Origin of the sequence: Pseudomonas sp. B21-054 (assembly GCF_026016345.1) — a bacterium.
Lineage (GTDB): Bacteria > Pseudomonadota > Gammaproteobacteria > Pseudomonadales > Pseudomonadaceae > Aquipseudomonas.
The window spans coordinates 5,261,053-5,373,431 of the sequence record NZ_CP087204.1 but is presented as its reverse complement, the minus strand read 5'-3'; the positions used below and the strand labels follow the sequence as shown (position 1 = coordinate 5,373,431).

At 60.1% G+C, this 112,379-nt stretch carries 112 protein-coding genes, 3 tRNA genes and 1 riboswitch (1 of these 116 running past the window's edge); of the genes, 55 read left to right on the top strand and 60 right to left on the bottom strand.

The genetic code is table 11. The features are described from left to right. Both LOY70_RS23360 and LOY70_RS23355 read left to right on the top strand, forming a co-directional pair. Nucleotides 1-619: the 3' portion of an MBL fold metallo-hydrolase gene (locus LOY70_RS23360; protein WP_265029468.1), read on the top strand. The gene continues 260 nt to the left of window position 1, outside the view; the window shows 619 of its 879 coding nt (coding positions 261-879); its start codon lies off the left edge, out of view; its stop codon occupies nt 617-619. Nucleotides 620-686: 67 nt separating this feature from the next. After that, entirely contained in the window at nt 687-1,301 is a 615-nt protein-coding gene (locus LOY70_RS23355) for an NAD(P)-dependent oxidoreductase (RefSeq protein ID WP_123346512.1), read from the top strand. Nucleotides 1,302-1,390: 89 nt separating this feature from the next. Here the strand turns inward: LOY70_RS23355 and LOY70_RS23350 are convergent, their stop codons facing one another. From LOY70_RS23350 to LOY70_RS23305, 10 genes are all read right to left on the bottom strand, one after another. After that, complete coding sequence (locus tag LOY70_RS23350) at nt 1,391-2,719, bottom strand: sigma-54-dependent transcriptional regulator (protein ID WP_265029467.1); 1,329 nt, start codon at nt 2,717-2,719, stop codon at nt 1,391-1,393. Then, the gene (locus LOY70_RS23345) at nt 2,716-4,620 is read right to left on the bottom strand and encodes a sensor histidine kinase (RefSeq protein WP_265029466.1); all 1,905 of its coding nucleotides are present in this window, start codon (nt 4,618-4,620) and stop codon (nt 2,716-2,718) included. The genes LOY70_RS23350 and LOY70_RS23345 overlap by 4 nt, the downstream gene beginning before the upstream one ends. Nucleotides 4,621-4,780: 160 nt before the next feature. Beyond that, nucleotides 4,781-5,515, bottom strand: coding sequence for an amino acid ABC transporter ATP-binding protein (locus LOY70_RS23340; RefSeq protein WP_025215194.1), 735 nt, complete (start codon nt 5,513-5,515; stop codon nt 4,781-4,783). Beyond that, entirely contained in the window at nt 5,512-6,183 is a 672-nt protein-coding gene (locus tag LOY70_RS23335; RefSeq protein WP_265038163.1) for an amino acid ABC transporter permease, read from the bottom strand. Before LOY70_RS23335 ends, LOY70_RS23340 begins: the two co-directional genes overlap by 4 nt. Further along, nucleotides 6,183-6,929, bottom strand: a complete 747-nt coding sequence (locus tag LOY70_RS23330; RefSeq protein ID WP_123346501.1) for an amino acid ABC transporter permease — start codon at nt 6,927-6,929, stop codon at nt 6,183-6,185. Before LOY70_RS23330 ends, LOY70_RS23335 begins: the two co-directional genes overlap by 1 nt. Nucleotides 6,930-7,119: 190 nt before the next feature. Then, complete coding sequence (locus LOY70_RS23325; RefSeq protein ID WP_072408724.1) at nt 7,120-8,034, bottom strand: glutamate/aspartate ABC transporter substrate-binding protein; 915 nt, start codon at nt 8,032-8,034, stop codon at nt 7,120-7,122. 444 nt (nt 8,035-8,478) lie between these two features. After that, nucleotides 8,479-10,017, bottom strand: a complete 1,539-nt coding sequence (gene glpD, locus LOY70_RS23320; RefSeq protein WP_265029465.1) for a glycerol-3-phosphate dehydrogenase — start codon at nt 10,015-10,017, stop codon at nt 8,479-8,481. 327 nt (nt 10,018-10,344) lie between these two features. Beyond that, the gene (locus LOY70_RS23315) at nt 10,345-11,100 is read right to left on the bottom strand and encodes a DeoR/GlpR family transcriptional regulator (RefSeq protein ID WP_265029464.1); all 756 of its coding nucleotides are present in this window, start codon (nt 11,098-11,100) and stop codon (nt 10,345-10,347) included. A gap of 85 nt (nt 11,101-11,185) precedes the next feature. Next, on the bottom strand, nt 11,186-12,691 hold the full coding sequence (gene glpK / locus LOY70_RS23310) for a glycerol kinase GlpK (RefSeq protein ID WP_025215189.1): 1,506 nt from the start codon (nt 12,689-12,691) through the stop codon (nt 11,186-11,188). A 75-nt stretch (nt 12,692-12,766) separates the two neighbouring features. Then, entirely contained in the window at nt 12,767-13,618 is an 852-nt protein-coding gene (locus tag LOY70_RS23305; protein WP_265029463.1) for an MIP/aquaporin family protein, read from the bottom strand. A 322-nt stretch (nt 13,619-13,940) separates the two neighbouring features. On the opposite strand from LOY70_RS23305, the gene ybaK reads away from it, so the two are divergent. Together ybaK and LOY70_RS23295 are read left to right on the top strand one after the other, a co-directional pair. After that, nucleotides 13,941-14,411 carry a Cys-tRNA(Pro) deacylase gene (gene ybaK, locus LOY70_RS23300; RefSeq protein ID WP_092201538.1) on the top strand — a complete coding sequence of 157 codons (471 nt, stop codon included), beginning with the start codon at nt 13,941-13,943 and terminating at the stop codon, nt 14,409-14,411. A gap of 187 nt (nt 14,412-14,598) precedes the next feature. Then, a complete protein-coding gene (locus LOY70_RS23295; protein WP_265029462.1) occupies nt 14,599-15,381 on the top strand; it encodes a PhzF family phenazine biosynthesis protein in 783 nt (260 codons plus the stop codon). Between the two features lie 67 nt (nt 15,382-15,448). Here LOY70_RS23295 and LOY70_RS23290 read toward each other — a convergent pair whose 3' ends face one another. Beyond that, complete coding sequence (locus LOY70_RS23290) at nt 15,449-16,558, bottom strand: ABC transporter ATP-binding protein (RefSeq protein WP_265029461.1); 1,110 nt, start codon at nt 16,556-16,558, stop codon at nt 15,449-15,451. Further along, nucleotides 16,555-17,475 carry an ornithine carbamoyltransferase gene (gene argF, locus LOY70_RS23285; RefSeq protein WP_265029460.1) on the bottom strand — a complete coding sequence of 307 codons (921 nt, stop codon included), beginning with the start codon at nt 17,473-17,475 and terminating at the stop codon, nt 16,555-16,557. Before argF ends, LOY70_RS23290 begins: the two co-directional genes overlap by 4 nt. Before the next feature lie 401 nt (nt 17,476-17,876). Between argF and LOY70_RS23280 the strand changes: the two genes are divergently transcribed. The 3 genes from LOY70_RS23280 to grxD all read left to right on the top strand — a co-directional run bounded on the left by LOY70_RS23280 (nt 17,877) and on the right by grxD (nt 20,846). Beyond that, nucleotides 17,877-18,164 carry a hypothetical protein gene (locus tag LOY70_RS23280; protein ID WP_123346483.1) on the top strand — a complete coding sequence of 96 codons (288 nt, stop codon included), beginning with the start codon at nt 17,877-17,879 and terminating at the stop codon, nt 18,162-18,164. Between the two features lie 131 nt (nt 18,165-18,295). Further along, complete coding sequence (locus LOY70_RS23275; RefSeq protein WP_265029459.1) at nt 18,296-20,404, top strand: molybdopterin oxidoreductase family protein; 2,109 nt, start codon at nt 18,296-18,298, stop codon at nt 20,402-20,404. Between the two features lie 100 nt (nt 20,405-20,504). Further along, nucleotides 20,505-20,846 (top strand): Grx4 family monothiol glutaredoxin, encoded by a 342-nt coding sequence (grxD, locus tag LOY70_RS23270; RefSeq protein ID WP_123346479.1) that lies wholly within the window; start codon nt 20,505-20,507, stop codon nt 20,844-20,846. Between the two features lie 223 nt (nt 20,847-21,069). Here grxD and bfr read toward each other — a convergent pair whose 3' ends face one another. Both bfr and LOY70_RS23260 read right to left on the bottom strand, forming a co-directional pair. Further along, complete coding sequence (bfr, locus tag LOY70_RS23265; protein WP_003178701.1) at nt 21,070-21,543, bottom strand: bacterioferritin; 474 nt, start codon at nt 21,541-21,543, stop codon at nt 21,070-21,072. Nucleotides 21,544-21,741: 198 nt separating this feature from the next. Beyond that, nucleotides 21,742-21,960: a bacterioferritin-associated ferredoxin gene (locus LOY70_RS23260; RefSeq protein WP_003178704.1), complete on the bottom strand. Its 219-nt coding sequence runs from the start codon at nt 21,958-21,960 to the stop codon at nt 21,742-21,744. Nucleotides 21,961-22,265: 305 nt separating this feature from the next. Between LOY70_RS23260 and LOY70_RS23255 the strand changes: the two genes are divergently transcribed. Next, a complete protein-coding gene (locus LOY70_RS23255) occupies nt 22,266-22,868 on the top strand; it encodes a peroxiredoxin (RefSeq protein WP_025215179.1) in 603 nt (200 codons plus the stop codon). A 65-nt stretch (nt 22,869-22,933) separates the two neighbouring features. On the opposite strand, the gene rnt is transcribed toward LOY70_RS23255, so the two are convergent. Together rnt and pyrC are read right to left on the bottom strand one after the other, a co-directional pair. After that, the gene (gene rnt / locus LOY70_RS23250; protein WP_025215178.1) at nt 22,934-23,611 is read right to left on the bottom strand and encodes a ribonuclease T; all 678 of its coding nucleotides are present in this window, start codon (nt 23,609-23,611) and stop codon (nt 22,934-22,936) included. Further along, nucleotides 23,608-24,654, bottom strand: a complete 1,047-nt coding sequence (gene pyrC, locus LOY70_RS23245; RefSeq protein WP_265029458.1) for a dihydroorotase — start codon at nt 24,652-24,654, stop codon at nt 23,608-23,610. The genes rnt and pyrC overlap by 4 nt, the downstream gene beginning before the upstream one ends. A gap of 191 nt (nt 24,655-24,845) precedes the next feature. On the opposite strand from pyrC, the gene LOY70_RS23240 reads away from it, so the two are divergent. Next, complete coding sequence (locus LOY70_RS23240; protein WP_265029457.1) at nt 24,846-25,832, top strand: flagellar protein MotY; 987 nt, start codon at nt 24,846-24,848, stop codon at nt 25,830-25,832. 128 nt (nt 25,833-25,960) lie between these two features. Next, nucleotides 25,961-27,178, top strand: coding sequence for an argininosuccinate synthase (locus LOY70_RS23235; RefSeq protein ID WP_003204943.1), 1,218 nt, complete (start codon nt 25,961-25,963; stop codon nt 27,176-27,178). Nucleotides 27,179-27,261: 83 nt separating this feature from the next. Here LOY70_RS23235 and LOY70_RS23230 read toward each other — a convergent pair whose 3' ends face one another. Then, on the bottom strand, nt 27,262-27,765 hold the full coding sequence (locus tag LOY70_RS23230; RefSeq protein ID WP_265029456.1) for a hypothetical protein: 504 nt from the start codon (nt 27,763-27,765) through the stop codon (nt 27,262-27,264). Between the two features lie 464 nt (nt 27,766-28,229). Here LOY70_RS23230 and LOY70_RS23225 point away from each other — a divergent pair, with 464 nt between their 5' ends. Then, complete coding sequence (locus tag LOY70_RS23225) at nt 28,230-28,856, top strand: response regulator transcription factor (RefSeq protein ID WP_053124532.1); 627 nt, start codon at nt 28,230-28,232, stop codon at nt 28,854-28,856. Between the two features lie 54 nt (nt 28,857-28,910). Here the strand turns inward: LOY70_RS23225 and LOY70_RS23220 are convergent, their stop codons facing one another. The 8 genes from LOY70_RS23220 to metG all read right to left on the bottom strand — a co-directional run bounded on the left by LOY70_RS23220 (nt 28,911) and on the right by metG (nt 35,714). Then, nucleotides 28,911-29,093, bottom strand: coding sequence for a PA3496 family putative envelope integrity protein (locus LOY70_RS23220; RefSeq protein WP_025215172.1), 183 nt, complete (start codon nt 29,091-29,093; stop codon nt 28,911-28,913). A gap of 107 nt (nt 29,094-29,200) precedes the next feature. Continuing rightward, nucleotides 29,201-29,839 carry an endonuclease III gene (nth, locus tag LOY70_RS23215; RefSeq protein ID WP_123346466.1) on the bottom strand — a complete coding sequence of 213 codons (639 nt, stop codon included), beginning with the start codon at nt 29,837-29,839 and terminating at the stop codon, nt 29,201-29,203. After that, nucleotides 29,836-30,369 (bottom strand): Rnf-Nqr domain containing protein, encoded by a 534-nt coding sequence (locus tag LOY70_RS23210; RefSeq protein WP_265029455.1) that lies wholly within the window; start codon nt 30,367-30,369, stop codon nt 29,836-29,838. Before LOY70_RS23210 ends, nth begins: the two co-directional genes overlap by 4 nt. Next, on the bottom strand, nt 30,362-30,973 hold the full coding sequence (locus tag LOY70_RS23205) for an RnfABCDGE type electron transport complex subunit G (protein WP_265029454.1): 612 nt from the start codon (nt 30,971-30,973) through the stop codon (nt 30,362-30,364). Before LOY70_RS23205 ends, LOY70_RS23210 begins: the two co-directional genes overlap by 8 nt. Then, nucleotides 30,970-31,956, bottom strand: a complete 987-nt coding sequence (locus tag LOY70_RS23200) for an RnfABCDGE type electron transport complex subunit D (RefSeq protein ID WP_265029453.1) — start codon at nt 31,954-31,956, stop codon at nt 30,970-30,972. The genes LOY70_RS23205 and LOY70_RS23200 overlap by 4 nt, the downstream gene beginning before the upstream one ends. Next, nucleotides 31,943-32,968, bottom strand: a complete 1,026-nt coding sequence (gene rsxB, locus LOY70_RS23195) for an electron transport complex subunit RsxB (protein WP_265029452.1) — start codon at nt 32,966-32,968, stop codon at nt 31,943-31,945. The genes LOY70_RS23200 and rsxB overlap by 14 nt, the downstream gene beginning before the upstream one ends. Next, nucleotides 32,965-33,537: an Rnf-Nqr domain containing protein gene (locus LOY70_RS23190; protein WP_265029451.1), complete on the bottom strand. Its 573-nt coding sequence runs from the start codon at nt 33,535-33,537 to the stop codon at nt 32,965-32,967. Before LOY70_RS23190 ends, rsxB begins: the two co-directional genes overlap by 4 nt. Nucleotides 33,538-33,668: 131 nt before the next feature. Then, nucleotides 33,669-35,714 (bottom strand): methionine--tRNA ligase, encoded by a 2,046-nt coding sequence (metG, locus tag LOY70_RS23185; RefSeq protein WP_265029450.1) that lies wholly within the window; start codon nt 35,712-35,714, stop codon nt 33,669-33,671. A gap of 352 nt (nt 35,715-36,066) precedes the next feature. Here metG and apbC point away from each other — a divergent pair, with 352 nt between their 5' ends. Continuing rightward, nucleotides 36,067-37,161: an iron-sulfur cluster carrier protein ApbC gene (gene apbC / locus LOY70_RS23180; protein ID WP_123346451.1), complete on the top strand. Its 1,095-nt coding sequence runs from the start codon at nt 36,067-36,069 to the stop codon at nt 37,159-37,161. A gap of 121 nt (nt 37,162-37,282) precedes the next feature. Here the strand turns inward: apbC and LOY70_RS23175 are convergent, their stop codons facing one another. After that, complete coding sequence (locus LOY70_RS23175) at nt 37,283-38,041, bottom strand: SDR family oxidoreductase (protein WP_265029449.1); 759 nt, start codon at nt 38,039-38,041, stop codon at nt 37,283-37,285. A 161-nt stretch (nt 38,042-38,202) separates the two neighbouring features. On the opposite strand from LOY70_RS23175, the gene LOY70_RS23170 reads away from it, so the two are divergent. From LOY70_RS23170 to groL, 4 genes are all read left to right on the top strand, one after another. Further along, nucleotides 38,203-38,934, top strand: coding sequence for a HugZ family protein (locus LOY70_RS23170; protein WP_265029448.1), 732 nt, complete (start codon nt 38,203-38,205; stop codon nt 38,932-38,934). A gap of 66 nt (nt 38,935-39,000) precedes the next feature. Then, nucleotides 39,001-39,477, top strand: a complete 477-nt coding sequence (locus LOY70_RS23165; RefSeq protein ID WP_025215162.1) for an FxsA family protein — start codon at nt 39,001-39,003, stop codon at nt 39,475-39,477. Nucleotides 39,478-39,721: 244 nt separating this feature from the next. Further along, entirely contained in the window at nt 39,722-40,015 is a 294-nt protein-coding gene (locus LOY70_RS23160) for a co-chaperone GroES (protein WP_003178744.1), read from the top strand. A 50-nt stretch (nt 40,016-40,065) separates the two neighbouring features. Next, nucleotides 40,066-41,709 carry a chaperonin GroEL gene (gene groL, locus LOY70_RS23155; protein WP_123346444.1) on the top strand — a complete coding sequence of 548 codons (1,644 nt, stop codon included), beginning with the start codon at nt 40,066-40,068 and terminating at the stop codon, nt 41,707-41,709. Between the two features lie 200 nt (nt 41,710-41,909). Here the strand turns inward: groL and LOY70_RS23150 are convergent, their stop codons facing one another. Next, nucleotides 41,910-42,653 (bottom strand): phosphatase PAP2 family protein, encoded by a 744-nt coding sequence (locus tag LOY70_RS23150; RefSeq protein WP_265029447.1) that lies wholly within the window; start codon nt 42,651-42,653, stop codon nt 41,910-41,912. A gap of 232 nt (nt 42,654-42,885) precedes the next feature. On the opposite strand from LOY70_RS23150, the gene colR reads away from it, so the two are divergent. The 5 genes from colR to LOY70_RS23125 all read left to right on the top strand — a co-directional run bounded on the left by colR (nt 42,886) and on the right by LOY70_RS23125 (nt 46,566). Next, on the top strand, nt 42,886-43,569 hold the full coding sequence (gene colR / locus LOY70_RS23145) for a two-component system response regulator ColR (protein WP_025215158.1): 684 nt from the start codon (nt 42,886-42,888) through the stop codon (nt 43,567-43,569). After that, on the top strand, nt 43,559-44,836 hold the full coding sequence (locus LOY70_RS23140; protein ID WP_265029446.1) for a sensor histidine kinase: 1,278 nt from the start codon (nt 43,559-43,561) through the stop codon (nt 44,834-44,836). The genes colR and LOY70_RS23140 overlap by 11 nt, the downstream gene beginning before the upstream one ends. A gap of 116 nt (nt 44,837-44,952) precedes the next feature. Then, nucleotides 44,953-45,621: a class I SAM-dependent methyltransferase gene (locus LOY70_RS23135; RefSeq protein WP_123415739.1), complete on the top strand. Its 669-nt coding sequence runs from the start codon at nt 44,953-44,955 to the stop codon at nt 45,619-45,621. 4 nt (nt 45,622-45,625) lie between these two features. Continuing rightward, the gene (locus LOY70_RS23130; protein ID WP_265029445.1) at nt 45,626-46,336 is read left to right on the top strand and encodes a lipopolysaccharide kinase InaA family protein; all 711 of its coding nucleotides are present in this window, start codon (nt 45,626-45,628) and stop codon (nt 46,334-46,336) included. 2 nt (nt 46,337-46,338) lie between these two features. Further along, the gene (locus LOY70_RS23125; RefSeq protein WP_025215154.1) at nt 46,339-46,566 is read left to right on the top strand and encodes a hypothetical protein; all 228 of its coding nucleotides are present in this window, start codon (nt 46,339-46,341) and stop codon (nt 46,564-46,566) included. A gap of 114 nt (nt 46,567-46,680) precedes the next feature. On the opposite strand, the gene LOY70_RS23120 is transcribed toward LOY70_RS23125, so the two are convergent. The 5 genes from LOY70_RS23120 to LOY70_RS23100 all read right to left on the bottom strand — a co-directional run bounded on the left by LOY70_RS23120 (nt 46,681) and on the right by LOY70_RS23100 (nt 54,645). Continuing rightward, on the bottom strand, nt 46,681-49,707 hold the full coding sequence (locus LOY70_RS23120; RefSeq protein ID WP_265029444.1) for a multidrug efflux RND transporter permease subunit: 3,027 nt from the start codon (nt 49,705-49,707) through the stop codon (nt 46,681-46,683). Nucleotides 49,708-49,720: 13 nt separating this feature from the next. After that, entirely contained in the window at nt 49,721-50,869 is a 1,149-nt protein-coding gene (locus LOY70_RS23115) for an efflux RND transporter periplasmic adaptor subunit (RefSeq protein ID WP_123346432.1), read from the bottom strand. A 154-nt stretch (nt 50,870-51,023) separates the two neighbouring features. Further along, complete coding sequence (locus LOY70_RS23110; RefSeq protein ID WP_265029443.1) at nt 51,024-52,121, bottom strand: DUF1513 domain-containing protein; 1,098 nt, start codon at nt 52,119-52,121, stop codon at nt 51,024-51,026. Nucleotides 52,122-52,123: 2 nt separating this feature from the next. Continuing rightward, the gene (locus tag LOY70_RS23105; protein WP_265029442.1) at nt 52,124-53,188 is read right to left on the bottom strand and encodes an imelysin family protein; all 1,065 of its coding nucleotides are present in this window, start codon (nt 53,186-53,188) and stop codon (nt 52,124-52,126) included. Nucleotides 53,189-53,217: 29 nt separating this feature from the next. Continuing rightward, nucleotides 53,218-54,645: a di-heme oxidoredictase family protein gene (locus LOY70_RS23100; RefSeq protein WP_405045668.1), complete on the bottom strand. Its 1,428-nt coding sequence runs from the start codon at nt 54,643-54,645 to the stop codon at nt 53,218-53,220. Nucleotides 54,646-55,123: 478 nt separating this feature from the next. Between LOY70_RS23100 and LOY70_RS23095 the strand changes: the two genes are divergently transcribed. Next, complete coding sequence (locus LOY70_RS23095; protein WP_265029441.1) at nt 55,124-57,427, top strand: hypothetical protein; 2,304 nt, start codon at nt 55,124-55,126, stop codon at nt 57,425-57,427. A 75-nt stretch (nt 57,428-57,502) separates the two neighbouring features. On the opposite strand, the gene LOY70_RS23090 is transcribed toward LOY70_RS23095, so the two are convergent. The 6 genes from LOY70_RS23090 to LOY70_RS23065 form a co-directional block, all read right to left on the bottom strand. Beyond that, on the bottom strand, nt 57,503-58,843 hold the full coding sequence (locus LOY70_RS23090) for a sensor histidine kinase (RefSeq protein WP_265029440.1): 1,341 nt from the start codon (nt 58,841-58,843) through the stop codon (nt 57,503-57,505). Nucleotides 58,844-58,910: 67 nt separating this feature from the next. Next, nucleotides 58,911-59,348: a Spy/CpxP family protein refolding chaperone gene (locus LOY70_RS23085; protein WP_265029439.1), complete on the bottom strand. Its 438-nt coding sequence runs from the start codon at nt 59,346-59,348 to the stop codon at nt 58,911-58,913. 321 nt (nt 59,349-59,669) lie between these two features. Beyond that, a complete protein-coding gene (locus LOY70_RS23080) occupies nt 59,670-60,347 on the bottom strand; it encodes a response regulator transcription factor (protein ID WP_265029438.1) in 678 nt (225 codons plus the stop codon). Nucleotides 60,348-60,354: 7 nt separating this feature from the next. Beyond that, nucleotides 60,355-60,765: a translation initiation factor 2 gene (locus LOY70_RS23075; RefSeq protein WP_265029437.1), complete on the bottom strand. Its 411-nt coding sequence runs from the start codon at nt 60,763-60,765 to the stop codon at nt 60,355-60,357. A 106-nt stretch (nt 60,766-60,871) separates the two neighbouring features. Next, nucleotides 60,872-61,171 (bottom strand): YciI family protein, encoded by a 300-nt coding sequence (locus tag LOY70_RS23070; protein ID WP_025215144.1) that lies wholly within the window; start codon nt 61,169-61,171, stop codon nt 60,872-60,874. Nucleotide 61,172: 1 nt separating this feature from the next. Continuing rightward, nucleotides 61,173-61,769, bottom strand: coding sequence for a septation protein A (locus LOY70_RS23065; RefSeq protein ID WP_265029436.1), 597 nt, complete (start codon nt 61,767-61,769; stop codon nt 61,173-61,175). A gap of 87 nt (nt 61,770-61,856) precedes the next feature. Here LOY70_RS23065 and LOY70_RS23060 point away from each other — a divergent pair, with 87 nt between their 5' ends. The 5 genes from LOY70_RS23060 to rluB all read left to right on the top strand — a co-directional run bounded on the left by LOY70_RS23060 (nt 61,857) and on the right by rluB (nt 66,739). After that, nucleotides 61,857-62,720, top strand: coding sequence for a PHP domain-containing protein (locus LOY70_RS23060; protein WP_265029435.1), 864 nt, complete (start codon nt 61,857-61,859; stop codon nt 62,718-62,720). Between the two features lie 13 nt (nt 62,721-62,733). After that, nucleotides 62,734-63,363: an L-threonylcarbamoyladenylate synthase gene (locus LOY70_RS23055; protein ID WP_123346552.1), complete on the top strand. Its 630-nt coding sequence runs from the start codon at nt 62,734-62,736 to the stop codon at nt 63,361-63,363. A 132-nt stretch (nt 63,364-63,495) separates the two neighbouring features. Beyond that, on the top strand, nt 63,496-64,194 hold the full coding sequence (locus LOY70_RS23050; RefSeq protein WP_165826070.1) for a segregation and condensation protein A: 699 nt from the start codon (nt 63,496-63,498) through the stop codon (nt 64,192-64,194). Between the two features lie 11 nt (nt 64,195-64,205). Next, nucleotides 64,206-65,165 (top strand): SMC-Scp complex subunit ScpB, encoded by a 960-nt coding sequence (gene scpB, locus LOY70_RS23045; RefSeq protein WP_265029434.1) that lies wholly within the window; start codon nt 64,206-64,208, stop codon nt 65,163-65,165. 338 nt (nt 65,166-65,503) lie between these two features. Then, entirely contained in the window at nt 65,504-66,739 is a 1,236-nt protein-coding gene (rluB, locus tag LOY70_RS23040; RefSeq protein WP_123346413.1) for a 23S rRNA pseudouridine(2605) synthase RluB, read from the top strand. A 273-nt stretch (nt 66,740-67,012) separates the two neighbouring features. Here rluB and LOY70_RS23035 read toward each other — a convergent pair whose 3' ends face one another. After that, the gene (locus LOY70_RS23035; protein ID WP_265029433.1) at nt 67,013-67,978 is read right to left on the bottom strand and encodes a leucyl aminopeptidase; all 966 of its coding nucleotides are present in this window, start codon (nt 67,976-67,978) and stop codon (nt 67,013-67,015) included. A 93-nt stretch (nt 67,979-68,071) separates the two neighbouring features. Beyond that, complete coding sequence (locus LOY70_RS23030; protein ID WP_003178782.1) at nt 68,072-68,209, bottom strand: hypothetical protein; 138 nt, start codon at nt 68,207-68,209, stop codon at nt 68,072-68,074. Nucleotides 68,210-68,964: 755 nt separating this feature from the next. On the opposite strand from LOY70_RS23030, the gene LOY70_RS23025 reads away from it, so the two are divergent. Beyond that, complete coding sequence (locus tag LOY70_RS23025; protein WP_265029432.1) at nt 68,965-70,383, top strand: amino acid permease; 1,419 nt, start codon at nt 68,965-68,967, stop codon at nt 70,381-70,383. A 163-nt stretch (nt 70,384-70,546) separates the two neighbouring features. Next, nucleotides 70,547-70,960, top strand: a complete 414-nt coding sequence (gene arfB, locus LOY70_RS23020) for an alternative ribosome rescue aminoacyl-tRNA hydrolase ArfB (protein ID WP_025215135.1) — start codon at nt 70,547-70,549, stop codon at nt 70,958-70,960. Here the strand turns inward: arfB and LOY70_RS23015 are convergent. From LOY70_RS23015 to LOY70_RS22990, 6 genes are all read right to left on the bottom strand, one after another. Further along, nucleotides 70,957-72,156, bottom strand: coding sequence for an MFS transporter (locus LOY70_RS23015; protein WP_265029431.1), 1,200 nt, complete (start codon nt 72,154-72,156; stop codon nt 70,957-70,959). The two genes, arfB and LOY70_RS23015, sit on opposite strands and share 4 nt — an antisense overlap. Nucleotides 72,157-72,257: 101 nt before the next feature. Then, the gene (locus LOY70_RS23010; protein ID WP_265029430.1) at nt 72,258-72,491 is read right to left on the bottom strand and encodes a hypothetical protein; all 234 of its coding nucleotides are present in this window, start codon (nt 72,489-72,491) and stop codon (nt 72,258-72,260) included. A gap of 37 nt (nt 72,492-72,528) precedes the next feature. Continuing rightward, nucleotides 72,529-72,672, bottom strand: a complete 144-nt coding sequence (locus LOY70_RS23005; protein WP_162893862.1) for a hypothetical protein — start codon at nt 72,670-72,672, stop codon at nt 72,529-72,531. Nucleotides 72,673-72,814: 142 nt separating this feature from the next. Beyond that, nucleotides 72,815-73,837, bottom strand: coding sequence for a transporter (locus LOY70_RS23000; protein ID WP_025215132.1), 1,023 nt, complete (start codon nt 73,835-73,837; stop codon nt 72,815-72,817). A 191-nt stretch (nt 73,838-74,028) separates the two neighbouring features. Beyond that, nucleotides 74,029-74,334, bottom strand: coding sequence for a PepSY domain-containing protein (locus LOY70_RS22995; protein WP_265029429.1), 306 nt, complete (start codon nt 74,332-74,334; stop codon nt 74,029-74,031). A 150-nt stretch (nt 74,335-74,484) separates the two neighbouring features. Then, on the bottom strand, nt 74,485-75,612 hold the full coding sequence (locus LOY70_RS22990; protein ID WP_265029428.1) for a glycerophosphodiester phosphodiesterase: 1,128 nt from the start codon (nt 75,610-75,612) through the stop codon (nt 74,485-74,487). 242 nt (nt 75,613-75,854) lie between these two features. Here LOY70_RS22990 and LOY70_RS22985 point away from each other — a divergent pair, with 242 nt between their 5' ends. Continuing rightward, nucleotides 75,855-76,181, top strand: coding sequence for a DUF2025 family protein (locus LOY70_RS22985; protein WP_123346396.1), 327 nt, complete (start codon nt 75,855-75,857; stop codon nt 76,179-76,181). A 146-nt stretch (nt 76,182-76,327) separates the two neighbouring features. Here LOY70_RS22985 and LOY70_RS22980 read toward each other — a convergent pair whose 3' ends face one another. Next, nucleotides 76,328-77,038: a CTP synthase gene (locus LOY70_RS22980; protein WP_265029427.1), complete on the bottom strand. Its 711-nt coding sequence runs from the start codon at nt 77,036-77,038 to the stop codon at nt 76,328-76,330. A gap of 14 nt (nt 77,039-77,052) precedes the next feature. On the opposite strand from LOY70_RS22980, the gene LOY70_RS22975 reads away from it, so the two are divergent. Next, nucleotides 77,053-78,000 (top strand): LysR family transcriptional regulator, encoded by a 948-nt coding sequence (locus LOY70_RS22975; RefSeq protein WP_265029426.1) that lies wholly within the window; start codon nt 77,053-77,055, stop codon nt 77,998-78,000. A gap of 56 nt (nt 78,001-78,056) precedes the next feature. After that, nucleotides 78,057-78,584 (top strand): DUF1003 domain-containing protein, encoded by a 528-nt coding sequence (locus tag LOY70_RS22970; RefSeq protein WP_265029425.1) that lies wholly within the window; start codon nt 78,057-78,059, stop codon nt 78,582-78,584. 43 nt (nt 78,585-78,627) lie between these two features. Here LOY70_RS22970 and LOY70_RS22965 read toward each other — a convergent pair whose 3' ends face one another. Next, nucleotides 78,628-79,236, bottom strand: a complete 609-nt coding sequence (locus tag LOY70_RS22965; protein ID WP_265029424.1) for a TetR/AcrR family transcriptional regulator — start codon at nt 79,234-79,236, stop codon at nt 78,628-78,630. 190 nt (nt 79,237-79,426) lie between these two features. On the opposite strand from LOY70_RS22965, the gene LOY70_RS22960 reads away from it, so the two are divergent. After that, nucleotides 79,427-80,485, top strand: a complete 1,059-nt coding sequence (locus LOY70_RS22960) for an MBL fold metallo-hydrolase (protein ID WP_265029423.1) — start codon at nt 79,427-79,429, stop codon at nt 80,483-80,485. A gap of 15 nt (nt 80,486-80,500) precedes the next feature. Here LOY70_RS22960 and LOY70_RS22955 read toward each other — a convergent pair whose 3' ends face one another. Further along, nucleotides 80,501-80,818, bottom strand: a complete 318-nt coding sequence (locus tag LOY70_RS22955) for a helix-turn-helix domain-containing protein (protein WP_025215121.1) — start codon at nt 80,816-80,818, stop codon at nt 80,501-80,503. An 83-nt stretch (nt 80,819-80,901) separates the two neighbouring features. Further along, on the bottom strand, nt 80,902-81,678 hold the full coding sequence (locus LOY70_RS22950) for an AraC family transcriptional regulator (protein ID WP_265029422.1): 777 nt from the start codon (nt 81,676-81,678) through the stop codon (nt 80,902-80,904). 113 nt (nt 81,679-81,791) lie between these two features. On the opposite strand from LOY70_RS22950, the gene LOY70_RS22945 reads away from it, so the two are divergent. Then, nucleotides 81,792-82,604 (top strand): sulfite exporter TauE/SafE family protein, encoded by an 813-nt coding sequence (locus LOY70_RS22945; RefSeq protein WP_265029421.1) that lies wholly within the window; start codon nt 81,792-81,794, stop codon nt 82,602-82,604. Nucleotides 82,605-82,609: 5 nt separating this feature from the next. On the opposite strand, the gene LOY70_RS22940 is transcribed toward LOY70_RS22945, so the two are convergent. The 6 genes from LOY70_RS22940 to LOY70_RS22915 all read right to left on the bottom strand — a co-directional run bounded on the left by LOY70_RS22940 (nt 82,610) and on the right by LOY70_RS22915 (nt 87,874). Then, nucleotides 82,610-83,596 (bottom strand): hypothetical protein, encoded by a 987-nt coding sequence (locus LOY70_RS22940; protein ID WP_265029420.1) that lies wholly within the window; start codon nt 83,594-83,596, stop codon nt 82,610-82,612. A 364-nt stretch (nt 83,597-83,960) separates the two neighbouring features. Next, nucleotides 83,961-84,281: a helix-turn-helix domain-containing protein gene (locus LOY70_RS22935; RefSeq protein WP_265029419.1), complete on the bottom strand. Its 321-nt coding sequence runs from the start codon at nt 84,279-84,281 to the stop codon at nt 83,961-83,963. Then, nucleotides 84,259-84,630 carry a type II toxin-antitoxin system RelE/ParE family toxin gene (locus tag LOY70_RS22930; RefSeq protein WP_092345609.1) on the bottom strand — a complete coding sequence of 124 codons (372 nt, stop codon included), beginning with the start codon at nt 84,628-84,630 and terminating at the stop codon, nt 84,259-84,261. Before LOY70_RS22930 ends, LOY70_RS22935 begins: the two co-directional genes overlap by 23 nt. A 249-nt stretch (nt 84,631-84,879) precedes the next feature. After that, a complete protein-coding gene (locus LOY70_RS22925) occupies nt 84,880-85,593 on the bottom strand; it encodes an HNH endonuclease signature motif containing protein (protein ID WP_265029418.1) in 714 nt (237 codons plus the stop codon). 102 nt (nt 85,594-85,695) lie between these two features. Further along, nucleotides 85,696-86,226, bottom strand: coding sequence for a Bro-N domain-containing protein (locus LOY70_RS22920; RefSeq protein WP_265038159.1), 531 nt, complete (start codon nt 86,224-86,226; stop codon nt 85,696-85,698). 400 nt (nt 86,227-86,626) lie between these two features. Continuing rightward, a complete protein-coding gene (locus LOY70_RS22915) occupies nt 86,627-87,874 on the bottom strand; it encodes a ribonucleotide-diphosphate reductase subunit beta (RefSeq protein WP_025215114.1) in 1,248 nt (415 codons plus the stop codon). Between the two features lie 28 nt (nt 87,875-87,902). Here LOY70_RS22915 and LOY70_RS22910 point away from each other — a divergent pair, with 28 nt between their 5' ends. Further along, nucleotides 87,903-88,205 carry a hypothetical protein gene (locus LOY70_RS22910; protein ID WP_265029417.1) on the top strand — a complete coding sequence of 101 codons (303 nt, stop codon included), beginning with the start codon at nt 87,903-87,905 and terminating at the stop codon, nt 88,203-88,205. 158 nt (nt 88,206-88,363) lie between these two features. Here the strand turns inward: LOY70_RS22910 and LOY70_RS22905 are convergent, their stop codons facing one another. Both LOY70_RS22905 and LOY70_RS22900 read right to left on the bottom strand, forming a co-directional pair. Beyond that, entirely contained in the window at nt 88,364-88,543 is a 180-nt protein-coding gene (locus LOY70_RS22905) for a hypothetical protein (RefSeq protein WP_265029416.1), read from the bottom strand. 29 nt (nt 88,544-88,572) lie between these two features. Then, complete coding sequence (locus tag LOY70_RS22900) at nt 88,573-88,836, bottom strand: DUF2790 domain-containing protein (protein ID WP_025215112.1); 264 nt, start codon at nt 88,834-88,836, stop codon at nt 88,573-88,575. A gap of 477 nt (nt 88,837-89,313) precedes the next feature. On the opposite strand from LOY70_RS22900, the gene acs reads away from it, so the two are divergent. The 13 genes from acs to astE all read left to right on the top strand — a co-directional run bounded on the left by acs (nt 89,314) and on the right by astE (nt 104,528). Then, nucleotides 89,314-91,269 carry an acetate--CoA ligase gene (gene acs, locus LOY70_RS22895; protein ID WP_265029415.1) on the top strand — a complete coding sequence of 652 codons (1,956 nt, stop codon included), beginning with the start codon at nt 89,314-89,316 and terminating at the stop codon, nt 91,267-91,269. Between the two features lie 758 nt (nt 91,270-92,027). Then, nucleotides 92,028-92,801 (top strand): ABC transporter substrate-binding protein, encoded by a 774-nt coding sequence (locus LOY70_RS22890; RefSeq protein ID WP_265029414.1) that lies wholly within the window; start codon nt 92,028-92,030, stop codon nt 92,799-92,801. A gap of 90 nt (nt 92,802-92,891) precedes the next feature. After that, entirely contained in the window at nt 92,892-93,581 is a 690-nt protein-coding gene (locus tag LOY70_RS22885; protein WP_025215109.1) for an ABC transporter permease, read from the top strand. Further along, nucleotides 93,578-94,276 carry an ABC transporter permease gene (locus LOY70_RS22880; RefSeq protein ID WP_265029413.1) on the top strand — a complete coding sequence of 233 codons (699 nt, stop codon included), beginning with the start codon at nt 93,578-93,580 and terminating at the stop codon, nt 94,274-94,276. Before LOY70_RS22885 ends, LOY70_RS22880 begins: the two co-directional genes overlap by 4 nt. A gap of 56 nt (nt 94,277-94,332) precedes the next feature. Beyond that, nucleotides 94,333-95,097 carry an ABC transporter ATP-binding protein gene (locus tag LOY70_RS22875; RefSeq protein ID WP_025215107.1) on the top strand — a complete coding sequence of 255 codons (765 nt, stop codon included), beginning with the start codon at nt 94,333-94,335 and terminating at the stop codon, nt 95,095-95,097. 113 nt (nt 95,098-95,210) lie between these two features. After that, nucleotides 95,211-96,191 carry a transcriptional regulator ArgR gene (gene argR / locus LOY70_RS22870; RefSeq protein ID WP_265029412.1) on the top strand — a complete coding sequence of 327 codons (981 nt, stop codon included), beginning with the start codon at nt 95,211-95,213 and terminating at the stop codon, nt 96,189-96,191. A gap of 471 nt (nt 96,192-96,662) precedes the next feature. Continuing rightward, on the top strand, nt 96,663-97,889 hold the full coding sequence (locus tag LOY70_RS22865) for an aspartate aminotransferase family protein (RefSeq protein ID WP_265029411.1): 1,227 nt from the start codon (nt 96,663-96,665) through the stop codon (nt 97,887-97,889). A gap of 228 nt (nt 97,890-98,117) precedes the next feature. Further along, nucleotides 98,118-99,137 (top strand): arginine/ornithine succinyltransferase subunit alpha, encoded by a 1,020-nt coding sequence (gene aruF, locus LOY70_RS22860; RefSeq protein WP_092201660.1) that lies wholly within the window; start codon nt 98,118-98,120, stop codon nt 99,135-99,137. A 43-nt stretch (nt 99,138-99,180) separates the two neighbouring features. Next, nucleotides 99,181-100,206, top strand: coding sequence for an arginine N-succinyltransferase (astA, locus tag LOY70_RS22855; RefSeq protein ID WP_123346350.1), 1,026 nt, complete (start codon nt 99,181-99,183; stop codon nt 100,204-100,206). Continuing rightward, on the top strand, nt 100,203-101,672 hold the full coding sequence (gene astD / locus LOY70_RS22850; protein ID WP_265038157.1) for a succinylglutamate-semialdehyde dehydrogenase: 1,470 nt from the start codon (nt 100,203-100,205) through the stop codon (nt 101,670-101,672). Before astA ends, astD begins: the two co-directional genes overlap by 4 nt. Before the next feature lie 131 nt (nt 101,673-101,803). After that, complete coding sequence (gene astB, locus LOY70_RS22845; RefSeq protein WP_265029410.1) at nt 101,804-103,150, top strand: N-succinylarginine dihydrolase; 1,347 nt, start codon at nt 101,804-101,806, stop codon at nt 103,148-103,150. A gap of 70 nt (nt 103,151-103,220) precedes the next feature. Beyond that, complete coding sequence (locus LOY70_RS22840; protein WP_003178862.1) at nt 103,221-103,508, top strand: hypothetical protein; 288 nt, start codon at nt 103,221-103,223, stop codon at nt 103,506-103,508. Nucleotides 103,509-103,520: 12 nt separating this feature from the next. Next, nucleotides 103,521-104,528, top strand: coding sequence for a succinylglutamate desuccinylase (gene astE / locus LOY70_RS22835; RefSeq protein ID WP_025215102.1), 1,008 nt, complete (start codon nt 103,521-103,523; stop codon nt 104,526-104,528). A 123-nt stretch (nt 104,529-104,651) separates the two neighbouring features. Here astE and LOY70_RS22830 read toward each other — a convergent pair whose 3' ends face one another. Continuing rightward, entirely contained in the window at nt 104,652-105,161 is a 510-nt protein-coding gene (locus LOY70_RS22830; RefSeq protein ID WP_265029409.1) for a 6,7-dimethyl-8-ribityllumazine synthase, read from the bottom strand. Nucleotides 105,162-105,262: 101 nt separating this feature from the next. Next, nucleotides 105,263-105,430, bottom strand: a riboswitch (FMN riboswitch). Between the two features lie 253 nt (nt 105,431-105,683). Between LOY70_RS22830 and ltaE the strand changes: the two genes are divergently transcribed. From ltaE to LOY70_RS22795, 7 genes are all read left to right on the top strand, one after another. Continuing rightward, nucleotides 105,684-106,688 carry a low-specificity L-threonine aldolase gene (gene ltaE, locus LOY70_RS22825; protein WP_265029408.1) on the top strand — a complete coding sequence of 335 codons (1,005 nt, stop codon included), beginning with the start codon at nt 105,684-105,686 and terminating at the stop codon, nt 106,686-106,688. A gap of 146 nt (nt 106,689-106,834) precedes the next feature. Beyond that, on the top strand, nt 106,835-109,456 hold the full coding sequence (gene alaS, locus LOY70_RS22820; RefSeq protein WP_265029407.1) for an alanine--tRNA ligase: 2,622 nt from the start codon (nt 106,835-106,837) through the stop codon (nt 109,454-109,456). Nucleotides 109,457-109,545: 89 nt separating this feature from the next. Beyond that, nucleotides 109,546-110,787: an aspartate kinase gene (locus tag LOY70_RS22815; protein WP_025215098.1), complete on the top strand. Its 1,242-nt coding sequence runs from the start codon at nt 109,546-109,548 to the stop codon at nt 110,785-110,787. Between the two features lie 184 nt (nt 110,788-110,971). Next, entirely contained in the window at nt 110,972-111,160 is a 189-nt protein-coding gene (csrA, locus tag LOY70_RS22810) for a carbon storage regulator CsrA (RefSeq protein WP_003178872.1), read from the top strand. Between the two features lie 62 nt (nt 111,161-111,222). After that, a tRNA-Ser gene (locus LOY70_RS22805) sits at nt 111,223-111,313 on the top strand. A 107-nt stretch (nt 111,314-111,420) separates the two neighbouring features. Next, nucleotides 111,421-111,497: transfer RNA gene (locus tag LOY70_RS22800), tRNA-Arg, on the top strand. A 72-nt stretch (nt 111,498-111,569) separates the two neighbouring features. Next, a tRNA-Arg gene (locus tag LOY70_RS22795) sits at nt 111,570-111,646 on the top strand. Nucleotides 111,647-111,686: 40 nt separating this feature from the next. On the opposite strand, the gene LOY70_RS22790 is transcribed toward LOY70_RS22795, so the two are convergent. After that, the gene (locus LOY70_RS22790; protein ID WP_265029406.1) at nt 111,687-112,190 is read right to left on the bottom strand and encodes a cell envelope protein SmpA; all 504 of its coding nucleotides are present in this window, start codon (nt 112,188-112,190) and stop codon (nt 111,687-111,689) included. Nucleotides 112,191-112,379 lie beyond the last annotated feature (189 nt).

Below are 112,379 nucleotides of genomic sequence, written 5' to 3'. Positions count from 1 at the left end.
CGGCGATCCAGACTACTATTTTGGTCTGGAAACCCTGACGGCCGCGTTCCCTGAGGCCAAGGTCCTGGCGTCCGCGCCGACGGTCGAGCACATCAAGCACACCATGGACGGCAAGCTGAAATATTGGGGGCCGATCCTGAAGACCGACGCACCGGCCAAAGCCATCGTGCCCCAGGTCCTCAAGGGCGACAGCCTGACCCTGGAAGGCCAGCGCTTGCAGGTTATCGGCCTCGATGGCCCGCAGCCGGACCGCAGTTTCGTGTGGATTCCGTCGATCAAGGCGGTGGTCGGCGGTGTGGTGGTGGCCGAGAACATTCACGTCTGGATGGCCGATACCCAGACACCGCAGTCCCACAAGGATTGGCTGGGGACGCTGGCGGGTATTGAAAAGCTGCAACCGAACACCGTGATTCCGGGCCATTACCTGGGCGAAAGCGCCCGGTCCCTGGCCCCGGTGAAATTCACCGCCGATTACATCAAGGCCTTCGACGAGGAAACCGCCCGGGCCAAGGATTCCACCGCGCTGGTTGCCGCCATGAAAAAGCGCTACCCGAACCTGGGCGAAGACAGTTCCCTGGCGCTCAGTGCCAAGGTGGCCAAGGGCGAGATGAAGTGGTGAACCACACACTGGCATCCTGGCCACAAAAGCATGCTGCTCAAACATCGCTAATCACTGGAGAACATCTATGAGCAAGATCGCAATCATCGGCGCCACCGGCCGGGCCGGCAGCCAATTGTTGGAAGAAGCCCTGCGTCGTGGGCACAGCGTGACGGCCATTGCCCGCAACACGGCAAAAATCGGCGAAAGGGCCGGGGTGGTCAGCCAGCAACTGGATGTATTGGACAGCGAGGCGTTGACCGCCGCCATCACCGGGCATGACGTAGTGATCAGTGCTGCTCACTTTGCCACCGTGCCGGCCGACAAGGTCATCGCGCCGGTGAAAGCCGCCGGGGTCAAGCGCTTGCTGGTGGTGGGCGGGGCCGGTTCGTTGCTGCTCCCGGACAGCACCCGTGTGATCGACAGCGAGGGCTTTCCCGAGGAATACCTCGCCGAAGCCAGCGCCGGTGCATTGTTCCTGGATGTGCTGCGCAAGGAACAGGACCTGGACTGGACCTTCCTCTCGCCCTCGGCGGAGTTCGTCGAAACCGAGCGCACCGGCCAGTTCCGCCTTGGCAAGAATCATCTGCTGTTCGACGATGCCGGGCGCAGCTGGATCAGCTTTGCCGATTACGCCATTGCGATGATCGATGAAGTGGAAACGCCGCAGTTTTCGCGCACGCGGTTCACCGTCGGGTACTGACCCGCCCGCACCGTGCAGGAGCCGCGACGGCTCCTGCCGGGCTGGTTCAGCCGTGAGCCACGTCACCCCAGCGCAAGCTCGCGCGCCGATTAATGGCTCAGGCCATATTTCTTGACCTTGTCGAACAGCGTGGTCTTGGCCATCCCCAGCTCCTGGCTGGCCTGGGTCAGGTTGCCACCGCTGCGTTGCAGGGCATCCACCAGCAGGTTGCGCTCGAAGGCCTCCACCGCTTCGGCGAAGGCCAGGCCCTGGCCGCCGCTGCTGGCGCCAGACCGCTTGAAAGCCGGTAGGCCCAGGGCATAGCGCTCGGCGACGTTGCGCAGTTCGCGCACGTTGCCCGGCCAGTCGTGGCTCATCAGGTTCGACAGGGTCTGGTTGTCCAGCTCCGGCACCGTGCGGTCGAAGCGCAGGGACGATTGCTGGAGGAAGTGCTCGAACAGCTGCAGGATGTCTTCGCGGCGTTCGCGCAGCGGCGGCAGTTCCAGGGTCACCACGTTGAGGCGGTAATACAAGTCGCTGCGGAACTGCCCGGCCCGGCCCATTTCGTCCAGGTCGTATTTGGTGGCGGCGATCACCCGGCAGTCCACGGCCACGCTCTGGTTCGAGCCCAGGCGTTCGAGGGTGCGTTCCTGCAACACGCGCAGCAACTTGATCTGCAAGGGCAGGGGCATGCTTTCCACTTCATCGAGGAACAGCGTGCCGCCATCGGCGTGCTCGATCTTGCCGATCCGGCGTTTGCCGGCGCCGGTAAAGGCATTGGCCTCGTGGCCGAAAATCTCGCTTTCGAACAAGTTTTCCGGCAGGCCGCCGCAGTTCAGCGCGACGAACTGTTTGTCGTGGCGTCGGCTGAAGTCATGCAGGCAGCGGGCGACCAATTCCTTGCCGGTCCCGGTTTCGCCTTCGATCAGCACGTTGGCCGAGGTGTCGGCGACGTTGGCGATCAGCGCGCGCAGGTGCTGCATGGCCGGCGAGCGACCAATGATCCGGCCTTCCAGGGAATCGCGTTCGGCCAGTTGCCGACGCAGCGAGAAAACCTCACGGGCCAGGCTGCGCTGTTCCAGGGCGCGGCGGGCGACCTCCACCAGGCGTTCGGGGGAGAACGGTTTCTCCATGAAGTCGTAGGCGCCTTTTTGCATGGCGCCGACGGCCATGGAGATGTCGCCATGTCCGGTGATCAACACCACCGGCAGGCTGCGGTCCCGTGCCTTGAGGCGGGTCAGCAGTTCCAGGCCATCGATGCCCGGCAGGCGAATGTCGCTGATGACGATGCCGGCAAAGTTATCGTCGACGCGCTCCAGGGCCTCTTCGGCGCTGCCCACGCCGATGCAGGGAATGTCTTCCAGGGTCAGGGCCTGCTGGCAGCCCAGCAGGACGTGGGGGTCGTCTTCGACGATCAGTACGCTCAGGTCGTGGTTCATAGCGGCTCGGCAGGTGAAAGGCTTACCAACGGTAAACTGAGGACAAACGTGGTTCCACCGCCCTCGACCGGGTGCTCGACGCCCAGGTATCCGCCCGTGGCGGCGGCCAGGCTGGCGGAGAGCGTCAGGCCCAGGCCCAGGCCCTGTTCGCCGGGTTTGGTGGTGAAGAAGGGTTCGAACAGATGCTTGCGTGTTTCCGGATCAATGCCATGGCCGTTATCCCGTACGCGCAGGCGATATTTGCCGTCGCCCGCCTGGCCTTCGAGCCACAGCTGCGGCTCGGGTTGGCTCTGCATGGCGTCCAGGGCGTTGCCGATCAGGTTCACCAGGATCTGCTCCAGGCGCGTCTGGTCGATGTGCACCTGGACGTCGTCGAAATTGGCATGGATCTGGATCTTCAGGCTTTCAAGGCGAGTGCCCAGCAGTTGCAGCGCGGCCTCGACGCCCTTGCCGAGGCTGGCTTGGCCCTGGTCGTCCCCGCGTCGGGCAAAGGAGCGCAGGCTGGCGGTGATCCGCCCCATGCGGTCGATCAATTCGTTGATGGTCTTGAGGTTGGTGCTGGCGATATCCAGCTGGCCGCGCTCCAGGAAGCGCACGGTGTTGCCGGACAAGGTGCGCAGCGCCGCCAGCGGCTGGTTGAGTTCATGGGCGATGCTGGTGGACATCTGGCCGATGGCTGCCAGTTTACCGGCCTGGACCAGTTCGTCCTGGGCCCGGCGCAAGGTCTCTTCGGCCTGCCGTCGTTCGCGGATCTGGCCCTTGAGCCGTTCGTTGCTGGCGCGCAGGTCGGTGGTGCGTTCGGTAATCCGACGCTCGAGCTGATTGTTGGCTTGCTGCAAGGCTTCGCGGGCGGCGAGGCGGGTGGCAATGACCTTGCGCCGCTCATTCCAGGCGATCAGCAGGAACGCCACCAGGGCAAAGGCCACGGCCACCAGGATGCCTTGGTTGATCGCTTGGCGGCGCAGGTCTTCAAGTGGGGTCAGCAGGGTGAAATTCCACGGCGTGTCGCTCAACGGCCGGGTTTGTGACAAGTAGCTGATGGCGCGTTCGTCGGACGCCAGCTCGGTGTTGGCCGGAAAGGTCAGCTTCTCCATGCCTTCGGCCAGCCGTTCCCGCGCCAGGGGCACCAGTTCATTGAGCGGGAACCAATAATACTGCAGGCTGCGAGCCAGGCGTTCCTTGGTTTCGTCGCTCAGGGGGCGCACGGACTTGAGCCGTCGCGCCGGGTCGCTGGACAAAATGATGATGCCGTTCTCATCGCTGACGAAAGCCTCCAGGCGCGCGCGCTGCCAGCGTTCTTCCATGGCTTCGAGGCGCACCTTGACCACGGCGACACCGATGATCTTGCCCTGTTGTTCCAGGCCATGGGCCAGGTAGTAGCCGGGTTCGCCGTTGGTGCTGCCGATGCCGTAGAAGCGCCCCGGCTGGCCACGTACGGCGTTCTGGAAGTAGGCGCGGAAGGACAGGTCTTCGCCCAGGTAACTGTCGACGTCGCGCCAGTTGCTGGTGGCCATGACCCGGCCTGTGGTGTCCATGACGTAGATGGCCCGGCTACGGCTGCGCCGGTTCAGGCCTTCGAGGTATTCGTTGACGGTCTTGCGATGCTCGGGCGTGGGGTCGTCGAGCAATTGCGAGACGCTGGATTCAAGTTCCAGCAGGCTGGGTAGGTAGGTGTACTTGCTGATCTCGCTCTCGACCGCGCGGGCATGCAGCTCCAACTGACGCTCGCCGTTTTCGGCGAGGCCGCGAACGCCGTAGTGCTCACTGATCCAGAAGCCGAGATAACCCAGGCCGATCATCAGCGCAATGACCAGCGGCGGCAGGAACAGATGGCGGATCAGACGGGGCTTCACGGCAAGTGATGGCGGCGCGGCGCGATAGAGGGTGGGGTCGCATTTCATCACAGAAGCCTTGGGTCAACCACAACACAAATCTACAAGCCAACTCCTATCCCCTGTGGGAGCGGGCTTGCTCGCGAAAGCGGTGTGTCAGCGACATTGATGTTGAATGTGCTGCCCTATTCGCGAGCAAGCCCGCTCCCACAGAGGAGAACGGTGTTGTTTAGTGCTGCAGGATTTTCTCAAGGAAATGCTGCGCACGTTCGGAGCGGGCGCTGATGTCGCCGAAGAACTCTTCCTTCTTGCAGTCTTCGATGATCTGGCCCTGGTCCATGAAGATCACCCGGTTCGCCACTTTGCGGGCGAAGCCCATTTCGTGGGTCACGCACATCATGGTCATGCCTTCGTGGGCCAATTGCACCATCACGTCGAGCACTTCGTTGACCATTTCCGGGTCAAGGGCCGAGGTCGGTTCGTCGAACAGCATCACCACCGGGTCCATCGCCAGGGCTCGGGCAATCGCCACGCGCTGCTGCTGGCCGCCGGAGAGTTGGCCCGGGTGCTTGTGGGCATGGGCCGAGAGGCCGACCCGCTCAAGCAGTTGCAGGCCTTTCTTGGTGGCTTCTTCCTTGCTGCGGCCCAGCACCTTGATCTGCGCGATGGTCAGGTTTTCGGTGATGGTCAGGTGCGGGAACAGTTCGAAATGCTGGAACACCATGCCCACCCGCGAGCGCAGTTTCGGCAGGTTGGTCTTCGGGTCGGCGATGGACGTGCCATCGACGATCACGTCGCCTTTCTGGAACGGCTCCAGGGCGTTCACGCACTTGATCAGCGTGGACTTGCCCGAACCGGACGGGCCGCACACCACCACGACTTCACCCTTGCTGACCTCGGTGCTGCAATTGGTCAGTACCTGGAAGTCCCCATACCACTTGTTGATATTCTTGATAGAGATCATACGGCGAACCTTTTTTGCAGACGCTTGACCAGCAGCGAGGCGGCAAAGCTGATTGTGAAGTACACGAGACCTGCGATGATCAGGAACTCATTGGAGCGGCCGATGATGTCGCCATTGGCCCGCGAAGCATTGAGGAAGTCCACCAGGCCGACGGTGTAGACCAGCGAGGTGTCCTGAAACAGGATGATGCTCTGTTGCAGCAGCAGCGGAGTCATCTTGCGAAACGCCTGGGGCAGGATGATCAGGCGCATGGTCTGGCCATAATTCATGCCCAGTGCCTGGGCGGCACCCATCTGGCCCTTGGCGATCGACTGTACGCCGGCCCGCACGATTTCGCAGAAGTACGCCGCCTCGAACATCATGAACGCCACGACGCAAGAGCCGAACGCGCCGATGGGGGTGTCTTCGCCGGTGATCCAGCGCAGCACGAACGGCACCGCCAGGTAGAACCAGGTGATGACCAGCAGCAGCGGGATCGAGCGGAAATAGTTGACGTAGGCCCCGGCGATGTTGGAGACCAGCTTGTTATGGGACAGGCGCATCAGCGCCAGGATCGTCCCCAGGATGACCCCGCCGACAACGCCGAGCACCATCAGCTTGAGGGTCATCAGCATGCCGTTCCACAAACCGGGAATGGCCGGGATGATGCCAGTGAAATCGAATTCCATCATTTACCCCCCACGGAGATCAGGCCGGGCACCGCGACTTTCTTCTCGACCATGCGCATCAGCAACATCAGGCTCATGTTCAGGGTGAAGTAGATCAGCGTCGCCAGGGTGAAGGCTTCGAACAGATTGGCGGAGAACTCGGCGGTCTGCTTGGTCTGCGCGAGCAGCTCCATCAGGCCGATCAGCGAGGCCACGGAGGAGTTCTTGAAGACGTTGAGGAATTCCGAGGTAAGCGGCGGAATAATGATCCGGTAAGCCTGGGGCAGCAGCACGTTCCAGTAGATCTGCGGCAGCTTGAAACCCATGGCGCGGGCGGCGGATTCCTGGCCGCGTGGCAGCGCCTGGATACCGGTGCGTACCTGTTCGCAGACCCGGGCGGCGGTGAACAGGCCCAGGCACACGACGACGCTAAGATAAGCAGAGGTGGTCGGGTTCAGGTCCTGTTTGTACCATTCCTGCAAATCTGGAGGCAGTAGATCGGGCACCAGGAAGTACCAGATGAACAGCTGAACCAACAGCGGTACGTTACGGAAGAGTTCCACGTAGCACGTGGCGATACCCGACACCAGCCGGTTCGGCACGGTGCGCATCACACCCAGAATCGAGCCCAGCAGCAGGGCGATGATCCAGGCCACGACGGCGATGGCGATGGTCCAGCCCAGGCCGGCCAGGTACCAGTCGAGATAGATCTCGCTGCCCACGCCGGTGGACTTGAAGAACACGCCCCAGTCCCAGTTGTAATTCATTAGGGTCTCCCCTCAGATCGTTCGATATACAAATGCCCGCCTGGGGAAGCTCCGTTCCCGCCCGACTTGAGGGTCAGGCACACACGATCGGCTCGACTGCCACCGGTTCGAGTGTTTCCAAATTTGCCAGCAGGGAGTGACCATCCCCTGAAAGGGCCGGGCCCCTTCAGGAGATAAGGTTAGTCAGAAATCAGGATTTCTTGTCGTCAGCCGCTTTGTCGGTCGGTTTGGCGATCAGTGCCTTGAGTTCTTCGCTCATCGGGAAGTTCAGGTTCAGGCCCTTCGGCGGGATGGGTTGCATGAACCATTTTTCGTAGATCTTGTTGATCTCGCCCGACGCGTAGGTGGCCTTGATGGCGTCATCCACAGCCTTTTTGAACGGCTCGTCGCCCTTGCGCATCATGCAGCCATAGATTTCGTAGGACTGTGGGGTACCGGTCACGGCCCAGTCGTCGGCTTTCTTGGCCTTGGCAGCTTCACCAGCCAGCAGGGCGTCGTCCATCATGAAGGCAACCGCGCGGCCGCCTTCGAGCATCTGGAAGGATTCGCCGTGGTCTTTGGCGGAGATGACGTTCATGCCCATTTGCTTGTCGGCGTTCATGGACTTGAGGAGGCGCTCGGACGTGGTACCGGCGGTGGTCACGACGTTCTTGCCCTTGAGGTCGTCGAAGTCCTTGTATTTGGAATCTTTCTTGGTCAGCAGCCGGGTGCCGATCTCGAAGATGCCAACGGAGAAGTCAACCTGCTGCTGACGCTCGACGTTGTTGGTGGTGGAGCCGCATTCCAGGTCCACGGTGCCGTTCTGCACCAGCGGAATACGGGTTTGCGAGGTGACCAGGTTGTACTTGACCTGCAGGTTTGGCAGGTCCAGGTCTTTTTTGATCGCTTCAACGACTTTCAACTGGATGTCGTGGGAGTAGCCGACCGGTTTGCCGGAAGCGTCTGCAATATAGGAAAACGGAATGGAAGCGTCGCGATGCCCAAGCGTGATAACGCCGGACTCTTTGATTTTTTTCAGCGTGCCGGTCAGTTCGGCTGCGAAAACCGGAGTGCTGATCAGAGCGGCAGCAATGGCTGCGCCCAGGAGATGGGGAACGATGCGCATCGATATTTCCTCGACATTGTTTTTCTTATTTAGCCGGTTCGTCGGCCCTTGAGTGCTTCAAATGCCTGCAGCTCCTGTTGTGTTGGCGTACAGGCATTCGTCTCCAGGAGTGTAGAGCATGACTCGTGCCAGGCCAGGGGCTTCTGGTTAATTCATTGTTTTTAAAGGAAATTAATGTTTTATTTCAGGTTTTTCGCGGTCTGGGCATCCGGTTAGCCGAATTGACTGGCGGGTCGCGTTCGGAAAACCGAATGCCTTGAACCTGCCCCGAGCTATTGTGGGAGCGAGCTTGCTCGCGATAGCGGTGTGTCAGTCCCCGCAGATGTTGAATGTGCTGGCCTCATCGCGAGCAAGCTCGCTCCCACAGGGACTTCGGTGGATGCCAGATAGCAAAAAGCCCCTGGATCCGCGGGATCCAGGGGCTTTGGCCAAGCAGGCGTTCGATCAGGCCGCTTCGATCTTGCGCCGGTTGTGCTCAACCTTGTTCAGGTATTGCTGCAGCTTCTCCTGTTCCGCGGGGGTAGTGAACAGGCCCAGCTTGCTGCGGCGCCACAGGATGTCCTGGGCATCGACGGCCCACTCGTCGCTGCACAGGTAGTCGACTTCCCGAGTGTACAGGCCAGCACCGATGTGTTCGCCCAGGTCGCCGAGGTTGTGCACGCCTTCAAGCATGCGCCAGGTGCGGCTGCCGTAGGTGGTGGCCCAGCGGCGGGCGATGTCGGTGGGCAACCAGTCGAACTTGTCACGCAACGCCGAGCACAGCGCTTGCGGGGTGGTCATGTTTTCGCCGCCGGGGAGGGCTTCTATAGCGGTCCAGCTTCCGCGCATCTGTGTGAAGTAGGGAGCCAATTGCGCCATGGCCGATTCGGCCAATTTGCGATAGGTGGTCAGCTTGCCGCCGAACACCGACAGCAAGGGCGCTTCTTCGCCACCACCGGAAAGCGCCAGGGTGTAGTCCCGGGTGACGGCCGACGGGTTGTCGGATTCGTCGTTGCACAGCGGACGCACACCGGAATAGCTGTGCAGGATGTCCGCGCGGCTGATCTGCTTCTTGAAGTGCGCGTTGACCACCTTCAGCAGGTAATCGGTTTCACCTTCGGTAATCGCTACCTTGGCCGGGTCACCGGTGTATTCCCGATCGGTTGTGCCGATCAAGGTGAACTGGTTCAGGTACGGAATAGTGAACACGATGCGCTGGTCTTCATTCTGAAGAATGTGCGCGTGCTCGCCTTCGTAGAGTTTCGGCACGATCAGGTGGCTGCCCTGGATCAGGCGGATGCCGTAAGGCGACTCCATCTTCAGGTCATCGCGAATGAACTTGGCGACCCACGGGCCCGCGGCGTTCACCAGCGCTTTGGCGCGGATCGAAAACAGGCTGCCGTCGGCACGTTCCAGGTGCAAATGCCACAAGCCTTTGCTACGGCGGGCGTTCACGCAGCGCGTACGGGTATGGACGTGAGCGCCTTTTTCCCGGGCCGCCATGGCGTTGAGCACTACCAGTCGTGCGTCATCGACCCAGCAGTCGGAGTATTCGAAGCCTTTGGTGATCTCGCTTTTCAGCGCGCTGTCGGCACCGAACTTCAAACTTTTGGAGCCAGCGAGCTGCTCACGCTTGCCCAAGTGATCGTAGAGGAACAGACCAGCGCGAATCATCCAGGCCGGACGCAGGTGCGGGCGGTGGGGCAACACGAAGCGCATTTGCTTGACGATGTGCGGGGCCTTGGTCAGCAGCACTTCACGCTCGGCCAGCGCTTCGCGCACCAGGCGGAATTCGTAATGTTCGAGGTAGCGCAGGCCGCCGTGGATCAGTTTGCTGCTGGCCGAAGACGTATGGCTGGCCAAGTCGTCCTTTTCGCAAAGGAACACCGAAAGGCCGCGACCGGCAGCGTCCGCGGCAATCCCGACGCCATTGATACCGCCGCCAATGACGGCGACGTCATAGATCTCGGCAAGAGGGGGCGTAGGCAAGGTAGAAGTGGGCATCGGCTGGCCTCGGGCTCTTTTCGTAATATTTGAATTCGAACATAAATGTTCATTTGCGAAAATACTAGCCCATAAACACGGCAACAGCCAGCTGACTTCGATTGAAAATACTGATCAAAGGAAGCTGAAAGGAAAATTTTCGAACACGAAGACGGCTTGAGGCAGACAGGAAGGCCATTTGTGGCGAGGGGATTTATCCCCGCTGGGTTGCGAAGCGACCCCAGACTCTGACGACTCGGTGTATCAGGCAAATTGAGTGACAGTATTGAGGGGGGCTGCGCACCCCAGCGGGGATAAATCCCCTCGCCACAGGGAACTGGGATGCAGTCAGACCACTTCCAGCCGAATCTTGTGCTGGCTCAGTAGCTGCGCCAGGGCCGGCACCGGTTGCTGGTCGGTCACCAGGCAATCGATCAGGCTGATGGGGCCCAGGCGAACCATGGCATTGCGCCCGAATTTGCTGGAGTCCGCCGCCAGCAGCACTTGCCGGGCGTTGGCGATGATCGCCTGGGAGACGCGCACTTCCTGGTAGTCGAAATCCAGCAGGCTGCCGTCCTCATCGATACCGCTGATGCCCACCAGGGCGAAGTCAACCTTGAACTGGTTGATGAAATCGACGCTCGCCTGGCCCACCACACCGCCGTCACGGCGCACGTTGCCGCCAGCGATCAGCACTTCGAAGTCGTCCTTGGCGCTGAGGATCGACGCCACGTGCAGGTTATTGGTGATGACCTTGAGATGGTTGTGATTGAGCAGCGCCCGGGCGATGGATTCGGTGGTGGTGCCGATGTTGATGAACAGCGAGGCGTGATCGGGGATCTGTGCGGCGATGGCTTCGGCGATGCGTTGCTTTTCGTCGCGCATTTGATCGGCGCGCATGGCGTAGGCGGTGTTTTCCACGCTTGAATCGTAGGCGGCGCCGCCATGGTAGCGGCGCAGCAGGTTCACTTCCGCCAGTTGATTGATATCTCGGCGGATGGTTTGCGGGGTGACGACGAACAACTGCGCCATTTCCTCGATGCTGACATAGCCGCGTTCGTGGACCAGCTCGAGGATTTGCTGCTGACGGGGAGGCAGATTCATGGGGCTTCCTTTGGGCTGCCATACAAAATTTGCCCATGATGCCGCAGGAATCCACTCCCGACCAGTTTCAGACCTTTATGGTGTTTTATTCAGCGTCTTCGTGGGGTTCCCAATCGCGGGTGCGACTGACCGCTTTTTTCCAGCCGGCGTAGAGTTTTTCCTTCGCCTGTTCGTCCAGTTGCGGTTCGAATTCGCGCTCGATCACCGCTTTGCCGCGCAGTTCTTCCAGGCTGCCCCAGAAGCCGCACGCCAGGCCGGCCAGGTATGCCGCACCCAGGGCCGTGGTTTCACGCATTTTCGGCCGCTCGACCTGGGTACCGAGGATGTCGGCCTGGAACTGCATCAGGAAGTTGTTCGCCACCGCGCCGCCGTCGACGCGCAGCGACTTGAGCCGTTCCCCCGAATCCTGCTGCATGGCGTCGAGTACATCGCGGGTCTGGTAGGCAATCGACTCCAGCGCCGCGCGAATGATGTGATCGACACGAACGCCCCGGGTCAGGCCAAACAACGCGCCACGGGCGTAGGGGTCCCAGTACGGCGCGCCGAGGCCGGTGAAGGCGGGCACCAGGTAGACACCGTTGCTGTCCTTGACCTTGTTGGCGAAGTATTCGGTATCCAATGCGTCGTTGATGATTTTCAGTTCATCGCGCAACCACTGCACCGTGGAGCCGCCATTGAACACCGCGCCTTCCAGGGCGTAGGCCACTTCGCCGCGCGGGCCGCAGGCGATGGTGGTGAGCATGCCGTGATTGGATTTGACGGCCTTGTCGCCGGTGTTCATCAGCAGGAAGCAGCCGGTGCCGTAGGTGTTCTTCGCTTGGCCTGGCTCTACGCACATCTGACCGAAAAGGGCCGCCTGCTGGTCGCCGGCAATGCCGCCGATGGCGATGCCGCTTTTGGTCCGGCCATAGATTTCCGACGAAGATTTCACTTCCGGCAACATTTCCCGGGGGATGTCGAGAATGTCGAGCATCTTCGCGTCCCACTCCAGCGAGTGGATGTTGAAGAGCATGGTGCGCGAGGCGTTGGTGTAGTCGGTGACGTGGACCTTGCCGCCGGTAAATTTCCAGATCAGCCAGCTGTCGACGGTGCCGAACAGCAGTTCACCGTTGCGGGCTCGTTCGCGGCTGCCTTCGACGTTATCCAGGATCCACTTGAGCTTGGTGCCGGAGAAATACGGGTCGGTGACCAGGCCGGTGGTTGCGCTGATGTACTGCTCGTGGCCGTCGCGCTTGAGCTGCTGGCAGATCTCAGTGCTGCGCCGGCATTGCCAGACGATAGCGTTGTAGATCGGCCGGCCGGTGGTCTTGTCCCAGACCACGGTGGTTTCACGCTGGTTGGTAATGCCGATGGCAGCGACTTGATCATGGTGCAGGCCGGCTTGGGCCAGGGCTTCGACCATCACGGCGCTCTGGGTAGCGAAGATTTCCATCGGGTCGTGTTCGACCCAGCCAGCCTGGGGATAATGTTGGGCGAATTCGCGTTGGGCAGTGCAGACCACGTTGGCGTCACGGTCGAAAATGATCGCGCGCGAGCTGGTCGTACCCTGGTCGAGGGCAATGATGTAGTTCTTGTTCTGGATGTCGGTCATGTCGATTGCCTTGGGACGTAATAAAGGGGGGAGACCATGGCGCATGCTCAAGGGGCGGAGCATGCGCCCACTGTTTCAGGACGTTCTGGGCTTGCCGTCAATGGAAGGTGTTGCATCCTTTGTAACCGTTATGGCACTGGGTAGATGGCGGGCAATCAACCCGCGATAGGCCGCAGCGCCGAGGCAGGCACCCACAATGGGTGCAAAAATCGGAACCAGGAAGTACGGAATGTCGCGTCCACCCGTGAGGGAAATTTCACCCCACCCTGCAAAGAAAGTCATCAGTTTAGGTCCGAAGTCCCGTGCCGGGTTCATCGCGAAGCCTGTCAGTGGACCCATTGAGCTGCCGATCACCGCAATCAGCAGGCCAATCAGCAACGGCGCCAATGGGCCACGGGGCAGGCCGTTGTTGTCATCGGTCAGGGACATGATGACCCCCATCAGGATGGCGGTGATGATCACCTCCACGAGGAACGCCTGGCCGGTGGACAGTGCGGCGTGGGGATAGGTGGAGAACACCGACGCCAGTTCGAGGCTGGCTTCAGTGCCACGGATCATGTGGCGGGACTGTTCGAAATCGAAGAATAGGTTGCTATACAGCGTATAGACCAGCAGTGCGCCGCAGAACGCGCCGGCCACCTGGGAAAGCATATAGAAAGGCAGTTTGCGTTTTTCGAAGTCGGCGAACAGGCACAGGGCGATGCTGACGGCTGGGTTGAGATGGGCGCCGGAAATCCCCGCGCTCAGATAGATCGCCATGCTGACACCGATGCCCCAGATGATGCTGATTTCCCATAAACCGAAACTCGCACCCGCGACCTTGAGCGCTGCAACGCAACCGGTACCGAAAAAGATCAACAGGGCCGTGCCCAGGAATTCGGCCAGGCATTGGCTGGAAAGGGAGGGCTGTTGTAAAGCAGTTGTCATTCAAACCTCGGTTTCTTGTTGTTTTGCGGCGCGTTCGAAAAAGCTCGATCGCGCTGTTTCCACCGCGGCAGGATCCTCGTCCTGAATTCGGGTTGCTGCTTGAGACAGGTGATATGGCTTTCAGTTTCGAAAAAATATAGACAAGAAACGCTGGTGTCAAAGGTCGAAAGTGAACCGTCGGTCACATTTCAACTATTCGTGGTGTGAATGGCTCTTTCATCGGCAGTGCTTTACCGCTATCGCCAAGCGCGCCCGAAGCCTTTTGCCTGGCGATGGCTTAGAATCCAGGCCACCCTTTTCGATTTCCCTCTCAGGAGCGGTCATGACACCGGCGTTGGATCTGCTTAAGAAAGTGCGTGCCGAACATCGCATCCATAGTTACGAACACGATCCCAAGGCCGCTTCCTATGGGCTGGAAGCGGCCGAAAAGCTCGGTCTGGATCCGGCGCAGGTATTCAAGACACTGCTGGCGGCCAGCGAAAAAGGCGAGTTGTTGGTGGCGGTGGTGCCCGTGGCGGGGAGCCTGGATTTGAAAGGCCTGGCCCACGCCGCTGGTGTGAAGAAGGTCGAGATGGCCGACCCGGCCGCCGCGCAGCGTTCGACCGGTTATTTGCTCGGCGGTATCAGCCCGCTGGGGCAGAAGAAGCGTTTGCGCACGTTTATCGACAATTCCGCACAGCCACTCGCCAGCATGTTCGTCAGTGCGGGGCGGCGTGGGTTGGAAGTCGAGTTGGCGCCTTCGGTATTGAAGGAGCACACCGGGGCGGTGTTTGCTGATATCGGGCGTGCTTGACAGAGCCGGGTGACGGCTTCGCAGCCAAGCGGGAGCAAGCGCCTCGCCACACCGATGCAGGGCTTGAGCTTTAGTGGTTATCCCATCTTTCACCCAGAGCTGTCGGGTGAAAATTCAGTGGATCTGTCACTGGAAAATCAGTGTCCTGGCGCCTCATGCTCGCACATCAATAAAAAGGAGAAGTGCCATGCAGCTCGCGTTTCATCAAGTCGATGCGTTCAGTGACCGACCGTTTGGCGGTAATCCAGCCATGGTCTATCGGCTCGACGCCTGGCTGGCCGATGACTTGATGCAAAGGATCGCCGCCGAACACAACCTGGCTGAAACCGCCTTTCTGGTGCGCGAAGGCCAGTATTGGCATATCCGCTGGTTCACTCCCACCACTGAAGTACCGTTATGTGGGCATGCCACGTTGGCCAGTGCCTATGTACTGTTCGAGGTCTACCACGAAACCGCCGAGCGCCTGGATTTCACTTGCCGATCCGGTCCTTTGAGCGTCAGTCGCGAAGGCGGTCGGTTGTGGTTGGACTTTCCCACCGTGGAACCTAGTGAGTTGGGTGCGTCCCTGGCCGTGCAGAGTGCCCTGGGGGTCGAGGCGGTGGACGTACTGAGTTCGAACGTATTGTTCGTGGTGCTGGAGTCGGAGCAGGCGGTGCTCGATTGCAAACCCGACATGGCGGCCCTGGCGAAACTGCCGTGGCAGGGCGCTATCGTGACCGCGCCGGGGAGCAAGCATGATTTTGTCTCGCGCTATTTTGCCCCGGCGATTGGCATCAACGAAGACCCGGTGACTGGCTCGACCCATTGCAGCCTGATTCCGTACTGGTCCAAGCGCTTGGGTAAACACGGGCTGACGGCTTATCAGTGCTCGGCCAGGGGCGGGGCGCTGTTCTGTCGCTTGGAAGGTGAGCGGGTGAAGATCGGCGGGGATGCGACGTTGGTGGCCAGTGGGACGTTGATGCTGGGCTGACACCATTCCCTGTGCATTGTATGCACTGTGGTGAGGGGATAAATCCCCTCACCACAGTATCCAAGCGCTAGCTGGCGGTGCTGTAGCGCCGCACGCCGCTTTCCACCGGCGGTAGGTGCGCCGCCGTGCTGCCCGAGGCCTGGAACAGCACAAGATGTTCAGCCGCTACCCGAATGCCGACCTGGGCTCCGATCTGATGGTCGGCATGGCTTGGGAAGATCGATTCCAGTTGCGCACCCGTCGGCAGTTGCAGGCGATACAAGGTCGAGGCGCCCAGGAACGTCTTGCCGACGATGTGGGCGGTGAGCGGACTGTCCGGCGCATAGACGATATCGTCCGGTCGCAACAACACATCCACCGCGCCGCCGATCGGCCAGGTGTAGGCTCGATTGCCCCGCAGGATGCCCAGCTCGGTCTGCACCGATTCCGGGCTGTCCAGTTGGCCACGAATGAAGTAACCCTGGCCAATGAAGCTGGCGACGAAGGGTGTCAGCGGTTCGTGATAGAGGTTGTAGGGCGTATCCCACTGTTCCAGGCGACCTTCCTTGAACACACCGACATGATCACTCACGGCGAAGGCTTCTTCCTGATCGTGGGTGACCAGGATCGCGCTGGTGCCGCGGGCCTTGAGAATATCCCGCACCTCATGGCTGAGTTTGCGTCGCAGCTCGCCGTCGAGGTTGGAGAACGGCTCATCGAGCAACAGTAATTGCGGCTCGGGTGCCAGTGCACGGGCCAGTGCCACGCGCTGTTGCTGGCCACCGGACAGTTCATGGGGAAAGCGCTTGCCCAGGTTTTTCAGATTGACCAGGTCCAGCAGCTCTTCGACGACGCGATCCTTATGGGGATGCTTGCGGATGCCGAAGGCAATGTTCTCGGCCACGCTCAGGTGGGGGAACAGCGCATAGTCCTGGAACACCATGCCGATGCGGCGTTTTTCCGGGGCGAGGGTGAAGCCTGGGCGGGAGATGGTTTCCCCGGCCAATTGAATCTCACCCTCGTGCACCGGCTCGAAGCCGGCGATGGCGCGCAACGTCGTGGTCTTGCCGCACCCGGACGAACCGAGCAGGCAGCCGATATCGCCGGCATTGAGGTGCAGGTTGAGGTTCTGGACGACTCGCTGGTTTTGGTAACCGCAGGCCAGGTTGTGCAGATTCAGTAGCAGCGGATGGCTCATGCGTGGTGGTACGCCGGCTCGACCAGAAACTCGAGCAGGGCCTTTTGCGCATGCAGGCGATTTTCTGCCTGGTCCCATGCCACCGAACGTGGGTCGTCCAGCAAGTCGAAGCTGATTTCCTCGCCACGATGGGCTGGCAGGCAGTGCATGAACAGCACATCGGCATCCGCCAGGTCGAGCAGGGCCCGATTGACCTGGAACGGCGCGAACAGCTTGAGGCGCTTGGCGGTTTCTTCTTCCTGGCCCATGGAGGTCCAGACGTCGGTGCTCACCAGGTGTGCTCCGGTCATGGCCTGTTTCGGATCGCGCACGATGGTCACCCGGTCCCCGGCCCTGGCAACCAGCTCGGCGTTCGGGTCGTAGCCTTCGGGGCAGGCGATGCGCAGTTGGAAGTCGAACTGCATCGAGGCTTCTATGTAGCTGTTGCACATGTTGTTGCCATCGCCGATCCAGGTCACGGTCTTGCCCTGGATCGAGCCACGGTGCTCGAGGAAGGTCTGCATGTCGGCCAGCAGCTGGCAGGGGTGCAGGTCATCGGACAGGCCGTTGATCACCGGTACGCGGGAATGGGCCGCGAACTCGGTCAGGGTGCTGTGGGCGAAGGTACGGATCATCACGGCGTCGAGCATGCTCGACATGACGATGGCGCAATCGCTGATCGGTTCGCCACGGCCCAGCTGGGTGTCGCGCGGCGACAGGAAAATCGCCTGGCCGCCGAGCTGGATCATGCCGGCTTCGAAAGAGATACGGGTGCGGGTCGATGACTTCTCGAAGATCATCCCCAGCACGCGGTTTTTCAAGGGCTCGAACAGTACGCCGCGGTTACGCAGGTCCTTGAGCTCCACGCCTCGACGGATCACGCCGAGCAACTCATCGGACGTGAAATCCATCAGGGAGAGAAAGTGCCTTGCGCTCATGATTGACTACCTTTTGTTACTGACCGCAGATACTCAAAGCCTTGTTTATTCAAAAAACGGGCGAGACCTGCGGCAAAAGCCGCACGGGGCGACGAAATAGGGGAAGGCGCGATCTTATAAGGAAATGTCGCGTCTTACCAATAGGGCTACGGTTTTTGGGGATTTCAGCGCGGTCATCACAGGTCTGTGATGGCATGTATGAAGCCGGTTTCCTGACAGCAGCGCCCCATTTGTACACTGGCGTTGCTCGGCTTGGCAATCAAGCAGGGCGGGCTCGACGTGGTTGAAGGTCGTTTGTGAGCCGATATCCCGGGGCTTCGCCGGTCTGTGGTCGGACGTGAAACATTTCCTATTGCAAGGGGCTGGGTTATAAATGAGCTTCTAGACGCAGGAGCCCCGAAATGGATTCGAAAGAGCGACAATTGATGGAACTACTGGGGCTGACGGCACGTTCCCTGACGCATCTGACCGCATCGGTGACGTCCATGTCATTCGAGTTGTTGCGCAGCGACGACGAGGTGACCAAGGCCGCCGGCCGCCGGATGATCGATCGCATGGCCACTATCAGCAACGGGCTCGACGAGCATTGGCGGCTGATCGGTGAGCTGACGGGCGTGCCCATCGCCCAGGAACAGGTGGAAACCGTCGAAGAAATCCAGCTGTTGGCGCCGCCTTCCGAGCAGCCTTGACGCCACTTCATCGGCGGGCCTGATGCCCGGCAATTCACAGGACGAACGTCGCTGGCAAAGGGGCCGGTCACACGCCATAGTTTTCTTCCCGCGGCCGAAAGCGCCCGCCACGAATAAAACAGAGACTGGCCATGACCAAGACTCTCCACCACCGTGCGTGCCATCTGTGTGAAGCCATCTGCGGCTTGACTCTCGAAACCACCGAAACCGAAGGCCAAGGCCTGGTGATCACCTCGATCAAGGGCGATGCGCTGGACAGTTTCAGCCGCGGGCATATCTGCCCCAAGGCCGTGGCCCTGCAAGATATCCAGAACGATCCGGACCGCCTGCGCCAGCCCATGCAGCGGATTGGCAACGAGTGGCAGCCCATCGCCTGGGACGATGCCTTTGCGCTGGTGGCCGAGCGTCTGGCGGATATCCAGGCGCGCCACGGTCAGAACGCGGTGGCGGTCTACCAAGGCAACCCCAGCGTGCATAACTACGGGCTGATGACCCACAGCAACTATTTCCTGGGCCTGTTGAAAACCCGTAGCCGCTTCTCGGCGACCTCGGTGGATCAACTGCCCCATCACCTGACCAGCCACCTGATGTACGGCCACGGCCTGCTGCTGCCGATTCCGGATATCGACCACACCGACTTCATGCTGATCCTGGGCGGCAACCCACTGGCGTCCAACGGCAGCATCATGACCGTGCCGGACGTGGAGAAACGCCTCAAGGCGATCCAGGCCCGTGGCGGCAAAGTGGTTGTGGTCGATCCGCGTCGCAGCGAAACGGCTGTCATTGCGGACCAACATATCTTTGTGCGCCCCGGTGGCGACGCCGCGCTGCTGTTTGGCTTGCTCAATACACTGTTCGGCGAGGGCCTGACCCGTGACAGCCACTTGCCGGTGGACGGCCTGGAAGAGGTGCGCGAGGCTGTCGCAGCCTTCACGGCGGAAGCAATGAGCCCGCTCTGTGCGGTGCCGGCAACCCAGATCCGTCAATTGGCCCGGGACTTTGCCGCCGCACCGTCTGCCGTTTGCTATGGACGCATGGGCGTCTCGACCCAGGCGTTTGGCACGTTGTGCCATTGGCTGATTCAAGTGATCAACCTGGTGACCGGCAATCTCGACCGGGTGGGCGGGGCGCTGTGCACCGAGCCGGCGGTGGATCTGGTGGCCACCACCTCGGGCGGGCATTTCAACCGCTGGCAAAGCCGAGTGTCCGGGCGTCCCGAGTACGCCGGAGAGTTGCCGGTGTCGGCCCTGGCCGAAGAAATGCTCACCGAGGGCGAGGGCCAGATTCGTGCGTTGGTCACCGTGGCGGGTAACCCGGCGCTGTCTACACCCAACGGCCGACAACTGGAACAGGCGCTGGACGGGCTGGAGTTCATGGTCAGCATCGATTTGTACATCAACGAAACCACGCGCTACGCCGATCTGATCCTGCCCTCGACCTCGGCGCTGGAAAACGACCACTACGACACCACGTTCAACCTGTTCGCGGTGCGCAACGTGACCCGTTTCAACCGGGCGATCCTGCCCAAGCCCGAAGGAGCATTGCACGACTGGGAAATCTTCGTCGGCCTGGCCAAGGCCTTTGCGGCCCGGACTGGCAAGGAGCTCAAGCCGACCATGCCACCGGCACAAATGATCGATTTCGGCCTGCGCAACGGGGCGTACGGCGATGCCTCGCCACACAAATTGTCCCTGGCGACTTTGTTCGATCATCCCCACGGTATCGACCTTGGCGCTCTGAAACCCAACCTGGCCCCGCGCTTGAAAACCGAAAACCAACGGGTACAGGCCGCGCCGGCCGTGATACTCGCCGACCTGCAGCGTTTTGCCGCGTTGCAGGCTCCAGCACCCGATGAGTTGCTGATGATTGGCCGGCGCCATGTGCGCAGCAATAATTCCTGGATGCACAACTTCCATCGGCTGGTGAAGGGCAAGCCGCGTCATCAGTTGCTGATGCACCCGGATGACCTCGCCAGTCGCGGCCTTATCGACGGACAGCGGGTGAAGGTCAGTTCGCGGGTGGGTATGATCGAAGTGGAGGTGCAGGGCAGCCTGGACATGATGAAAGGCGTGGTCAGCTTGCCCCATGGTTGGGGTCATGCCCGGCCGGGTGTGCAGATGAGCATTGCCAGTGGCCAGCCTGGTTCCAGCGCCAATGACCTGACCGATGATTGTCAGCTCGATGAGTTGTCCGGGAATGCGGCGCTCAATGGCGTACCGGTGAAGGTGGCGGCTGCGTGAATTTGTCTCTCGGCCAGAGCGAGCAGCGTGCTTGGCTTTCCGTTACAATGCGCCACCGTGTCGACAAACTAAGTCGCGAAAGTTTAAGCCGAGGTGCTCCATGGATATCATCGAAACGATTAAAGACCAGATTGCCAACAACACCATCCTGCTTTACATGAAAGGCTCGCCGAACGCGCCACAGTGCGGCTTCTCGGCCAAGGCTGCTCAGGCTGTGATGGCGTGTGGCGAGAAGTTTGCCTACGTGGACATCCTGCAGAACCCGGAAATCCGCGCCAACCTGCCAAAATACGCCAACTGGCCGACTTTCCCGCAACTGTGGGTGGCCGGTGAGCTGGTCGGCGGTAGCGACATCATGACCGAGATGGCCGCTGACGGCTCTCTGCAAGCCACGATCAAGAAAGCGGTAGAAGAAGCTGCGGCGAACAAAACTGAAGCCTGATCCATGGGGTTCTTCACCACACAGAGTGTGGTGAGCAGAACCTTGTGGGAGTGAGCTTGCTCGCGATAGCGATGTGTCAGTAGTATTTTCTTTACTTGACCCACCACTATCGCGAGCAAGCTCGCTCCCACAGTGGATTGCGGTATGCCTGAAACACAGGTAATAAAAAGCCCCGCCTCTCGAAAGAGGGCGGGGCTTTTTAGTGGCTTGCTGCCGGGGAAGGTTACTCTTCACCCATCTGCGATTGCAGGTAGTTCTCCAGACCCACCTTGTCGATCAGGCCCAATTGGGTTTCCAGCCAGTCGATGTGTTCTTCTTCGGACTCGAGGATGTCTTCCAGCAGTTCACGGCTGCCAAAGTCGCCAACGGACTCGCAATGGGCGATGGCGGCTTTCAGGTCGGCATGGCCGGTGCGTTCGATACGCAGGTCGCACTCGAGCATTTCCCGGGTGTGCTCGCCGATGTGCAGCTTGCCCAGGTCCTGGACGTTCGGCAGGCCTTCGAGAAACAGGATGCGCTTGATCAGCTTGTCCGCGTGCTTCATCTCATCGATGGATTCGTGGTACTCGTGCTTGCCCAGCTTGTTCAGGCCCCAATCCTCGTACATGCGCGCATGCAGGAAGTATTGGTTGATCGCGACCAGCTCATTGGCAAGGATCTTGTTGAGATGCTGGATGACTGTAATGTCGCCTTTCATGGTGAGGCCTGCCCTGTAATAGCTGTGTATAAGGCAGAGTTTGAGCCGCGTATTTCCGAGTGTCAAACCTAAGTTATTGAATAATAAATGAAAATTAATCGGAATAAGAATGTTTATGTTCCGCGTCTGGAGGCTAAGCGCTTGATTTACAGGCATAAAAAAACCGGACATTAAGTCCGGTTCTTCAAAAAGCTGGTTTCAAGCGGCAGTAAATTCTACCGGATAGGGAATCGAGGCCTGGGCCGTTTGCACTTTGGCGAGGGTTTCACGAACCACTTCCTTGGCCAGGCACGCACATTTACCGCATTGGCTGGCTACGCCGGTGGCCTGGCGGACTTCGCGATAGCTGCAGCAACCTTCATAGATCGCTTCGCGGATTTGCCCGTCGGTGACGCCAGTGCAGAGGCATACATACATAAGTAAGAACCGTCGCTGGTTGTGACTCAATTGGGACGGATCTTAATGTTAACGAGAATGATTGTCAAAGTGGTTTCTGAAACCTTTGCGCCAGAGCACCGCCTGGCTGACGAACGGTTTTATCTGTTACCGCAGAGGCAAGCGGCGATTTTTCAATGACGTCGAAAAACCGTTGAAGACAGTCCAAACCCGCAGTGTATGATGGTCGGTCCTTGCGAAGCGGGTTCGTGTCACAGGGCTGTCGCCTGGAGGTGGCAGGCTGGCACGGACCTTGTTTTTCACGTTATTACACCAGGAGATATCCAATGAGCGTACTCGTAGGCAAACAAGCCCCTGACTTCACCGTTCCAGCCGTCCTCGGCAACGGCGAAATCGTCGACAGCTTCACCCTGTCCTCGGCCATCAAAGGCAAATACGGCCTGGTGTTCTTCTATCCGCTGGACTTCACCTTCGTCTGCCCATCCGAGCTGATCGCACTGGATCACCGCATGGACGACTTCAAGGCCCGTAACGTTGAAGTGGTCGCCGTTTCGATCGACTCGCACTTCACCCACAACGCCTGGCGCAACACCCCGATCAACAATGGCGGTATCGGCCAGGTGAAATACACCATGGCTGCCGACATGAAGCACGAAATCGCCAAGGCCTATGACGTTGAGTCCGAAGGCGGCGTGGCCTTCCGTGGCGCGTTCCTGATCGACGACAAAGGCGTTGTCCGTTCGCAGATCATCAACGACCTGCCGCTGGGCCGTAACATGGAAGAGCTGATCCGCCTGGTCGACGCACTGCAATTCCACGAAGAGCACGGCGAAGTCTGCCCGGCCAACTGGAAAAAAGGCGACAAGGGCATGGACGCATCGCCTGAAGGCGTGGCTGCTTACCTGACCGAGCACGGTGGCAAGCTGTAAGCGCATCCAGGCATAAAAAAACCGGCCTCGATAGGCCGGTTTTTTTATGGGTGCTTTCGCCGATGTCAGTCGTCGAAATCCTGCCAGCCACCCATCTGTTTCCACCGATTGACGATGCCGCAGAACAGCTCGGCGGTTTTCTCGGTGTCATAGCGGGCCGAGTGGGCTTCACGGCCATCGAAATCGATGTCGGCCGCCTGGCAGGCCTTGGCCAGGACAGTCTGGCCATACGCCAGGCCAGCCAGGGTTGCCGTGTCGAAGCTGGAGAACGGGTGAAACGGGTTGCGCTTCATGTCCAGGCGCGCGACGGCGGCGTTGAGGAAGCCCAGGTCGAAGCTGCTGTTATGGCCGACCAGGATCGCGCGCTTGCAACCGTTGGCCTTCAGCGCCTTGCGCACGCCACGGAAAATGTCGGTCAGGGCCGTCTCTTCACTCACCGCCATGCGCAGTGGGTGATCGAGCTTGATCCCGGTGAATTCCAGGGCCGCCGCTTCGATGTTGGCGCCTTCGAACGGTTCGACGCGGAAAAAATAGGTGTGGTCAGGGAACACAAAGCCTTTTTCGTCCATGCCGATGGTGGTCGCGGCGATTTCCAGCAGCGCATCGGTGGCCGAGTTGAAGCCGCCGGTCTCTACGTCGACGACGACTGGCAGGTAGCCGCGAAACCGGGCTGCCATGGGGTGACGGGCGCCGCCCGAACCGCCATTGCCATCCTGTTCATCGTCGAAATGATCTTCACTCACGCGTTTTCCTCCAGCAGGCGCCAGCGCAGTTTTTCACCGGCGCGCAGCGGGATGACAGTCAGCTCGCCGAAGGGCAGGCTGGCGGGGGCGGTCCACTCGTCGCGGACCAGGGTAATATGATCGGTGTTCGTCGGCAGGCCATAGAAACGCGGGCCGTGCAGGCTGGCGAAGCCTTCGAGTTTGTCTAGCGCGTTGCGCTGTTCGAACGCCTCGGCATACATCTCGATGGCGGCATAGGCTGTATAGCAGCCGGCGCAACCGCAGGCCGCTTCCTTGGCGTGCCGGGCGTGGGGCGCCGAGTCCGTGCCGAGGAAAAACTTGGCGCTGCCACTGGTGGCGGCGTCGAGCAAGGCTTCCTGATGGGTGTTGCGCTTGAGGATCGGCAGGCAATAGAAGTGTGGCCGGATCCCGCCCACCAGCATGTGATTGCGGTTGTACAGCAGGTGATGCGCGGTGATGGTCGCGCCAACGTTGGCCGGGGCCTCGTTGACGAACTGCACGGCATCGCCGGTGGTGATGTGTTCGAACACCACCTTGAGCGTTGGGAACCGTTCCACGACGCGACGCATGTGCTCGTCGATGAAGATTTTCTCGCGGTCGAACACATCGACGTCACCCCGGGTGACTTCACCGTGGATCAACAAAGGCATCCCGACTTCGGCCATGGCTTCCAGTGCGGGGAAGATCTTGTCGATGCTGGTGACGCCGGAATCGGAGTTGGTGGTCGCGCCGGCGGGGTACAGCTTGGCGGCATGGACAAAACCGCTGGCCTTGGCGTCGCGTATTTCTTCGGGTTGGGTGCGGTCGGTGAGGTACAGCACCATCAGCGGTTCGAAGCGGCTGCCGGCCGGGCGTGCGGCCAGGATGCGCTGGCGATAGCCCTCGGCCTCGGCGGCGTTGCGCACCGGCGGAACCAGGTTAGGCATGATGATTGCGCGCCCAAAGGTGCGCGCGACATCGGCGACGGTATGGGTCAACACAGCACCATCGCGAAGATGAATATGCCAGTCGTCGGGACGCAGCAGGGTCAGGCGGTCGGACATTGGGGGGCTTCCAGGCGGGTCAAACTCTGGGGAATGCTACCGGAAAAGACCGATTCAGGCACCCGCTATCAAGTTCTGCCGCAACTTACCGATAGCTCCTACAGGTGTGCCACGAATCCGTGCAGTGCCCCGGACAGGTGTCATGCCTTCAGCGTGTGTCGAACTTTGTATAAAAGCCAGTGGAGCCGCCCGTGCGCCAGCGTTATTTAGCCTTGCTCAGTGTGTTTGCCAGCTTTCCCGCCATGGCGCTCACTTTCCAGACCCGTCTGGAGAGCATTGAGTGGACGGTCGAAGGCGATAAGTTCGAGTGCCGGTTGAGCCAGCCGATCACCGACTTCGGCAGCGGCGAGTTCGTGCGTCGGGCAGGTGAGCAGGCTACCTTCAGGCTCAAGGCCTATAACCCGATGCTCGGCGGCGGTTCGGCGACCCTGCTGGCGGCGGCGGCACCCTGGCAACCGGGGCGGGGCGATATCAACCTGGGTTCGGTCAGCATTGGCAGTGGCGATGTATTGTTCAACAGCTCCCAGGTCCAGGCCGGTCGCTTGATCAGCGGGCTGATGGACGGTCGTAGCCCTGTGGTACGGCGCAACACCGAGGACGGTCGAGTGTCGGAAGTCCGGTTGCTGCCGGTGCGTTTCAACAAGGCCTTCAGCGATTATCAGAGCTGTGTGGCCAAGTTGCTGCCGAAGAACTTCGAACAGGTGAAGCAGACCCAGATCGGCTTCCCCGGCGAAGAAGTCGAGCTCGATGCGCGGGCCAAGGCCCAGTTGCAGGTGATGCTCGACTTCATCAAGGCCGACCCGAGCGTCAATCATGTCGAACTCGATGGTCACTCCGATAACAGCGGCAACCGCTTGACCAACCGTGAGCTGTCGCGTCGCCGGGCCCTGGCGGTCCAGGACTTCTTCAAGGCCAATGGCTTCCAGGAGTCGCAGATCACCCTGCGTTTCCATGGCGAACGTTATCCCCTGGCACCCAATACCAACGCCGCCAACCGGGCCAAGAACCGCCGCGTGGTCGTGCTCCTGCAGCGCGTGGCGCCAACCGAAGCGCCAGCGTCGCAGCCGACAACGCCGCCAGTACCTACCGCGGCCCCGGCCAAGGTCCCGGCACCGGCCGCTGCCCCGGCCAAGACTTCGGCACCGACTCCCGCCCCGGCGACGGCGCGCACATCCTGATTCGGCGATGACCGTCGCTCACTCGACATAATCTGTCGCTTCGTCGTCATAAGCTGTCGCGCCTCTGTAAATTATCCGCATTGGACGTTAGACTTCCCGGCTTTCCGTACAACCCGTGGAGTGATGGCATGGCGGACGTAAACAAGGTCGTTCTGGCGTATTCCGGCGGCCTGGACACTTCGGTGATCCTCAAGTGGCTGCAGGACACTTATAACTGCGAAGTGGTGACCTTCACCGCTGACCTGGGACAGGGCGAAGAAGTCGAGCCTGCACGCGCCAAGGCTCAGGCCATGGGCGTCAAAGAGATCTACATCGATGACCTGCGCGAAGAGTTCGTCCGCGACTTCGTGTTCCCGATGTTCCGTGCCAACACCGTTTACGAAGGCGAGTACCTGCTGGGTACGTCCATTGCCCGTCCATTGATCGCCAAGCGTCTGATCGAAATCGCCAACGAAACCGGCGCCGACGCCATTTCCCACGGCGCCACCGGCAAAGGCAACGACCAGGTGCGTTTCGAGCTGGGTGCCTATGCCCTCAAGCCAGGCGTGAAAGTCATTGCCCCGTGGCGTGAATGGGACTTGCTGTCCCGTGAAAAACTGATGGACTACGCCGAGAAGCACGCGATCCCGATCGAGCGTCACGGCAAGAAAAAATCCCCGTACTCGATGGATGCCAATCTGCTGCACATCTCCTATGAAGGCGGCGTGCTGGAAGACACCTGGACCGAGCACGAAGAAGACATGTGGCGCTGGACCGTCTCCCCGGAGAAGGCTCCCGACACCCCGCAATACCTGGAGTTGACCTATCGCAACGGCGATATCGTCGCCCTGGACGGCGTGGAAATGAGCCCGGCCACGGTGCTGGCGACCCTGAACCGCATCGGCGGCGAACATGGCATTGGTCGTCTGGACATCGTCGAGAACCGCTATGTCGGCATGAAGTCCCGTGGTTGCTACGAAACCCCAGGCGGCACCATCATGCTGCGCGCTCACCGGGCGATCGAATCGATCACCCTGGACCGCGAAGTGGCTCACCTCAAGGATGAGCTTATGCCCAAGTACGCCAGCCTGATCTACACCGGCTACTGGTGGAGCCCTGAGCGTCTGATGTTGCAGCAGATGATCGACGCCTCCCAGGCCCACGTGAACGGCGTCGTACGCCTGAAACTGTACAAAGGCAACGTGATCGTTACCGGGCGTAAGTCTGACGAGTCACTGTTCGATGCCAACATCGCGACCTTCGAAGAAGACGGTGGCGCTTACAACCAGGCCGACGCAGCCGGTTTCATCAAGCTCAACGCCCTGCGCATGCGTATTGCGGCAAACAAGGGTCGCAAGCTGTTCTGATCCTGGCGATATGAAAACGGCCTGCCTTGAGCAGGCCGTTTTTTTTCGGCTCCTCCTGTCGTGCAACGCTATTGTTCGATCCCTCATCCTTCCTGCCTGTCCGGCATTCCGTCAGCGCTATCGCGGCTGTAGATGACGTACAGGACGATCTCAGTGTGTCCGGTGGCCTGTTTTAAATGGTTTGTCCGATAGGCCTCAATCAGGTCTTCCGGTTGGCTGTACACAAGAAAAATGACCCGTTGTGGACCCTCCTGTTTATGCCGATGATGGCGCATCAATAATCTTTTGACCTTGCCCGCTCGCCGTAATACTCGTCGACGTCGGGAGGACGAGTCATCCATGGTCTTTATAAAGTGTTTGCTCTTGCGAAAGTCGGACGGCGAATATAACGAGCGATAATTGAAGTTGAGCGTTATAAAAAAAAGCAGCAGTAGATAGAACGGGAAACTGATCAGGAACCAGAGATAATATTCGCGGTCATCGTCATCCAGGAAAGGCAGGGAAATGGCCGCGGATGTTTCAGATAAAGTTGCAAATATAGCAATAAGGGTCATGGGGTTGGTGATGGTTTTCAAAGGTTTGTTCATGGTGAATGCTCATGGTTATTTAGACTCGGTGATTGAATGGAACGGTGATTATTGATTGGATATAGGTGTCATGTTGAAGGCTGACTATAGCCTGTTTTGATTATTGAGTTGAATGCCGCTTTTTATATAAGGTTTAGCTTGAATGGCGAAATCCTGGCTGTTTTATTGGCAGATAATTCAGTTACTTTTTATGAGGAGAGTGGCTTTTATCGCTCTGCGGCGAGGCGGGTAGCCGAAGAAAATCGCGTCATCCGAGGGCGACAGGTCGTTAAGAAGAGGTGGCCGCTCGCTGTGAAAAAATTTTATGGCACATTATTTCCCGGGGAATTTGTAGGATTTTTCTGTATTGCTTGTAGGTTGCGTCTCTCGGTGCGAGCACTCAGGGGGGGGCAGCATGCCAAGGTAGAAATGACTAGGCTATTGTGCGTGCTCTAAAAATTCGAACAGCGAAGTTGGATTTGCCCATGAATAAAGTGCTGATCGTGGATGATCATCCCGTCATTCGTCTTGCTGTACGTTTACTGATGGAGCGTCATGGTTATGAAGTTGTTGCCGAAACAGATAATGGTGTCGATGCGCTGCAATTGGCCCGAGAACTTATGCCCGATATTGTCATCCTTGATATCGGTATTCCGAAACTGGATGGCTTGGAGGTTATCGCCCGCCTGACTGCAATTCCTTCGTCGATGAAGGTATTGGTGCTGACCTCCCAGGCACCTGGACACTTCTCAATGCGCTGCATGCAAACGGGGGCGGCTGGTTATGTATGCAAGCAGCAGGACCTCACCGAGTTATTGAGTGCGATAAAGGCGGTACTGTCCGGTTATAGCTACTTCCCCAACCAGGCCCTGCATACGGTGCGTTCGAGTCTTGGTAATGCCAGCGAGTCCGATATGGTGGATCGTTTGTCCGGGCGGGAGATGATGGTCCTGCAGCAACTGGCTCGCGGAAAAACCAACAAGGAAATTGCAGACGGGATGTTTTTGAGCAACAAGACGGTCAGTACTTACAAGACACGCTTGTTGTTGAAGCTTAATGCCCGCTCGCTGGTGGATCTGATCGAGCTGGCGCAACGCAATGGGTTGGTGTGAGCTTTTTGTCACGCGTACTCAGTAAAAAGCCTCCACCAGGGAGGCTTTTACGTGTCAGAGGTCAAAGTCATAATCGGCCAGTTGCTTCTGCAAGCGACGCTCTTCCAGCAGGTTGTCAATGGTGCGGCGTTTGCTCAGATTGGTTTTCGCCACTTCCACGACCACAGGTTCTGCGTCGTCGGCCTCAACGGCGATGAATTCGTCTTCTACATCCAGTTGTTCTTTGCCAGCGCTCATGGGTTCGACTCCAGGCTAAGACTGCCATTGGCGCTCCTTATATCGATAAACCACGGTCGGGTAAAAAAGATTTTTTCAATCGACGGATCGATAAAAGTAATAGCGCCTCAATCGTCAGAGGTCTTGTGCTTGTATTCGCATAAATCTTCGATCCGGCAGCTACCACAACGGGGCTTGCGCGCCAGGCAAACGTAGCGCCCGTGAAGGATGAGCCAATGATGGGAATCCAGGAGAAATTCCTTGGGCACGAACTTCATCAGTTTCTTTTCCACTTCCACCACGTTTTTACCGGGAGCCAGCCCAGTCCGGTTGCTGACGCGGAAAATATGGGTGTCGACCGCCATGGTTAGCTGACGAAAAGCGGTATTGAGTACGACGTTGGCGGTTTTGCGGCCCACGCCTGGAAGGGCTTCCAGCGCTTCGCGAGTCTGCGGGACTTCACTGCCGTGGCGTTCGATCAGCAGGCGGCAGGTTTCGATCACGTTTTTTGCCTTACTGTTGAACAGGCCAATGGTCTTGATGTATTCGGACAACCCCTCGACGCCCAGGGCGTAGATCGCCTCCGGCGTGTTGGCCACCGGAAACAGCTTGGCCGTGGCTTTGTTGACACCGACGTCCGTGGACTGGGCCGACAAGATCACCGCGATCAACAACTCGAACGGCGACGTATAGGCCAGTTCTGTTTTCGGTTCGGGATTGTCTTCGTGAAAGCGACGAAATATTTCCAGGCGTTTTGCGGCGTTCATGGGCGCGGCGTTTCCTCAAGGGATGAATGGGGTTTGGCGATCGTCCAGGCCTGGTAGGCCGCGAGCAGCAGGCCGAGCAGAATAAACCCGCCGGGGGCGAGCCGGGCCAAGGGGATGCCGCTGCCGATCAGCTCGCGCAGGGCGCCCAGGCCCATCATCCAGAGGCCGAACAGCCCAGCCAGCCTGAGGTGTCCAGGCCAGCGGGACTCGATGAAGTCAGTGTCGTGGGCCAATACCACGCAGCTCAAGGCGATCCAGCCGATGTAAAGACTCAGCGGCCGATACAGTTCCAGCGCCCAGGCCTGTGCGGCAAGGCCTGCGCATGCGGTCAGGGTGGCGGCCAGCATGATCGAGGCGAGCAACTGCTGAGGCGCTGTCAGGCGGGGCCGTAAATGGCCCATGGCCAAGCCATGGCCGAGGCTGATCAAAGCCCAGGCCAGCCACACCCCCAGGGCGTTGACCAGCGAGTCGCTTGCGCCGACCAGCGTCACGAGCAGCAGACCTCGGGCCAGTCCCCATGGCTTATTCATCGGTAGCCCCTCCGATCATCTGAGCCTTGTGCTCGTCGAAATAACGCAAGGCATCGTGAACCGCCTGGATAACCGCCCGGGACGTGATCGTTGCGCCTGCCAGTTGATCGAACTGCCCCTGATCCCTTTTCAAGGCCCAACCGTTATCGTCAGGGGCTTGGCGCGATTTACCGTTGAAGGTTTGCATCCAGGCATTCGGCCAACCGGCAATCGCCGCGCCCAGGCCGGGCGTTTCGGACTGACGCAGGGTTTTCACGCCCAGCAACCGGCCCTGCGGGTCAATGGCGATCAACAGTTCGATGCTGCCTTCATAGCCCAACGCCTGGCTGCGCAACAACACGGCGCTGGGCTGGTTGCTGCGGGTCGCGAGGTAACCGCTCAGCAGCGTGCTGTGGGGCAGAGCCACCGGAGTCGCCACGACAGGCCGCGTCAATGGCTGGTTGTCATAGTGGTCGGCTGGCAGCACGTCGAGCAAGGTTCTGTTCTCGATGGCTTGTTGCTGGGCCTCGATGCGTCCGGCAGTGCCGGTTTGCGTGACGTAAGTGGCGCCAACGCCGAGACTGCCCAGAATAACCAGGATCGCAACGCCGCCGGGATTGTTCATGGCAGCTGCCGCCTTTGCCGTGCCTCGACACAGCGATCCAGCGCCGGTACCCCGAGGTTCATCAGCAGCACCGCAAACGCCACGCCATCCGGGTAACCACCCCAGGTACGGATCAGGTAGACCCACAGTCCCACGCCCGCGCCAAACAGCCATCGGGCGAGCGCGGTCCTGGCGCCCGAGACCGGCTCGGTCACGATGAAAAACGCGCCAAGCATGGTCGCGCCAGTGAACAGATGAAACAGCGGCGAGCCATTGGAGTCGGAGCCCGAGCCGTTCCAGCACAACAGGCTGATGAGGAACAGGCTGGATAACATGCCCACTGGCGCATGCCAGCTGAACACCCGTTGTTGCAGGAGAAACAGGCCGCCCACCAGGAACGCCAGGTTGACCCATTCGACACCCCGGCCGCCAAAGCGGCCGAACGCTGGATCGTTGGCGAACAGTTCATCGACGGTCAGGCTTCTGTTGATTCGTAAACTGTCCAGCGCCGTCGCGCCGGTCCATGCGTCGGGCGCCGGATGCATGCCGAACACCTGTTGCAGGCCGTCGAGCAAACCCATGCCGTGGAGCGCCGGCCATTGACTCATCTGTAAAGGGAACGCCACCAGCACCACCGCGTATCCGAGCATTGCCGGGTTGAACGGGTTAGTGCCGACGCCCCCCCACAGGTGTTTGCCGAACAACAAGGCGCTGGCCGCCGCCGTGACGGTCAGCCACCAAGGGCAATACGCCGGCAAGGCCAGGGCCAACAGGGTGGCGCTGACCAGCGCGCTGCCATCGTTCAGGTCGGGTGTGAGAGGCCTGCGGCGTACCCGCAACACCAGTGCCTCGACCGCCAGGGCGGTGAGGCCGGACAACAGCAGGTTGAGCGCCACGCCCCAGCCATAAAACCACAGCAGCGCCAGCGCGCCGGGCAGCGTCGCCAGCAGCACCCGTCTCATCGCCAGGCGCAGCCGTTCGTCCATGGGTTCAGGGCGCGCCATGGGCGTCCACCTGGCGTTCGGCGTCGTTCACCGCTTGCTCCAGCGCTTGCATGTGTTCATCCGATGCCCCGGCGGTCCGGGCCTTGCTGAGTTCGGCGCGGCGCATCGCCAGTTGAATCTTGGCCCGCTTCAGCTCGGCGCTTTGTGCCGGTGCCGGTGCCGGTGCCGGTGCCGAAGCTGGAGCGGCCGGCGGCGCGGCGTTTTCCAGTTGGGCCAAGGCCTGCTCCGCTGCTTCGAACTGGCGTTGCAGCAGGATCAATTGCGACTGCTGCTCAAAGGTGGGTGGATGGCCGAAGGCTTTCAAGGATTTGTTCAATTGTGCCCGGCTCATGGCCAGGTCGACCTTGGCTTTCTTCAGCGCCGCATCGGCGTTGGCGGCTTTTTGCGCGCGCACGCGTTCCAGCGCGGCTTGTACCGGATCGAGGGTTTGGATCTGAGGCTGGGCAGCGCGCTGGGTGCGGGCTAGACGTTCGGCCTGGCGCTGTTCTTCCTCACGACGCAGGCGCGCATTGCGCTGTTCGAAACGCCGCCGGGCGTGATTGCGCTTGGCGGTTCGTTCCCGCTGTTCTTCAGCGCTGAAGGCCAGGCCGCCAACGATCGGCAGTACGGTCGCCATGGGCAGTGGCCGCATCTCGATGCAGTCGACCGGACAGGGCGCCACGCAAAGGTCGCAACCTGTGCATTCGTCGACGAGGACGGTGTGCATCAGCTTGGCCGCGCCGACAATCGCATCCACCGGACAGGCCTGGATGCACTTGGTGCAACCGATGCATTCGGCTTCGCGGATAAAGGCAATTTGCGCCGGGGCTGAGCCGCGACTGTCATCGAGCTCCAGCACCGGCACTTTCATCAGCTCGGCCAGGGCGGCGATGGTTTCGCGCCCGCCGGGCGGGCATTTGTTGATCGGCTCGCCCTGGGCGATGCCTTCGGCGTAGGGCTTGCACCCGGGATGGCCGCACTTGCCGCATTGGGTCTGCGGCAGCAGGGCGTCGATACGTTGAATCAGGCTCATGTTTTGACCAGCCCGCGCAATCCGAAAAAGGCCACTGCCATCAGTCCGGCGCTGATCAACTGAATTGGCAGGCCCCGGAAGGGCAAGGGAATATCGTTATTGAAGGTGCGCTGGCGCAGATCCTCGAACAGGCTCAGCACCAGCCAGAATCCCAGGCCGGCCCCCAGGCTCAAGGCGACGGCGTGGCCCAGGCCCCGGTCATCCTGGCTGGTGAGCAGCGTGACGCCCAGTATGCCGGCATTGCCGAGCAACAGCGGCCACAACCCTTCGAATGGCCATGCCGGCAGCCAGCGCGCCAGCAGGCGCAGCAATGGCCTGATCAGCAGCACGCTCAAGGGCAGCCAGGCAAACAGGCGCAGCGATGTCAGGTTGGCCGGGGCCAGCAGCCAATGGTCCATCAGGTAAGCCAGGGTGCCGACTATCAACATCAGACACACCGTCGCCAGGCCCAGGGCGTGAACTTGCCTTCTACCCTCAACCGCCAGCAGCGGATCGACACCCAGCGGCCAATGCAACACGAAGTTGTTAATCAGGGCGGCGCTGAACAGTGTGAGAGCAATTTCGGTCATGGGCGTGCCGGCAATAAAGGGCCTGTTACAAGATTAGGCATTATCTGGCACGCGGGGAGGGTGGGCCAGATATGAAAATCCCACAGCCGCTTTGCCAAGCGACTGTGGGATCGGTGCAGCGTTCGGTCGCGTTACTTGATCCGCTGACCCGGCTTGGCGCCGCTGTCGGGGCTCAACAGGTAGATTTCTTCACCGCCGGGGCCCGCCGCCATCACCATGCCTTCAGACACACCGAAGCGCATTTTGCGTGGCTTGAGGTTGGCGATCATCATCGTCAGCCGGCCTTCGAGCTTGGCCGGGTCCGGATAAGCACTCTTGATGCCGGAGAACACGTTGCGCTGCTCATCGCCGATGTCCAGGGTCAGGCGCAGCAGCTTGTCGGCCCCTTCGACGGCTTCGGCCTTGACGATCAGTGCTACGCGCAGGTCAACGGCGGCGAAAGCGTCGAAGTCGATTTCCGGCGACAGCGGGTCCTTGGCCAACTCACCGTTGCCGGTCGGGCCGCCGGTATCGGTCTGGCTGGCGGTCAGGTCCTCCTTGGAGGCGTCAGTCATCGCTTGCACCTTGACGGCGTCGATACGGGTCATCAACGGTTTGAACGCGTTCAACTGATGGTTGCTCAGCAGGGTCTGGTGGTCGTTCCAGGTCAGCGGCGCGACGTTCAGGAACGCCTCGGCATCGGCGGCCAGCAACGGCAGCACCGGCTTGAGGAAAATCACCAATTGGCGGAACAGGTTGATGCCCAAGGCGCAGATGGCCTGGACTTCGTCCTGTTTGCCTTCCTGCTTGGCCAGCGACCACGGCGCCTTGTCGGCGATCCAGGCATTGGCGCGGTCGGCCAGGGCCATGATTTCGCGCATGGCGCGGGCAAAGTCGCGGCTCTCATAGGCATCGGCGATGCTGGGCGCCGCCGCCAGGAAAGCGTCGGTCAGTTCCGGCGCGGCGTTACCGGCGACCAGGACCCCGGCGTTGCCCTTGTGGATGAACCCGGCGCAACGGCTGGCAATGTTGACGACCTTGCCCACCAGGTCGGAGTTGACCTTCTGCACGAAGTCTTCGAGGTTCAGGTCCAGGTCGTCGACGCCACGGCCGAGCTTGGCCGCGTAGTAGTAGCGCAGGTATTCCGGCGACAGGTGGTCCAGGTAGGTCCGGGCCTTGATGAAGGTGCCGCGGGATTTGGACATCTTCTGGCCATTGACGGTCAGGTAGCCGTGGACGTTGATGCCGGTCGGCTTGCGGAAACCGGCGCCTTCGAGCATGGCGGGCCAGAACAGCGCGTGGAAGTTGACGATGTCCTTGCCGATGAAGTGATACACCTCGGCCGTGGAGTCCTTGCCCCAGAACGCGTCGAAGTCCAGCTCAGGCGTGCGATCGCAAAGGTTCTTGAAGCTCGCCATGTAGCCGATGGGCGCGTCCAGCCACACGTAGAAATACTTGCCGGGCTCGCCGGGAATTTCGAAGCCGAAGTACGGTGCATCGCGGGAAATGTCCCACTCTTGCAGGCCGGAGTCGAGCCATTCGGCGAGCTTGTTGGCCACCGCGTCGTGCAATGTGCCGCTGCGGGTCCAGGTTTGCAGCATTTCCTGGAAATCCGGCAACTTGAAGAAGAAGTGCTGGGAGTCCCTGAGCACCGGGGTGGCACCGGAAATCGCCGATTTCGGGTCTTTCAGGTCGGTCGGTGCGTAGGTGGCGCCGCATTTTTCGCAGTTGTCGCCGTACTGGTCTTCGGTGCCGCATTTCGGGCAGGTGCCCTTGATGAAGCGGTCGGCCAGGAACATGTTCTTTTCTGGGTCGAAATACTGGGTGACCGAACGGGTGGCGATGTGCCCGGCGTCACGCAGCTTCAGGTAGATCTGGCTCGACAGCTCGCGGTTTTCTTCGGAGTGGGTGGAGTGGAAGTTGTCGAAGTCCACCAGGAAATCGGCAAAGTCGGCGCTGTGTTCGGCCTGGACGTTGGCGATCAGCTGTTCCGGGGTGATGCCTTCCTTTTCCGCGCGCAGCATGATGGCCGAACCGTGGGCGTCGTCGGCGCAGACATAGATGCACTGGTTGCCGCGATGTTTCTGGAAGCGCGTCCACATATCGGTCTGGATGTATTCCAGCATATGGCCGAGGTGAATCGAACCATTGGCATAGGGCAGGGCGCTGGTGACGAGAATCTTGCGTGGCTCGGACATGGGGCTCGGCTACTTGATGAAACGGAGGTCGGCCACTATAAAGCGCCGGGAAATATATTTCACCCCACCGGCCTGTTTCCGCATGCACGGTTGGGAACGGCGAAAGGCCTGAGCCAGGCACAATTCGTGGCGAGGGGATTCATCCCCGCTGGGTTGCGAAGCAACCCAAAAACCCGGCACCTCGGTGAGTCAGGCTGGTCAGGTTCGAATGTTTTGGGACTGCTGCGCAGTCCAGCGGGGATGAATCCCCTCGCCACAAAAGGTGTTCGCCCTGCTGTAATCGGGTCGCCACGCGCAAGCGCGGGGCGTAGGATAGCGGCCTGTTTTTCAAGTCTTGCTATCGGAGTTGCCCATGAGCGCCGTCAACCGCGCAGCGGTGGAAACCGTCCTTCGCCAATACACCGACCCCTATCTGAACCAGGATCCGGTCAGCGCCGGCTGCGTGCGCGCCATCGACATCCAGGGCGATCGCGTCAGCGTCCAGCTGGAAATCGGCTACGCCGCCGATCTGTTCAAGAGCGGTTGGGCACAGATGCTCCAGATGGCCATCGAGTCCCTGGACGGCGTGGCGGGCGCCAAGGTCGAAATCACCAGCGTGATCGCCGCCCACAAGGCCCAAGCACAGGTGCCAGGCCTGGCGAACGTCAAGAATGTCATTGCCGTGGCCTCGGGCAAGGGCGGCGTGGGCAAGTCCACCACCGCCGCCAACCTGGCCCTGGCCCTGGCCCGTGAAGGGGCGAAGGTCGGGATTCTCGACGCGGACATCTACGGTCCGAGCCAGGGCATCATGTTCGGCGTTGCCGAGGGCACCCGGCCGCAGATCAAGGACCAGAAGTGGTTCGTGCCCATCCAGTCCCATGGCGTGGAAGTCATGTCCATGGCCTTCCTCACCGACGACAACACACCGATGGTCTGGCGTGGCCCGATGGTGTCCGGTGCCTTGCTGCAATTGGTGACGCAAACCGCCTGGGGCGACCTGGATTACCTGGTGATCGACATGCCGCCCGGCACTGGCGATATCCAGCTGACCCTGGCGCAGAAGGTCCCGGTGGCTGGCGCGGTGATCGTCACCACGCCCCAGGACCTGGCCCTGTTGGACGCACGCAAGGGCGTGGAAATGTTCCGCAAGGTGAACATTCCGGTGCTGGGCGTGGTGGAAAACATGGCCGTGCACATCTGCTCGAACTGCGGACATGCCGAGCACCTGTTCGGCGAAGGGGGCGGGGAAAAACTGGCGACCCAGTACGGCGTCGAACTGCTGGCATCCTTGCCGCTGTCGATGGACATCCGCGAGCAGGCCGACGGTGGCAAACCCACGGTCATCGCCGAGCCGGACAGCCCGATCGCCATGGTCTATCAGGAACTGGCCCGTCACGTGGGTGCGCGGATTGTGTTGCAAGAGGCTGCGTCACCGGTGATGCCGAACATCACCGTCAGCGACGATTGATCGCACGCCGGCCCCTGTGGGAGCGGGCTTGCTCGCGAATGCGGTAAATCAGTCAACTTATCTGTTGAATGACACACCGCATTCGCGAGCAAGCCCGCTCCCACATTTGTTCAGGGTGACTTCAGATCCGCAACCCGCCATCCATCTCCAGGATCCGACCGGTGTAATAGTCGTTCTCAAAGATATACGCCGCCGAATGGGCAATCTCCTCGGGTTTGCCCATGCGTTTGAGCGGAATCCCCGAGGTCATTTTTTCCAGGGCTTCGGGCTTCATGCCCAGGGTCATCTCGGTTTCGATGAAGCCCGGGGCGATGCCGGCGACACGGATGCCGTAGCGCGCCAGTTCCTTGGCCCAGGTTACGGTGGCGGCCGCCACGCCGGCCTTGGCGGCCGAATAGTTGGTCTGGCCGACGTTGCCGGCGCGGGAGATCGACGAAATATTGATGATCGCGCCGCTGTTCTTCAGCTCGACCATTTTCGCCGCCACTTCACGGGTGCACAGGAATACACCGGTCAGGTTGACGTCGATCACCGCCTGCCACTGGGCCAGGCTCATCTTGGTCATTTCACCGTCCTTGACCTTGAGCAGCAGGCCGTCGCGCAGGATCCCGGCGTTGTTGATCAAGCCATGGATCGCGCCGAAATCCTCGGCCACCCGAGCGACCATGTCGCCCACCTGTTCTTCATTGGCCACGTTGCATAGGTAAGCCCGGGCCTCGACACCCTTGGCCACGCACGCGGCAACCGTTTGATCGAGTTTTTCCTGGTTGAGATCGACCAGGGCCAGCTTTGCGCCTTTACCTGCAAAATACTCGGCCATGGAGCGGCCCAAACCCTGGCAACCGCCGGTGATAATGATTACTTTGTCGGTGAGTTGCATTCTCATGTCCCGATGGCGGAGTGGTGAAGGATGTCCTTTTTTAAGGCCTCTCGATCTGCGCCGCCATAGCCCGGCTGCACGAGAACTGCCCGACGGTACACTGGGACATAGCCCAGCTGTCTGACCGTTTTTAAAACGGCCTTCATCAAAGGAGTCATAAATTGAGCGTTGAAGCTGCCAAGCATGCCCGAGAATTACTGCTCAAGGAATACCGTGGAATGCTCTCCACTCATTCCAAGTCCATGCCCGGTTTCCCATTCGGCTCCGTGGTGCCGTATTGCCTGGACGAGCAGGGCCGGCCATTGATCTTGATCAGCCGCATTGCTCAGCACACCCACAACCTGCAAAAAGACCCCAAGTGCTCGATGCTCGTGGGCGAGCGGGGCGCTGAAGATGTGCAGGCAGTCGGGCGCCTGACCTACCTGGCCGAGGCCCGGAAACTGGAAGACGGCGCCGCCATCGACGCCGCGGCTGAGCGTTATTACCGCTACTTCCCGGATTCGCAGAACTATCACAAGGCCCATGATTTTGATTTCTGGGTGCTCAATCCAGTGCGCCATCGCTACATCGGCGGTTTTGGCGCCATTCACTGGATCGACCAGATCACCCTGGCCAATCCCTTCGCCGGCAAGGCCGAGGCGAGCATGATCGAGCACATGAACAGCGATCACGCCAAGGCCATCGCCCATTACGTGGAACTGGCCGGCCTGCCGAAAACCGAACCGGCACAGCTGGTGGGCATCGACAGCGAAGGCATGCACCTGCGCATTGGCCAGGGTCTGCATTGGCTGGCGTTTCAAGGGCCTTGCAACACGCCGACACAAGTGCGCGAAGCCCTGGTTTATCTGGCTCACGCCGAGCAATGGCCAAAAAATGCAGAGGCCAGTGCTTGAATTCACGAAAGGACGACGTCATTTAGGGTTTCATAGCAAGGCATTCTTGCGTTGAGGAACCATTTGATGCGCCCTTTTTTATTGCTCTTTCTGCTGTTCCCGGTGTTGGAGCTGTTCGTATTCGTCAAGGTCAGCGGTGCGATCGGGTTTTTCCCGGCGCTGCTGCTGGTCATTCTCGGCACGATGCTTGGCGTGTTCGTGCTGCGCATCGCCGGCCTCGCCACGGCATTGCGTGCTCGTGAAAGCCTGAACCGTGGCGAGCTGCCCGCCCAGACCATGCTCGAAGGCCTGATGCTGGCCCTGGGTGGCGGTCTGCTGATCCTGCCTGGCTTTATCAGCGACGTGCTGGGCCTGGTCATGCTGTTGCCATTCACCCGTCGGTTGCTGGCCAATAAAATGCGCCAGCGCGCCGAAGAACAGGCGATCCGCCAGCGGGCCTTCGCCGATGACCTGCAGCCCCGTGGCGGGCCGGCTCCGCGAGAGCCCCTGGGCCGCGAGCCCAACGTGATCGAAGGCGAATTCGAACATCGCGACCCTAAGTAAAAAACAGCGGCACGGCACCTTAAGGTGCCGTGTTCGTTTTTGGCTCCGAGAAGTAAAAAATTTCATACCCGGCCCTTGTAATCGGCTTGTACGCCCTTATGTATGGGTCACCGCAAGGTTTCCGGTGGCAACACTGGACAGACTTCCGCGGTTCGCTTGACGAACCGCACCCGGCACAGCCGGATTCGTTAAACCCGCCGGGACTACACCGGCCGATGAAAACCACAATTAGGAGAGATCGACAATGAAGCTTCGTCCTCTGCATGACCGCGTCGTCGTCCGTCGCAGCGAAGAAGAAAAGAAAACCGCTGGCGGTATCGTCCTGCCAGGTTCGGCTGCCGAGAAGCCAAACCAGGGTGAAGTCCTCGCTGTAGGCCCAGGCAAAGCACTGGAAAATGGTGAAGTACGTGCGCTGTCCGTGAAAGTGGGTGACAAGGTTGTATTCGGCCCTTACTCCGGTAGCAACACTGTGAAAGTCGATGGCGAAGACCTGCTGGTAATCGGCGAGAGCGAAATCCTCGCTGTTATCGAAGGCTGATTTTCCCGTTCATTTTCCCGCGACTACAAAGTATTTAAGGAATATCGATCATGGCTGCTAAAGAAGTTAAATTCGGCGATTCCGCCCGTAAGAAAATGCTCGCCGGTGTCAACGTCCTGGCTGACGCAGTAAAAGCAACCCTGGGCCCGAAAGGCCGCAACGTGATCATCGAGAAGAGCTTCGGCGCTCCGACCATCACCAAGGACGGCGTTTCCGTCGCCAAGGAAATCGAGCTTAAAGACCGCTTCGAAAACATGGGCGCGCAACTGGTCAAAGACGTTGCCTCCCGTGCCAACGATGACGCCGGTGACGGTACCACCACCGCCACTGTCCTGGCTCAGTCGATCGTCAACGAAGGCCTGAAAGCCGTCGCTGCCGGCATGAACCCGATGGACCTCAAGCGTGGCATCGACAAGGCGACCATCGCCATTGTCAAAGAGCTCAAAGCCCTGTCCAAGCCATGCGCCGACACCAAGGCGATCGCTCAGGTCGGCACCATCTCGGCCAACTCCGACAACTCCATCGGCGACATCATTGCCGAAGCCATGGAAAAAGTCGGTAAAGAAGGCGTGATCACCGTTGAAGAAGGCTCGGGCCTGGAAAACGAACTGTCGGTTGTCGAAGGCATGCAGTTCGACCGTGGCTACCTGTCCCCGTACTTCGTCAACAAGCCAGACACCATGACCGCCGAGCTCGACAGCCCGCTGATCCTGCTGGTCGACAAAAAGATCTCGAACATCCGTGAGCTGCTGCCAGTGCTGGAAGCCGTTGCCAAAGCCGGCCGCCCACTGTTGATCGTGAGCGAAGACGTTGAAGGCGAAGCCCTGGCGACTCTGGTTGTGAACAACATGCGCGGTATCGTCAAGGTGGTTGCCGTCAAGGCACCGGGCTTCGGCGATCGTCGCAAGGCCATGCTGCAGGACATCGCTGTCCTGACCGGCGGTACCGTTATCTCCGAAGAGATCGGCCTGAGCCTGGAAAGCGCTACCCTGGAACACCTGGGTAATGCCAAGCGCGTCACCGTGACCAAGGAAAACACCACCGTCATCGACGGCGCTGGCGTTGAGGCTGACATCCAGGCTCGCGTCACTCAGATCCGCGCACAAGTGGCCGAGACTTCGTCCGACTACGACCGTGAAAAACTGCAAGAGCGCCTGGCCAAGCTGTCCGGCGGCGTTGCAGTGATCAAGGTTGGCGCCGGTTCCGAAGTTGAAATGAAAGAGAAGAAAGCCCGCGTTGAAGACGCGCTGCACGCCACCCGTGCCGCCGTTGAAGAAGGCGTGGTACCTGGCGGCGGCGTGGCACTGGTTCGTGCCCTGCAAGCCATCAGCGAACTCAAAGGCGACAACGATGACCAGAACGTGGGCATCCAGTTGCTGCGTCGCGCTGTAGAAGCACCGCTGCGCCAGATCGTTGCCAACTCCGGCGACGAGCCAAGCGTTGTGGTCGACAAGGTCAAGCAGGGTTCGGGTAACTACGGTTACAACGCTGCTACCGGCGAATACGGCGACATGATCGAAATGGGTATCCTGGACCCGGCCAAAGTGACTCGTTCGGCTCTGCAAGCGGCTTCGTCGATTGCCAGCCTGATGATCACCACCGAGGCGATGATCGCTGAAATCAAGGACGACGCTCCAGCTGGCGGCGGCATGCCAGACATGGGCGGCATGGGTGGCATGGGCGGCATGATGTAAGCCAGCCTTACCCCTGTAGCGAAAAACCCCGTCTGCGAAAGCAGGCGGGGTTTTTTATTACCTTGGATTCATAGCGCGGTACCAATGCTGCCCCTGTGGGAGCGAGCTTGCTCGCAATTACGGTGTGTCCGCTCATATATTCGGCACTGACCCACCGCTATCGCGAGCAAGCTCGCTCCCACATTGGGATGTGGTTCAGTTCAGGCATTGGCGGGACTGGTTACAGCTACGCGCTCAGCCGTGGCGGCCGGTCGGTACAGGATGTAGTAGTAACACCCCAGGCAAATCAGCCAACAGAACACCGCCGTCCACACATTGTGGGAAAAGAAGTGCGCCCCTTGCATCATCCGCCCCACGGAGAACACGGTGCCCAACGTGAAGGCGAAGATGAGGGCCCGGCGAGCCAGGCGCGGGCGGCGGTCGCGCAGCACAAAGAACAGCGCAAACAGCGTGAACCCGGTGGCAGCGTGTCCGCCGGGCCAGCAGCGACCGGGTTTGTCGGTGGCCGGGCGCGGGCTCAGCAGTTCACTGTAGGTTTCCTTGCCGCCGAATTCCTTCAGGCTCCAGGGGCATTGCACGGCCGTCACCGCTTTCATCGGCGTGACGAAGGACGTCGCCAGTGCCAGGGACAGCACCAGGCAACCCAGTTCCCGTTTGAATGGCTTGAGCCGGGCGATGAAAAACGTGCCGATAAACCCGGGCACCGCCAGCACGGAAAATACGATGACCACCTCTTTGGCTCGGTCATGCAGGATGTCTTCCAGAAAAAAACTGTGCCGGCCTATGAAGTCCCCAGCGGCCGAGTCGTAAAACAGCTTGGCCAGGTCCATGTCCAGTGTGGTCAGTTCCAACAGCACCAGAATGATTGCGACCACGGCGGGCAGACCCAGGGCGACTCGCAAGTTCAACGGCTTGGAGGCAGGGCGGATGGCGGTGGAAACCATGACAGTACCTTTGGTGGGGTTTTCGTAAGCAGCGCATGGCGCAGTCTGGTCTGTACGGCGTTGGAGAGGTGTGAATGTTGGGTGAAAAACTCGTCAATGCCCGTCGGGGGGCACATGGCTTTGGTCCACCTGCTCGTCACGACATGAGCAGATACAACTCTAGCCGTGGGCCACACTTGGCCTTAAGCTGCGCGGGCCACGACGACTGTCTACGTGCGCAGAGGAGATGCCCATGCGAATTCTGTTGGTTGAAGACAACCGCGACATCCTGGCCAACCTGGCCGACTACCTGGGGCTCAAGGGCTACACCGTCGATTGTGCCCAGGACGGTTTGTCGGGTTTGCACCTGGCTGCGACCGAACACTACGACCTGATCGTGCTCGACATCATGTTGCCCGGCATCGACGGCTACACCTTGTGCAAGCGCCTGCGCGAAGACGCCCGGCGTGACACGCCAGTGATCATGCTGACCGCGCGGGATCAGTTGGATGATCGTCTGCAGGGCTTCAAGTCCGGGGCCGATGATTACTTGATCAAACCCTTTGCCCTGTCGGAATTGGCGGCGCGAATCGAAGCCGTCATGCGTCGCGCCCAGGGCGGTGGCCGCCGCGCCTTGCAGGTGGGCGACCTGAGTTACGACCTCGACACCCTGGAAGTGACCCGTGAAGGCAAGCTGCTCAAGCTCAACCCGGTAGGCCTGAAACTGCTGGCGGTCTTGATGCAGAAAAGTCCCCATGTGTTGCGCCGGGAAATCCTCGAGGAAGCGTTGTGGGGCGATGATTGCCCGGACAGCGACAGCCTGCGCAGCCACGTCCATCAACTGCGCCAAGTGATCGATAAACCGTTCGACAAACCACTTTTGCATACCGTGCACGGCGTGGGTTATCGCCTGGCCGAGGGCCGAGATGGAGTTTAAGCAGAGCCTTGCCCAGCGGATCATCATCGCCTTTGCGCTGATGAGCGCGTTGGTCGCCGGGGCATTTGCCATGGGCATCGTGGCGACGGTCCACCTGGTGGAAGAAAAGCTGATTTCCGCTGGGCTTGGGGGCGACCTGCAACGTCTGTTGTTGATGGACAGCGTCTCTGACTGGAGCCATCGTCCGGAACCCGACCAGCTGTTTTATTTCAGTGGTGGCCCCGGTGACTTCGAGCTGCCCAAGGACCTGCGTCATCTGGATCGCGGCTTCCACGAGGTGTTTCGCGAACAATTGTCGTATCACGCCATGGTCGAAGTCGTCGACGGTCGACACTACGTGCTGCTACAAGACCAGAGCGACTTCGAAGAGCGCGAGCGGGTGCTGTTTGCCGTGGTGCTGGTGGGCTTCGTGCTCAGCCTGGCGCTGGCGGTATTTCTGGGCTGGATCCTGGCTCGCCGGGTGATGGCCCCTGTGGTTCGTCTGGCCCGGCAAGTGCGCCATCGCGACCAGCTCCTGGGGCTCGCTCCGCCGCTGGCACCGGATTATGCCGCCGATGAGGTGGGTGAGTTGGCCGTGGCGTTCGACGCCACGCTCGGACGGTTACGCCAGGCCTTGACCCGTGAGCGGTTGTTTACCAGCGACGTGAGCCATGAGTTGCGTACACCGTTGATGGTCCTGGCTACCTCCTGTGAGTTGCTGCTGGAAAATCCAGCACTGGATCAGCGCGGTCGCACACAGGTCGAGCGCATCAACCGGGCCAGTGAAGAAATGCGCGAACTGGTGCAAACCTTCTTGATGCTCGCCAGGGCCCAGCGTGAAGACAACGCGATGTCACCGCGGCTGGCCCTGGCACCGGTGGCTGAAAATCTCCTCGGGGTGTGGCGCGGCCCCATCGAATCCAAAGGCCTGACGCTGATCTTCGAGCCAGGGCAAACCGCCGATACGCTGTATAACGCCACGTTCCTGACCGCCGTCATGGGCAACCTGCTGCGAAATGCCCTGCACTACACCGACCAGGGATTTATTCGCCTCTCGTTGACCACGACCGGATTTGTGGTCGAGGACAGTGGTGTGGGCATCCCGGAGGAGAAGCGTGAGGCGATGTTCGAACCGTTCGTGCGCGGTAATGAACAGCGCGGCGAGGGGCTGGGGCTGGGGCTTTCCTTGGTGCAACGGATTTGCGAAAACCAAGGCTGGACGGTGAGTCTCAGCACGATGGAGCCCAACGGTTGTCGTTTTGAAGTGGAGCTGAATCCGACGGGATAGATGTTTGGGCTGGAAAAATTTTGTAACTATTGGGTAGGCTGCATAACTTTTTTTTCACAAAGCGATGACAAGTCGATTCATAAGGTGGGGGCGATCAGTTATTGAGGCCCCCTACAATGTCCAAACCCATCAAGCTTGATTTTTCCGAAAAGTACGACGAGCAGCATGCTCGAAGGTATTTCCACAAGCATCGAAGCGGCTTGAGTCGCCGTCTGTCCAACCTGCGAGACCAACAACTGGCCCGGCGCGCATTGACGCTTGCGGGCGACCCCAGCCTGGTCCTGGACCTGCCGTGCGGGGCAGGGCGTTTCTGGTCGCTGTTGGCCGAAAAACCGAACCGGGTGATCATCGGTGCGGACAACTCCGAGGCCATGATCAAGACCGCAGTCGAGGCCCAACCGACCGATGTCGTGGAACGGGTACAACCCTTGCACACTTCTGCGTTCGACATCGCCTTGCCTGATAACGCCGTCGACAGCATTTTTTGCATGCGCCTGTTGCACCACATCGGTGAACCCGCGCATCGACTGGCGATTCTGAAGGAATTCGAGCGTGTCAGCCGTGACAGCGTGATCGTTTCCTTGTGGGTTGATGGCAATTTCAAGGCCTGGAAACGCAAGCGCCAGGAACGAATTCGTGGGCAGAAAAGCTACCAGAATCGATTTGTGTTACCGGTTGCTACAGTAGAGGAGGAGTTTCGGCAGGCCGGGTTCCGTATTCAGGAACGACTGGATTTTCTACCGCTCTATGCCATGTGGCGAGTTTATGTATTACGCAAGAGGTAAAGGCATGGTTGGGCAGGCAGCAGAAGCATCAATGAGTTTTCCCGATAACTTCGAGTACTTCTGGAGTCAGCAGGGCGAATGGGTGGAAGAACCCAATGTGCGTCGTGGCGGTGAAAGCGGTGTGCAGCGGATTAACGGTATGGACGGCGAGCTGCTGTATGCCAAGCGTCAGACCGGACACATTTATCGCGACTGGCTGCACCCGTTCGGTCGACCGACCGTACTGCGTGAGCAGGATGCGCTCCTGGCGTTGACTCGGCTTGGTGTCCGCGTCCCTCAGCTCGTTTTCTGCGGCGCCCAACGGGACCCGGTCCATAAGTGGCGTGCGCTGCTGGTGACCAAGTCGCTCGACGGCTTCGGAGAAATCGAGCACTGGTACGCCGGTGGTGGGCGCGAGCGTCACGGCGAAGCGGTGCATGATCAAATCCTCCTGGCGCTGGCCGAAAACCTGGCCCGCATGCACAAGGGGCGGTGGCAGCATGGCTGCATCTATATCAAGCACGTCTTTGTGCGGGTGACGGGAGAAGGCGAGGCGGCCAAGGGTGAAGTGGCTTTGCTCGATTTCGAGAAGTGTCGCCAGCGCCTGACTGCCCGGCAAGCGGCCTCCCATGACCTGAAGCAGCTGCGGCGCCACTCGTCGTTCAGCGATGCCGACTGGAAAAAACTCGTCTATTTTTATGAGGCGGCGTTTGGCAGCGCTATCAAAGGTTTATAGCGATGAAACTAGAAATTGCTAGAGGTGTGTTTTTAGTAGGAGCTCTGGCAGTTGCATCGATGGCGGTGGCTGTCTGGGAACAGCCACGCTCGCAGATCCTCAGTGCCTCCAATACTGGCGCCCACTGCCCTTTACCAAGGGTAGCCAAGGCCAGTGAGGCGATCCGACCGGATGACGATCTGTTGCTGTTCATGTTCAGTCTTTCTCAAGGGATGAGGCCGCAGAGTTGAACATCATGAAACCCAGATAAAAGCCTCGCATACGCGGGGCTTTTATTTTGGGTTCTCTAATACCTGCCACAAATCTCCAGCCAAACACTAAATCTGTGGCCAAGGTCCAATGCCTCAGGCTTTGTCGGGCTTGGCCAGCAATGTGTAGACGCAGGGCAGCACGAACAGCGTGAACAAAGTACCAATCGACATCCCGGTAGCGATCACCATGCCGATGTCGAAGCGACTCACCGCGCCGGCACCGGTGGCGAGGATCAGCGGCACCATGCCAAACACCATCGCCGCGGTGGTCATCAGCACCGGTCGCAGGCGAATCGAGGCCGCTTGCTCCACGGCGTCCCGTGGCGTCAGTCCCTGGTCCTTGCGCAACTGGTTGGCGAATTCGACGATCAGGATCCCGTGCTTGCTGATCAGGCCGATCAGCGTCACCAATCCCACCTGGGTGTAGATGTTCATGCTCGACCAGCCGAGGAACAGTGGGATCAACGCTCCGCAGATGGACAGTGGCACCGTCACCAGAATCACCAGCGGATCCCGGAAGCTTTCGAACTGGGCCGCCAGCACCAGGAAGATGATCGCCAGGGCCAGGGCGAAGGTGACCCACAGCGCACTGCCTTCCTGCACGAACTGCCGCGAAGCCCCTGCGTAATCGAAGGCGAAGCCTACCGGCGCTTCCTCCCGGGCGATCTGGCGGACAGTCTCGATGGCTTCGCCCATGCTCACGACGGGAAAGCCGGAAATCGTGACCGCATTGAGCTGCTGGAACTGGTTCAATTGCCGTGGCCGCGCCTGGTCGCTGACCTTGATCAGGGTCGACAGCGGCAGCAGTTCACCCTGGGTATTTTTCACGTAGTAATTGTTCAGCCAGTCCGGGTTGTCCCGAAACGACCGTTCGACCTGGGCAATGACCTTGTAGCTGCGTCCTTCAATGGTAAAGCGATTGATCTCGGCCTCACCCAGCATGGTCGCCAGGGTGCCGCCCAGGTCCTGCATCGAAACCCCCATCTGGGCCGCCTTGGCGCGGTCGATGTCGACCACCACCTCGGGTTTGTCGAACGCCAGGTCAATGTCCATGAAGGCGAACTTGCCTGATTCCAATGCGCGTTTTTTAACGCGTTCGGCGATTTCAAGCAGTGTCGCGTAATCCTTCGGCGAGTTGATGACAAAGGCGAATGGCAGACCTTCGCCGGTGCCTGGCAATGAAGGCAGGTTGAAACCGAAGATCTGCAAGCCGGGAATACTCTCCAGCTTGGCCTGGACCTCCGGCAGGATTTCCATCTGGGTGCGGCTGCGCTCGTTCCATGGCTTGAGCAGGAAGCCGCCGATGCCGGACTGCACACCGTTGTAGCCGTTGATCTGGAACGAGGAGTAGTACTCGGGGAACTCCTTGAAGATCGTGATGAAGTGATCGGTGTAGGCGTTCAGGTAGTCGAGGTTGGTCGTCTTCGGGGCATTGGCCATCATGAAAATGATGCCCTGGTCCTCGTCGGGCGCCAGTTCGGACTTGCTGAACATGATCAGCACCGGAATCAGGAGCAGGATGATCCCAGCGAACACCAGAACCACCGGCCGGGCATTGAGCGTGCCGTGAAGCAGGCGCTGGTAACGGCTTTTCAAGCGTTCGAAGACCATGTCCAACCGATGGGCCAACCCCGAGGGGTTCTCGTCGTGGCGCAGCAGCAGGGCGCACATCATGGGCGACAGGGTCAGGGCAACGATCCCGGAAATCACCACCGCCCCGGCCAGGGTCAATGCGAACTCCTTGAACAAGGCCCCCGTCAGGCCTTCGAGCAGGCCGATCGGCGCGTACACCGCCGCCAGGGTGATGGTCATCGAGACGACCGGCATGGCGATTTCCCGGGCACCTTCTATCGCGGCATCGAAGGGAGTCTTGCCCTCCTCGATGTGGCGGTGAATGTTCTCCACCACCACGATGGCATCGTCCACCACCAGGCCGATGGCCAGCACCATGGCCAGCAGCGTCAGGAGGTTCATCGAGTAGCCCATCAACTGCATGAAGAACATCACGCCGATCATCGACAGCGGGATGGTCACCACCGGGATGACCACCGAGCGCAGGGCGCCGAGGAACAGGAACACCACGACGATGACGATCAGTACCGCCTCGAACAGGGTTTTCACCACCTCGTCGATGGACGCCTGGATGAACAGGGTGGCGTCGTAGGCGATCTCGGCCTTGAGGTTGGTCGGCAGCTGGGCCTCCATCTCCGGCATGATCTTGCGCACTTCCTTGATCACATCCAGCGGGTTCGCACCCGGCGTGGCCTTGATCCCGATGTACACCGAGGGCGTGCCGCCGAACGAGCTGATGGTGTCGTAGTTCTCGGCGCCCATCTCCACGCGGGCAACGTCTCGCAGCAACACGCGGCTGTCGCCGTCGGTCTTGAGCGGGATGGCGGCGAAGGCCTCGGCGGACTTGAGTTCGGTGTTGGCATTGATGCTGGTGACCACATACTCGCCTTTCACTTCACCGGCGGCGGAGAGAAAGTTGTGCTGGCGCACGGCGTTGGTCACGTCGGCGGCGGTGAGGCCGAAACCGGCGAGCTTGACCGGGTCCAGCCACAGGCGCATGGCGAAGACCTGGTTGCCGAGAATCTCCGCTTCGGCCATGCCCGGCAGCGTCGCCAGCTTGGGCTGGATCACCCGTGACAGGTAGTCGGTGATCTGCGGGTTGTTCAATTCCTTGCTGAAAAAGCTGATGTACATCAGCGCCGAGGCATCGGCGGCCTCGCGGCTGAGCACCGGGTCTTCGGCATCCTGGGGCAGTTGGTTCTTGACCTCGTTGGCCTTGGCCAGCAGTTCGGTAAAGAGCCGGTCGCTGTTGGAGCCGATGCGGGCATAGACCGAAATCACCGAGAAGTTCTGGCGGCTGACCGAGGTCATGTAGTCGATGCCCTCGGCACTGGCCAGGCTCTGTTGCATCGGTTGGGTGATGTAGCCCTGGATGGTCTCGGCATTGGCCCCGGGGTAGGCGGTGGTCACCGTGATCAGGGCGTTCTCCATCTGCGGGTACTGACGCAGGGGCAACTTGCTCCAGGCCTGGAAGCCCAGGAGTACGATCAACAGACTGACCACGGTGGCGAGCACCGGGCGGCGGATGAACGGATCGGTAAAAGCCATGGGGGTTCCTTGATCAGTCCGCGCGCGGCGGGCTGTTCTGTTCGGTCAGGGTCTTGTCGTCGCTGATGGCGATGGGCGTGCCGTTATCGAGCTTGATCTGGCCGCCGATCACGACTTGTTCGCCGCTCTGCACGCCCTTGGAAACCAGGACTTGCCCGTTGCGTCGCTCGCCGGTCTCGACAAAGCGCCGCTCGGCGATCAGGACCGGCTGGCCCTTGTCGTCTTTCTCGACAGTGCCGTCGGCGGCTTTCTTCTGCGTGACCACGTACATGGAGTTGCCGTAGAGGGTGTAGGTCACCGCGCTTTCCGGCACGACGATTCCGGCGGCCACTTCCGGCAGGATCACCTGCAGGTTGGCGAACATACCGGGCAACAGTTTGCCGTCCGGGTTGGCCAGGGTGGCGCGCACCAGCACGTTGCGGGTGCTGTCCTCGACCTTGGGGTTGATCGCGCTGATGGTGCCGACGAAAGTCTGCCCGGGATAGGCCGAGACACTGACGTTGACCGGTTGGGCGACCGCGAGCCTGGGCACGGTTTGCTCAGGTACGTAGAAGTCCACATAAAGGCTGCTGAGGTCCTGCAGAGTGGCGATCACCGTGCCGCTGGCCAGGTAGTCGCCGACGTCCACCTGGCGAATGCCGATGGTGCCGCTGAATGGCGCCAGAATCTGTTTTTTGGCCAGCGAAGCCTTGAGCTGGTTGACCGTGGCCTGGTTCTTCTTCAGTTGTGCCGAGAGCCGGTCGAATTCGCCCTTGGAGATCGCCTGGCTGCCCACCAGTTGTCGGCCACGACCGAAATCCAGTTGCGCCAGGCCAAGGTCGGCCTCGGCGGTTTCCAGCAGGGCGCTTTCGACTTCACTGTCCAGTTGCAGGAGCGGCTGGCCCGCCTTGACCTTCTGCCCGGACTGGAACTGCACCTTCTGCACGGTCCCGGCGATTTCCAGGCTCAGGTCCACGCCTTGCAGGGCCTTGAGGCTACCGACGGTGGGCAGGCGCGCCTGCCAGGGCTGCTCGATGGCCTTGGCCACGGCCACGCTGACCGGTGGTTTCGGTGCAGAAAACATCTGGATCTGCTGGTAAATGGAGAAGGCCTTGTAGCCGGCGAGCAACAGCACCACCAGCAGGACAACACCCAACATGATCAGCATGCGGCGTCGCAGCATGTTCCACTTCCTTGGAAAAGAGCTGAGAGAAAATACAGATAGGCGGGCACATTACTCTGAGTGTGCCGGCTATTCCAGATGCTGGCGGGCTGGAGGTGCGTGGGATTTTTCCGAAAATCAGGGAGCTCGGCGCCGATGGGCTTCGCTCCCTGGCTCAGGCCAGATGCAAATGGTTGTCCCAGAGCCCTGCCGGCAGATCCAGCGGCTTTGCAACCAGTTGTGCCTGCCGGCAATCGTAATAACGGCAACGGCCCTGGCCCGACGTCACGACGAAACCTTCGGCCACCGCACCCACGCCAGCACAGTCCGGTAAAGGTGCATCCAGGCGCACTTCACCGCTGTCCAGGTCCCAGATGAAAAAGCGGTTGCCACGGGGAGCGGTCAAGGCCACCAGGCGCAGGTCGCTGTGCACGGCGACGCTGGCGGTGTAGTGCCCCATGGCCTGCAATTGCTCTTCAGGCACCGGGAACGCCTGGAACGGCTGGCCCGGCCGCTTGATCGCCAGCAGTTCCGACGACTCGTGGGCTGCGCCCATGAACTGCTGGCCGGAGACGATGGTGCCGTCGCTGGCGATGCCCAGGTGGCGCACGCTGTTCATCGATTGGGCGAGGGTTTCCTTGCTCAGCAGGGTGCCATCGCGTTGCATCAGCACCAGGCTCGGCTCCATGGCGTCGAGGTTCATTTCGACCCGGCTTTCGGCCTCGGTGCGAATGCCGCCGTTGGCCACCACCAGCGTCTCGCCATCGGGCATCCAGGACACCTGGTGAGGACCGATGCCGTGGGTGGACATCTCGCCGCTGTGCACCAGCCGCTCGCCTTCGAAACGGTACACGCCGAGCAGGCCGCGTCCCGGATCCGTGGTGTCGTTCTCGGTGGCGTACAGCCATTCGCCGCTGTTGTGGATCACCGCGTGGCCGTAGAAATGCCGGTTCGGCAACGAGGCGATGGTTTGCAGCAGCGCGCCGTCGCGCAGGTCGATCAAGTAGCTTTCGGTGCCTGGACGACGGGCGACGAACAGCGCAATTGGCTGCGTCGGGTGATTGATGATGTCATGGCAGCGTTGGCCGACCTGGGTGGCGAACACCCGGGTGCCGTCCAGTCGATAGCCGACGGCGTAGTGCCTGCCGTCGCCATCGTCCCGTGCCGAAAGCAAGAGTGGGTGCTTGTCCTTTTGCTTGAACAGCGTCCAGCCGCCCAGGGTGACGGCGCCGAGCAGCAAGCTGCCCAGTGCCAGGACCTGACGTCGAAACATGATCAGTCACCGTCGTTGGCATTGAAGCCCAATTGAATGCCCAGCGCCTTGGCCAGTTCGCCTTCGTGCAGGCGATGGACGACGTTGAGGCTGTCGTACAAATCGTTGAGTTGCTGGCGCCCGGCATCGTCGTTGAGCATTTCGGTCAATGAGCGCTGGCTGCTGGCGAACAGTTTCAAGGAGGCATCGTAGGCGGCGTCGATCTTGTCCGCCAACGGTTTCTGGTCGCTTGGCAGCAGGCCACGCAGGCCCTTGTTGTCCACGCCGGCCCAGACGGTCCTGGCTGCGCTCAGGCTCGCTTCCAGGCCTTGCAGCGACGATTGGCTGCGCCAGGCATCGGCCTGGAACGGTTGCGGCACGCCCTTGCTCTGGCGGCCCATCGGCGTGCCGAGTTTTTTCTTCAGGGTGTCGAGGGCGGTGACCTGGACCCGCAGCAGATCGGCGATGGCTTCGTGGGAATCGGCGTAGCGCTGGTTCGGGAACTTGCTCATCTGGGCGAGCATGCCGTCGTTGGCGTTCCAGCCCGCCAGGATCTCTTCGGCCAGTTGTTTCTGGCGTTCACCGATGGCGCTCAGCAGTGGGCAGTACTTGGCTTTCTGCGCACTGTCGGCCATGTCGATCTTGGCGTCGAACAGCAGGTACTCATAGGCCGAAAGACCCTGGACCACGACGCTGGACTTGGCCAGGCCGGCGGCGTCGATCTGCGGCTGGCTGTTGACCAATTGCTCGACCTGACGGCCCACGAGGTTTTTCTTGTCCGGCCAGAACTGCACCTGCCAGGCGCGGTTGCCCTCGGCCAGCGGACCGATCAGCAGTGGCTGCAACTCGGCCCAGGCTTTTTGTGCCTTGAGGAAGTCGGCGCGGGCGGTTTCCAGGTTCTCCTTGCCTTGGCAGAACGCCAGGGCGCTGGTCGCCAGTTGCCGGTCGGCGTCGACCCAGCGGCTGTAGGTCGGCAGGATCACTTGCTTGGCGATGGCGGCCGAGGTGACCGCTTGCGGGTCCTGGGGCGAACAGGCGCCGAGGGCGAGGGCGGCGAGGCTGGTGAATAACAGCTTGGGACGGAACATGTCGGGCTCCCGTTTTTCGGAAAATGCGTTTAAAGGGAATTCAGGAACGCCAGCAACGCAGCACGCTGCTCGGCGTTGAACGATAAAACCTGTCGCTGCGCCGCTTGTGCTTCGCCGCCATGCCACAGCACGGCTTCGAGCAGATTGCGCGCGCGACCGTCGTGCAAGAACTGGGTGTGGCCGTTGACGGTTTCGGTCAGGCCGATGCCCCACAGCGGCGGGGTGCGCCAGTCACGGCCGCTGGCCTTGAATTCGCTGCGGTTGTCGGCCAAGCCGTCACCCATGTCATGCAACAACAGGTCGCTGTAAGGGCGGATGACCTGGTTCGCCAGCTCCGGCTCGGCAGCGTTGGCGGACGTGGTGTATTTCGGTGTGTGGCAAGACTGGCAACCGGCCTGGAAAAACAGATTCTTGCCGGCCAGCACCTGGGGTGAATTCACCTCGCGACGGGCTGGTACGGCGAGGTTGCGGCTATAGAACAGCACCAATCGCAGGATGTTGTCGCTGACTTCCGGCTCGCCGTCCGGGCCGTTGCCGCTGGGGGCGCGCTTGCAATCGACCTGGGTCTCGGTGCAATCGTCGAAGGGCCGCAGGCTCGTCGTCAGGCCCATGTCGCCGGAAAACGCATGGACGTTCTGTTGGTTGAGGTTGGGCTGCCCGGCTTTCCAGCCAAACCGTCCAAGTACGGTTTTTTGTTGGGCATCGTCCCAGACCTGGTTGGGACGACCGGCAATGCCGTTGTTTTCCCGCGCCTGGGCCTCGGCGTTGGCCAGGATGGCTTCGTCGGGGATCGCCTCCAGCAACCCCAGGCCGATCATCGGCGGGGCGACGCGAGCGGAAAAACGCGTGTCCGGATGCATCGGCCCATAGGCCAGTTGGGTGATTTGCAGGTTTGGCTTGCGCAGCTCCACGACGGTGCCGTCCTTGAAGCGCACCGGGACGGGACTGTAATCGACCCGGACCTTGCCTTCGGGAGCGACACCGGGGACGGACATGTCCTGCAACTGTCCGCCGTAGACCGGCTCCGGCACGACCCCCAGTTGTTCGATGACCTTGGCGTAGGGCGGCGTATCGGGAATCGACAGGCGCACCAGCATCGACACCGCGCTGGCGGCGTCCGGCGCTGGCGGATGACCGCGACCGTCCTTGATGTGGCAGTTCTGGCAGGCATTGGTGTTGAACAATGGCCCGAGGCCGTCCCGGGCGGTGGTGGTCGAGGGGGCGATCACCCAGGGGCTGCGGAAGAAACTGTTGCCGACGCTGAAGTCCACGCGCCGCGAGGGCGGCAGGTTGGCCGAAGGCAGGGAGAAGGCATTCTGATCGGTCTTGCGTACCGTCGCGGCGCCACCGGACCGGGCTTCGCCGGGTTCGGCCTGGGTAAAACGCGGGGCATCATCGCAGGCACTCAGGCCCAGGGCCATGAACAGAGCGCATAGACGAAGAGGCAACGACGGCATCGGGCTTCCTGGAAGACGAGTGAAACGAGGGCGCAAAGTCTAACAGGGCGGGGCAGTTTGAATAAGAGGAATTATCGTTTGGTTTGTGGGTGTCGTTTTAATCCCGGGTGACGCAAACATTGCTTGCTCAAGGCTTGATTCCAGTGTCCAGGCATCCAGCGACTGGCGCTCGCTCACGAATGTGATCGAAGGCGATCCCGTGCGTTTTGCGGTGGGTGCTGAGTTCGTCATGATCAATATGGGACAGCATGTCAGGGTGAGCTCTGCGTTGTGGCAGGCCGCCACTCAGGCATACGAATACTCGCCACTGGCGCCTGTGCTCCGAACCCATCGGGGTGTCCATCAGCCAGCCTCACACCAACCATTCGTCTTAAACCAGCCCCCACCTGTTAGTTCTGACAGTAGCCAGTTTCCTCGCCCTGGCATGTGATAACCGTGCCAAAGCGGCTCACGTCCCGTCACATGCCAGGAGAAATCAATGGATATCCAATCCTCCACCTTGGACGATTTATTCGTCCTTTACTCTGTGATCATCCCGGGTTGGATCGCTCCGGTGAAGCCGGTCGACCTCGCCGACGGCGGCATCCCTAAAAGCCTTTACGACGGCCAGCCTCAGGGGCTTCTCTGCGTGATTGATCCGTGGACGGAGCTCAAGCGTCAATCCTGGATAATGGCGGCCTATGATCGCGCTGACCTTTATGTCAATGATGATCCCACTCCTGTCGCCGGCAAGACTGTAGATCCGGGGGAAGAGGACGATCGCATACCCTTGCGCATCCCCCACGGGCATTTAATTCATGGAGTCAACAGACTGCATTACAAAGTGACCCGTCCCGGTGAAAACGCCGCACCCTCCAGGGACTCACATGTCCTGTATCACCTGCGGGCACCGGGCGAACCTGCGCCGGATGGCCTGGATCTACTGATCCCTTCCGATGTTGTCAGCAATGGGGTCAGCGCCGAGCGGGCGGCGCAGGGGGTGGAGTTCGGTTTCGCCTACACCAACCCGCGAAATTACGACCGCATTAACTTTTTAGTGGGGAATGTAACTATTCCCTTTGAGGTTGCCGACGCATCGATACCGGTGACAAGGACCCTGTTCACCGCCACGTTCCAACAGGCAGGTGACAACCCCAATACACTCATCGAGTATCGGGTGACAGACCAATTGGGCAACTCCAACCAGTCACCAACCAAGCGCCTTGATATTCATCTTGACCGGCAGCTGGATCTGCCCCCGCCCAGGGTCAAGGAAGCGCTTGGCAACAACCTCGACCCGGTTGATGCAAAAGACACGTTGACCGTGGTGGTGCGCTATGACGACATGTTGCCCACCGACCTGCTAAGCGTGACTTGGGCCGGTACGGCCGGCGCCGGTTCCCACACCACCGGCGCAGAGGAGGTCGGTACCGTTGGCGACAGGGAGGTGCCGATCCCGGTCGCGGTCCTGGCCTTCAATTTGGGCAAGACGGTGACGGTAAGCTATACCGTTACCCGTAATAATCGAGCGACCACCACCCCCTCCGATCCGCTCCTGCTCAGCGTGCGTGACATCGCCCAGAGCGATCTGCCGACACCGCTGATTCGCGAAGCGGCCAATGGTGGCACCGGACCTGAGCTTGACCTGGCCAGTTTCGCGGGTGACGCCAATGTGACGGTGACGCCCTGGCCGCTCATTGCCATTGACCAGAAGGTATGGCTTTACTGCGAAGGCACCAAGACTGACGGGACGAGGCATACGATCACCTTGCAAACCGCCACAAGCTTGACGGCGGATGAAGTGAGGATCGGACTGTCCAAACCGGTTCCCCGAGGTCAACTGCAACTGTTGCGCGACCGCTCTGACCTGAGCGTCGTGCTGCAGGTGACGTTCAATAAAGCCCCGGATATCACCGAGGCCATCAGCTTTCCACTGCGCACTTACTCGATCAGGTCCGTGGTGCTGGAAACACCGCTCATTACCTCGGTCAAGGATCCTGGCGGCACCCCGATCTCCGATAACGGCTACACCCTCGCGACCACCGTGAAGCTGACTGGCGAAGCAACGCCCGACACGAAGGTCGAAATTTTCGACGAAGATGAATACAAAAGCACCTTGGAGGTAGATGGCAAGGGTTTGTGGGAGGGCAATCTGAGCGGGCTCGATCTCGGGGAGCATAGCCTCACTGCCCGGGGGATCTACCGTAATAATCCAGTGTCGCCGCCCTGGGGATTCACAGTCGTGGAGCCCCTGACCATCGATACCAGTACCGCCACTCTCAGTACGAGGATGTATAGAACCGCCAAGTTTCCAGCGCGCCCGCCGGTAGGCGCATACGTGGAGCGGATACCGTCGGGCGGTGTGCCTCCCTATATATATACCTCCAGCGATCCGAATGTGGCCGAGCTTTTTTCATCAACACAACCACGGGTGGTGTCGAAGTTTTCAGGGGCCGCCACGATAACCGTTCGTGATCAATTCGGTGGGCATGTCCAATATCCAGTGACTACTTCCGGTGTTTGGCTGCTTATGGGGATGGGTAACGACTATACATGGCACACCTATTGGAACTGCTGGAGTGCTGCGCTGAGTTTCGGAGGTGTCATTCCTGACCTGCAGACATGGGGAGCCCTTCGAACAATCCATGACGGCGATCCGGGGTTGACTAACCTGCGTTCATGGACTTCAACCCCAGCGCCCGATTACAGACGACAGTATTCCATCGACCCTCTGACGGGGGACACTGAGTCACTGTCCCAGGATTCCGACTTCGCGACGGGATGGATGATCAAGGAGATATGACCGTTCCTTGTCATTGATGCGATGACAGGGGCCAGCATTGCCCTGGAGTCAACAGATCAACTGTTCATGTGCAGGTTATGGCTGGACAACGGCCCCCGGCACCAGTGGCAGTTCCAGGCTGGCGATGAACCCGCCCTCGGGGTGGTTGGCCAGCACCAGCGCGCCGCCGTGGCGTTCGGCGGCACGGCGCGCAATGGCCAGGCCCAGGCCATGGCCGGCGGCGGTCTGGCCGGGGGCGCGATAGAACGGCTCGCTCAACTGACCCAGGTGTTCGGGCTCCACGCCCGGCCCATGGTCACGCACGCTGATCAGGATCCGTTCCCCCTGATGCATCGCGCGCATTTCGATTGGTTGCCCGGCGGGATTGAAGCGCTGGGCGTTGCGCAGCAAGTTGTCCACCGCCCGCTCAATCATGGTCGGCCAGCCCTTGAGGGTCAGGTTCGGCTCCGTTTCCAGTTGCACGTTTTGTTCAGGTGAAGCCAACTGCGCATCTTTTTGCAGGGTGATGAGCAGAGCGTTGAGGTCCACCTCCTCGGCGCTGGCGTTGTCGGCATCGACCCGGGCCAAGACCAGGATTTCGCTGATCAGTGCTTCCAGGCGATCACATTCGCGGGTCAGGCGCGGCCAGAGCTTTTCACGCTCTTCGGGGCTGGCCCGTTCAGCCAATGCCAGGGCGATGCGCAGGCGGGCCAAGGGCGAGCGCAGTTCGTGGGACACGTCGCGCAATAGCTGCCGTTGACTTCCAATCAGACTTTGCAGGCGCGCGCCCATGCGGTTGAAATCGGTGGCGAGCACACCGAATTCATCCCGACGGTTGGCCAGTTTGGCGAGGCTGTTCTGCTGGTACGTGGTCTGTCCCAAATCATGCACCGCACCGCGCAGGCGACTCAGCGGGCGGGTAATGGAGAGGGTCACCAACAGGCTGAACAAGGTCAGCACCACCAAGGCGATCCCCAATGCACTGAAGGGCCAGAGCAGGCTTTCGCGGTGCCAGGCGTCCAGTTCGGGATGGGGGATGCGGTAGATGAACAGGTAAGTGTCGCCCGTTTTGGCGCTGGTGAACTCGTCGGTCAGTCGTCGCCAGGGCAGGCGCCGGTCGTCGTTGTTCTGCCGCGCCTCGAAGGCGGCGGCACGACGCGGGAAGGTGCCGCGGACCACCGGGTCGCCGCTTTCGTTGAGCACCTGGACGTCGATGTGATACTGGTGCTTGCGTTGTTGCAGGATGTCCTGGGCCGCGTCTTCGCCCTGGCTTTCGAAGATTTGCGTCCACTCTTCGGGCAGCGTGTTGAGACCCGGATGGCGACTGAGGATCCAGGCGTCCTGGTTCAGCATGTGGCCCATAAGAATCGAAAGCCCTCCGACGAGGGCGATGGCCAGCCAGAAACTGGCCAGGATGCGCCAGAACAATGAACGCACGTTGAATCCTCGAGAACAAAGAAAGCCCAACGGCGATTTGCCGTTGGGCTGGGTACCCTTCAACGCATTATTGCGCTTTTTGCGGTTGTTGCGCTTTCCAGGCCTTGAACTCGGCCCACTCGGCCCGACGCTCGGCCTGCTTCTTCTGGATCGCGTCGAACTCTTTTTGCTGTTCAGGCTTCAACAGGCCACGGATCTGGGCGTCGACTTTCTCACGCCGGGCTTCCATTTCGTCTTTCATGGCCTTCTGATCGGCTGGCGACAATTTGGCCAGGTATTTTTCCACCAGTTCGCGGCGTTCGTGGCGCTGTTCGCCCATGATCTTGTGGATCTGCTGGCGTTGTTCGCGGCTCAGGTCCAGTTCGCTGAAGGGGCCTTTGTCGTGCATCATCCCGCCGTGGCGCGGGCCGTCCATCGGGCCCATCGGGCCGGGGCCTTCGGGCATGGCCATGGCGACGGTAGGCAGGGCGGCAGCGAACATCAGAGCGATAAGGGTCTTGCGCATGGGGTCTCTCCTTGTCTCATTCCCGGTCAGTTCCGGATGTGTGCAGGTTACGGAGATCAAGGTCAGCGGCGGTCAGCGGGGCGTAAAGCTTGGGTAAAGACGTTTGGGGGCGGACCTGACAAAACCGTAGACGCAAAAAGTGCGGCGAGGAGATTATCTGTGGCGAGGGGATTTATCCCCGCTGGGCCGCGCAGCGGCCCCCTTGGTTTTATCTGATGCAACGCGGTGGCAGGCACATCTGGGGGCGCTTCGCACCCCAGCGGGGATAAATCCCCTCGCCACAAAAGGATCCCCGGTCCAAGCACGGAATCGGTGCAGTGTTCAAAGGCTGTAGTAATAACCCCGGCTGCGCAGCGCCACGATGCGTGGACGGCCATCGGGGTGAGGGCCGATTTTCTTGCGCAGGTTGCTCACGTGCATATCGAGGCTGCGGTCGTACAGGGTGAGTTTGCGACCCAAGGCGATCTGCGCCAGTTCCTGTTTATCCAGCGGCTCGCCCGGCTGTTTGAGCAGCGCTTCGAGCAAGCGGCTTTCGGATACGGTGAGGGTCTGTTCCTGTTCATCGATGCTGACCACGCCACGCACCGGGCTGAAGGTCAGGTCGCCCAGTTCGATCTGGCTGGACACCGCCGCCGGGTGACTGCGACGCAAGACGGCGCGCAGGCGGGCGGTCAGTTCCCGTGGGTCGCAGGGCTTGGCCAGGTAATCGTCGGCCCCCAGTTCCAGGCCAAGGATACGGTCCAGCGGCTCGCCACGTGCCGAGAGCATCAGCACCGGCAGTTCCGGGTGATCGGTGCGCAACTGCTTGAGCAGTTCCAGGCCGCTGCCGTCGGGCAGCATCACATCCAGTACCACCGCCGCCGGGGCGGTTTCGGCCAAGGCTTTGCGAGCACTCTGGCCGTCGTGGCAGGCGCGGACCTGGAAACCTTCCTGGCCCAGCCAACTGCCGAGGAGCTCACACAGCTCCTGGTCATCATCAATCAGTAACAGCTCGCTCATGACTCACTCAATTTAGCCATTGCCGACGTTGTCTACGTCCACCGCTGGCAAAGATACCGCAGAGCAGGGCCAATAGCGCTACCCCGCCGCCAATGACGAACCACTGCTGTTGATCGGTCAACAGGCGTGGCAGGGGGCTGGCCTGGGCTTCCTTGAGTTGCAGCTTCAGGCGCTGGTTCTCCTGGCGCAACCGGGCCAGCAAGGCGCTCTCGCGTTCGCTGTCGGCGTTTTGCAATTGTTTGCTCAGCTCTTCGCGCTGGCGTTCGCTGTCTTTCAAGCGTTGCTGCAGTTCGGCGATATGGCTGCCGGCGCTCAAGGACAAGGGCGCCGAATGACTGCCCTCGGTGCTCTCTTCACCATGGGCGGGAGCCCCGATCGCCAACGTGACCAACAACAGGCACAACGGACCTTTGCGCATTGCAACTCCTGAATTCCAATCGAGATTAGACAGGTTGTCGGCAGGCCAACGAGAACAATGAGCAATCGGGCGCAATGAGCCATCAAGACTCATTGCGCCTGGGGATTCAGGGCAGGACTTGCTTGAACGGCTTGACCACGACATTGGCATAGACGCCACAGGCCACGAACGGGTCGGCCTCGGCCCAGGCCTGGGCGGCGACCAGGGAATCGAACTCGGCCACGATCAGGCTGCCGGTAAAACCTGCGGCGCCCGGGTCATTGCTGTCGACCGCCGGGAGCGGACCGGCCAGCACGATGCGGCCTTCGGCCTTGAGCTGTTGCAGGCGCTCCAGGTGCGCGGGGCGGTTGGCCAGGCGTTTTTCCAGGGAGTTGGCGACGTCGGTGGCAATGATTGCGTAGAGCATGTCAGTCCTCGGTATTTGGCGTGGTGGGGTCGGCATCATGCAAATGACGGGACAGGTAGATGCCCTGGCCAATCAGGAACAGCAGGGTCATGCCCAGGCTGCCGAAGACCTTGAAGTCGACCCAGTACTCCTGGAACGTGAATGCGACGAACAGGTTGGCGGCGCCACAGAACAGGAAAAAAGCGATCCAGGCGATGTTCAGCCGGGTCCAGATCAGGTCGGGCAGGTTCAGGGCGTGGCCCATGATGCGTTTGATCAGCAGGCGATCACCGATGAAGTGGCTGCCGATGAAGGCCAGGGCGAACAGCCAGTTGACCACCGGGGCTTTCCATTTAAGGAAGGTTTCGCTGTGGAACGCCAGGGTCAGGCTGCCGAACACGAGGCAGGCGATCAGGGTCAGCCACTGGCTCTTCTCCAGCTTGCGCTGGGACACGAACAGCGCGCCATAGACCACCAGGGAACTGATGATCAGCACCGCGGTGGCGCTGTAGATACCGCCTACAGTCAAGGAATGACCGGCGATATCGACGGTCCGTGGATCAAGTTTGTAGACGATGAAAAACAGCAGGAGCGGGATGAAGTCGATGAATTGTTTCACAGTGGCAGCCAGAAGCAGGATGTGGCGGCATAATAACAAACATCCTTGGCCGCGATAGGGCCAGCTGATTTGAGGTAACAAACTCTCGTGAATGTTGATTTGCACTGCCATAGCACGGCCTCCGATGGCGCCCTGGCGCCCGCGGTTCTGGTGGCGCGGGCGTTCGAGCACGGCGTGCGAGTCCTGGCCCTGACCGATCACGACACCCTCGAAGGCCTCGACGAGGCCCGCAGCGCCGCCACGGCGCTGGGCATGCAGCTGGTCAATGGGGTCGAGTTGTCTTGCACCTGGGGCGGGGCGACCATCCACGTGCTGGGCTACGGTTTTGATGTGAATGCACCGGCGCTGGTCCAGGCCATCGCCCAACTGCGCGACGGCCGCTGGCTGCGTTCCGAAGAGATCAGCCGCAAGCTGGCCCTCAAGGGCATGCCCGGGGCGCTGGAAGGCGCCCGGCAGATCCAGCAGGAACTGGGAGACAGCGGCAACGCGCCGGCCCGGCCACACTTTGCCGACTGGATGGTGCGCGAAGGCTTCGTCAAGGACCGCGCCGAAGCGTTTCGCAAGTGGTTGGGCGCCGGCAAGCTGGGGGACGTCAAGCAGCATTGGCCGACACTCGAGGACACCGTCCAGACCTTGCGGGCCGCCGGTGCCTGGGTCAGCCTGGCGCATCCGTGGCACTATGACTTCACCCGGAGCAAGCGCCGCCGCCTGGTCGCCGACTATATTCAAGCAGGGGGCCATGCCATTGAGGTGGTCAACGGCCATCAGCCGGCCGAGCAGGTCGGCAGCCTGGCCATTCTGGCCCGTGAGTTTGGCCTGCTGGTCACCGCCGGCAGTGATTTCCATGGCCCTGGAGGCTGGTCCGAGATAGGCGAATACCGCCCGTTGCCGGAAGATCTGCCACCACTTTGGTGTAGATTCAAACATGATCCCGTTACCGCCGACGTCTGAACAGGTAGAACATGTGAGTCAATTTTTCCAGATTCATCCGGAGAACCCGCAAGCGCGCCTGATCAAACAGGCGGTTGAAATCATCCGTGGCGGTGGTGTGGTGATTTATCCCACCGACTCCGCCTACGCCATTGGCTGCCAGATCGGCGACAAGAACGCCGTGGAGCGGGTGAGACGCCTGCGTCAGCTGGATGACAAGCACAACTTCGCATTGATCTGCAGCGACCTGTCGCAGCTGGGCCTGTTCGCCAAGATCGACACCGGCACCTTCCGCCTGCTCAAGGCACATTTGCCGGGGCCGTACACCTTTATTCTCAACGCTACCCGGGAAGTCCCGCGGCTGTTGCTGCACCCGAAAAAACGCACCATCGGCCTGCGGGTGCCGAGCCATCCCATTGCCCTGGCGCTGCTGGCGGAGCTGGGTGAACCGCTGATGAGCGTGACGCTGATCATGCCCGGCGAGACCGAGCCGATGACCGATCCTTACGAAATGCGTCAGTTGCTCGAACATCAAGTGGACCTGATCATCGACGGCGGTTTCGGCGGCATGGCCGCGTCCACGGTGATCAACCTGGCCGACGGCGAGCCGCAAGTGGTGCGGGTCGGGTGTGGCGATCCGGCGCCGTTCCTGGTCGAGGCCTGAATGTCCGTTGTGGAAACCGCCGTGGAAGGCGCAGACAGCCAGGCGGGCGCGCAACAAGAGCTGCCGTTTGCCATGGTCTATGGCCAGGCGGTCATGGAAATGCCCCTGGACCTGTACATTCCGCCGGATGCGCTGGAAGTGTTCCTCGAGGCCTTCGAGGGCCCGCTCGACCTGCTGCTGTACCTGATCCGCAAACAGAACATCAACATCCTCGACATCCCGGTGGCGGAAATCACCCGCCAGTACATGGGTTACGTCGAGCTGATGCAGTCGGTGCGCCTGGAATTGGCGGCCGAATACCTGGTGATGGCGGCCATGCTGGCCGAGATCAAGTCGCGGATGCTGCTGCCGCGCTCGGCGGAGGTCGAAGCGGAAGAAGACGACCCGCGCGCCGAGTTGATCCGCCGCTTGCAGGAATACGAGCGCTTCAAGGTCGCCGCCGAAGGCCTCGATGGCTTGAACCGGGTCGGACGCGATGTGGTGGTGCCCAAGCTCGATGCGCCGGAGGCGCGGGCGCGCAAGTTGCTGCCGGATGTCAGCCTGGAAGAGTTGCTGATGTCCATGGCCGAGGTCCTGCGCCGCGGCGATATGTTTGAAAGTCACCAGGTCAGCCGCGAAGCGCTGTCCACCCGCGAGCGCATGAGCGATGTGCTGGAACGGCTCAAGGGCGGCGGGTTTGTGCCCTTCGTCGAGCTGTTCACCGCCGAGGAAGGGCGTCTGGGGGTGGTGGTGACGTTTATGGCGGTCCTGGAATTGGTCAAGGAATCCTTGGTCGAGCTGGTGCAGAATGAGCCGTTCGCAGCGATCCACGTGCGGGCACGAGCCGAATAACGAGCAAATCAATGAATCTGACTGAACCCCGCGAGCTGGCGCCCTTGCTTGAAGCTTTCCTGTTGGCCTCGGGAAAGCCGCAATCGATGGAACGGCTGTTCGAACTCTTCGAAGAAGGCGAACGGCCTGAGCCGGCCGTGTTCAAGAAAGCCCTGACGCTCTTGGGTAAATCCTGCGAGGGGCGGGCTTTCGAACTCAAGGAAGTGGCCTCCGGTTATCGCCTGCAGATCCGCGAAAAGTTCGCGCCTTGGGTCGGGCGCCTGTGGGAGGAGCGGCCGCAGCGCTATTCCCGCGCCATGCTCGAAACCATGGCACTGATTGCTTATCGCCAACCGATCACCCGGGGCGAGATCGAAGACGTGCGTGGCGTGGCGGTCAACAGCCATATCGTCAAGACGCTGCTGGAGCGCGAGTGGATCCGTGTCGTCGGCTATCGCGACGTGCCCGGCAAGCCGGCGATGTTCGCCACCACCAAGGGTTTCCTCGATCACTTCAACCTGAAGAACCTGGATGACCTGCCGCCACTGGCCGAGCTACGAGAGCTGGAGCCCGAGCCGATGCTGGAGTTCGACGACGTGCCGGTGCCCCAGGGCTTGCAGGAACTGGCCGATGCCAGCGCCGAACCGGAAGAGCCCAAGGAGGAGACCAGCTTCCACTCGTTGTTGCTGGAACTGGACACCATGGAAGAAGGCTTGAAGACCGATTTCGACGACCTGCTGCGTGAGGGGGTGGGTCCTGAAGACGAGTCGGATGAACCGCCCGAGGCCGACCGCGAAGTTGAATCTCTGGCCGAGCCCGAACCCGAACCCGAAGAGGACATCCTCGGCGTTGCCGAGGCCCGGGAAAAACTGCTGGCCGCCGTTGCCGCCCTCGAACCGCGTGAACCCGAGCCTGAATTGAGCGACGAAGAAGCCGAAGCCCGGGCCTTGGCCGAAGCCATTGAAAACGAACGGCGCCAGCTCGACGACTGATCCAGCGTGTTGGAAATAATGCTGACGCCCCACACCCCCTGTGGGAGCGAGCTTGCTCGCGATTAGCGGTCTGACAGCCACATCGTCGTTGAATGGTAAACCGCTATCGCGAGCAAGCTCGCTCCCACAGGGAATGCGGTGCGTCATGGACTCCACGCCTGCATTACGCCACCGATCGGCGGAAAAAGCGCCGAGCCTGTGTTGATCAGCTAGTCTCTGATGCGCAATTGCCTCAACAGGCGTATGATTCGCGACCCTTTGGCGAAGCCTTCGCCGAAGACCCGTTTTCAAAGCGTCAGGCCCAGCGCCTGACCCGACCACACCGGGAGGTGCCCAGAATGAAAGACCTAGACCAGAACGACAGCCAGGAAATCGGCCCAGCAGGCGAGAAGCTGCAAAAAGTCCTCGCCCGGATCGGCGTCGGCTCGCGCCGCGACGTGGAAGCCTGGATCACCCAGGGCCGGATCAAGGTCAACGGCAAAGATGCCACCTTGGGCCTGCGTGTCGACATGCACGACGCCATCACCATCGATGGCAAGGTGATCAAGCGCGAAGAGGCCGCCGAAACGGTGCGCCGCGTGATCATGTACAACAAGCCCGACGGCGAGATCTGCACCCGTGACGACCCGGAAGGCCGTCCGACCGTGTTCGACAAAATGCCGCGTCCGAAAGAAGGCCGCTGGATCAACATTGGGCGTCTGGACATCAACACCACCGGTCTGCTGATGTTCACCACCGACGGTGAGCTGGCCAACCGCCTGATGCACCCGTCCTACGAGATGGACCGCGAATACGCCGTGCGCGTGCGGGGCGAAGTCGATGACGAGATGATCGAGCGCCTGAAGGCCGGCGTGGTGCTGGAAGACGGCCCGGCGCGTTTCACCGACATCAAGCAGGCACCGGGTGGCGAAGGCTTCAACCACTGGTACCACTGCGTGGTGATGGAAGGCCGTAACCGTGAGGTGCGGCGTCTGTGGGAGTCCCAGGGGTTGGTGGTCAGCCGCCTGAAGCGCGTGCGTTTCGGTCCGGTGTTCCTCAATTCCGACCTGCCGATGGGCCGCTGGCGCGAAATGAGCCAGTACGAAGTCGACATCCTGGCGGCCGAAGTCGGCCTCAAGCCTGTGGCGATGCCGCAGATGACCGCCAAGAGCAAGGACAAGCTGGAGCGGATGCAGCGTAAGTCTTCGCGGCCGATGGGCAAGACCGAGCGCGTGCGTACGCTGCGTCCGGCGGCTGAAGGTGCGCCGACCGGCCCACGTCCTTCGCGCGAACCGCAGATCGAAGGCGAACGCCCGGCCCGTAAGCCGGCGCCACGCCAGGACGGCGAACGCGGCCCACGCACGCCACGCCCGGCCAACGGTCGGACTGAGCGCGGTGAAGGTCGCGGTGCCCCGGCTGGCCGTGGTACGCCAGTCGCCGATCGCCCGGCCGACACCAAGCGCCCAGCCAAGCCGGCGCCGAAAAAGCGCCCGGGTATTGTGCTGGTTGATCGCGACACCCCATCGGGTAAACGCCGTGGCGCGCCGGCGGGTTCCGGGCAGCGTCCGGGGTTTGGGCGTCGTAAGCCGGAGTGAGGCAGCTGTGAGCTTCTAGCTGCAAGCTGCAAGAAAAAACGGCAACCACTAAGTTGCCGTTTTTGTGTCTGGCGTTATTGATACGGTGCCGGTGCGGCCGTCTTCGCGAGCAAGCCCGCTCCCACACTTGATCTTCAGTGAATAGAAGATCTGTGTCGGCGCCGCTTCATTGTGGGAGCGGGCTTGCTCGCGAAGAGGTCAGCAGCTCCACACCACGATCCAGAGGCTGCCCGCTCTTCCTTGCAGCTTGAAGCTCGCCGCTTGCAGCTGCCCCTAAAGCACAAACCGCCCATCAAAAATCCGCTCATTATCCAGCGCCAACACACCACTCTCGAAAATCAGGTCCAGGTGATGGCTGCCCTTGGCCCCACCCCCCAGCCCCAGGTGCAGGCCGCAATGGCGCTCCTCGAAACCGGCATTGCGGGCATAAAGACTCTTGACCCCCTCGTTGGTGCCGATTCCCAGCTCCTCGATGCGGCGGTTGGAGGGGTTGGCGTCCAGGTACTTGTTGAAGTCGTGTTCCAGGCCCGGCACGTCGGTGGCGATTTTCTGGATGGTGGAGTCTTCGATCCACAACTCCAGCGGCGATTGCAGCACTCCGTACTTGCGGGCGAACGGGATGGTGCTCAGGAACGTACCGACGAATTTCACCTGGCCATTGATGGTGTCGCTGTGGGTGGCGATTTCGCCAGGGGCCAAGTCATGGTTGCCGAGGCCGTTGATGTCGGTCCATTTCTTGACGCTGTTGAGGTCGGTGTCGAAATACGAGCCCAGGTCATCCTGGAAGCTCAAGGTCGTCGCTTGGGACATCCGCCGGATCAAATGGCTGTTGAGCCCCGCGATACGCTGGGGAATGACGCTGAAGGTGTCGTAGAAATAATCGCCATAGTCCTTGAACAGCAGCGATTTCTTCCAGTTCTCTGCCATTACGCTTTGCAGCGCGCGGACAAAGTCCGGGCCGTCGGGGCGCGGATTGGGCAGGGTGGAGGAATCGTAGAAAAAAATATAGAGATCGCTGTCGGCAATGGCCTTGGTCAGGCGCTCAGTGGATTCAAGGTCCAGGCGCATGGCGCTGAATCGGAAGGGTGAGCCACTGCCAGCCTGTTCGGCGATGGCGCCGGTCAGTGCTTCGTAGTCGGCGGTATGGCCGAGCAACACCTTGGCGGGCTGGATGCCGGCCAGGGCGGGATGGTGTTCAAGGTAGTAAAGGAAATGTGAGATGGCTCGTTGTGTGTCCATGCTTATTCTTCCCTGACAAGTAGATTGAGCTTTCCTGACAACCGGCAAAAAGCGGCGGAGTCGACCGGCCGGATCGCCTCCGCCGGGCCATATCTACAGAGGCCACATCGCCGTGCCGAACGGAACGACGGCGTCGGCTTGCATCATTTCAACGGCGGCTTCATGGGTTGGTGCTTCAAACCATTCGTCCAGTTGCAGTTCGGTTTCCAAGTCTTTGTCCAGTGCTTGCATAGTGAATCTCCTAGATGACTTTTACGGAAAGCAGTGGTCGATCCGGTCAGTGGAAGCTGTCCGCAACGACACCACAGAACTTGTCGGAACGCAGCCTCGGCAAGTCGGTGAAAACCTAGTCGAGGGTTTTTTGGAATGCAAAAAATAATTTTTATTTTTTTAAATGAACTTTTTGTTCCGTTTTTAGTGAGATTTTTTGCCCATGAAAAACAACTGGCTATGAGGTTTATTCATTAGTTAGCTTCCTACCGTCAATTTCCGGACAGATGACAGAAAATTCCTACATGGAAGAAATACGTTACATGTTGTAAAGAAATCCTGACAAAAACCGACCATCGCATCGATCCTGAACACCCGTCCCCCTGAATGTAAGAAAAAGCTTCCAGTAGAGCCTTTGCGCGGCGCTTCCTGGGAAATCAGTCGGCTTGTTTCCTATCCTGGGGAAGGGTCAGATGCGTTCCATGCCTTGTGATGTGGTCTGGCGGCAAAAGGTCGGCGGTGTACAATGCGCCGCGTTTTACTGTGACCCTTCGCGTACCCACGCATCTTCAAGGTTATCCGCCTTGCTCATTCCGCCACGTCACAAGCGTGTCGGGTTCGATTTCGTCACAGATAAAAACAAACAGGTGACGCATGACCGTTGTAACTACGCTGAATTCCTGGTGCCTGCGCTGGGGTTTGATGGGCGCTGCTTGAAATCCATTCGAGCGGCAACGTCCAACGACCATCATCAAACCTTGCGTGAGACCCTTTTCATGAGTGGACAAAACTCGCATTCAGGCGAGCTGAAGCGCGGCCTGAAAAATCGCCATATTCAATTGATCGCCCTCGGTGGCGCCATCGGCACTGGCCTGTTCCTCGGCTCGGCGGGGGTGCTGAAATCCGCCGGCCCGTCGATGATCCTCGGCTACGCCATTTGCGGCTTCATCGCTTTCATGATCATGCGCCAGCTGGGCGAGATGATCGTCGAAGAGCCGGTGGCCGGTTCCTTCAGTCACTTTGCCCACAAGTACTGGGGCGGTTTCGCCGGGTTCCTGTCGGGTTGGAACTGCTGGATTCTCTACATCCTGGTGGGCATGTCCGAGCTGACTGCGGTGGGCAAGTACATCCACTACTGGGCGCCGGACATTCCGAGCTGGGCCTCGGCCGCAGCGTTTTTCATCCTGATCAACGCCATCAACCTGGCCAACGTCAAAGTCTTCGGCGAGGCCGAATTCTGGTTCGCGATCATCAAGGTCGTGGCGATTGTCGGCATGATTGCCTTGGGCAGCTACCTGCTGGTCAGCGGTCACGGCGGGCCGCAAGCCTCGGTGACCAACCTGTGGTCCCATGGCGGGTTTTTCCCCAACGGCGTCAGCGGGTTGGTGATGGCCATGGCGATCATCATGTTCTCCTTCGGTGGCCTGGAGATGCTCGGCTTCACTGCCGCTGAAGCGGACAAACCGAAAACCGTGATCCCCAAGGCCATTAATCAGGTGATCTACCGGATCCTGATTTTCTACATCGGCGCCCTCGTGGTGCTGTTGTCCCTGACCCCTTGGGACAGCCTGCTGAGCACCCTCAACGCTTCCGGCGATGCCTACAGCGGTAGCCCGTTCGTGCAAGTGTTCTCGATGCTGGGGAGCAATACGGCGGCGCACATCCTCAACTTCGTGGTGCTCACCGCCGCGCTGTCGGTGTACAACAGCGGCACCTACTGCAACAGCCGCATGCTGCTGGGCATGGCCGAGCAGGGCGATGCGCCCCAGGTCCTGGCCAAGATCGACAAGCGCGGCGTGCCGGTGCGTTCGATCCTTGCTTCGGCTGCCGTGACTTTGGTGGCGGTGTTGCTGAACTACCTGATCCCGCAGCATGCGCTGGAGCTGCTGATGTCGCTGGTGGTGGCGACCCTGGTGATCAACTGGGCGATGATCAGCTACTCGCACTTCAAGTTCCGCCAACACATGAACCAGACCCGCCAGACGCCGCTGTTCAAGGCTCTGTGGTATCCGTATGGCAACTACGTCTGCCTGGCGTTCGTGGTGTTCATCCTGGGCGTGATGCTGCTGATCCCCGGCATCCAGATCTCGGTGTATGCGATTCCGGTGTGGGTGGTGTTCATGTGGGTGTGCTACGTGATCAAGAACAAGCGCAGTGCCCGGCAGGAATTGGCTGTGGCTGCGGCTGCCAAGTAAGCACGAACCCCTGTGGGAGCGAGCTTGCTCGCGATGGCGATGGGTCAGCAATATCAAGGGTAACTGACACACTGCAATCGCGAGCAAGCCCGCTCCCACAGGGGCGGGCGTTGTCTGGGGGATTCGGGGTATTCTGTGGGTCCTGATAGTGGACCCTTTTCCCATGCTGGCGATTTCCAACACTGTGCACATCCCGGACGCCGAGATCGAGCTGACGGCTATTCGCGCCCAGGGTGCCGGAGGGCAGAACGTCAACAAGGTGTCCAGCGCCGTGCACTTGCGCTTCGATATTCCGGCCTCGTCCTTGCCCGAGTTCTACAAGGAGCGGTTGCTGGCCCTGCGCGACAGTCGCATTACCAGCGACGGTGTGTTGATCATCAAGGCCCAGCAGTACCGCACCCAGGAACAGAATCGGGCCGATGCCTTGGAGCGCCTGGTCGAACTGATCCTCAGCGCCACCAAGGTCGAAAAGAAGCGCCGCCCGACCAAACCGACCCTGGGTTCGAAAAAGCGTCGCCTGGAATCCAAGACCAAGCGCGGCTCGATCAAGGCCGGGCGCGGCAAGGTGGATTTCTAGCGTCTCTCCCGTTCCTCGCGATACCTCGGCGCCTGCCGGTACAGATAGACGCTCAGTGCCAATCCGCCGAGGGCCGCCAGTGCGGCGAACAAAAAGATCGAGGCAAAGCCGAAGCCCGCAGCCACTGCACCGGCCAATGGCCCGGTGATCCCCAGCGACAAGTCGATGAACAGCGAATAAGCGCCCACCGCCGCGCCACGGCTGGAGGCCGGCACCAGATTGACCGCCTCCACGCCCAGCGCCGGAAACACCAGGGAAAAGCCGAAACCGCTCAACGCCGCGCCGGCCAGGGCCCAATGGGCATCCGGTGCGAGCCACAGCAGCAACAGGCCGAGGGTTTCCACCGACAGGCAGGCAATCGCCACGCGGAAGCCGCCCAGGCGGTTGATCAGGTTGCCGAACAGCAAGCGCGCGCCGATGAAGCTGGCGCCGAACAGGCTCAGGCACAGCACCGCGTTGTCCCAATGCTGGGTGGCGTAATACAGGGTGATGAACGTGGCGATGGTGCCAAAACCAATGGAGCCCAGGGCCAGGCCACAGCCGTGTGGCAGGACGCGCCCCAGCACGTGCATGAACGGCAGGCGCTCGCCGACGACGATGGGCGCAGGGGTCTTGCGCCAGGCCAGTGCCAACCCCAACAAGCCCAGCAAGATAATGCTGACGCCCATGCTCCACAACCCCAGGCGATTGACCAGCCACACCCCCAGCGGTGCACCAATCGCCAGCGCGCCGTAACTGGCAATGCCGTTCCAGGAAATCACCTTGGCGGTATTGGCCGCGCCGACCCGGCCAATGCCCCAGCCAATCGAACCCGAGCCCACCAGGCTTTCCGCGCTGCCCAGCACCAGGCGGCCGATCAACAGACTGATCAGGCTGAGGGTCGGCAGGTGCGGCGTCCAGGCAGACACCAACATGAACACACCGCTCAACCCGCAGCCGGCGAGGCCGAACATGACCGCGCGCTTGCTGCCCAGGTTGTCGATGATCCGTCCGGAGTAAGGACGGCTGAGCAGGGTGGCCAGGTATTGCACGCTGATCACCAGTCCGGCGATCACCGCGCCGAAACCCAGCTCGCCATGAACGTACCCAGGCAACACGGCCAAGGGAATGCCGATATTCAAGTAGCCAATGAAAGTGAACAACACGATGGAAACGACTTGCAGCGTGACCGCCAGGGGGCGCTGGGAATCTGACATGGGGAAAAGGTCCACGGAGCAGCAGGATAGATAGGCTGCTTATGATAACGGCGAGCGTGGCGACAGGGCGTGGAAAAGTAAAATATTTGCCAAATGGTGATTCAGTGGTCGTCTTTCCCAGCGACCAGATGCGTGGTGACCAGTGCGGCGAGGGCGTTTTCTTCAGTGCCAAAACGCGCCAGCAGGGTGGCTTGTTTCTCGGGAGAAAGACGGCTCCAGATTTCGACCATTTTCTCGGCGGTGCCGATCAGCACGCTGGCCTGGGTTTCGCTGAAGGTCGGGGTGTTGTCGGTCATGGTGCGGGGCTCAGGATTCAGGCAGTGTGGAAAGCGCATCTTAGCGCTTTCCACACGGTCTGGTGGTGCGGGTGAATCAGTCTTCGCTGTCGGCCTGGCGGCGTTCAGTGGCTTCTTTCGGCTCGGGTTGCTGGGCGTCTGGTTGCCCCCCGGCTTGTAGCGTGGTCGTCTGCTCAGTGTCGTGCAGGCTTGGGAAGGGGAGATTAGGGATCTCGTGCATATCGCGCTCCTCGCAAAGTCTGTGGATAGATCTGGTAGATCCGCGCTTTTAAAAAGCCTGGGCAGGATACCCCAGGAAAAATGACAAAAAGACTTTTAAATCCTGCTGTGCCGACAAAAGGGGTTGTCTGGACAGGTCATGCTCAATAGTCGCGGCGCTTGCGAAACGCCCATCGGCCAGCAATCAGCGTGAAGGTTGCCACCAGCGCCACCAGGATCCAGAAACCTTCGGGATCGCTGGCAAGCGGCACGCCGCCGACGTTCATGCCAAAGAAACCGGCAATGATGTTGATGGGCAACGCCAACACCGTGACTACTGTCAGGGTGAACAAGGTGCGGTTGCTTTGTTCGTTGAGGTTGGCGGCGATTTCTTCTTGCAGCAGCTTGATCCGTTCGCCCAACGCGGTGAGGTCGTTGATGATCAGGGCGAACTCCTCGGTGGATTTGCGCAGCTCCTTGACGTCTTCTTTCTGCAGCCATTGCGGCGGGCGGTTGAGCAGGCGCAGCAACGAACCCGGTTCCAGGGCGAGCAGGCGTTGCAGGCGCACCAGCACCCGGCGGTTGCTGCCCAGCTCGGCGCGGTTGGTGGACAGCCGCGAGGACAGCAACTGATCTTCGATCTGATCGACGCTGAGGCTGGTCTTGCGCACGATCTGGGTCAGCACTTCACCTTGGTCGCGCAGCAAATGCACGAGCAGCTCCAGCGGCGAGCGAAAGCGCTCGCCGGCCTTGACCGATGAGCGCAGCTTGTCGACCGAGTGCAGGGGCTGCAACCGTGCGCTGATAATCAATCGACTGTGAACGCAAACCCACAAGGTGGAGACATCCGAGGACACCATGTTGCTGAGGTTGAACACGACATCGTTCACCACGGCCAGCAACGCCGAGTCGACATGCTCGATGCGGGTCGAGCGCGAACCTTCGTGCAAGGCTTCGAAAAACTCCTGGGGCAGGGCCAGATGACTTTTCATCCAGCGCTCGCACGCGGCATGCGCCAGGTTCAGGTGCAGCCAGAGGAACTCGTCTGTGCCTTGGGGGTGTTGCAGGCTTTGCAGAGCCTGGGCCGAATCGATTTCTTGTCCACGTTCGCCGGGTTGGAAACGAAACCCGTAAAGCAGGCCGAACAGGTCCGGGTCGCGGTGGCTTTGATCGATGCTGTGGTTCATGAAGGCTCGCTGGCGGGAAGTGCCTGGTGCGGCTACAGGTTCACTTGAGGGGCATCATCGCAGGCTTTCTTGATGGTTTTGTGACAGGTGTGTAGCGGTGCTGGAGCTGTGGAATTTGATAGCGGGTTTTCAATGCACCAAACAAAAAGCCGCGCAACTCGAAAGTTGCGCGGCTCTTTTTTGCCGATGAATCAAGTGTCTTGTTTGTCGCTCAGTACTTTGCCGGTCGTCGCATCGAAGTCAACGTCAAACTCTTTGCCGTCGGCGGTTTTCAATTCGACTTCATACTCATAACCGTTGAAGTGGTTATCCAGGTCGGTGTCGGTGATGGTGGCACCCGGGTGCAACTTCAGGGCTTCTGCGTTCATCGACTCCAGAGACTTGATCTTGCCGCTTTTGACCAGGTCAGGGACCTGATCGATTCGAACGTCAGCCTGGGCCAAGCCAGCGGTGAGGGTCAATGCGGCAGCGGTGAACAGGGCAGTCAACGTTTTCATAAGTGCTTTCCTTGGTGTCATTAAGGGGTGAGTCGTTTAAGTGGGTTCAGATTATCTCTGGCAACTTAATTCACCCTTAATTCGAAAAGCTTTTGAAAAACAGGATAAAGCCCATGGGACTAACGTCGTTGTTCCATGGGCGTGTTCGGGTCAGTAACCGTTCTTCTCCAACAACTGCGCCACGCTGCCCGTGTCGGGACGCTTGAAGTAGTTGAGCAGTTCACTGGCGCGGTTGGTGAAGATGCCATCGACGCCGGCATCCATGACTTTCTTGAAGTCCACGGCTTCGTCCACGGTGTAGACATGCACCAGCAGACCCTGGTCATGGGTGTACTTGTTCATCCAAGGTTGGACCAGGTCCGAGTAACTCTGGCTGCCGCCATGGGTCAACGCTGCGGACGGTCCGGTGCCGATGGCGCCCTGGGCCTTGGCGTACTGGACCCATTGCTCGAATTCAGCCTTGTCCTTGGGCTCTTGCTTGGCGTAATAGGCCGCCTTGTCCTTCTCGCCGGATTCGGCAAACGGCACCTTGGACTTGGGCTCGATGTTGCCTTCGCCGACCCATAACAGCAGGATCTTCGGCACTTTCGGCATCTCTTTGTGCAGCAGTTCGAGGCTACTCTTTTCGAAGGTCTGCAAGACCACCTTGCCCTTGCCTTGGCCGACCCCTGTGGAGCGCTTGGCCAGTTTGGATCCGGACGGGATCAGCCAGCCGCGGTCCTGCAATTTGTCCTTCAGATCGCGCTCGATGCCGGGGAACAGCTTCGGCGCCTTGGTTTCAATGTACAGCCCCGGCTTTTGTTGCGGGTTGCCCTCGGCGATGTCGATCACTTCATCGAGGGTGAGGATTTTCAGACCCGCGAACGACGGGCGGGCGCGGTCCGGGTAGGCCGCGTTGAACCAGCTGCCGGCATCTAGCGTCTTGAGTTCCGCCATGGTGAACGCGTTGGCGGTGCTGTCCTTGCGCTCGGGAAATTTCGTCGCGACATCCGTGGTGCGCAGCAGGCTGTCGTCATGCAGGACGAACAGCACGCCGTCCTTGCTGCGTTGCAGGTCCAGTTCCAGGTAATCGGCGCCCAGGTCGCGAGCCAACTTGTAGGCAGCGGCGGTGGATTCCGGCGCGTCGAACGAGGCGCCGCGGTGGGCGATGACCGCTGGATGAGGAATGCCCTGAAGGGCCGCCAGGGCCTTGGGGCTCGGGGCCTCGGCGGCCTGGGTCTGACCGAAGCCGAGCAACAGGCTCAGCATCAAGGCGCTGCGAGTGAACGTGACAGGCATGCTCGAGATCCTTTCGTAGGTTTGAAAGACCACTCTTTTAACAACTGAACGCTACCGGCGCTATCGCTATACCGACATAAATGTGTGTAAAGCAGATTTTTCCCACGCCTTTTCAGGATGCTTTGCAGTACCCTTGGCCGCACCAGTTTCCCCGGCAGAGGGAAACCTGAAGCCAGCGTTCACTTGCCTTGTGTGTAAACCATCGATCAGACGTCCCGAGGGACGCATCCATGAGGTTTACCATGCGCACCACTTCGACATTCATCTGCCAGGCCGCCGACCAGCTCAAGGGTTTTGTCGGTCTGAACCGCAAGACCGGCCAATATATCGTGCGGTTCAGCGAAGACGCCTTCGGCATGGACGTGGCCGACGACGGCATCATCCCCACCAGCGAATTTGTCTGGACTCCCGTGACAGACGGCACCATGGCCCTCAAGCGCGAGCGGATCCAGTTATTGCTGGATCAGAACATCGACGATCGGATCAACCTCACCGAACCCTTGCGGGTGTACATGGCGCGCAGTGATTTGCCGGAGATCGTGGCGGTGCGGCAATTGGTGGAGGGCTGAGCCTCGCCCTTGAATTGAACAGAAGACCCTGTGGGAGCGAGCTTGCTCGCGATAGCGGTGGATCAGCCAACATCACCGTGACTGGTCATACCGCCATCGCGAGCAAGCTCGCTCCCACGGGTTTGGCGTTTTTGCCGAGGGTGGTGCTATGACATTGACTTGGCACAGGCTTCGACAAATGCACGGACCAGCGGCGGCACGCGACCTTCCAGGGCTGCGCGCTCAGGCTGGAACAGCGTCGCCACAAAGAATGGATGATCAAGCAGTTCCACGGCTCGCAAGTCGCCGATCGAATCCCGGGCCACGGCGTGCAAGCGCTCGCCCAGCAAGTCGCGTTCAAATTGTGGATTGACCCCGAAGCGGCAATGGTAGCCCTCGAATACCGTCTGGCGACCGTAGGCCCTGGCGATCAAGGAATCCGCCTCGAGTTGGAGGCTGTCGATGGTTTCGACCAAGGCGCAGCTCAGCGGCGTCAGCAATACCCGTTCCGCTTCAGGAGCGGTCTCGCCATGGGCGGCATCGGACCAGCCCATTACATTGCGGGCATATTCCAGCACCGCGTGCTGAAAACCGCCGCAGGTGCCGAGGAAAGGGCGGCGTTGTTCGCGGGCAAAACGGATGGCACGCAAAGCGCCGTCTTCGTTTCGATAAGGACTGCCCGGCACACACCAGACGCCATTGAAGTCATTCAGCAGCGAGTGGTCGGCGATCAGCTCGGTTGCCAGCCACTGGAAACGAATGGCATGACCGGTTTGTTTGCCGGCCTGTTCCAGGGCGATGGGGATCGCCCGGTGGGCGGTGATGTGTGGGTCGTGATCGCCGACCAGGGCGATGTGCAAAGGACGCTGGTTTTCCATGGGAGGCTCGCCGCTTGTTGATTCCTGGTTGCCACTATAGATTGGCGTTCACGCAATCAATATTGGCATTTCCCCAAGTGATCAATGCATCGACGCACTATCGTCTGGATTACCCCGATCTTTCCCTGATCCTGGCGCTGGTCCGTGGCGGCTCACTGGCTCGGGCTTCGCGGTTGCTGAAAGTGGACGTGTCCACGGTCTTTCGTTCGGTACGCCGGCTCGAGGCGGCACTGGGCCAACCCTTGTTCGAAAAAAGCCGTACCGGTTACTTGCCTACGAGCCTGGCCCAGGCTCTGGCCGAACAGGCCGAGCGCGCCGAACAGGCTCTGGAGGCAGCACGTATCGGCGTAGAGCAGGGGGGCGAGGTCGTCAGCGGCACGGTGCGCCTGACGTGCACTGACGCGGTCCTGCAAGCCTTGTTGCTGCCCGCGCTGGCGCGGTTCATGCCCGCATACCCGGCGTTGACCCTAGAGTTGAGCACCTCGAACGATTTCGCCAACCTGAGTCGTCGTGATGCCGACATCGCGTTGCGCTTGACCCGTACGCCGCCGGAACACCTGGTCGGTCGCAACCTGGGTAATGTGGCTTATCGGGTATGTGCTTGCGCCACCTATCTGCGCTCGGCGAATCCAGATGATTTAGCCGCCATGGCCTGGATTGCGCCGGACGATTTCCTCCCTGATCACCCCACCGTGGCCTGGCGCCGCCAACATTTACCCGGCGTGATGCCTGCCTATCGCTGTAACAGCATGCTCTCGGTCTCCGAGCTGGTACGGGCCGGCTTGGGGGTTGCGGCGCTGCCGGACTTTCTGATCGATGAAAACCAGGGCCTGATGCCTTTGGGCGAGCCGCTGGCAGGGTATGACACCGCGCTTTGGCTCCTGACCCGCCCGGACTGCCGCGCCTTGCGTTCGGTGGTGACGTTGTTCGATGAGTTGGGGCGCAACTTGCATTTACGCTGACCTTGACCAGCAGCGGTATAGTGCCTTAAGCCCCATTCCTGGCAGAGAACATCACGATGACGAACCCCCAACCCACCACAACCGCTCCCGTTGATCACTTACGTTTTCATCGCCCTCACGCGCATTTGGCACCGACTTTTGGCAATGACCGCTTTGCACTGCGTGCGGAAGCGTTCGCGCGCTTTTTCGGAACACCGATGTTCCTCGGTGCGCAAACCTTGATCGTACTGTTATGGGTCAGCCTGAACCTGATGGGGGTCTTTCATTTCGATGCCTACCCGTTCATTTTGCTTAACCTGGCGTTCAGTCTGCAGTCGGCTTATGCCGCCCCCTTGATCCTGCTGGCGCAAACCCGCCAGGCTGCGCGGGACAAGGCCCAGGCGGAAGCCGATGCCCAACATCGCGAAGCCTTGGCCATCGCCAACAGTGAACGCCAGGCCCAGGCCGCGCAAAACACCGCGCAGTTGCTCGAATTGTTGGAACAGAACACCCGCCTGACGGAAATGACCAAGGCATTGACCGAGCGCATCGACAGCCTCACGACTGAGATGCATGAGAAATTCGTGCAGCCGCCGGCGCAGTAAACCTTCGTCCTGCGGGAATGCTTTGTTCAGGAGCGGCTGAGGCTCAGACCTGATAGCGGCTCAGAAACATGTCGAGGGCCGATTCGATCACGTGTATCTGTTCATCCTCGGTCAGGCTCGGCTGGCCCATGGAAATCTGTGGCCAGAAGGCGAATGTCTTGAGCAATCCGTGCATTTGCTGGGCAGCAAATGCCGGTTCCACGGGCTTCAACTGGCCATCGGCTTGGGCCAGGCGAATCCAGGCAGTCAGGCCTTCTTCGCGCTCGCCCATGCGCCCAACCATGTCCTGGGCTCGCTCGGGGGAATGAATCGTTGCGGCAATGGCGATGCGCGCCAAGTCGAGGAAATTCTCGTCCGCCAGCATGCGCAGCTTGGCTTGTAGCAAAGCCTGCAGTTGCTCTCGTAGAGGTTTTTCGCAGCTGTAGGACACGTCCTGTTCTGCCGTAATACTGTGCCATAACCGATTCAGAATCTCGGCAAACAGCGCTTCCTTGCTGGGGAAGTGGTTGTACACCGTGCGCTTTGATACGCCGGCGGTCGCCGCGATCTTGTCCATGCTGGTGATCTCGAACCCGCTGCTGCGAAATTCGGCAATCGCGGCTTGAAGGATGGCTTCGCGTTTTCGCTCGGTAAGGCGCTGCGGTACGGTCATGTGCATTCGTCGGGTGGAGAGGGGAGGATTTACACTCAGCAGTTTACTTGCTCACAAGATTCATGCAATCTAGAAACTACACCGAGCGGTGTAGTTTATGACTCAAGCGGCTGAGCGTGCATGCAACGGCCATCCAGCGTCCCACAAAGGCGAAGCGCAATTGCGACGACGTCCTTGGAGTTATCGCACCATGACCACTCCCTCTATCTCGACCGACAACCCGTCTGCCCAGCCTTCGTCCCGGCATGAACAGGGCAAGTATCGCAATCATACCTTCACCCCGCGGCAAGGGTTCGGCACCACCTTGCGCATCATCTGGAACATGACCTTCCACAAACCGCGCGCCACACGGCCTGCGGGCGCCATTGAGGTCCAACCACTGACGCGCGCCACTTTGCTGGCCGCGCCGAACAACAGTGTCTGGCGCCTGGGTCATTCCACCGTGCTGCTCAAGCTACGGGACAAGTTTTGGCTGACCGATCCCGTTTTCTCCGAGCGCGCTTCACCCGTGCAATGGGTCGGGCCGAAGCGTTTTCATCAGCCGCCCATCAGCTTGGAAGAGCTGCCGCCGATTGAAGCGGTGATCCTTTCCCATGATCATTACGACCATCTCGATCATCAGGCCATCCTGAAGCTTGCAGCCAAGACTCGCCATTTCCTGGCCCCCCTTGGCGTCGGTGACACCCTGATCAAATGGGGCGTCGACGCCAGCAAGGTCCGTCAACTCGATTGGTGGCAAGGCACCGAGGTGGAGGGTATCGAGTTCATTGCCACGCCATCCCAACACTTTTCCGGTCGCGGCTTGTTCGACAGCAACAGCACCTTGTGGGCGTCGTGGGTGATGATCGATGGCGCCACCCGGATTTTCTTCAGTGGCGACACCGGCTATTTCGATGGTTTCAAACGCATCGGCGAGCAATACGGCCCCTTCGACCTGACGTTGATGGAAACCGGCGCCTATAACGTCGATTGGCCCCATGTGCACATGCAACCTGAGCAAACCCTGCAGGCCCATATAGATCTAAAGGGCCATTGGCTGCTGCCAATCCACAACGGTACGTTCGACCTGGCTATGCATGCCTGGTACGAACCCTTCGATCGCATCCTGGCCCTGGCCTGGGAACGCAACGTGTGCATCACCACGCCGCAAATGGGCGAAGCATTCACCCTGACGCAGCCGCAACGTGGCCGGGCCTGGTGGCTGGATGCGGAGCCCTCGGCTTATCAGGACCAGCCCGACATGGCCTGACCCCCGACGCATCGATCATTCGATCATGGCGTAGTCTGGCCGCTCCATCGGGTCTGGCGTGGCGCCCTTGATGTTCATGCCACGCCCCGGCGCGAAGCCGGGAAAGAACACCAGGCCTTCGGATTCCAGCCGAAAGGCCAGGGCCAGGCGGGTCACGTCGAGCAATTCGCCCCCGGCTTCGAAGCGCCGGATGGCCTGGACTGAGACGCCGGACTGCCGCGACAACTCCTCGACACTCCAACCGAGCATGGCTCGGGCCTGCGCGCTATGGGCAGGGGTGAATTGATAGACAGCGATACGTTGCAGGGTGGTTTTGATTGCGAGAGAGGCCATGGGAGTTCTCCAAAGCGGCGGGTTCAAAATATACTGTGTTTTTGTACAGTTGTTTTGAGTCCGGATCAATCTCATTTTTTTGATCAATGACCAGCGGCCGCTTCCTGCCAGGCGCTCGGGGCTTGACCCAGCACCCGGCGAAACATGGTGGAGAACGCCGCAGGGCTGTCGTAGCCCAGGTCGAGGGCAATGCGGGTCACCGAGTGGCCCTCAGCCAAGCGTGGCAGCGCCGACATCACGCAAGCCCGTTGTCGCCATTGGCTGAAACTCAGCGTGGTTTGCCGGCTGAACAGCCGATTGAACGAACGCAGGCTGACCGGCAACTGCGCGGCCCATTGTGCGGGCGAGGCGTGGGCGTCGGGATGTTTGAGGAACGCCTGGCACAGGCCCAGCAGGCGCGGGTCCTTGGGCAGTGGCAGGTGCAGCGGTAAATGGGCGCTGCGCAACAGTTCGTGCAGCAGCAGATTGATCAATGCGCCGTCCCGTCCAGCCTCGTCATAGTCTGGGGCAAGCTCCACGGCTTCCATCAGCAACTGGCGCATCAGGGGCGAGACGCTGATGACCTGGCAATGCGCGTCCATGGCCGTCACGGCGGCCGGTTCGATATAAAGGCTGCGTGTACTGACGCCCACCATCAACACCTCATGGGCGACCCCCGGCGGAATCCACACCGCCCGTTGCGGCGGCACCACCCAATTGCCCTCCACCGTGCTGACCTGCATCACGCCTGTGGCGCCATACAGCAACTGTGCCCGACGATGATGGTGCAACGGCAGCAAATGCCCGTGGGGGTAATCGGTGCCAATGGCGACGATGGCCCTGGGCGTTGCATCCAATAAATCGATCGAAGTGTTGCGCATCGAAGGGGGACTCGCGATTGGCGTAAGCGCGAACATTATTGGCAGGTTTGCTACAGCGGGCCAACCCTCGTTTACCTATCGTGGACGCCTCCCCATTCCACGGACTTCCCTGGATGTTCTACCTATTGCTCACCTGTTTCGGCTGCCTGAGTGGCATGACCGCCGTGCTGTTCGGGTTCGGCGGCGGTTTTGTCGTGGTGCCCTTGATCTACCGCCTGTTGATGGCGCGTCACGCAGGTGACGTTATCGGTGAATCGGCGATGCACATCGCCGTGGCCACTTCCACTTGCGTCATGATCGTCAACGCCCTGGTCGCCACTCGAAAACATCACCGCGCCGGTCAGTTGCTTCGTCAATACTTGTGGCCGTTCGGCGCCTTCATCGCCTTGGGCGCGATCCTCGGCGCAACGGCTACCACCTGGATGAGCGGCGAGATTATTCGCTACGCCTTTATTGCCTATTTGGGCCTGACCATTTTGGATTGCCTGCTGCGACAAGGTTTTCTGACACGCGCCAGCGATGCTGTCCCACGACCCCTGTCGGCGATGGAGACGACGTTGGGTGGCGCTGCTGTCGGAATCATTGCCACCTTCCTGGGTGTTGGCGGAAGTGTCATGACCGTGCCGCTGCTGCGCCGATGTGGCTTGAACATGTCCCAGGCCACGTCCATGGCCAACCCACTGAGCTTGCCTGTCGCTTTGGCCGGCACCGTGACCTACATGGCCTTGGCCGGGTTTACCGGAACAGACCTTGGGCCGTGGTTTGTCGGTTATGTCGACTTGCTGGCCTTTGCTGTACTCACGCTCGGCGCGCTATTGGGCCTCCGCCTGGCAACACCGTGGATCGGGCGGATACCGGATCGGCTGCATGCGCGGGTGTATGTGGTGTTGTTGATGTTGGTGATGGGTGGGATGTTGCTGGGGTAGGGGCGTTATTGACCTGCCAACCCCGGCGCTTCGCGAATAATGAAGTGATCCAGATTCTCAATATTGGCACTGAACACCCCGAACGTCTGGTCGGGGTTTTTCTTGCTCGGCACCTGCTTCAACTCCGGTGTCACGCCATAAAAGAAGCAATACAACGGCGCATCACTGTCGGCGGCGTGCTTGATCTCTTCCAGGAACGCTTTGCGCTTGCGGTAGTTATCGATCAGCTTCTTGTTCAGGTAAACGTTGACTGAGTAAGGTTTCTTCTTCGCCTCGTCCGGTTGCTTGAACCAGACCTTTGCTTCGAAATCGATGCGAAAGCTCAATGTGTAGTCCTTGATCTCCTTGATCTTGCCCCAGTAAATCAAGCCTTTGTTGTCCTGCAAGTATTCGATCTTTTTGAAGAACGAGCCATAGGGCGCCGTGTGCTCGCCAATCTTCAGCGGCATGCGCTTGAGCAGATCCTTGTCCTCGAAGTTCGACACGAAGCACTCCACCGGATGGGCGAAGACATGGGTCTTGTCCGGCGCCGAATCACGGCCCAGATGCTCGTCATGCCTGGCGGCTGAAGGCAGGCGCTCATCGCGTATCACGTCCGCCACCACCGCCGGGCTGGACGGCTTGCGCACATACTCACGCCGAGTCAGCAACAACTCCGAAGGGAAATGCTCCTCCCGACCGTCATCCGATTCCGCCCCATCCGCCTCCAGGCCCGATGCCGGTGTCTTCAGGCTGACATAAGGACAACCCTCGGTGTGCCGGGTGCTGGGGATGTTCTTGAAATGCGGGGTGCGCACGTAATTCACATTCTTGGCGTTGAACGTCCCCAACACATTCGCCGCATCAAACGCCATTCGACAGGCGTCGTTGGGGCACTGGAACTGTTCTTTCGCGGAATCGAACGCCACCGTCTCGTCGAAATTCAAATCGCGCACGTCATAGATCGACAGCTTGTCGTCGAGGCTGCGGCAGTAGGCGAGGTCGAATTTCATGACGGGCTCGGGTCCTTGAGTGGGGAAGGGTATTAATAGCGGGAGGCGGGGTGGGTTGCACTGACTGTTTTCAGCTGGGAGCAAAATTTGTAGCAGTGCACCGGCCATGGACAGAGCCCGAGGAGATTTTATTGATATTCCTCCAGCTTGATGATGACCCTGTGGCGAGGGGATTTATCCCCGCTGGGCTGCGAAGCAGCCCCCAATTCATAAAGCCAACAAAAGCCGTCGCTCGAACACGGACGACGGCTTTAGATTGAGCCTCAAAACCCTTGCAAAACCCGAGATACTTCCGCCACCAGAATTCGTGCTGGCTAAACAGATCATCAACCAGTGCCGCCGGCATATCTCACAACGTGGCCTTTTAGGCCAGTATTTCGAGGCCATGTTTCTCCACGATGCTGAGCAGTTTAAGAGCCATCCCTCCAGGACGCTTGTCACCAGCCTCCCACTGCTTAACTGTCGATGCGCTTGTGTTCAGGTAGCGGGCAAAAACCGGCTGACTGACGTGGCTGCGCAGACGAATCTTCTTGATCTGAGCAGGCGGGATTTCAGCAGGCACCTCAGCAATGCAGGCCTCATCGAATTCCCGCATGGTGGCCTTGTCGATAGCGCCGATTTTCAGCAGCGCCTCAGCCGAGCTATGAATCGAATCGAAAGCCTCACTTTTGAATTTTTTCGCCATTGCATATCTCCACAAATTCTTTTCCGTCCAGCAGAAGCTGGACTTGCTCCTTGCTCAAACCTTTATAGGCATCAGCAAGCTTCTTAAACGCGGCCAGTTCATTTTTAGTGATGTTGTCCTGGTCTTTCTTAGCAAACAGGAACTGATACACCCAATAGCTACGACCTTTGGCAAGAATGATCGAGCGGTGACGATTCTCATTGAGGCGCTTTTTCCAAACACCTCCGCCCAAATCATCGGCTTGTCCGTTGACGACTTCCTGCACCGCCTTGCAGAGATCAGCATCTGTGATCTTTGCTTTCTTTGCTGCGGTAGCAAAGGTCTTCGTTTTGAATACCCTCATTGGCATAAGCTTTCCCTTTGGAGTACAAAGCTACCACTCAGTGGTATAGGTGTCAAAAGCGTGAGTTTTGCAGATAGCGCCGTCTAGTATGGCCCGAGGGGTACGACTGTAAGGGGGGGACGGAACACTGATATTGTTTCAACACATCGCAAAACCTGTGAGAGTGAGCAACAACCCCAGCCTCAACGCCAAACACCCGTGGCGTGGAAGCTTGCCTCGCTGGGCTGAAGCAGCCCCACCCCAACGGAGTGTTTTTCACTCAACGACCAGTCGACCAACTTTCTGATACAGCGACAAAGTGAAAGCCTCTCTGTCACTGGCAAGATGACAGCGTCGATGGCAATTCGGGCAAAGCGCTACCGCGTTGGTAATGCTGTCCGAGCCATTCAGAGCCAGATGCTTCACATGATGCACTTCAAGAAACGGCAACCCGTCCACCTCGAACGGTGCGTTCTGACCGCAACCTTCGCAGACCCCTTTAGCTAGCGCAGCAACCCAAGCTCGGACTTTAGGATCTCGAACGTAGGGCATCGTAGTCGTGCTGACCTGTTGGGGATTTGGGTTCCCTGATGGTTCGATCTTGAGCCCTTTCTTTTGCAGCTTGGAAGCTCGGCTGATCAACGTCTGCTGATCAGCGGTCGGAGCAAATTCGCCCGCGTCAGGTATCGCTTTATTAGCGAGCACCTTACGGATTCGTTGAGCCACGCCTGCGCCAATGTTCTTGGCGGGCATATAGCCGCTGATCCGCCGCAGCCCCATTTGCTCCAACACCGCCGAGATATTCTGCATGCGGTACTCAACCGATGAGGCACTGCGCTTGCCCAACGGTCCGTCACGCAGGCGCTGGTTTTCAATCGACTTCTTGAAGGTCTGGCCGTTTAATTCTCGGTCGAGCATTTTCAGATAAGCATCAACCGAGGCCTCAAGTTCTTCATCGCTCCAGCCGCTTTTTTCCTTTCGAGTATCCATACAGTCGCCGAGGGTTAAAAACCCTCGGACGATACTGACTGGCTATTACGGCTGTCTACGAAATTTCCTACAGAGAAGGTACTGACCTCGTTTGGGACACTCTTAAGAAACGGAATGCCCAGGAACGTGAAACGCCTCACGCAACCTACGCCACCAAGGCTTAGCCGCCTTCGTTCGGCCTCGAGTCCGATTGAGCAGTAGATACGGCATATCCCGAAGCCGAATCCAGCCGTCGTTTTGCCAATGCAGCAGACTCAGGGACATCTCTGGCCAATCCAAAACACTCAGCATCGGCTGATCGGTATCGCTTGACTGCGCGTCCCGTAATGCCGGCACCACTTGATGTGTTAGCCACTCACGCAACAAACGATTCCCTGGCACATAGTGGTAAACCAGTAGGGCATATACACCAGACTCACTGAGCATCAGCCGCTTCTCAGGCTGGCCGTGGTAACGAATCAAAAAAACGTGTCGCTGGTCCTCATCAAGTTTGCTGACCATACGGTCGTTCAGATGCACGCCCATCAACCGTCCGAGATCGCGGGCACAGAACCAGGGTTGGTTTTCCAGGAGGAGGGCGTGCAGGTGGAGGTTGTGGCGGGTGAATACTGCGGGAACGTAAGCATCGGAAATGATGGGTCTCCGAGGTGAGCGGAGAGCAGCGTGGAGTGTTTTGGGCATACCGTACCTCTACGTTTGAAGTTAGCGGCGCGAGCCCGACGTAGAGGATGTAAGAAAATCCCAACAAGCTATTTCGCAATACAGAGTTGCATACGTCTTCTAAGACGGTACGCGCTTCTATGTTTGGCGATCAGCTACTACGTTGGGCGTTTCTTAGGCACCTGCGACTAAGATAGGTAACGAGGCGATACGGCGTCAATGCGGAAGGATTCTGAGTTTTTCGTAGGGCAAAGGTATCGCGCCTGCGCCAGAGTTAAACGTGGCTTGGCTTCTGCGGAACACAAAAAACCCCGTTTTCACGGGGTTTTAAGTTAAGTCGCTGGTGGTTCAGCTCAGGATTTCTCTCTCGAAATCAATCCCAGCTCAGCGCCCCACCCGTCTGATACTCAATCACTCGCGTCTCAAAGAAGTTCTTCTCTTTCTTCAAGTCCATGATCTCGCTCATCCAAGGGAACGGGTTAGTCGTCCCTGGATACTCTTCTTTAAGACCAATCTGCGACAAACGACGGTTAGCGATGAACTTCAGATAGTCTTCCATCATCGCCGCATTCATCCCCAACACCCCACGAGGCATGGTGTCGCGGGCGTATTCGATCTCCAGCTGCGTACCCTGCAGGATCATCTGGGTCGCTTCTTCCTTCATCTCGGCATCCCACAGGTGCGGGTTTTCGATTTTGATCTGGTTGATCACGTCGATGCCGAAGTTCAGGTGCATGGATTCGTCGCGCAGGATGTATTGGAACTGCTCGGCGACGCCGGTCATTTTATTGCGGCGGCCCATGGAGAGGATCTGGGTGAAGCCGCAGTAGAAGAAGATGCCTTCCAGGACGCAGTAGTAGGCGATCAGGTTGCGCAGCAACTCTTTGTCGGTGTCCGGGGTGCCGGTTTCGAACTTCGGATCGGAGATCGAACGGGTGTATTTCAGGCCCCAGGCGGCTTTTTTCGCGACCGATGGGATCTCGTGGTACATGTTGAAGATTTCACCTTCGTCCATGGCCAGCGATTCGATGCAGTACTGGTAGGCGTGGGTGTGGATCGCCTCTTCGAACGCCTGGCGCAGGATGTACTGGCGGCATTCCGGGTTGGTGATCAGGCGGTACACGGCCAGGACCAGGTTGTTGGCGACCAGGGAGTCGGCGGTGGAGAAGAAGCCCAGGTTGCGCATCACGATGCGGCGCTCGTCGTCGGTCAGGCCTTCCGGGGTTTTCCAGAGGGCGATGTCGGCGGTCATGTTGACTTCTTGCGGCATCCAGTGGTTTGCGCAGCCGTCCAGGTACTTCTGCCAGGCCCAATCGTATTTGAACGGCACGAGCTGGTTGAGGTCGGCGCGGCAGTTGATCATGCGCTTTTCATCGACGGCGACACGGGCAGAGGCGCCTTCGAGTTCGGCGAGGCCTTCGGCGACGTCGAGTTTGTCGAGGGCGGCCTTGGCGCGAATGATCGCGGCCGAGTCGCTGGCCGTCACGGCCCGGGCTTCGAGGGCGGCGGCACCGCCGGCGCTGTCGAGGCGGTCCATGTTGGCTTCAGAAGCGTGGCCGGCGTTGGCGCCTTTTACAGCAACTTCGCCGTCTTCTTTGTCGAATTCGTCCCAGCTCAGCATGACGTGTCGTCTCCTGCGTGAGGGCCAGATGCCCGATGAAGGCCTACTGGCCGCGGTGGATCTTGAAAAATCGTTTGTTGCAGCAGCTGACGCAGGCAATAAACAGAAAAATGTACGGGTCATTCTGAAGCGGCTGTGTACACAAGGAGGCGGTGAGCCTCTGCGTAGGCTTCAGGCTGGCGTGATCCCCTGTAAGGGAATATTGCAGGCCCGTTTAAGGCGGCATTATAAGGACTTTTTTGCCTACGTGCTGCGGCGAAATGGCCCACGAAGGAGCTGGTGGGTGGCATTCCCGCGTGGGAGCGAGGGTTTACAAGGCTTTGGCCGCTGAAGATTTTTTTTGCATGGGTCGGCTGGAGGTTTTTTTTGATCAAAAAACGAGCGTTTTTTACGGTTTTGCACTACATGTTGTGTTTATGGAGGGTTTTCGGCGGCTCCAGACACAACCAGGCCCGATCGAAACCGGGCCATGGAAAATGCCATTAATGATCAACCGATGCGAGCTGAATCGGTGTGGTCGAAGCCGTCGGCGGCGACAGTGGCGGAGCCAGTGCGGTCGTAGCCATCTTCAGCGACGGTGGCGGAACCGGTGCGATCAAAACCGTCGGCGGCAAAGGTATGCGCAGCCAGCACGGACAGGATCAGGGCGAAGAACAGTTTGATTTTCATAATAGGTGCCTGGTTCGTTTAGACGTTGATCAGCCGTTGGAGCAGCCGTTACCCATGACGCTGTAACGCAGGATGTGCCGCTGGCCTTTGGAATCGTCGTATTCCATCTTCGCCGGGACCACTTCGCAGACGTTCGGGATGTCGCTCATGGAGATGACTTTGGCGATGTCCAGGTGGGTGGAGTAGGTGTACTCCTCAATGGCTGGTTTTTGCTGTGCGACATCGGTCGGGACTTCGTCTGCCATTGCGGTGGCGCAAAGGCTGCCGAGGACCAGAACCCATAAAGCTTTCATCTGATTCACCTTTCTTGAGGTCGAATGGGGTCACGCAACCTTTTTGGGGTTGCGTGTGGAGCAGGTTTTGGAGGTTGGATTAACGGCCTTCGTGGGGGCTGTGTTGCGTTAATCGTGTTTGCCGGTTGGCGAGATGGATTTTAGGGGGCAGGGGTGGGCACAAAAAGACTCGGTTTTGATAAACACTGTTGGTTGATCTGGTAATAATCGCTACAGGTGGTGGGGGGGCTGTGGCATCTATGTTGGATGTGTCGCCCTCATCGCGAGCAAGCTCGCTCCCACATTGGTTCTGTGGCGTACGACAAACTGTGGGAGGGAGCTCTCTCTCTCACGGGAAAATACCTGCGGACAGGGCCTTGCCCGTTAGTACCGACATTTTGTAGGGACTTGTTACTACCATCGTCGAATGGTTCTATAGGCCCGCCCCGGGCTACAACGGGACCATACAAAAACAACTATGTCACCGAGGTAAGAAAGATGAGTTCGGCTTCTGTGTATCCCGTTCGCCCCGAGGTTGCGGCCAGTACGTTGACTGACGAGGCAACCTACAAGGCCATGTACCAACAGTCGGTGGTCAACCCGGATGGCTTTTGGCGCGAGCAGGCCAAGCGCCTCGACTGGATCCAGCCTTTCACCAAGGTGAAGCAGACGTCCTTCGACGATCACCATGTCGATATCAAATGGTTCGCCGACGGTACCTTGAACGTTTCCTACAACTGCCTCGACCGTCATCTGGCCGAGCGCGGCGATCAAGTGGCGATTATCTGGGAGGGCGATGACCCTGCCGAGAGCCGCAACATCACCTATCGCGAGCTGCATGAAGAAGTCTGCAAGTTCGCCAACGCCCTGCGCGGCCAGGACGTGCATCGCGGCGATGTGGTGACGATCTACATGCCAATGATCCCCGAGGCCGTGGTCGCCATGCTGGCTTGTGCCCGAATCGGTGCGATCCACTCGGTGGTATTCGGTGGTTTCTCGCCAGAAGCGCTGGCCGGTCGGATCATCGACTGCAAATCCAAGGTGGTGATCACCGCCGACGAAGGCGTTCGCGCCGGCAAGAAGATCCCGCTCAAGGCCAACGTCGATGATGCGTTGACCAACCCGGAAACCAGCAGCATCCAGAAAGTCATCGTGTGCAAGCGCACCGGTGGCGGCATCAAGTGGAACCAGCACCGCGACATCTGGTACGAAGACCTGATGAAAGTCGCCGGTACCGTTTGTGCGCCGAAGGAAATGGGCGCCGAAGAGGCGCTGTTCATCCTCTACACCTCCGGTTCCACCGGCAAGCCCAAGGGCGTGCAGCACACCACGGCCGGCTACTTGTTGTATGCGGCGCTGACCCATGAGCGCGTGTTCGACTACAAGCCAGGCGACGTCTACTGGTGCACCGCCGACGTCGGCTGGGTCACCGGCCATAGCTATATCGTCTACGGCCCGCTGGCCAACGGCGCGACCACGCTGCTGTTCGAAGGCGTACCGAACTACCCGGATATCACTCGGGTGGCCAAGGTCATCGACAAGCACAAGGTCAACATCCTCTACACCGCGCCAACCGCTATCCGCGCGATGATGGCTTCGGGCACCGCCGCTGTCGAAGGCGCCGATGGCAGCAGCCTGCGCCTGTTGGGTTCGGTGGGTGAGCCAATCAACCCGGAAGCCTGGGACTGGTACTACAAGAATGTCGGCAAGGAACGTTGCCCGATCGTCGACACCTGGTGGCAGACCGAAACCGGTGGCGTGCTGATCAGCCCGTTGCCGGGTGCTACGGCGCTGAAACCGGGGTCGGCCACGCGTCCGTTCTTTGGTGTGGTGCCGGCGCTGGTGGACAACCTCGGCAACCTGATCGACGGCGCCGCCGAAGGCAACCTGGTGATCCTCGATTCGTGGCCAGGCCAGGCCCGTACGCTGTACGGTGACCACGACCGTTTTGTCGATACCTACTTCAAGACCTTCAGCGGCATGTACTTCACCGGTGACGGTGCGCGTCGCGACGAGGACGGCTACTACTGGATCACCGGTCGGGTGGATGACGTACTCAACGTGTCCGGCCACCGCATGGGCACGGCCGAGATCGAAAGCGCCATGGTCGCCCACCCGAAAGTCGCCGAAGCGGCAGTGGTCGGTGTGCCGCACGACATCAAGGGGCAGGGCATCTATGTCTACGTCACCCTGAACGCCGGCGAAGAAACCAGCGAAGCCTTGCGCCTGGAATTGAAGAACTGGGTGCGCAAGGAAATCGGTCCGATTGCTTCGCCGGATGTTATCCAGTGGGCCCCGGGCCTGCCGAAGACCCGTTCCGGCAAGATCATGCGCCGCATCCTGCGCAAGATCGCCACGGCGGAATACGACGGGTTGGGTGATATCTCCACCTTGGCCGATCCGAGTGTGGTGGCGCACCTGATCGAGACGCACAAGACCATGAACGTCGCCTGACGGCGGTTTGTGACCTTTGAAAGCCCCGCCTGGCATTTGCCTGGCGGGGCTTTTTTATGGCTGTCGAGCACCAAACCTGTGGCGAGGGGATTTATCCCCGTTGGACTGCGAAGCGGCCCCAGATCCCCAACTCATTCTTCCTGATACACCGCGTTGCCTGGTTTCAGGGCCGCTTCGCGACCCAACGGGGATAAATCCCCTCGTCACAGGTCGGTGCTCGACTGACCGTTTGGGGCTGCTTCGCAACCCATCGGGAGCAAGCTTCCTCACCACAGGTTCGGCGAATGAATAAATATCGGCGTTTAAAGTAGGAGGTGTCCGAACGTTACCGATGTTTAGAAATGTGTAACCAAAGGCGCCACAACGGGGCGATGTGAAACGCGAAGCCCTGTTTCAGGGCCTTTCCTGGCCTCGGATAAAATAAGCCGACACGCTGTGCTTGCCGGATTAGAAGGGTTTGCGAATAATGGGCCCGCTATTTGCAGCATAGATCGGTTTCCCTTCTTTTGCTCTTGCATGAATTTGTGGGGCTGTCAATGTGCTAGATCCGCTTTCTCGGTGCTTCTGTAATTTGTTGTCGCATTGAAGAAATATCGGCTTCGGGCCTGTCGTTAGAATGCCGATCACTCGCTCGTCGTGGCTTGCGTTGAATAAAACGCCGGCTTCCTAGGACGCAGCACCAAAGTTCGTTCCACCCATTCGCATATTGGGCTGTTGCTCACTCTGCCGTTTTTGCCCTTTACCGATGGAGTCCCAAGATGAAGAAACTTGTGCTGCTTGGCGCCCTGGCACTGTCCGTGCTGTCCCTGCCGACATTCGCCGATGAGAAGCCCGTGAAGATCGGTATCGAAGCGGCTTACCCTCCGTTTGCCTCGAAAGCCCCGGATGGCAGCATCGTCGGGTTCGACTACGACATCGGCAATGCGCTGTGCGAAGAGATGAAGGTCAAGTGTGTGTGGGTCGAGCAGGAATTCGACGGTCTGATCCCGGCGCTCAAGGTGCGCAAGATCGATGCGATCCTGTCGTCCATGTCGATCACTGAAGACCGCAAGAAATCCGTTGATTTCACCAACAAGTACTACAACACCCCGGCTCGTCTGGTGATGAAGGCCGGTACCCAGGTCAGCGAAGGCCTGACCGAACTCAAGGGCAAGAACATCGGCGTGCAGCGCGGTTCGATTCACGAGCGTTTTGCCCGCGAAGTCCTGGCTCCGCTGGGTGCCGAGATCAAGCCGTACGGTTCGCAGAACGAGATTTACCTGGACGTCTCCGCCGGCCGTCTCGACGGCACCGTGGCAGACGCTACGCTGTTGGATGACGGTTTCCTGAAGACCGATGCTGGCAAGGGCTTTGCGTTCGTGGGCCCGGCTTTCACCGACGTCAAATACTTCGGCGATGGCGTAGGTATCGCGGTTCGCAAGGGCGACGCGCTGAAGGACAAGATCAACAGTGCAATCGCTGCCATTCGCGAGAACGGCAAATACAAGCAAATCCAGGACAAATACTTCGCCTTCGACATCTACGGCAAGTAACACCGTCCCGCCACTCGTGCGAAATGGCGCAAGCAACAGGATCTCTGCGGTTTGCGCCATTTTTTCATCCCACATTCGAGGACCTGAATCATGTTGAAAGGCTACGGGGCTGTCATCCTCGATGGCGCATGGTTGACGCTTCAGCTCGCCTTGTCGTCCATGGCCCTGGCCATCGTCCTGGGACTGATCGGCGTCGCGTTGCGCCTCTCGCCGGTGCGTTGGCTGGCGTGGCTGGGTGACCTGTATTCCACGGTCATTCGCGGCATTCCCGACCTGGTGCTGATCCTGCTGATTTTCTACGGTGGTCAGGATCTGCTCAATCGCGTGGCTCCGATGCTCGGTTATGACGACTACATCGACCTGAACCCGCTGGCGGCCGGTATCGGTACCCTCGGTTTCATCTTCGGTGCCTACCTGTCGGAAACCTTTCGCGGCGCGTTCATGGCGATCCCCAAGGGGCAGGCCGAGGCGGGCATGGCGTACGGCATGAGCGGTTTCCAGGTGTTTTTCCGGGTGCTGGTGCCGCAGATGATTCGCCTGGCGATTCCGGGCTTTACCAACAACTGGTTGGTGTTGACCAAGGCCACCGCGCTGATTTCGGTGGTGGGCCTGCAAGACATGATGTTCAAGGCCAAGCAGGCGGCGGATGCCACTCGCGAACCTTTCACCTTCTTCCTCGCAGTGGCGGCGATGTACCTGGTGATCACCAGTGTCTCGTTGCTGGCATTGCGTCACCTTGAGAAGCGCTACTCGGTAGGCGTAAGGGCGGCTGATCTATGATCTTCGACTACAACGTCATCTATGAAGCCTTGCCGCTGTACTTCGGTGGCCTGCTGACCACCTTGAAGCTGCTGGCCTTGTCGCTGTTCTTCGGCCTGTTGGCGGCGCTGCCCCTGGGGCTGATGCGCGTGTCCAAGCAGCCACTGGTCAACATGACGGCCTGGCTCTACACCTACGTGATTCGCGGCACGCCGATGCTGGTGCAGCTGTTCCTGATCTACTACGGGCTGGCGCAGTTCGCGATCGTGCGCGAAAGCTTCCTCTGGCCGTGGCTGTCCAGTGCGACCTTCTGCGCGTGCCTGGCGTTCGCCATCAACACCAGCGCCTACACCGCCGAAATCATCGCCGGTAGCCTGCGGGCCACGCCTAACGGTGAGATCGAAGCGGCCAAGGCCATGGGCATGTCGCGCTACAAGCTGTATCGGCGGATCCTGTTGCCGTCGGCCTTGCGCCGGGCGCTGCCGCAATACAGCAACGAGGTGATCATGATGCTGCAGACCACCAGCCTGGCCTCCATCGTGACCCTGATCGACATCACCGGTGCGGCGCGCACGGTGAATGCGCAGTATTACTTGCCGTTCGAGGCTTACATCACGGCCGGCGCTTTCTACCTGTGCCTGACCTTCGTCTTGGTGCGCCTGTTCAAACTGGCCGAGCGCCGCTGGCTGGGTTACCTGGCCCCGCGCAAGCACTGATAACGCATCGATCCGATCGACTGCTCAACGACTGACGTTTTGTGAGAACCGACCGCATGTACAAGCTTGAAGTCCAAGACCTGCATAAACGCTATGGCAGTCACGAAGTGCTCAAGGGCGTTTCCCTGAAAGCCGCCGCCGGCGATGTGATCAGCATCATCGGCTCCAGTGGCTCTGGCAAGAGTACCTTCCTGCGTTGCATCAACCTGCTCGAGCAACCCCATGCCGGCAAGATTCTGCTCAATAACGAAGAGCTGAAGTTGGTTGCTGGCAAGGACGGCGCGTTGAAGGCCGCGGACGCCAAGCAGCTACAACGCATGCGTTCGCGGCTGTCGATGGTGTTCCAGCATTTCAACCTGTGGTCCCACATGACCGCGCTGGAAAACATCATGGAAGCGCCGGTGCATGTGTTGGGCGTGGCCAAGGCCGAGGCGCGCGAAAAGGCCGAGTATTACCTGAACAAGGTCGGCGTGGCGCATCGCAAGGACGCCTACCCGGGTCACATGTCTGGCGGCGAACAGCAGCGGGTGGCAATTGCCCGGGCGTTGGCGGTGGAGCCGGAAGTGATGCTGTTCGACGAGCCGACCTCGGCGCTGGACCCGGAGCTGGTGGGCGATGTGCTCAAGGTGATGCAAGCCCTGGCCCTGGAAGGCCGGACCATGGTGGTGGTGACCCACGAAATGGGCTTTGCCCGCGAGGTGTCGAACCAGCTGGTGTTCTTGCACAAAGGCGTCGTCGAAGAAAGCGGCAACCCACGTGAAGTGCTGGTCAATCCGCAATCGGAGCGCCTGCAGCAATTTCTTTCGGGCAGCCTCAAGTAATCGCTCCCGTTTCGCACCTGATTTAGGTCATGCTGCGCACCGCGCGCCAGATGGTCTAATTTGGTTGCAGCCGCTTTTGGCTTTAATACTGTTTTCGCTTCGGATTGCCCGCCATGACTGCCCATCGAATTGGTTTCCTGATTTGGCCCAGCACTAAAGCCTTGACGCTGGCGCTGGCCGAGGAGGCCTTGCGTGTTGCTCAGCGGGTGCATCCGGATGTGGTCTACGAATTGTCGTTCTTGCAGGCCGAAGTGCCGGCCGAAGGCGCCTGGCAGCTGCCGGGCGAACCCTGGGCCGGCAAGCTCGAAGGTTTCCAGAAGCTGTTCCTGCTGGCCGATGAACCACCGACCGCACTGGCGTCGCCCTTGGGCAGCGCCCTCAAGCAACTGGTGCGTGCCGGTTGTGTGATCGGTGGCTTGTCCGCCGGTGTCTATCCCCTGGCCCAGTTGGGTTTGCTCGACGGTTACCGCGCCGCCGTGCACTGGCGTTGGCAGGACGATTTCTCCGAGCGTTTCCCCAAGGTTATTGCCACCAGCCACCTGTTCGACTGGGATCGCGATCGCCTGACCGCCTGCGGTGGCATGTCGGTGCTCGACCTGTTGCTGGCGGTGCTGGCCCGGGATCATGGGGCTGAGTTGGCCGGTGCGGTGTCGGAAGAGCTGGTGGTCGAGCGCATCCGCGAAGGTGGCGAGCGTCAGCGCATCCCGCTGCAGAACCGTCTCGGCTCCAGCCATCCGAAGCTCACCCAGGCGGTGCTGTTGATGGAAGCCAACATCGAGGAGCCGCTGACCACCGACGAAATCGCCCAGCATGTGTGCGTGTCCCGTCGGCAGCTGGAGCGGATCTTCAAGCAATACCTCAATCGCGTGCCGAGCCAGTACTACTTGGAACTGCGCCTGAACAAGGCCCGGCAGATGCTGATGCAGACCAGCAAATCCATCATCCAGATCGGCCTGTCCTGCGGGTTTTCCTCGGGGCCGCATTTCTCCAGCGCCTACCGCAACTTCTTCGGCGCCACGCCGCGGGAAGATCGCAACCAGCGGCGCAGCAGCAGTCCATTCGAATTGTCGTCGGTGCCGTCCGAACGCGGCTAGGCTGGAGCAACATCTGCGGCTAGGGCAGATACAACTCCCTGTGGCTAGGGCAGATACAACTCCCTGTGGCTAGGGTTGACACAACACCCTGTGGCGAGGGGATTTATCCCCGTTGGGTTGCGTAGCAACCCTTCATATCCCTGCCGCCTCGGTTCATCAGATTTTCGCATCGGGCCTTTTTGGGGCTGCTCCGCAGCCCAGCGGGGATAAATCCCCTCACCACAGATCACTCCTCTCAAGTTCCAGTTGTGGCTGGCCAGGGAAATATGGATGCGGGTGCCTCAAATCCCTTGGCAACGTTTAAACTGCGCCTTTGCGACGCTATTTGTCGCATTGCCGTAAACCCGCGAAAAACGTGGGTTGGCGCTATAAGAAGTTGTCGCTTGGCGACAAGGCCGGGCTGAAAACTGTCCTTACAATCCTTACCAAGCTCGCCAGTTCCAGGCGGGTGTTCCTCTTCAGGAGACTCCGATGTCCGTTGAGCAAGCCGCGGTACAACGCGCCGATTTCGACCAGGTGATGGTTCCCAACTATGCACCTGCTGCCTTCATCCCTGTGCGGGGTGCCGGTTCCCGCGTATGGGACCAGTCCGGTCGTGAGTTGATCGACTTTGCTGGCGGTATTGCAGTCAACGTACTGGGCCACGCCCACCCGGCGCTGGTCGGCGCACTGACCGAGCAGGCCAATAAGCTGTGGCACGTGTCCAACGTGTTCACCAACGAACCGGCCCTGCGCCTGGCCCATAAGTTGATCGACGCAACCTTTGCCGAGCGCGCGTTCTTCTGCAACTCCGGCGCTGAAGCCAACGAGGCCGCTTTCAAGCTGGCCCGTCGTGTCGCGTTCGATCGTTTCGGCAGCGAAAAATACGAAATCATCGCCGCGCTCAACAGTTTCCACGGCCGCACCCTGTTCACCGTCAATGTCGGCGGACAGTCGAAGTACTCCGACGGTTTCGGGCCTAAAATTACCGGCATCACCCACGTTCCTTACAACGACCTGGCCGCTTTGAAAGCTGCCATCTCGGACAAGACCTGCGCCGTGGTGCTGGAACCGATCCAGGGCGAGGGCGGTGTGCTGCCGGCCGAGCAGGCCTACCTGCAAGGCGCCCGCGACCTGTGCGATGCCCACGACGCGCTGCTGGTGTTCGACGAAGTGCAGACCGGTATGGGCCGCAGTGGCCACCTGTTCGCCTACATGCATTACGGCGTGGTCCCGGACATCCTCACCAGTGCCAAGAGCCTGGGCGGTGGTTTCCCGATCGCGGCCATGCTCACCACCGAAGCCCTGGCCAAGCATCTGGTCGTTGGCACCCACGGCACCACCTACGGCGGCAACCCGCTGGCTTGCGCGGTGGCCGAGGCGGTGATCGATGTGGTCAATACCCCTGAGGTGCTCGCCGGCGTCAAGGCCAAGCACGACAAGTTCAAGGCTCGCCTGGAGCAGATCGGCGAGAAGTACGGCCTGTTCACCCAGGTGCGTGGCTTGGGCCTGCTGATCGGTTGTGTGCTGAACGACACCTGGAAAGGCAAGGCCAAGGACATTTTCAACGCTGCCGAACGGGAAGGCCTGATGATCCTGCAAGCCGGCCCGGACGTGATCCGCTTCGCTCCGAGCCTGGTGGTGGAAGACGCCGACATCGATGCCGGCCTGGACCGCTTCGAGCGGGCCGCGGCGAAGTTGACGCAAACCAAAGGCTGAGCCGGCCCCCCTGTGGGAGCGAGCTTGCTCGCGATGGCGTCAGATGAGCCAGCATCCATGTTGACTGGCGCACCGCTATCGCGAGCAAGCTCGCTCCCACAGGAGTCTTGCAGCGGCTGAAAAATCGAGCACCGCCGCAGATGCAATGCGGACCGGCATGTTCGTTTAGTTTTTTCTGTGTATCGACCCCATGGTCGAACCGTTTATTTCAAGTTAAGGAGTGACACCATGCTGGTGATGCGCCCCGCGCAAATGGCGGATCTGGGCGAGGTACAGCGTCTGGCTGCGGACAGTCCGATCGGTGTCACTTCCTTGCCGGATGACGTGGAACGCCTGAGCGACAAGATCGCCGCAAGCGAAGCCTCGTTTGCCGCCGAAGTCAGCTTCAATGGCGAAGAAAGCTATTTCTTTGTCCTTGAAGATACTGCCACCGGCAAACTGGCGGGCTGTTCGGCCATTGTCGCCTCGGCCGGTTATTCCGAGCCCTTCTACAGTTTTCGCAACGAGACTTTCGTTCATGCCTCCCGTGAGCTGAAGATCCACAACAAGATCCACGTGCTTTCCCAGTGCCACGACCTGACCGGTAACAGTCTGCTGACCAGTTTCTACGTGGTGCCGGAGCTGGTGGGATCGCCGTGGTCGGAACTCAATTCCCGCGGGCGCCTGTTGTTCGTCGCCAGCCATCCGGAGCGGTTTGCCGATTCGGTGGTGACCGAGATCGTCGGCTACAGCGATGAAAATGGCGATTCGCCGTTCTGGGACGCCATCGGTCGCAACTTCTTCGATCTCAACTACGCCGCCGCCGAGCGCTTGTGCGGGCTGAAAAGCCGTACCTTCCTCGCCGAGCTGATGCCCCATTACCCGATCTACGTGCCGCTGCTGCCGGACGCCGCCCAGGAAGCCATGGGCCAGGTCCATCCGCGCGCGCAGATCACCTTCGACATCCTGATGCGCGAAGGTTTCGAGACCGATCACTACATCGACATTTTTGACGGTGGCCCGACCCTGCATGCCCGTGTCTCGGGGATTCGCTCGATTGCCCAGAGCCGCGTGGTGCCAGTGAAGATCGGCGAACCGGTCAAGGGCGTCGGCCGGCAATACCTGGTGGCTAATGCACAATTGCAGGATTACCGCGCCGTGCTGCTCGAGCTCGATTACGCGCCGGGCAAGCCTGTGACGTTGGACATGGAAGCGGCCGAGGCCCTGGGCGTTGGCGAAGGTGCCAGCGTGCGCCTGGTGGCGGTTTAATGAGTTTCGCGGGTGGCGCAAGCGACCCGTTCGAGGAGATAGCATGATCGTTCGTCCCGTACGCAGCAGCGACTTACCCGCTCTGATCGCCCTGGCCCGCAGCACCGGCACCGGCTTGACTACCTTGCCGGCCAATGAAGAGCGCCTGGCCCATCGGGTCGGTTGGGCCGAGAAGACCTTTCGCGGCGAAGCCGGGCGCGGTGATGCGGACTACCTGTTCGTGCTCGAAGACGATGACGGTCGCGTGGTCGGCATTTCCGCCATCGCCGGCGCCGTGGGCTTGCGTGAGCCCTGGTACAACTTCCGGGTCGGCCTGACGGTCAGCGCCTCCCAGGAGCTGAACATCTACCGGGAAATCCCGACCCTGTTTTTGGCCAACGACCTGACCGGCAATTCCGAGCTGTGCTCGCTGTTCCTCCACGCTGACTACCGCAGTGGTCTCAACGGTCGCATGCTGGCCAAGGCGCGGCTGTTGTTCATCGCCGAGTTCCCGCAGCTGTTTGGCAACAAAATCATCGCCGAGATGCGCGGCATGTCCGACGACAGCGGCCGTTCGCCGTTCTGGGAAAGCCTGGGCCGGCACTTCTTCAAGATGGAATTCAGCCAGGCCGATTACCTCACCGGCGTGGGCAACAAGGCGTTCATCGCCGAATTGATGCCCAAGTTCCCGCTGTACACCTGTTTCTTGTCCGAAGATGCCCGGGCCGTGATCGGCCAGGTGCACCCTGATACGGAACCGGCGCTGTCGATGCTCAAGAGCGAAGGGTTCAGCTACCAGGGTTACGTCGATATCTTCGACGCCGGCCCGGCCGTGGAATGCGAAACCGGCAAGATCCGCGCGATTCGCGACAGCCAGGCGCTGGTCCTGGCCATCGGTACGCCGGGCGATGACGCCACGCCGTTCCTCATCCATAACCGCAAGCGCGAAGACTGCCGCATCACGGCCGCACCGGCGCGTTTTGCCGCAGGCACCCTGGTGGTCGATCCGCTGACCGCCAAACGTCTTCAACTCAACGCTGGCGATCAGGTACGCGCCGTCGCGTTGTCTGCTGCTCGGGAGTCGAAATAATGAAGTCGCTGTACATCGCAGGCAGTTGGCTGGAAGGCCAGGGCGACCTCTTTGAGTCGTTGAACCCGGTGACCCAGCAGGTGCTGTGGGCTGGCAAGGGCGCTACGGCGGCGCAAGTGGAGTCGGCGGTGCAGGCCGCCCGCCAGGCGTTCCCGGACTGGGCCCGGCGCTCGCTGGACGAGCGCATCCAGGTGCTGGAAGCATTTGCCGCGGCCTTGAAGAATCACGCTGACGAACTGGCCCATTGCATCGGTGAGGAAACCGGCAAGCCGTTGTGGGAAGCTGCCACCGAAGTCACCAGCATGATCAACAAAGTGGCTATTTCGGTGCAGAGCTACCGTGAGCGGACCGGCGAAAAGAGCGGCCCCCTGGGCGACGCCACCGCTGTGCTGCGCCACAAGCCTCACGGTGTGGTGGCGGTGTTCGGCCCCTACAACTTCCCCGGCCACTTGCCCAACGGACATATCGTGCCCGCGCTGCTGGCCGGCAATAGCGTGTTGTTCAAGCCGAGCGAGCTGACGCCGAAAGTCGCCGAGCTGACGGTCAAGTGCTGGATCGAGGCCGGTCTCCCGGCCGGCGTGCTGAACCTGCTGCAAGGCGCGCGGGAAACCGGTATCGCCCTGGCGGCGAACCCAGGTATCGACGGGCTGTTTTTCACCGGGTCCAGCCGTACCGGCAATCTGTTGCATCAGCAGTTTTCCGGTCGCCCGGACAAGATCCTGGCCCTGGAAATGGGCGGTAACAACCCGCTGGTGGTGGATGAGGTGGCGGACGTCGATGCGGCGGTCTACACCATCATCCAGTCCGCGTTCATTTCTGCTGGCCAACGCTGCACCTGTGCGCGCCGCTTGCTGGTGCCGGAAGGTGCCTGGGGCGATGCCTTGCTGGCGCGCCTGGTGGCGGTCAGCTCGGCGATTGAGGTGGGGGCCTTTGACCAGCAGCCGGCACCGTTCATGGGCTCGGTGATTTCCCTGGGCGCGGCGAAAGCGCTGATGGATGCGCAAAACCATTTGCTGGGCAAAGGCGCCGTGCCGCTGTTGGCCATGACCCAGCCGCAGCCTCAGGCGGCATTGTTGACGCCGGGTATCCTGGATGTGACAGCGGTGACCGAGCGGCCTGACGAAGAGTTGTTCGGACCGTTGTTGCAGGTGATTCGCTACACGGATTTCCCTGCGGCCATCGCCGAGGCCAACAACACCCAATACGGTCTGGCGGCCGGCCTGCTGTCGGATTCCCAGGAGCATTACCAACAGTTCTGGTTGCAGAGCCGCGCCGGTATCGTCAACTGGAACAAACAACTGACCGGTGCTGCCAGCAGCGCGCCGTTCGGCGGTGTCGGCGCCTCGGGCAACCATCGCGCCAGTGCTTATTACGCGGCCGATTATTGCGCGTACCCGGTGGCTTCCCTGGAGACGCCAAGCCTTGTCATGCCGGCTGCCCTGACCCCCGGCGTGAGAATGGTGTAAACCCCGATCGCGAGCAAGCTCGCTCCCACAAGACCTTTTGCAATCCATGTGGGAGCGAGCTTGCTCGCGATAGCCGCGCCGCGGTTGTTATTTGATGCCTATAAAAAACAGATTCTCGTGGAGCCTCGCTGATGAAATCCTATGAAGTCAACTTTGACGGTCTAGTGGGGCCGACCCATAACTACGGCGGGCTCTCGTACGGCAACGTCGCGTCCCAGAGCAACAGCCAGCAGTCCTCCAACCCCAAGGAAGCGGCGTTGCAGGGCCTGGCGAAAATGAAGGCGCTGATGGACATGGGGTTCCAGCAAGGCGTGCTGGCGCCACAGGAGCGCCCGGACGTGGCGGCCCTGCGCCGATTGGGCTTTGCCGGCAGCGATGCCCAGGTCATTGAACAGGCCGCGAAAGAAGCGATGCCACTGTTGGTCGCCAGTTGCTCGGCCTCCAGCATGTGGGTGGCCAACGCCGCCACCGTCAGCCCGAGCGCCGACACCGCCGACGGTCGCGTGCATTTCACCGCCGCCAACCTGAACTGCAAGTACCACCGCAGCATCGAGCATCCGACCACCAGTCGTGTATTGGGGGCGATGTTTGCCGACCAGCAGCACTTCGCCCACCACGCCGCATTGCCGGCGGTGGCGCAGTTCGGCGATGAAGGGGCCGCCAACCACACCCGTTTCTGCCGCGCCTACGGCGAAGCTGGTGTGGAGTTTTTCGTGTTCGGCCGCAGTACCTTCGACAGCCGCTATCCGGCGCCGCAGAAATACCCGGCGCGCCAGACACTGGAAGCCTCCCAGGCCGTTGCCCGCTTGCATGGGCTGAGGGAGGAGGGCGTGGTGTACGCGCAGCAGAATCCGTCGGTGATCGACCAGGGTGTGTTTCACAACGACGTGATCGCGGTGGGCAACGGCGAGGTGTTGTTCTATCACGAGGATGCATTTCTCGAGACCGAGAAGATGTTGGCCGAATTGAGCAGTAAACTCGCCAAAGTCGGTGGGAAATTTCAGTCGGTGTGTGTGCCGCGTTCGGCGGTGACGGTGGATGATGCGGTACGTTCCTACCTGTTCAATAGCCAACTGCTGTCGCGCCCCGACGGCTCGATGCTGCTGATCGTGCCGGAAGAGTGCCGTAGCAACGAACGCGTCTGGCAATACCTGCAAGGCCTGACGGGCGCGGGCGGGGTGATTCGCGAAGTGAAGGTCTTCGACCTCAAGCAAAGCATGCAGAACGGTGGTGGCCCGGCGTGCCTGAGGTTGCGCGTGGCCCTCAATGAAACCGAACTGGCGGCGGTCAATCCAGGGGTTATCATGACCGCGCCGTTGTACGATTCGCTGACCCAGTGGGTCGAGCGGCACTACCGCGACCGCATGACCGAAAATGACCTGGCAGACCCGCAGTTGCTGCTCGAATGCCGTGGCGCACTGGATGAACTGACACAAATCCTTAAACTTGGCGCGGTTTATCCTTTCCAGATCAATTGAAAGCGCGCGCGACCTGACTACAGTCAAAGCAGGGCGCGTTGCCTTTAATCTCCAGACGAGAACGTAAAACATGAGCGATACCCTGCAACTGATCCTTGAAGACACCGACGGTACCCAACTGGAAACCTCCTGCACCCGCGTCGCGGTGATGTGGCAAGGCAAGGAGTTGTGGATCCAGCAGGATGGCCGCGGTCAGTTGCTGATCGGCGTCGATGTCGAGGAGGGGGACGAGGAATACGCCAACCTGTTGTTGCGTCCATTGGCGACCAACCTGGTCAGCCTGCAACTGGAAATGGAACCGGCGGACGTCGGCGACGATGACCATGTCCATGGCCCGGATTGCGGCCACGACCATTAAGGAAACCGCGCTATGCTCGCCCTCGGCAAACTGCTTGAACTGACCCTCGCCGGCCGTGAACCGGCGGAGAAGACTCAACTGACTGTCGAAGGCGTACGGATGCGCTGGTTGAGCGAGGGCGCGCTGGAGGTCAAGCCGCCCGAAGCTCGGGATAACGGCCTGGACCTGCTGCTGTCGGCCGGTATCCACGGCAACGAAACCGCCCCCATCGAATTGCTCGACCGCTTGCTGCATGACATCGCCCGGGGAAATTTGAAACCCCGGGCACGCATTCTGTTTCTGTTCGGCAACCCCGAGGCCATCCGGCGCGGTGAGCGTTTCGTCGAACAGGACGTCAACCGGCTGTTCAATGGCCGCCATGAACTGAGCGGTGGCGCCGAAGCGCTGCGGGCCTGTGAGTTGGAACGGTTGGCCGCCAGTTTTTTCAGTCGACCCGAACGCAGTCGCCTGCATTACGACCTGCACACCGCCATCCGCGGCTCGAAGATCGAGCAATTCGCCTTGTACCCGTGGAAGGAGGGCCGCCAGCATTCACGCCGGGAATTGGCGCGCTTGCGTGCGGCGGGCATGGAGGCGGTGTTGCTGCAAAACAAGCCGTCCATTGTGTTCAGCGCCTACACCTACGACCAGCTTGGCGCCGAGTCCTTCACCCTGGAACTGGGCAAGGCCCGGCCGTTCGGGGAGAACGACGGCGTCAACGTCGGCCCGCTGGAAACCCGCCTGCACCAGATCATCGAAGGCAACGAGCCTGAGCTGGACGAAGGGCTGGATGGCCTGCAGCTGTTCAGCGTGGCGCGGGAAATCATCAAGCACAGCGACAGCTTCCGCTTGAACCTGCCGGCGGACGTCGAGAACTTCTCGGAGTTGGGCAAAGGCTATGTCCTGGCTGAAGACATCGCCCAGACCCGCTGGGTGATCGAAGAGGAGGGCGCCCGGATCATCTTCCCGAACCCCAAGGTCAAGAATGGCTTGCGGGCGGGGATTCTGATCGTGCCGGCTACGGATGAAAACCTGGCCTGAAGCTCACACCGAACCATTGTGGGAGCGAGCTTGCTCGCGATAGCGGTGTTCCAGTCGAAGTTGAAGGTGACTGATACGCCATCATCGCGAGCAAGCTCGCTCCCACAGGTTTTTTAGTGGCTTTTAGCTCGCTACCGCCCGCTGCTCACTACGACGCAGCGCCCGGGTCTTGTGCAGGGTGTCGGCACAGGTCTTTGCCGCTTCCTGGCCCTTGTGCACGAAATGCTCGAAGAAGAATTTCTGATGCTCTTCCCCGGCATGGAAGTGATGCGGCGTGAGCACGACCGAAAACACCGGTACTTCGGTTTCCAGCTGCACCTGCATCAAGCCGCTGATGACCGATTGGGCGACGAACTCGTGACGGTAGATGCCGCCGTCCACCACCAGGCCGGCGGCGACGATGCCGGCGTAACGGCCTGACTTGGCCAGTAGCTTGGCGTGCAGCGGGATTTCGAAGGCGCCGCCGACTTCGAAGAAGTCGATATCGCTTTCCTGATAACCCTGGATGATCATTTCAGCGACGAAGCCTTTACGGCTTTGGTCGACGATTTCCTTGTGCCAGCAGGCCTGGATGAACGCGACGCGCTCGCCCGGATGGCTTTTGATTTTGCTGTCGATTGCAGTGGGTTGCATGTTCTGGTTCCTGTTTGTGTGAAAAACAGGGCGTCATGAATCGAAGGGGATTCGAGGGTACGCCGCGTACAAGACAGTCGCAGTCGGCCCTTGGGTACCAATCCCGTTCTCTCTTCATCCGGACTATGACCGTCGGCCCCGGAATCACACCGGGTCTGCTGACCTTGCCGTTACACATAAAAACACATGTACCGCCAAGCGCTCGCGGGCTATGCACATTGCGTGCAATTACCGCCGGTGGGGAGTTGCACCCCGCCCTGAGAACGTTTTGCCGCCATGGTTTGTGGCGGCGGGGGATTTTTAACACATATCCCCCTGTGGGAGCGAGCTTGCTCGCGATGGCGCCTTTGCAGCCAGCATCAAGGCAAGCTGAACCACCGCTATCGCGAGCAAGCTCGCTCCCACAGGAGTTCTGGATAATCTTCAGGCTTTCCTTCGATCAGGCTTGATTATTCTTCACCATGCCCGCAGTAATTGCCCTTCAAAAGGAATTTCCCTACACCTGAACCCGAGGCCAGATTCATGAGCGTTATCGATCTTCGCAGCGACACGGTCACCCTGCCCTCCGCCGCCATGCTGGATGCCATGGCCAGCGCGCCTACCGGCGACGATGTGTATGGCGAAGACCCGACCGTCAATCGCCTCGAAGCCGAACTGGCTGGGCGCCTGGGGTTCGCGGCGGCGCTGTTCGTGCCGTCGGGCACCATGAGTAATCTGTTGGGGTTGATGGCCCATTGTGAGCGGGGCGACGAATACATCGTCGGCCAGCAGGCCCATACCTATAAATACGAAGGTGGCGGGGCGGCGGTGCTGGGGTCGATCCAGCCTCAGCCCCTGGAGGTGCAAGCGGACGGCTCCCTGGACTTGGCGCAAGTGGCCGCGGCGATCAAGCCCGATGACTTCCACTTTGCCCGCACCCGCCTGCTGGCCCTGGAAAACACCATGCAGGGCAAGGTCCTGCCGCTGGATTACCTGGCCCGGGCCCGGCGTTTCACCCAGGAGCATGGCCTGGCCCTGCACCTGGACGGCGCACGGCTGTACAACGCCGCGGTCAAGCTGAATGTCGAAGCCCGGGAGATCACCCAATACTTTGATTCGGTCTCGGTGTGCCTGTCCAAGGGTCTCGGCGCTCCGATTGGCTCGGTCCTTTGCGGCAGCGCTGAGTTGATCGGCAAGGCGCGCCGGCTGCGCAAGATGCTCGGCGGCGGCATGCGCCAGGCCGGGATCCTGGCGGCGGCGGGGTTGTATGCCCTTGAGCATCAGGTCCAGCGCCTGGCCGATGACCACGCCAATGCCCAGCGGCTCGCCGAGGGCTTGCGTGCGGCGGGTTACGAGGTCGAGCCGGTGCAGACCAACATGGTGTATGTGCAAATGGGCGAGCAGGCTGAGGCGATCAAGGCGTTTGCCGCCGAGCGGGGCGTCAAGCTCGTTGCAGCGCCACGCCTGCGAATGGTGACGCACATGGACGTGAGCGCGGCGCAAATCGACCAAGTGATCGCCACTTTCGTCGACTTTTCCCGTAACTGAGCCATCTAGCGGCCCAATTGACAGTTTCTATCGCATAAACACGCTGTACCCCACGCGAAGGGCCGATATAATGCGGCCCTTTGCCGTTGCTTCGTCTGTTGACGTTTTGCACAGGCCTTTGGCCGCAGCCTCCGTGGAAGAACCTAATGAAAAGCGCAGAAATCCGTGAAGCCTTCCTTCGCTTCTTCGAAGAGCAAGGCCACACCCGAGTAGCCTCCAGCTCTTTGATCCCGGGCAACGACCCGACCCTGCTGTTCACTAACGCGGGGATGAACCAGTTCAAGGACTGTTTCCTGGGCCAGGAAAAACGTGCCTATACCCGTGCGGTAAGCAGCCAGAAGTGCGTGCGTGCCGGCGGCAAGCACAACGACCTGGAAAACGTCGGCTATACCGCTCGTCACCACACTTTTTTCGAAATGCTGGGTAACTTCAGCTTCGGTGATTACTTCAAGCGCGACGCCATCACTTTCGCCTGGACCTTCCTGACCTCCGACAAGTGGCTGAACCTGCCCAAGGAGAAGCTCTGGGTCACGGTCTACGCCAGCGATGACGAAGCCTATGACATCTGGACCAAAGAGGTCGGTGTCCCGGCCGAGCGCATGGTGCGTATCGGCGACAACAAAGGCGCGCCATACGCCTCCGATAACTTCTGGACCATGGGCGACACCGGCCCATGCGGCCCGTGCACCGAGATCTTCTACGATCACGGCGCCGACATCTGGGGCGGCCCACCCGGCTCGCCGGAAGAAGACGGCGACCGTTACATCGAGATCTGGAACAACGTGTTCATGCAGTTCAACCGCACAGCCGATGGCGTCTTGCATCCGCTGCCAGCGCCGTCGGTCGACACCGGCATGGGCCTTGAGCGGATCAGTGCGGTGTTGCAGCACGTGCATTCCAACTACGAAATCGACCTGTTCCAGAGCCTGCTGAACGCTTCGGCCAAGGCCATCGGTTGCACCAACGACAACCAGGCTTCGCTGAAAGTGGTGGCCGACCATATCCGTTCCTGCGGCTTCCTGATTGCCGACGGTGTGCTGCCGTCCAACGAGGGCCGCGGCTATGTGCTGCGCCGGATCATTCGTCGCGCCTGCCGCCATGGCAACAAGCTGGGCGCCAAGGGCAGCTTCTTCTATCAGATCGTCGCGGCGCTGGTGGCCGAGATGGGCGACGCCTTCCCGGAGCTCAAATCCCAGCAGGCGCACATCGAGCGCGTGCTCAAGGCTGAAGAAGAACAGTTCGCCAAGACCCTGGAGCAAGGCCTGAAGATCCTCGAGCAGGACTTGGCCGAGCTCAAGGGCAACGTGGTTCCGGGCGACGTGGTGTTCAAGCTGTACGACACTTATGGTTTCCCGATGGACCTGACCGGCGACATCGCCCGCGAACGCAACCTGACCCTCGACGAGGAAGGTTTCGAACGCGAGATGGAAGCCCAGCGGGTGCGTGCGCGCTCCGCCAGCTCTTTCGGCATGGACTACAACAGCCTGGTCAAGGTAGACGTAGCCACTGAATTCACCGGATATTCCGGCACCACCGGTTCGGCCAAGATCGTTGCGATCTATAAGGACGGTCAGTCGGTCGACATTCTGAGCGAAGGCCAGGAAGGCGTGATCGTGCTGGACAAGACGCCGTTCTACGCCGAATCCGGTGGCCAGATTGGCGACAGCGGCTACCTGCAGGCCGGCAGTTCGCGCTTCGATGTGCGCGATACCACCAAGACCGGCGGCGCGTTCCTGCACCACGGCGTGTTGGCCTCGGGTAGCCTGATGATCGCCGCCCCGGTGGCCGCTCATGTCGATGCCGAGGTGCGTCACGCCACGTCGCTGAACCACTCCGCCACCCACTTGCTGCACGCCGCGTTGCGCCAGGTACTGGGTGAGCACGTCCAGCAGAAAGGCTCTTTGGTGGACAGTCAGCGCCTGCGTTTTGACTTCAGCCATTTCGAAGCCATCAAGCCGGAGCAGCTCAAGGCCCTGGAAGACATCGTCAATGCCGAGATTCGCAAGAACTCCCCGGTAGAAACCGAAGAAACCGACATCGAGACCGCCAAGCAGAAGGGTGCGATGGCGCTGTTCGGCGAGAAGTATGGCGACAGCGTGCGCGTGCTGAGCATGGGCGATTTCTCCGTGGAGCTGTGCGGTGGCATCCACGCCAACCGGACCGGCGACATCGGCCTGATGAAAATCATCAGTGAAGGCGGCGTGGCGTCCGGTGTGCGGCGTATCGAGGCAGTCACCGGCGCTGCGGCCCTGGCGTACCTCAACGCCGCCGAAGAACAACTCAAGGAAGCGGCGAGCCTGATCAAGGGCAGTCGCGACAACCTGATCGACAAGCTGTCGGCTGTGCTGGAGCGCAACCGCCTGCTGGAAAAACAACTCGAGCAGTTGCAGGCCAAGGCGGCCAGCGCCGCGGGCGACGATCTGTCGGCCCAGGCCGTGGACGTCAAGGGCGTGAAAGTGCTGGCCGTGCGTCTCGACGGCCAGGATGGCAAGGCACTGCTGGCGCTGGTCGATCAATTGAAGAACAAACTCGGCCGCGCAGTGATCCTGCTCGGCGGTGTCCATGAGGAAAAGGTCGTTCTCGTCGCAGGCGTGACCAAAGACCTGACTGGCCAACTCAAGGCCGGTGATTTGATGAAGCAGGCCGCTGCGGCAGTGGGCGGTAAGGGTGGTGGTCGTCCGGACATGGCGCAAGGCGGCGGTACCGACGCCGGCGCGCTGGACGCGGCACTGGCCCAGACCGTTGCATTTGTAGAGCAGGGTATTTAAGGCAGCGTGCCGGGCTTGCGGTCTAGTGGCGGGACCGGCCGCTGTTGAGTGATTATTGGGCGCCCTTCATGGGCAGAGGCGGCTTTGAAATGGCTTTGATCGTACAGAAATTTGGAGGCACCTCGGTCGGCACTGTCGAGAGAATCGAACAGGTCGCCGACAAGGTTAAGAAATTCCGTGAAGCGGGCGATGACCTGGTGGTTGTGCTGTCGGCAATGAGCGGCGAGACCAACCGTCTGATCGATCTGGCCAAGCAAATCAGCGGCGACCAGCAACCGGTTCCTCGTGAACTGGACGTGATCGTTTCCACCGGCGAGCAGGTGACCATTGCCTTGCTGGCCATGGCGTTGATCAAGCGCGGCGTGCCGGCGGTGTCCTACACCGGTAATCAGGTTCGTATCCTGACAGACAGCGCGCACAACAAAGCGCGTATTCTGCAGATCGACGATCAGAAGATTCGCGGCGACCTGAAGGCCGGTCGCGTTGTAGTGGTCGCCGGTTTCCAGGGCGTGGACGAGCACGGCAACATCACCACCCTTGGCCGTGGCGGCTCCGACACCACTGGCGTGGCGCTGGCAGCGGCCCTCAAGGCTGATGAATGCCAGATCTACACCGACGTGGATGGTGTCTACACCACCGACCCACGGGTGGTACCTGTGGCTCAGCGCCTGGACAAGATCACGTTCGAAGAGATGCTGGAAATGGCCAGTCTCGGCTCGAAGGTGTTGCAGATCCGGGCGGTTGAATTCGCTGGCAAGTACAACGTTCCGCTGCGCGTTCTGCACAGCTTCAAAGAGGGTCCGGGCACCCTCATTACTATTGATGAAGAGGAATCCATGGAACAGCCGATCATTTCCGGCATCGCTTTCAACCGCGATGAAGCCAAGCTGACCATCCGTGGCGTGCCAGACACCCCCGGCGTGGCGTTCAAGATTCTCGGCCCGATCAGTGCCGCGAACATCGAAGTCGACATGATCGTGCAGAACGTCGCGCACGATAACACCACCGACTTCACCTTCACCGTACACCGCAACGACTACCAGGCCGCCGAAGCTGTATTGAAGAAGACGGCTGGCGAGATCGGTGCACGGGAAGTGGTGGGTGATACCAAGATTGCCAAGGTTTCGATCGTCGGTGTCGGCATGCGCTCTCACGCAGGCGTGGCCAGCCGCATGTTTGAATCCCTGGCCAAGGAAAGCATCAACATCCAGATGATCTCCACCTCGGAAATCAAGGTTTCCGTGGTGATCGAAGAGAAATACCTGGAGCTGGCCGTGCGCGCCCTGCATACGGCTTTCGAACTCGACGCTGCTGCCCGCCAGGGCGAATAAGGCGTTGCCTTGAGGGCGCGGTCATACCGCGCCCTTTGTTTTTTTGAATGGCGCGTTCCAAAACTGTTCTTTTGCCCGCGCTGGTCAATACTAGGCCTGTAGGCTGCGACCGTTTCGGTTGTCGGTCCAATGCCTTTTTTTTGCAGACTGTTGTCCCTTAAGTGAATCGCGTGAGGAGAAAGGTATGCTGATTCTGACTCGTCGGTGCGCAGAAAGCCTGATTATCGGTGATGGCGAAATCACCGTGACCGTGCTTGGCGTCAAAGGAAACCAAGTGCGTATTGGCGTCAACGCCCCGAAAGAGGTCGCTGTGCACCGGGAGGAAATTTACCTGCGTATCAAGAAAGAGAAGGACGACGAACCAAGCCATTAATTTTTATCGATTTTTATGTTTGCAAACGGGGATGAAGGTGGTTAATATACGCCCCGTGTTGCGGAGAGCTGGCCGAGTGGCCGAAGGCGCTCCCCTGCTAAGGGAGTACACCTCAAAAGGGTGTCGGGGGTTCGAATCCCCCGTTCTCCGCCATTATTCGTTTAGTGCGTCAAAACCCGGCTTGTTCAGTAAGTGATTGAATTTACAGAATAAAGCGCTTTACAAAAGGATTTGACGACCTATAATGCGCGGCAACAAATGCACTCGTAGCTCAGCTGGATAGAGTACTCGGCTACGAACCGAGCGGTCACAGGTTCGAATCCTGTCGAGTGCACCATTTAAGAGTTGCTTGCAGCAATGCAAATAACTTGGCTTCAACCAGTTGTGATCTGGTATAAAACCACAACTTGCACTCGTAGCTCAGCTGGATAGAGTACTCGGCTACGAACCGAGCGGTCACAGGTTCGAATCCTGTCGAGTGCACCAAACACCAAAAAGCCCGCGTTTAACGCGGGCTTTTTGCTGTCTACGATTTGCCTTTTACACACCCTCTTTCATCAAACACGATCTCGGCGCTGCGGCCTTTCTTCGCCTTGTAGGTATATCGAGTGCTCGAATTCCGGGTCTTGATTGAGTCTGGCTTACCCAGGGCGCTCTCTACGTCCTGCTGGCTCATGCCGGTGACGACTCGCTTGCTCATGATCGCCTCGCGGCGTTGCCTGGCACTGATCAGATTCCCGCAGCGGTCTTCGAGCTGGCCGACCACAGTCGGTTCCTTGCGTGTGGTTTTGTTGCTGGATGTTTGCCGAAACTCCGCTTCGGGCAGCATTGAATGGGTCTTTGGCTCGGTTGTGCCCACGTTGAAGGGATGGATTTCCTGAAGCGACAGATCCTCTCCCGGTGCACAGCTCAACGTCGTGAATGTCACGTGCCCTGCGTGATTTTCACAGCGATGCACGGTCTGCCCGGCGGCCCACAAGGGCTGGCAGGGCAGGAGGGCGAGTAAAAACAGATAATGGCTGACAGACATGCGGGCGTCCTCCTTGACGATGAAGGGGAGAAGGCTAGCCGCTACATTTTTGCCGAGGCGTGTGTTTTCTTTTCAGGATAAGTCGTCGTAAAGACACAGGTTCAGCCTGCGTTCAGGTTTGTCTCGCAAGCGCTTGTTCTTGCCGTGATTTTTTAACGTTTTAAAGCTTCAAGCGGTGTATCATTGCGC

Bases quoted from the DNA above. Each gene is read 5' to 3' on its own strand.
- LOY70_RS23355 (WP_123346512.1), top strand. From the start codon at position 687: ATGAGCAAGATCGCAATCATCGGCGCCACCGGCCGGGCCGGCAGCCAA.
- LOY70_RS23350 (WP_265029467.1), bottom strand. From the start codon at position 2,719: ATGAACCACGACCTGAGCGTACTGATCGTCGAAGACGACCCCCACGTC.
- LOY70_RS23345 (WP_265029466.1), bottom strand. From the start codon at position 4,620: ATGAAATGCGACCCCACCCTCTATCGCGCCGCGCCGCCATCACTTGCC.
- LOY70_RS23340 (WP_025215194.1), bottom strand. From the start codon at position 5,515: ATGATCTCTATCAAGAATATCAACAAGTGGTATGGGGACTTCCAGGTA.
- LOY70_RS23335 (WP_265038163.1), bottom strand. From the start codon at position 6,183: ATGGAATTCGATTTCACTGGCATCATCCCGGCCATTCCCGGTTTGTGG.
- LOY70_RS23330 (WP_123346501.1), bottom strand. From the start codon at position 6,929: ATGAATTACAACTGGGACTGGGGCGTGTTCTTCAAGTCCACCGGCGTG.
- LOY70_RS23325 (WP_072408724.1), bottom strand. From the start codon at position 8,034: ATGCGCATCGTTCCCCATCTCCTGGGCGCAGCCATTGCTGCCGCTCTG.
- glpD (WP_265029465.1), bottom strand. From the start codon at position 10,017: ATGCCCACTTCTACCTTGCCTACGCCCCCTCTTGCCGAGATCTATGAC.
- LOY70_RS23315 (WP_265029464.1), bottom strand. From the start codon at position 11,100: ATGAATCTGCCTCCCCGTCAGCAGCAAATCCTCGAGCTGGTCCACGAA.
- glpK (WP_025215189.1), bottom strand. From the start codon at position 12,691: ATGACCGACATCCAGAACAAGAACTACATCATTGCCCTCGACCAGGGT.
- LOY70_RS23305 (WP_265029463.1), bottom strand. From the start codon at position 13,618: ATGACAACTGCTTTACAACAGCCCTCCCTTTCCAGCCAATGCCTGGCC.
- ybaK (WP_092201538.1), top strand. From the start codon at position 13,941: ATGACACCGGCGTTGGATCTGCTTAAGAAAGTGCGTGCCGAACATCGC.
- LOY70_RS23295 (WP_265029462.1), top strand. From the start codon at position 14,599: ATGCAGCTCGCGTTTCATCAAGTCGATGCGTTCAGTGACCGACCGTTT.
- LOY70_RS23290 (WP_265029461.1), bottom strand. From the start codon at position 16,558: ATGAGCCATCCGCTGCTACTGAATCTGCACAACCTGGCCTGCGGTTAC.
- argF (WP_265029460.1), bottom strand. From the start codon at position 17,475: ATGAGCGCAAGGCACTTTCTCTCCCTGATGGATTTCACGTCCGATGAG.
- LOY70_RS23280 (WP_123346483.1), top strand. From the start codon at position 17,877: ATGGATTCGAAAGAGCGACAATTGATGGAACTACTGGGGCTGACGGCA.
- LOY70_RS23275 (WP_265029459.1), top strand. From the start codon at position 18,296: ATGACCAAGACTCTCCACCACCGTGCGTGCCATCTGTGTGAAGCCATC.
- grxD (WP_123346479.1), top strand. From the start codon at position 20,505: ATGGATATCATCGAAACGATTAAAGACCAGATTGCCAACAACACCATC.
- bfr (WP_003178701.1), bottom strand. From the start codon at position 21,543: ATGAAAGGCGACATTACAGTCATCCAGCATCTCAACAAGATCCTTGCC.
- LOY70_RS23260 (WP_003178704.1), bottom strand. From the start codon at position 21,960: ATGTATGTATGCCTCTGCACTGGCGTCACCGACGGGCAAATCCGCGAA.
- LOY70_RS23255 (WP_025215179.1), top strand. From the start codon at position 22,266: ATGAGCGTACTCGTAGGCAAACAAGCCCCTGACTTCACCGTTCCAGCC.
- pyrC (WP_265029458.1), bottom strand. From the start codon at position 24,654: ATGTCCGACCGCCTGACCCTGCTGCGTCCCGACGACTGGCATATTCAT.
- LOY70_RS23235 (WP_003204943.1), top strand. From the start codon at position 25,961: ATGGCGGACGTAAACAAGGTCGTTCTGGCGTATTCCGGCGGCCTGGAC.
- LOY70_RS23230 (WP_265029456.1), bottom strand. From the start codon at position 27,765: ATGAACAAACCTTTGAAAACCATCACCAACCCCATGACCCTTATTGCT.
- LOY70_RS23225 (WP_053124532.1), top strand. From the start codon at position 28,230: ATGAATAAAGTGCTGATCGTGGATGATCATCCCGTCATTCGTCTTGCT.
- LOY70_RS23220 (WP_025215172.1), bottom strand. From the start codon at position 29,093: ATGAGCGCTGGCAAAGAACAACTGGATGTAGAAGACGAATTCATCGCC.
- nth (WP_123346466.1), bottom strand. From the start codon at position 29,839: ATGAACGCCGCAAAACGCCTGGAAATATTTCGTCGCTTTCACGAAGAC.
- LOY70_RS23210 (WP_265029455.1), bottom strand. From the start codon at position 30,369: ATGAATAAGCCATGGGGACTGGCCCGAGGTCTGCTGCTCGTGACGCTG.
- LOY70_RS23205 (WP_265029454.1), bottom strand. From the start codon at position 30,973: ATGAACAATCCCGGCGGCGTTGCGATCCTGGTTATTCTGGGCAGTCTC.
- LOY70_RS23200 (WP_265029453.1), bottom strand. From the start codon at position 31,956: ATGGCGCGCCCTGAACCCATGGACGAACGGCTGCGCCTGGCGATGAGA.
- rsxB (WP_265029452.1), bottom strand. From the start codon at position 32,968: ATGAGCCTGATTCAACGTATCGACGCCCTGCTGCCGCAGACCCAATGC.
- LOY70_RS23190 (WP_265029451.1), bottom strand. From the start codon at position 33,537: ATGACCGAAATTGCTCTCACACTGTTCAGCGCCGCCCTGATTAACAAC.
- metG (WP_265029450.1), bottom strand. From the start codon at position 35,714: ATGTCCGAGCCACGCAAGATTCTCGTCACCAGCGCCCTGCCCTATGCC.
- apbC (WP_123346451.1), top strand. From the start codon at position 36,067: ATGAGCGCCGTCAACCGCGCAGCGGTGGAAACCGTCCTTCGCCAATAC.
- LOY70_RS23175 (WP_265029449.1), bottom strand. From the start codon at position 38,041: ATGCAACTCACCGACAAAGTAATCATTATCACCGGCGGTTGCCAGGGT.
- LOY70_RS23165 (WP_025215162.1), top strand. From the start codon at position 39,001: ATGCGCCCTTTTTTATTGCTCTTTCTGCTGTTCCCGGTGTTGGAGCTG.
- LOY70_RS23160 (WP_003178744.1), top strand. From the start codon at position 39,722: ATGAAGCTTCGTCCTCTGCATGACCGCGTCGTCGTCCGTCGCAGCGAA.
- groL (WP_123346444.1), top strand. From the start codon at position 40,066: ATGGCTGCTAAAGAAGTTAAATTCGGCGATTCCGCCCGTAAGAAAATG.
- LOY70_RS23150 (WP_265029447.1), bottom strand. From the start codon at position 42,653: ATGGTTTCCACCGCCATCCGCCCTGCCTCCAAGCCGTTGAACTTGCGA.
- colR (WP_025215158.1), top strand. From the start codon at position 42,886: ATGCGAATTCTGTTGGTTGAAGACAACCGCGACATCCTGGCCAACCTG.
- LOY70_RS23140 (WP_265029446.1), top strand. From the start codon at position 43,559: ATGGAGTTTAAGCAGAGCCTTGCCCAGCGGATCATCATCGCCTTTGCG.
- LOY70_RS23135 (WP_123415739.1), top strand. From the start codon at position 44,953: ATGTCCAAACCCATCAAGCTTGATTTTTCCGAAAAGTACGACGAGCAG.
- LOY70_RS23130 (WP_265029445.1), top strand. From the start codon at position 45,626: ATGGTTGGGCAGGCAGCAGAAGCATCAATGAGTTTTCCCGATAACTTC.
- LOY70_RS23125 (WP_025215154.1), top strand. From the start codon at position 46,339: ATGAAACTAGAAATTGCTAGAGGTGTGTTTTTAGTAGGAGCTCTGGCA.
- LOY70_RS23120 (WP_265029444.1), bottom strand. From the start codon at position 49,707: ATGGCTTTTACCGATCCGTTCATCCGCCGCCCGGTGCTCGCCACCGTG.
- LOY70_RS23115 (WP_123346432.1), bottom strand. From the start codon at position 50,869: ATGCTGCGACGCCGCATGCTGATCATGTTGGGTGTTGTCCTGCTGGTG.
- LOY70_RS23110 (WP_265029443.1), bottom strand. From the start codon at position 52,121: ATGTTTCGACGTCAGGTCCTGGCACTGGGCAGCTTGCTGCTCGGCGCC.
- LOY70_RS23105 (WP_265029442.1), bottom strand. From the start codon at position 53,188: ATGTTCCGTCCCAAGCTGTTATTCACCAGCCTCGCCGCCCTCGCCCTC.
- LOY70_RS23100 (WP_405045668.1), bottom strand. From the start codon at position 54,645: ATGCCGTCGTTGCCTCTTCGTCTATGCGCTCTGTTCATGGCCCTGGGC.
- LOY70_RS23095 (WP_265029441.1), top strand. From the start codon at position 55,124: ATGGATATCCAATCCTCCACCTTGGACGATTTATTCGTCCTTTACTCT.
- LOY70_RS23085 (WP_265029439.1), bottom strand. From the start codon at position 59,348: ATGCGCAAGACCCTTATCGCTCTGATGTTCGCTGCCGCCCTGCCTACC.
- LOY70_RS23080 (WP_265029438.1), bottom strand. From the start codon at position 60,347: ATGAGCGAGCTGTTACTGATTGATGATGACCAGGAGCTGTGTGAGCTC.
- LOY70_RS23075 (WP_265029437.1), bottom strand. From the start codon at position 60,765: ATGCGCAAAGGTCCGTTGTGCCTGTTGTTGGTCACGTTGGCGATCGGG.
- LOY70_RS23070 (WP_025215144.1), bottom strand. From the start codon at position 61,171: ATGCTCTACGCAATCATTGCCACCGACGTCGCCAACTCCCTGGAAAAA.
- scpB (WP_265029434.1), top strand. From the start codon at position 64,206: ATGAATCTGACTGAACCCCGCGAGCTGGCGCCCTTGCTTGAAGCTTTC.
- rluB (WP_123346413.1), top strand. From the start codon at position 65,504: ATGAAAGACCTAGACCAGAACGACAGCCAGGAAATCGGCCCAGCAGGC.
- LOY70_RS23035 (WP_265029433.1), bottom strand. From the start codon at position 67,978: ATGGACACACAACGAGCCATCTCACATTTCCTTTACTACCTTGAACAC.
- LOY70_RS23030 (WP_003178782.1), bottom strand. From the start codon at position 68,209: ATGCAAGCACTGGACAAAGACTTGGAAACCGAACTGCAACTGGACGAA.
- LOY70_RS23025 (WP_265029432.1), top strand. From the start codon at position 68,965: ATGAGTGGACAAAACTCGCATTCAGGCGAGCTGAAGCGCGGCCTGAAA.
- arfB (WP_025215135.1), top strand. From the start codon at position 70,547: ATGCTGGCGATTTCCAACACTGTGCACATCCCGGACGCCGAGATCGAG.
- LOY70_RS23015 (WP_265029431.1), bottom strand. From the start codon at position 72,156: ATGTCAGATTCCCAGCGCCCCCTGGCGGTCACGCTGCAAGTCGTTTCC.
- LOY70_RS23010 (WP_265029430.1), bottom strand. From the start codon at position 72,491: ATGCGCTTTCCACACTGCCTGAATCCTGAGCCCCGCACCATGACCGAC.
- LOY70_RS23005 (WP_162893862.1), bottom strand. From the start codon at position 72,672: ATGCACGAGATCCCTAATCTCCCCTTCCCAAGCCTGCACGACACTGAG.
- LOY70_RS23000 (WP_025215132.1), bottom strand. From the start codon at position 73,837: ATGAACCACAGCATCGATCAAAGCCACCGCGACCCGGACCTGTTCGGC.
- LOY70_RS22995 (WP_265029429.1), bottom strand. From the start codon at position 74,334: ATGAAAACGTTGACTGCCCTGTTCACCGCTGCCGCATTGACCCTCACC.
- LOY70_RS22990 (WP_265029428.1), bottom strand. From the start codon at position 75,612: ATGCCTGTCACGTTCACTCGCAGCGCCTTGATGCTGAGCCTGTTGCTC.
- LOY70_RS22985 (WP_123346396.1), top strand. From the start codon at position 75,855: ATGCGCACCACTTCGACATTCATCTGCCAGGCCGCCGACCAGCTCAAG.
- LOY70_RS22980 (WP_265029427.1), bottom strand. From the start codon at position 77,038: ATGGAAAACCAGCGTCCTTTGCACATCGCCCTGGTCGGCGATCACGAC.
- LOY70_RS22970 (WP_265029425.1), top strand. From the start codon at position 78,057: ATGACGAACCCCCAACCCACCACAACCGCTCCCGTTGATCACTTACGT.
- LOY70_RS22965 (WP_265029424.1), bottom strand. From the start codon at position 79,236: ATGACCGTACCGCAGCGCCTTACCGAGCGAAAACGCGAAGCCATCCTT.
- LOY70_RS22960 (WP_265029423.1), top strand. From the start codon at position 79,427: ATGACCACTCCCTCTATCTCGACCGACAACCCGTCTGCCCAGCCTTCG.
- LOY70_RS22955 (WP_025215121.1), bottom strand. From the start codon at position 80,818: ATGGCCTCTCTCGCAATCAAAACCACCCTGCAACGTATCGCTGTCTAT.
- LOY70_RS22950 (WP_265029422.1), bottom strand. From the start codon at position 81,678: ATGCGCAACACTTCGATCGATTTATTGGATGCAACGCCCAGGGCCATC.
- LOY70_RS22945 (WP_265029421.1), top strand. From the start codon at position 81,792: ATGTTCTACCTATTGCTCACCTGTTTCGGCTGCCTGAGTGGCATGACC.
- LOY70_RS22940 (WP_265029420.1), bottom strand. From the start codon at position 83,596: ATGAAATTCGACCTCGCCTACTGCCGCAGCCTCGACGACAAGCTGTCG.
- LOY70_RS22935 (WP_265029419.1), bottom strand. From the start codon at position 84,281: ATGGCGAAAAAATTCAAAAGTGAGGCTTTCGATTCGATTCATAGCTCG.
- LOY70_RS22930 (WP_092345609.1), bottom strand. From the start codon at position 84,630: ATGCCAATGAGGGTATTCAAAACGAAGACCTTTGCTACCGCAGCAAAG.
- LOY70_RS22925 (WP_265029418.1), bottom strand. From the start codon at position 85,593: ATGGATACTCGAAAGGAAAAAAGCGGCTGGAGCGATGAAGAACTTGAG.
- LOY70_RS22915 (WP_025215114.1), bottom strand. From the start codon at position 87,874: ATGCTGAGCTGGGACGAATTCGACAAAGAAGACGGCGAAGTTGCTGTA.
- LOY70_RS22910 (WP_265029417.1), top strand. From the start codon at position 87,903: ATGCCCGATGAAGGCCTACTGGCCGCGGTGGATCTTGAAAAATCGTTT.
- LOY70_RS22905 (WP_265029416.1), bottom strand. From the start codon at position 88,543: ATGAAAATCAAACTGTTCTTCGCCCTGATCCTGTCCGTGCTGGCTGCG.
- LOY70_RS22900 (WP_025215112.1), bottom strand. From the start codon at position 88,836: ATGAAAGCTTTATGGGTTCTGGTCCTCGGCAGCCTTTGCGCCACCGCA.
- acs (WP_265029415.1), top strand. From the start codon at position 89,314: ATGAGTTCGGCTTCTGTGTATCCCGTTCGCCCCGAGGTTGCGGCCAGT.
- LOY70_RS22890 (WP_265029414.1), top strand. From the start codon at position 92,028: ATGAAGAAACTTGTGCTGCTTGGCGCCCTGGCACTGTCCGTGCTGTCC.
- LOY70_RS22885 (WP_025215109.1), top strand. From the start codon at position 92,892: ATGTTGAAAGGCTACGGGGCTGTCATCCTCGATGGCGCATGGTTGACG.
- LOY70_RS22880 (WP_265029413.1), top strand. From the start codon at position 93,578: ATGATCTTCGACTACAACGTCATCTATGAAGCCTTGCCGCTGTACTTC.
- LOY70_RS22875 (WP_025215107.1), top strand. From the start codon at position 94,333: ATGTACAAGCTTGAAGTCCAAGACCTGCATAAACGCTATGGCAGTCAC.
- argR (WP_265029412.1), top strand. From the start codon at position 95,211: ATGACTGCCCATCGAATTGGTTTCCTGATTTGGCCCAGCACTAAAGCC.
- LOY70_RS22865 (WP_265029411.1), top strand. From the start codon at position 96,663: ATGTCCGTTGAGCAAGCCGCGGTACAACGCGCCGATTTCGACCAGGTG.
- aruF (WP_092201660.1), top strand. From the start codon at position 98,118: ATGCTGGTGATGCGCCCCGCGCAAATGGCGGATCTGGGCGAGGTACAG.
- astA (WP_123346350.1), top strand. From the start codon at position 99,181: ATGATCGTTCGTCCCGTACGCAGCAGCGACTTACCCGCTCTGATCGCC.
- astB (WP_265029410.1), top strand. From the start codon at position 101,804: ATGAAATCCTATGAAGTCAACTTTGACGGTCTAGTGGGGCCGACCCAT.
- LOY70_RS22840 (WP_003178862.1), top strand. From the start codon at position 103,221: ATGAGCGATACCCTGCAACTGATCCTTGAAGACACCGACGGTACCCAA.
- astE (WP_025215102.1), top strand. From the start codon at position 103,521: ATGCTCGCCCTCGGCAAACTGCTTGAACTGACCCTCGCCGGCCGTGAA.
- LOY70_RS22830 (WP_265029409.1), bottom strand. From the start codon at position 105,161: ATGCAACCCACTGCAATCGACAGCAAAATCAAAAGCCATCCGGGCGAG.
- ltaE (WP_265029408.1), top strand. From the start codon at position 105,684: ATGAGCGTTATCGATCTTCGCAGCGACACGGTCACCCTGCCCTCCGCC.
- alaS (WP_265029407.1), top strand. From the start codon at position 106,835: ATGAAAAGCGCAGAAATCCGTGAAGCCTTCCTTCGCTTCTTCGAAGAG.
- LOY70_RS22815 (WP_025215098.1), top strand. From the start codon at position 109,546: ATGGCTTTGATCGTACAGAAATTTGGAGGCACCTCGGTCGGCACTGTC.
- csrA (WP_003178872.1), top strand. From the start codon at position 110,972: ATGCTGATTCTGACTCGTCGGTGCGCAGAAAGCCTGATTATCGGTGAT.
- LOY70_RS22790 (WP_265029406.1), bottom strand. From the start codon at position 112,190: ATGTCTGTCAGCCATTATCTGTTTTTACTCGCCCTCCTGCCCTGCCAG.